General features: G+C 57.2%; 110 protein-coding genes and 2 tRNA genes (1 of these 112 only partly in view). 58 read left to right on the forward strand and 54 right to left on the reverse strand.

Translation table 11 applies throughout. The annotated features are described in order from the left end of the window. The 5 genes from cmoB to BVU99_RS14040 form a co-directional block, all read right to left on the reverse strand. Positions 1-639 carry the 5' portion of a tRNA 5-methoxyuridine(34)/uridine 5-oxyacetic acid(34) synthase CmoB gene (gene cmoB, locus BVU99_RS14020; protein WP_025303131.1) on the reverse strand. The gene continues 333 nt to the left of window position 1, outside the view, so only the first 639 of its 972 coding nucleotides appear in the window; the start codon lies at positions 637-639; the stop codon falls past the left edge of the window. Then, positions 636-1,379, reverse strand: coding sequence for a carboxy-S-adenosyl-L-methionine synthase CmoA (cmoA, locus tag BVU99_RS14025; RefSeq protein WP_099817180.1), 744 nt, complete (start codon positions 1,377-1,379; stop codon positions 636-638). Before cmoA ends, cmoB begins: the two co-directional genes overlap by 4 nt. 102 nt (positions 1,380-1,481) lie before the next feature. Continuing rightward, a complete protein-coding gene (locus BVU99_RS14030; RefSeq protein ID WP_004932387.1) occupies positions 1,482-1,877 on the reverse strand; it encodes an MAPEG family protein in 396 nt (131 codons plus the stop codon). A 102-nt stretch (positions 1,878-1,979) separates the two neighbouring features. After that, a complete protein-coding gene (locus BVU99_RS14035) occupies positions 1,980-2,795 on the reverse strand; it encodes a DUF72 domain-containing protein (RefSeq protein WP_089180536.1) in 816 nt (271 codons plus the stop codon). Positions 2,796-2,848: 53 nt separating this feature from the next. Then, the gene (locus BVU99_RS14040; RefSeq protein ID WP_043143030.1) at positions 2,849-3,427 is read right to left on the reverse strand and encodes a hydrolase; all 579 of its coding nucleotides are present in this window, start codon (positions 3,425-3,427) and stop codon (positions 2,849-2,851) included. 254 nt (positions 3,428-3,681) lie between these two features. Between BVU99_RS14040 and BVU99_RS14045 the strand changes: the two genes are divergently transcribed. From BVU99_RS14045 to ruvB, 7 genes are all read left to right on the forward strand, one after another. Continuing rightward, positions 3,682-3,873: a zinc ribbon domain-containing protein gene (locus tag BVU99_RS14045; RefSeq protein ID WP_033632845.1), complete on the forward strand. Its 192-nt coding sequence runs from the start codon at positions 3,682-3,684 to the stop codon at positions 3,871-3,873. Positions 3,874-3,947: 74 nt separating this feature from the next. Continuing rightward, entirely contained in the window at positions 3,948-5,732 is a 1,785-nt protein-coding gene (gene aspS / locus BVU99_RS14050) for an aspartate--tRNA ligase (protein WP_025303127.1), read from the forward strand. Next, positions 5,732-6,178 carry a dihydroneopterin triphosphate diphosphatase gene (gene nudB / locus BVU99_RS14055; protein WP_004932373.1) on the forward strand — a complete coding sequence of 149 codons (447 nt, stop codon included), beginning with the start codon at positions 5,732-5,734 and terminating at the stop codon, positions 6,176-6,178. The genes aspS and nudB overlap by 1 nt, the downstream gene beginning before the upstream one ends. A 19-nt stretch (positions 6,179-6,197) precedes the next feature. After that, the gene (locus BVU99_RS14060) at positions 6,198-6,941 is read left to right on the forward strand and encodes a YebC/PmpR family DNA-binding transcriptional regulator (protein WP_004932370.1); all 744 of its coding nucleotides are present in this window, start codon (positions 6,198-6,200) and stop codon (positions 6,939-6,941) included. Positions 6,942-6,998: 57 nt separating this feature from the next. Then, positions 6,999-7,520: a crossover junction endodeoxyribonuclease RuvC gene (ruvC, locus tag BVU99_RS14065; protein WP_004932367.1), complete on the forward strand. Its 522-nt coding sequence runs from the start codon at positions 6,999-7,001 to the stop codon at positions 7,518-7,520. Positions 7,521-7,632: 112 nt separating this feature from the next. Beyond that, a complete protein-coding gene (gene ruvA, locus BVU99_RS14070) occupies positions 7,633-8,247 on the forward strand; it encodes a Holliday junction branch migration protein RuvA (RefSeq protein ID WP_025303126.1) in 615 nt (204 codons plus the stop codon). A 19-nt stretch (positions 8,248-8,266) separates the two neighbouring features. Continuing rightward, positions 8,267-9,271 carry a Holliday junction branch migration DNA helicase RuvB gene (gene ruvB, locus BVU99_RS14075; RefSeq protein WP_025303125.1) on the forward strand — a complete coding sequence of 335 codons (1,005 nt, stop codon included), beginning with the start codon at positions 8,267-8,269 and terminating at the stop codon, positions 9,269-9,271. 66 nt (positions 9,272-9,337) lie between these two features. Here the strand turns inward: ruvB and znuB are convergent, their stop codons facing one another. Together znuB and znuC are read right to left on the reverse strand one after the other, a co-directional pair. Next, the gene (gene znuB, locus BVU99_RS14080) at positions 9,338-10,123 is read right to left on the reverse strand and encodes a zinc ABC transporter permease subunit ZnuB (RefSeq protein ID WP_025303124.1); all 786 of its coding nucleotides are present in this window, start codon (positions 10,121-10,123) and stop codon (positions 9,338-9,340) included. Next, positions 10,120-10,878 carry a zinc ABC transporter ATP-binding protein ZnuC gene (gene znuC / locus BVU99_RS14085; protein WP_099817181.1) on the reverse strand — a complete coding sequence of 253 codons (759 nt, stop codon included), beginning with the start codon at positions 10,876-10,878 and terminating at the stop codon, positions 10,120-10,122. Before znuC ends, znuB begins: the two co-directional genes overlap by 4 nt. A gap of 78 nt (positions 10,879-10,956) precedes the next feature. On the opposite strand from znuC, the gene znuA reads away from it, so the two are divergent. The 3 genes from znuA (at position 10,957) to lpxM (ending at position 14,365) form a co-directional block, all read left to right on the forward strand. Then, positions 10,957-11,901, forward strand: coding sequence for a zinc ABC transporter substrate-binding protein ZnuA (znuA, locus tag BVU99_RS14090; RefSeq protein ID WP_025303123.1), 945 nt, complete (start codon positions 10,957-10,959; stop codon positions 11,899-11,901). Between the two features lie 21 nt (positions 11,902-11,922). After that, positions 11,923-13,245 carry a murein DD-endopeptidase MepM gene (mepM, locus tag BVU99_RS14095; protein ID WP_004932347.1) on the forward strand — a complete coding sequence of 441 codons (1,323 nt, stop codon included), beginning with the start codon at positions 11,923-11,925 and terminating at the stop codon, positions 13,243-13,245. Between the two features lie 151 nt (positions 13,246-13,396). Next, positions 13,397-14,365, forward strand: coding sequence for a lauroyl-Kdo(2)-lipid IV(A) myristoyltransferase (gene lpxM, locus BVU99_RS14100; RefSeq protein ID WP_099817182.1), 969 nt, complete (start codon positions 13,397-13,399; stop codon positions 14,363-14,365). A 49-nt stretch (positions 14,366-14,414) separates the two neighbouring features. On the opposite strand, the gene BVU99_RS14105 is transcribed toward lpxM, so the two are convergent. From BVU99_RS14105 to BVU99_RS14115, 3 genes are all read right to left on the reverse strand, one after another. Continuing rightward, positions 14,415-15,296 (reverse strand): leucine-rich repeat domain-containing protein, encoded by an 882-nt coding sequence (locus tag BVU99_RS14105; protein ID WP_043143025.1) that lies wholly within the window; start codon positions 15,294-15,296, stop codon positions 14,415-14,417. A gap of 86 nt (positions 15,297-15,382) precedes the next feature. Continuing rightward, complete coding sequence (pyk, locus tag BVU99_RS14110; protein ID WP_004932339.1) at positions 15,383-16,825, reverse strand: pyruvate kinase; 1,443 nt, start codon at positions 16,823-16,825, stop codon at positions 15,383-15,385. Between the two features lie 190 nt (positions 16,826-17,015). Then, positions 17,016-17,888, reverse strand: a complete 873-nt coding sequence (locus BVU99_RS14115) for a MurR/RpiR family transcriptional regulator (protein WP_025303120.1) — start codon at positions 17,886-17,888, stop codon at positions 17,016-17,018. A 448-nt stretch (positions 17,889-18,336) separates the two neighbouring features. On the opposite strand from BVU99_RS14115, the gene zwf reads away from it, so the two are divergent. The 4 genes from zwf (at position 18,337) to mdtI (ending at position 21,845) form a co-directional block, all read left to right on the forward strand. Then, positions 18,337-19,812: a glucose-6-phosphate dehydrogenase gene (zwf, locus tag BVU99_RS14120; RefSeq protein WP_019452799.1), complete on the forward strand. Its 1,476-nt coding sequence runs from the start codon at positions 18,337-18,339 to the stop codon at positions 19,810-19,812. A 154-nt stretch (positions 19,813-19,966) separates the two neighbouring features. After that, entirely contained in the window at positions 19,967-20,608 is a 642-nt protein-coding gene (locus tag BVU99_RS14125; RefSeq protein ID WP_025303119.1) for a bifunctional 4-hydroxy-2-oxoglutarate aldolase/2-dehydro-3-deoxy-phosphogluconate aldolase, read from the forward strand. A 552-nt stretch (positions 20,609-21,160) separates the two neighbouring features. Further along, entirely contained in the window at positions 21,161-21,529 is a 369-nt protein-coding gene (mdtJ, locus tag BVU99_RS14130) for a multidrug/spermidine efflux SMR transporter subunit MdtJ (RefSeq protein ID WP_025303118.1), read from the forward strand. Next, complete coding sequence (gene mdtI, locus BVU99_RS14135; RefSeq protein WP_016927446.1) at positions 21,516-21,845, forward strand: multidrug/spermidine efflux SMR transporter subunit MdtI; 330 nt, start codon at positions 21,516-21,518, stop codon at positions 21,843-21,845. The genes mdtJ and mdtI overlap by 14 nt, the downstream gene beginning before the upstream one ends. Before the next feature lie 61 nt (positions 21,846-21,906). Here mdtI and BVU99_RS14140 read toward each other — a convergent pair whose 3' ends face one another. Continuing rightward, positions 21,907-22,251, reverse strand: a complete 345-nt coding sequence (locus BVU99_RS14140; protein WP_025303117.1) for a RidA family protein — start codon at positions 22,249-22,251, stop codon at positions 21,907-21,909. A gap of 133 nt (positions 22,252-22,384) precedes the next feature. On the opposite strand from BVU99_RS14140, the gene BVU99_RS14145 reads away from it, so the two are divergent. From BVU99_RS14145 to rnd, 5 genes are all read left to right on the forward strand, one after another. Then, complete coding sequence (locus BVU99_RS14145) at positions 22,385-24,301, forward strand: ATP-dependent DNA helicase (RefSeq protein ID WP_004932318.1); 1,917 nt, start codon at positions 22,385-22,387, stop codon at positions 24,299-24,301. A gap of 79 nt (positions 24,302-24,380) precedes the next feature. Next, positions 24,381-25,082 (forward strand): tRNA (adenosine(37)-N6)-threonylcarbamoyltransferase complex dimerization subunit type 1 TsaB, encoded by a 702-nt coding sequence (gene tsaB, locus BVU99_RS14150; protein ID WP_025303116.1) that lies wholly within the window; start codon positions 24,381-24,383, stop codon positions 25,080-25,082. A 100-nt stretch (positions 25,083-25,182) separates the two neighbouring features. Next, the gene (locus tag BVU99_RS14155) at positions 25,183-25,773 is read left to right on the forward strand and encodes a Slp family lipoprotein (protein ID WP_099817282.1); all 591 of its coding nucleotides are present in this window, start codon (positions 25,183-25,185) and stop codon (positions 25,771-25,773) included. Positions 25,774-25,982: 209 nt separating this feature from the next. Beyond that, the gene (fadD, locus tag BVU99_RS14160) at positions 25,983-27,671 is read left to right on the forward strand and encodes a long-chain-fatty-acid--CoA ligase FadD (RefSeq protein ID WP_025303115.1); all 1,689 of its coding nucleotides are present in this window, start codon (positions 25,983-25,985) and stop codon (positions 27,669-27,671) included. Between the two features lie 81 nt (positions 27,672-27,752). Further along, on the forward strand, positions 27,753-28,874 hold the full coding sequence (rnd, locus tag BVU99_RS14165; RefSeq protein ID WP_025303114.1) for a ribonuclease D: 1,122 nt from the start codon (positions 27,753-27,755) through the stop codon (positions 28,872-28,874). Between the two features lie 237 nt (positions 28,875-29,111). Here rnd and minE read toward each other — a convergent pair whose 3' ends face one another. From minE to minC, 3 genes are read right to left on the reverse strand one after another with little or no spacing between them, the layout of a single operon-like run. After that, entirely contained in the window at positions 29,112-29,381 is a 270-nt protein-coding gene (gene minE, locus BVU99_RS14170; protein WP_004932303.1) for a cell division topological specificity factor MinE, read from the reverse strand. A gap of 3 nt (positions 29,382-29,384) precedes the next feature. Then, a complete protein-coding gene (gene minD, locus BVU99_RS14175; RefSeq protein WP_016927452.1) occupies positions 29,385-30,197 on the reverse strand; it encodes a septum site-determining protein MinD in 813 nt (270 codons plus the stop codon). 25 nt (positions 30,198-30,222) lie between these two features. After that, entirely contained in the window at positions 30,223-30,918 is a 696-nt protein-coding gene (minC, locus tag BVU99_RS14180) for a septum site-determining protein MinC (RefSeq protein ID WP_025303113.1), read from the reverse strand. Positions 30,919-31,054: 136 nt separating this feature from the next. Between minC and BVU99_RS14185 the strand changes: the two genes are divergently transcribed. The 4 genes from BVU99_RS14185 to BVU99_RS14200 all read left to right on the forward strand — a co-directional run bounded on the left by BVU99_RS14185 (position 31,055) and on the right by BVU99_RS14200 (position 33,662). Continuing rightward, positions 31,055-31,327 (forward strand): YcgL domain-containing protein, encoded by a 273-nt coding sequence (locus BVU99_RS14185; RefSeq protein WP_025303112.1) that lies wholly within the window; start codon positions 31,055-31,057, stop codon positions 31,325-31,327. A gap of 88 nt (positions 31,328-31,415) precedes the next feature. Beyond that, the gene (locus tag BVU99_RS14190; RefSeq protein WP_225735592.1) at positions 31,416-32,378 is read left to right on the forward strand and encodes a lytic murein transglycosylase; all 963 of its coding nucleotides are present in this window, start codon (positions 31,416-31,418) and stop codon (positions 32,376-32,378) included. Positions 32,379-32,436: 58 nt separating this feature from the next. Beyond that, the gene (locus tag BVU99_RS14195) at positions 32,437-33,093 is read left to right on the forward strand and encodes a fumarylacetoacetate hydrolase family protein (RefSeq protein WP_004932286.1); all 657 of its coding nucleotides are present in this window, start codon (positions 32,437-32,439) and stop codon (positions 33,091-33,093) included. 122 nt (positions 33,094-33,215) lie between these two features. Next, on the forward strand, positions 33,216-33,662 hold the full coding sequence (locus BVU99_RS14200; protein ID WP_025303110.1) for a YcgN family cysteine cluster protein: 447 nt from the start codon (positions 33,216-33,218) through the stop codon (positions 33,660-33,662). 120 nt (positions 33,663-33,782) lie between these two features. On the opposite strand, the gene BVU99_RS14205 is transcribed toward BVU99_RS14200, so the two are convergent. The 3 genes from BVU99_RS14205 to nhaB form a co-directional block, all read right to left on the reverse strand. Next, positions 33,783-34,544, reverse strand: a complete 762-nt coding sequence (locus BVU99_RS14205; protein WP_043143013.1) for an aspartyl/asparaginyl beta-hydroxylase domain-containing protein — start codon at positions 34,542-34,544, stop codon at positions 33,783-33,785. Between the two features lie 692 nt (positions 34,545-35,236). Beyond that, on the reverse strand, positions 35,237-35,767 hold the full coding sequence (dsbB, locus tag BVU99_RS14210; protein ID WP_004932277.1) for a disulfide bond formation protein DsbB: 531 nt from the start codon (positions 35,765-35,767) through the stop codon (positions 35,237-35,239). Positions 35,768-35,886: 119 nt separating this feature from the next. Beyond that, positions 35,887-37,452 carry a sodium/proton antiporter NhaB gene (gene nhaB, locus BVU99_RS14215; protein ID WP_025303108.1) on the reverse strand — a complete coding sequence of 522 codons (1,566 nt, stop codon included), beginning with the start codon at positions 37,450-37,452 and terminating at the stop codon, positions 35,887-35,889. Positions 37,453-37,694: 242 nt separating this feature from the next. On the opposite strand from nhaB, the gene fadR reads away from it, so the two are divergent. Next, positions 37,695-38,414 carry a fatty acid metabolism transcriptional regulator FadR gene (gene fadR, locus BVU99_RS14220; RefSeq protein WP_025303107.1) on the forward strand — a complete coding sequence of 240 codons (720 nt, stop codon included), beginning with the start codon at positions 37,695-37,697 and terminating at the stop codon, positions 38,412-38,414. Positions 38,415-38,474: 60 nt separating this feature from the next. On the opposite strand, the gene BVU99_RS14225 is transcribed toward fadR, so the two are convergent. Further along, positions 38,475-40,010, reverse strand: a complete 1,536-nt coding sequence (locus tag BVU99_RS14225) for a SpoVR family protein (RefSeq protein ID WP_025303106.1) — start codon at positions 40,008-40,010, stop codon at positions 38,475-38,477. A gap of 296 nt (positions 40,011-40,306) precedes the next feature. Between BVU99_RS14225 and zinT the strand changes: the two genes are divergently transcribed. Continuing rightward, entirely contained in the window at positions 40,307-40,957 is a 651-nt protein-coding gene (zinT, locus tag BVU99_RS14230) for a metal-binding protein ZinT (RefSeq protein ID WP_025303105.1), read from the forward strand. A 45-nt stretch (positions 40,958-41,002) separates the two neighbouring features. Here zinT and BVU99_RS14235 read toward each other — a convergent pair whose 3' ends face one another. Then, positions 41,003-41,320, reverse strand: coding sequence for an antibiotic biosynthesis monooxygenase (locus BVU99_RS14235; RefSeq protein WP_025303104.1), 318 nt, complete (start codon positions 41,318-41,320; stop codon positions 41,003-41,005). A gap of 539 nt (positions 41,321-41,859) precedes the next feature. Here BVU99_RS14235 and BVU99_RS14240 point away from each other — a divergent pair. Continuing rightward, positions 41,860-43,164, forward strand: a complete 1,305-nt coding sequence (locus BVU99_RS14240; protein WP_060423866.1) for a D-amino acid dehydrogenase — start codon at positions 41,860-41,862, stop codon at positions 43,162-43,164. Between the two features lie 76 nt (positions 43,165-43,240). Further along, positions 43,241-44,314, forward strand: coding sequence for a catabolic alanine racemase DadX (dadX, locus tag BVU99_RS14245; RefSeq protein WP_099817183.1), 1,074 nt, complete (start codon positions 43,241-43,243; stop codon positions 44,312-44,314). Positions 44,315-44,322: 8 nt separating this feature from the next. On the opposite strand, the gene BVU99_RS14250 is transcribed toward dadX, so the two are convergent. The 3 genes from BVU99_RS14250 to BVU99_RS14265 all read right to left on the reverse strand — a co-directional run bounded on the left by BVU99_RS14250 (position 44,323) and on the right by BVU99_RS14265 (position 46,944). Beyond that, on the reverse strand, positions 44,323-45,516 hold the full coding sequence (locus BVU99_RS14250; protein ID WP_025303101.1) for a multidrug effflux MFS transporter: 1,194 nt from the start codon (positions 45,514-45,516) through the stop codon (positions 44,323-44,325). 83 nt (positions 45,517-45,599) lie between these two features. Continuing rightward, positions 45,600-46,154, reverse strand: coding sequence for a 3'-5' exonuclease (locus BVU99_RS14255; RefSeq protein WP_038629407.1), 555 nt, complete (start codon positions 46,152-46,154; stop codon positions 45,600-45,602). 307 nt (positions 46,155-46,461) lie between these two features. After that, the gene (locus BVU99_RS14265; protein WP_025303100.1) at positions 46,462-46,944 is read right to left on the reverse strand and encodes a hypothetical protein; all 483 of its coding nucleotides are present in this window, start codon (positions 46,942-46,944) and stop codon (positions 46,462-46,464) included. Between the two features lie 225 nt (positions 46,945-47,169). Between BVU99_RS14265 and BVU99_RS14270 the strand changes: the two genes are divergently transcribed. After that, on the forward strand, positions 47,170-47,463 hold the full coding sequence (locus BVU99_RS14270; protein ID WP_043142999.1) for a hypothetical protein: 294 nt from the start codon (positions 47,170-47,172) through the stop codon (positions 47,461-47,463). A gap of 266 nt (positions 47,464-47,729) precedes the next feature. Here BVU99_RS14270 and BVU99_RS14275 read toward each other — a convergent pair whose 3' ends face one another. After that, positions 47,730-47,906 carry a GhoT/OrtT family toxin gene (locus BVU99_RS14275; protein ID WP_025303098.1) on the reverse strand — a complete coding sequence of 59 codons (177 nt, stop codon included), beginning with the start codon at positions 47,904-47,906 and terminating at the stop codon, positions 47,730-47,732. Between the two features lie 821 nt (positions 47,907-48,727). Here BVU99_RS14275 and BVU99_RS14280 point away from each other — a divergent pair. Next, positions 48,728-49,417 (forward strand): alpha/beta hydrolase, encoded by a 690-nt coding sequence (locus BVU99_RS14280; protein WP_043142997.1) that lies wholly within the window; start codon positions 48,728-48,730, stop codon positions 49,415-49,417. 200 nt (positions 49,418-49,617) lie between these two features. On the opposite strand, the gene BVU99_RS14285 is transcribed toward BVU99_RS14280, so the two are convergent. The 3 genes from BVU99_RS14285 to yeaG form a co-directional block, all read right to left on the reverse strand. After that, entirely contained in the window at positions 49,618-49,848 is a 231-nt protein-coding gene (locus BVU99_RS14285) for a hypothetical protein (protein WP_004932237.1), read from the reverse strand. Between the two features lie 335 nt (positions 49,849-50,183). Next, positions 50,184-51,452, reverse strand: coding sequence for a YeaH/YhbH family protein (locus BVU99_RS14290; RefSeq protein WP_004932234.1), 1,269 nt, complete (start codon positions 51,450-51,452; stop codon positions 50,184-50,186). A gap of 132 nt (positions 51,453-51,584) precedes the next feature. Next, positions 51,585-53,519: a protein kinase YeaG gene (yeaG, locus tag BVU99_RS14295; protein ID WP_025303096.1), complete on the reverse strand. Its 1,935-nt coding sequence runs from the start codon at positions 53,517-53,519 to the stop codon at positions 51,585-51,587. A 426-nt stretch (positions 53,520-53,945) separates the two neighbouring features. Here yeaG and BVU99_RS14305 point away from each other — a divergent pair, with 426 nt between their 5' ends. Next, positions 53,946-54,710, forward strand: a complete 765-nt coding sequence (locus tag BVU99_RS14305) for a MipA/OmpV family protein (protein WP_025303095.1) — start codon at positions 53,946-53,948, stop codon at positions 54,708-54,710. A gap of 95 nt (positions 54,711-54,805) precedes the next feature. On the opposite strand, the gene BVU99_RS14310 is transcribed toward BVU99_RS14305, so the two are convergent. Together BVU99_RS14310 and gapA are read right to left on the reverse strand one after the other, a co-directional pair. Beyond that, positions 54,806-55,681 (reverse strand): D-hexose-6-phosphate mutarotase, encoded by an 876-nt coding sequence (locus BVU99_RS14310; RefSeq protein ID WP_025303094.1) that lies wholly within the window; start codon positions 55,679-55,681, stop codon positions 54,806-54,808. 83 nt (positions 55,682-55,764) lie between these two features. Continuing rightward, a complete protein-coding gene (gapA, locus tag BVU99_RS14315) occupies positions 55,765-56,760 on the reverse strand; it encodes a glyceraldehyde-3-phosphate dehydrogenase (RefSeq protein ID WP_004932222.1) in 996 nt (331 codons plus the stop codon). Positions 56,761-57,108: 348 nt separating this feature from the next. On the opposite strand from gapA, the gene msrB reads away from it, so the two are divergent. Further along, complete coding sequence (gene msrB / locus BVU99_RS14320) at positions 57,109-57,522, forward strand: peptide-methionine (R)-S-oxide reductase MsrB (RefSeq protein WP_004932219.1); 414 nt, start codon at positions 57,109-57,111, stop codon at positions 57,520-57,522. A gap of 63 nt (positions 57,523-57,585) precedes the next feature. Continuing rightward, positions 57,586-57,858: a DUF1315 family protein gene (locus BVU99_RS14325; RefSeq protein WP_025303093.1), complete on the forward strand. Its 273-nt coding sequence runs from the start codon at positions 57,586-57,588 to the stop codon at positions 57,856-57,858. A gap of 42 nt (positions 57,859-57,900) precedes the next feature. On the opposite strand, the gene BVU99_RS14330 is transcribed toward BVU99_RS14325, so the two are convergent. The 4 genes from BVU99_RS14330 to sppA all read right to left on the reverse strand — a co-directional run bounded on the left by BVU99_RS14330 (position 57,901) and on the right by sppA (position 63,033). After that, a complete protein-coding gene (locus tag BVU99_RS14330; RefSeq protein ID WP_043142993.1) occupies positions 57,901-59,178 on the reverse strand; it encodes a glycoside hydrolase family 18 protein in 1,278 nt (425 codons plus the stop codon). A 233-nt stretch (positions 59,179-59,411) separates the two neighbouring features. Continuing rightward, a complete protein-coding gene (gene pncA / locus BVU99_RS14335; protein ID WP_099817184.1) occupies positions 59,412-60,044 on the reverse strand; it encodes a bifunctional nicotinamidase/pyrazinamidase in 633 nt (210 codons plus the stop codon). Between the two features lie 22 nt (positions 60,045-60,066). Further along, on the reverse strand, positions 60,067-61,083 hold the full coding sequence (gene ansA, locus BVU99_RS14340; RefSeq protein WP_099817283.1) for an asparaginase: 1,017 nt from the start codon (positions 61,081-61,083) through the stop codon (positions 60,067-60,069). A 93-nt stretch (positions 61,084-61,176) separates the two neighbouring features. After that, positions 61,177-63,033: a signal peptide peptidase SppA gene (sppA, locus tag BVU99_RS14345; RefSeq protein WP_025303089.1), complete on the reverse strand. Its 1,857-nt coding sequence runs from the start codon at positions 63,031-63,033 to the stop codon at positions 61,177-61,179. A gap of 160 nt (positions 63,034-63,193) precedes the next feature. On the opposite strand from sppA, the gene BVU99_RS14350 reads away from it, so the two are divergent. From BVU99_RS14350 to BVU99_RS14370, 5 genes are all read left to right on the forward strand, one after another. Continuing rightward, a complete protein-coding gene (locus BVU99_RS14350; protein ID WP_004932204.1) occupies positions 63,194-63,745 on the forward strand; it encodes an NAD(P)H nitroreductase in 552 nt (183 codons plus the stop codon). A 157-nt stretch (positions 63,746-63,902) separates the two neighbouring features. Beyond that, on the forward strand, positions 63,903-64,946 hold the full coding sequence (gene selD / locus BVU99_RS14355; RefSeq protein ID WP_025303088.1) for a selenide, water dikinase SelD: 1,044 nt from the start codon (positions 63,903-63,905) through the stop codon (positions 64,944-64,946). Between the two features lie 8 nt (positions 64,947-64,954). After that, positions 64,955-66,064: a tRNA 2-selenouridine(34) synthase MnmH gene (gene mnmH / locus BVU99_RS14360; RefSeq protein ID WP_038629396.1), complete on the forward strand. Its 1,110-nt coding sequence runs from the start codon at positions 64,955-64,957 to the stop codon at positions 66,062-66,064. Beyond that, the gene (locus tag BVU99_RS14365) at positions 66,064-67,989 is read left to right on the forward strand and encodes a DNA topoisomerase III (protein WP_043142985.1); all 1,926 of its coding nucleotides are present in this window, start codon (positions 66,064-66,066) and stop codon (positions 67,987-67,989) included. The genes mnmH and BVU99_RS14365 overlap by 1 nt, the downstream gene beginning before the upstream one ends. After that, positions 67,986-68,282 (forward strand): YnjH family protein, encoded by a 297-nt coding sequence (locus BVU99_RS14370; protein ID WP_099817185.1) that lies wholly within the window; start codon positions 67,986-67,988, stop codon positions 68,280-68,282. The genes BVU99_RS14365 and BVU99_RS14370 overlap by 4 nt, the downstream gene beginning before the upstream one ends. Positions 68,283-68,303: 21 nt before the next feature. Here BVU99_RS14370 and BVU99_RS14375 read toward each other — a convergent pair whose 3' ends face one another. From BVU99_RS14375 to BVU99_RS14405, 7 genes are all read right to left on the reverse strand, one after another. Next, positions 68,304-68,705: a pyrimidine (deoxy)nucleoside triphosphate diphosphatase gene (locus BVU99_RS14375; RefSeq protein WP_025303084.1), complete on the reverse strand. Its 402-nt coding sequence runs from the start codon at positions 68,703-68,705 to the stop codon at positions 68,304-68,306. A gap of 44 nt (positions 68,706-68,749) precedes the next feature. Then, on the reverse strand, positions 68,750-69,556 hold the full coding sequence (gene xthA / locus BVU99_RS14380; RefSeq protein ID WP_025303083.1) for an exodeoxyribonuclease III: 807 nt from the start codon (positions 69,554-69,556) through the stop codon (positions 68,750-68,752). Positions 69,557-69,657: 101 nt separating this feature from the next. Next, positions 69,658-70,230 carry a TIGR00730 family Rossman fold protein gene (locus BVU99_RS14385; RefSeq protein ID WP_004932190.1) on the reverse strand — a complete coding sequence of 191 codons (573 nt, stop codon included), beginning with the start codon at positions 70,228-70,230 and terminating at the stop codon, positions 69,658-69,660. Positions 70,231-70,496: 266 nt separating this feature from the next. Beyond that, positions 70,497-70,581 (reverse strand) — tRNA-Tyr (locus BVU99_RS14390). A 213-nt stretch (positions 70,582-70,794) separates the two neighbouring features. Further along, positions 70,795-70,879 (reverse strand) — tRNA-Tyr (locus BVU99_RS14395). Between the two features lie 174 nt (positions 70,880-71,053). Continuing rightward, on the reverse strand, positions 71,054-71,902 hold the full coding sequence (gene purU / locus BVU99_RS14400) for a formyltetrahydrofolate deformylase (protein ID WP_004932187.1): 849 nt from the start codon (positions 71,900-71,902) through the stop codon (positions 71,054-71,056). 68 nt (positions 71,903-71,970) lie between these two features. Next, entirely contained in the window at positions 71,971-72,435 is a 465-nt protein-coding gene (locus BVU99_RS14405) for a YchJ family protein (protein WP_025303082.1), read from the reverse strand. 118 nt (positions 72,436-72,553) lie between these two features. On the opposite strand from BVU99_RS14405, the gene rssA reads away from it, so the two are divergent. From rssA to BVU99_RS14430, 5 genes are all read left to right on the forward strand, one after another. Then, a complete protein-coding gene (gene rssA, locus BVU99_RS14410) occupies positions 72,554-73,456 on the forward strand; it encodes a patatin-like phospholipase RssA (protein ID WP_025303081.1) in 903 nt (300 codons plus the stop codon). Between the two features lie 103 nt (positions 73,457-73,559). Beyond that, positions 73,560-74,573: a two-component system response regulator RssB gene (gene rssB, locus BVU99_RS14415; RefSeq protein WP_025303080.1), complete on the forward strand. Its 1,014-nt coding sequence runs from the start codon at positions 73,560-73,562 to the stop codon at positions 74,571-74,573. A 212-nt stretch (positions 74,574-74,785) separates the two neighbouring features. Beyond that, positions 74,786-75,703 (forward strand): UTP--glucose-1-phosphate uridylyltransferase GalU, encoded by a 918-nt coding sequence (gene galU, locus BVU99_RS14420; protein ID WP_049295767.1) that lies wholly within the window; start codon positions 74,786-74,788, stop codon positions 75,701-75,703. Between the two features lie 40 nt (positions 75,704-75,743). Further along, on the forward strand, positions 75,744-77,087 hold the full coding sequence (locus BVU99_RS14425) for a UDP-glucose/GDP-mannose dehydrogenase family protein (RefSeq protein WP_025303078.1): 1,344 nt from the start codon (positions 75,744-75,746) through the stop codon (positions 77,085-77,087). A gap of 9 nt (positions 77,088-77,096) precedes the next feature. Continuing rightward, positions 77,097-78,107 (forward strand): NAD-dependent epimerase, encoded by a 1,011-nt coding sequence (locus BVU99_RS14430; RefSeq protein WP_049205526.1) that lies wholly within the window; start codon positions 77,097-77,099, stop codon positions 78,105-78,107. Positions 78,108-78,293: 186 nt separating this feature from the next. Here BVU99_RS14430 and hns read toward each other — a convergent pair whose 3' ends face one another. Beyond that, positions 78,294-78,701 carry a histone-like nucleoid-structuring protein H-NS gene (gene hns / locus BVU99_RS14435; RefSeq protein WP_004932170.1) on the reverse strand — a complete coding sequence of 136 codons (408 nt, stop codon included), beginning with the start codon at positions 78,699-78,701 and terminating at the stop codon, positions 78,294-78,296. Positions 78,702-79,401: 700 nt separating this feature from the next. Between hns and BVU99_RS14440 the strand changes: the two genes are divergently transcribed. Further along, on the forward strand, positions 79,402-79,986 hold the full coding sequence (locus tag BVU99_RS14440) for a thymidine kinase (protein WP_015378091.1): 585 nt from the start codon (positions 79,402-79,404) through the stop codon (positions 79,984-79,986). 119 nt (positions 79,987-80,105) lie between these two features. On the opposite strand, the gene adhE is transcribed toward BVU99_RS14440, so the two are convergent. Continuing rightward, entirely contained in the window at positions 80,106-82,778 is a 2,673-nt protein-coding gene (adhE, locus tag BVU99_RS14445; protein WP_025303076.1) for a bifunctional acetaldehyde-CoA/alcohol dehydrogenase, read from the reverse strand. A 531-nt stretch (positions 82,779-83,309) separates the two neighbouring features. Between adhE and BVU99_RS14450 the strand changes: the two genes are divergently transcribed. The 7 genes from BVU99_RS14450 to oppF all read left to right on the forward strand — a co-directional run bounded on the left by BVU99_RS14450 (position 83,310) and on the right by oppF (position 92,026). Continuing rightward, a complete protein-coding gene (locus tag BVU99_RS14450) occupies positions 83,310-83,954 on the forward strand; it encodes a YchE family NAAT transporter (RefSeq protein ID WP_015378089.1) in 645 nt (214 codons plus the stop codon). A 696-nt stretch (positions 83,955-84,650) separates the two neighbouring features. Further along, on the forward strand, positions 84,651-86,288 hold the full coding sequence (locus tag BVU99_RS14455; RefSeq protein WP_099817186.1) for an ABC transporter substrate-binding protein: 1,638 nt from the start codon (positions 84,651-84,653) through the stop codon (positions 86,286-86,288). 147 nt (positions 86,289-86,435) lie between these two features. Beyond that, positions 86,436-88,073, forward strand: coding sequence for an oligopeptide ABC transporter substrate-binding protein OppA (oppA, locus tag BVU99_RS14460; RefSeq protein ID WP_049207079.1), 1,638 nt, complete (start codon positions 86,436-86,438; stop codon positions 88,071-88,073). 83 nt (positions 88,074-88,156) lie between these two features. Beyond that, on the forward strand, positions 88,157-89,077 hold the full coding sequence (gene oppB, locus BVU99_RS14465; protein WP_004932150.1) for an oligopeptide ABC transporter permease OppB: 921 nt from the start codon (positions 88,157-88,159) through the stop codon (positions 89,075-89,077). A 14-nt stretch (positions 89,078-89,091) separates the two neighbouring features. Further along, on the forward strand, positions 89,092-90,000 hold the full coding sequence (oppC, locus tag BVU99_RS14470; protein WP_025303073.1) for an oligopeptide ABC transporter permease OppC: 909 nt from the start codon (positions 89,092-89,094) through the stop codon (positions 89,998-90,000). 11 nt (positions 90,001-90,011) lie between these two features. Then, positions 90,012-91,028, forward strand: a complete 1,017-nt coding sequence (locus tag BVU99_RS14475; protein ID WP_043142468.1) for an ABC transporter ATP-binding protein — start codon at positions 90,012-90,014, stop codon at positions 91,026-91,028. Beyond that, complete coding sequence (oppF, locus tag BVU99_RS14480; protein WP_025303071.1) at positions 91,025-92,026, forward strand: murein tripeptide/oligopeptide ABC transporter ATP binding protein OppF; 1,002 nt, start codon at positions 91,025-91,027, stop codon at positions 92,024-92,026. Before BVU99_RS14475 ends, oppF begins: the two co-directional genes overlap by 4 nt. A 73-nt stretch (positions 92,027-92,099) precedes the next feature. Here oppF and BVU99_RS14485 read toward each other — a convergent pair whose 3' ends face one another. Together BVU99_RS14485 and cls are read right to left on the reverse strand one after the other, a co-directional pair. After that, entirely contained in the window at positions 92,100-92,423 is a 324-nt protein-coding gene (locus tag BVU99_RS14485; protein ID WP_004932139.1) for an HI1450 family dsDNA-mimic protein, read from the reverse strand. 56 nt (positions 92,424-92,479) lie between these two features. Next, a complete protein-coding gene (gene cls, locus BVU99_RS14490) occupies positions 92,480-93,940 on the reverse strand; it encodes a cardiolipin synthase (RefSeq protein ID WP_025303070.1) in 1,461 nt (486 codons plus the stop codon). A 242-nt stretch (positions 93,941-94,182) separates the two neighbouring features. On the opposite strand from cls, the gene BVU99_RS14495 reads away from it, so the two are divergent. After that, positions 94,183-94,359: a YciY family protein gene (locus tag BVU99_RS14495; protein ID WP_025159792.1), complete on the forward strand. Its 177-nt coding sequence runs from the start codon at positions 94,183-94,185 to the stop codon at positions 94,357-94,359. A gap of 45 nt (positions 94,360-94,404) precedes the next feature. Here the strand turns inward: BVU99_RS14495 and BVU99_RS14500 are convergent, their stop codons facing one another. Both BVU99_RS14500 and smfY read right to left on the reverse strand, forming a co-directional pair. After that, positions 94,405-94,896, reverse strand: coding sequence for a Dps family protein (locus BVU99_RS14500; RefSeq protein WP_004932132.1), 492 nt, complete (start codon positions 94,894-94,896; stop codon positions 94,405-94,407). Positions 94,897-95,096: 200 nt separating this feature from the next. Continuing rightward, positions 95,097-96,569, reverse strand: coding sequence for a multidrug efflux MFS transporter SmfY (smfY, locus tag BVU99_RS14505; protein WP_025303068.1), 1,473 nt, complete (start codon positions 96,567-96,569; stop codon positions 95,097-95,099). 127 nt (positions 96,570-96,696) lie between these two features. On the opposite strand from smfY, the gene BVU99_RS14510 reads away from it, so the two are divergent. Then, complete coding sequence (locus BVU99_RS14510) at positions 96,697-97,260, forward strand: TetR/AcrR family transcriptional regulator (RefSeq protein ID WP_025303067.1); 564 nt, start codon at positions 96,697-96,699, stop codon at positions 97,258-97,260. A 143-nt stretch (positions 97,261-97,403) separates the two neighbouring features. Here the strand turns inward: BVU99_RS14510 and BVU99_RS14515 are convergent, their stop codons facing one another. Genes BVU99_RS14515 through BVU99_RS14535 form a run of 5 tightly spaced genes read right to left on the reverse strand, consistent with a single transcriptional unit; the run spans position 97,404 to position 103,557 of the window. Then, positions 97,404-98,411 carry a substrate-binding domain-containing protein gene (locus BVU99_RS14515; protein WP_025303066.1) on the reverse strand — a complete coding sequence of 336 codons (1,008 nt, stop codon included), beginning with the start codon at positions 98,409-98,411 and terminating at the stop codon, positions 97,404-97,406. A 33-nt stretch (positions 98,412-98,444) separates the two neighbouring features. Next, positions 98,445-99,482: an ABC transporter permease gene (locus tag BVU99_RS14520; RefSeq protein ID WP_015378083.1), complete on the reverse strand. Its 1,038-nt coding sequence runs from the start codon at positions 99,480-99,482 to the stop codon at positions 98,445-98,447. 16 nt (positions 99,483-99,498) lie between these two features. Then, positions 99,499-101,004 (reverse strand): sugar ABC transporter ATP-binding protein, encoded by a 1,506-nt coding sequence (locus tag BVU99_RS14525; protein WP_099817187.1) that lies wholly within the window; start codon positions 101,002-101,004, stop codon positions 99,499-99,501. Then, on the reverse strand, positions 101,001-102,518 hold the full coding sequence (gene xylB / locus BVU99_RS14530) for a xylulokinase (protein WP_099817188.1): 1,518 nt from the start codon (positions 102,516-102,518) through the stop codon (positions 101,001-101,003). The genes BVU99_RS14525 and xylB overlap by 4 nt, the downstream gene beginning before the upstream one ends. 4 nt (positions 102,519-102,522) lie before the next feature. Further along, positions 102,523-103,557: an NAD(P)-dependent alcohol dehydrogenase gene (locus BVU99_RS14535; protein WP_060447753.1), complete on the reverse strand. Its 1,035-nt coding sequence runs from the start codon at positions 103,555-103,557 to the stop codon at positions 102,523-102,525. 228 nt (positions 103,558-103,785) lie between these two features. On the opposite strand from BVU99_RS14535, the gene BVU99_RS14540 reads away from it, so the two are divergent. Both BVU99_RS14540 and BVU99_RS14545 read left to right on the forward strand, forming a co-directional pair. Next, complete coding sequence (locus BVU99_RS14540) at positions 103,786-104,340, forward strand: D-lyxose/D-mannose family sugar isomerase (protein WP_025303061.1); 555 nt, start codon at positions 103,786-103,788, stop codon at positions 104,338-104,340. A 70-nt stretch (positions 104,341-104,410) separates the two neighbouring features. Continuing rightward, a complete protein-coding gene (locus BVU99_RS14545; protein ID WP_025303060.1) occupies positions 104,411-105,412 on the forward strand; it encodes a LacI family DNA-binding transcriptional regulator in 1,002 nt (333 codons plus the stop codon). 24 nt (positions 105,413-105,436) lie between these two features. Here the strand turns inward: BVU99_RS14545 and BVU99_RS14550 are convergent, their stop codons facing one another. Beyond that, positions 105,437-106,393, reverse strand: coding sequence for a DMT family transporter (locus tag BVU99_RS14550; protein ID WP_089180987.1), 957 nt, complete (start codon positions 106,391-106,393; stop codon positions 105,437-105,439). Positions 106,394-106,484: 91 nt separating this feature from the next. Between BVU99_RS14550 and BVU99_RS14555 the strand changes: the two genes are divergently transcribed. Then, entirely contained in the window at positions 106,485-107,339 is an 855-nt protein-coding gene (locus tag BVU99_RS14555; RefSeq protein WP_089180986.1) for a LysR substrate-binding domain-containing protein, read from the forward strand. Positions 107,340-107,447: 108 nt separating this feature from the next. Here the strand turns inward: BVU99_RS14555 and BVU99_RS14560 are convergent, their stop codons facing one another. Further along, positions 107,448-107,744, reverse strand: a complete 297-nt coding sequence (locus tag BVU99_RS14560; protein WP_004932096.1) for a YciI family protein — start codon at positions 107,742-107,744, stop codon at positions 107,448-107,450. A gap of 175 nt (positions 107,745-107,919) precedes the next feature. Between BVU99_RS14560 and BVU99_RS14565 the strand changes: the two genes are divergently transcribed. From BVU99_RS14565 to bioB, 3 genes are all read left to right on the forward strand, one after another. Beyond that, on the forward strand, positions 107,920-108,573 hold the full coding sequence (locus BVU99_RS14565; RefSeq protein WP_025303057.1) for an epoxyqueuosine reductase QueH: 654 nt from the start codon (positions 107,920-107,922) through the stop codon (positions 108,571-108,573). Between the two features lie 236 nt (positions 108,574-108,809). Then, the gene (gene tonB / locus BVU99_RS14570) at positions 108,810-109,553 is read left to right on the forward strand and encodes a TonB system transport protein TonB (RefSeq protein ID WP_049205514.1); all 744 of its coding nucleotides are present in this window, start codon (positions 108,810-108,812) and stop codon (positions 109,551-109,553) included. Between the two features lie 582 nt (positions 109,554-110,135). Further along, positions 110,136-111,158, forward strand: a complete 1,023-nt coding sequence (gene bioB, locus BVU99_RS14575; RefSeq protein ID WP_099817189.1) for a biotin synthase BioB — start codon at positions 110,136-110,138, stop codon at positions 111,156-111,158. 69 nt (positions 111,159-111,227) lie between these two features. Here bioB and yciA read toward each other — a convergent pair whose 3' ends face one another. Both yciA and BVU99_RS14585 read right to left on the reverse strand, forming a co-directional pair. Continuing rightward, complete coding sequence (yciA, locus tag BVU99_RS14580; RefSeq protein ID WP_004932085.1) at positions 111,228-111,656, reverse strand: acyl-CoA thioester hydrolase YciA; 429 nt, start codon at positions 111,654-111,656, stop codon at positions 111,228-111,230. A 116-nt stretch (positions 111,657-111,772) separates the two neighbouring features. Further along, positions 111,773-112,312: a septation protein A gene (locus BVU99_RS14585; RefSeq protein ID WP_016927511.1), complete on the reverse strand. Its 540-nt coding sequence runs from the start codon at positions 112,310-112,312 to the stop codon at positions 111,773-111,775. Positions 112,313-112,351 lie beyond the last annotated feature (39 nt).

Consider the following 112,351-nt stretch of genomic DNA (forward strand, 5'->3'; position numbering starts at 1 on the left):
TTTCAGCTGATACAGATGATCAAGCGGCGAGCGGCGATGATACAGCACCCCCATCGAGAACACGGTGTCGAACGCCGCCAAATCTGGCAACTGCTCGATGCCGAGCGGCAGCAGGTGGGCGCGCTGATCGCCGCCCAACAGCTTGCGCACCGCTTCGAACTGGCATAGGAACAGCTGCATGGGATCGATGCCTACGGCGAAGTGGGCACCGGCGCCGATCATGCGCCACAGGTGATAACCACTGCCGCAGCCAACGTCGAGAATGGTGCGGCCGGCCAGCGGAGAAATGTGCGGCAGCACGCGATCCCACTTCCAGTCGGAATGCCATTCGGTATCGATATCGATGCCATACAGCGAGAACGGCCCTTTACGCCACGGCATCAGGGTGCGCAGCATTTTCTCGATGCCTTCGAGCTGGCCCGGCGACAGGCCGGGCTCCATTTCGGCGCGCACGCCGTGCAGCAGATCGAGGCGGGTTGGGGTCAGCGTCGGCAAATGTTCTACCGAGTTGAACCACTGTTTGAATTTGCCGTGCAGCGATTCGCGTTGCCAGGCGCTGAGCTGCGCGGGCAGGGTATCCAACCAATGGCTGAGGGGACTCTTGGCAATATGCTGATAGAAATCACCGAACTCGATCATTGCGCCTCTCCCGCTTTCAGGGCGATCAGCGAACCGAAGTTGAAGCACTGGAACCACACTTCGGCATGCTCGAACCCGGCCTGTTGCAGTCGCGCTTTGTGCGCTTCTACCGAGTCGGTGAGCATCACATTTTCCAGCATGCTGCGTTTTTGGCTGATCTCCAGCTCGCTGTACCCGTTAGCGCGTTTGAAATCGTGATGCATGTTGAACAGCAGTTCGCCGACTTCGGCGTCTTCAAAGCTGAATTTCTCCGACAGCACCAGTGCGCCGCCTGGGCGCAGGCCGCGATAGATTTTCTCCAGCAGACGCAGGCGATCGGCCGGCTCGAGGAACTGCAGCGTAAAGTTCAGCACCACCATCGAGGCGTTTTCGATGTCGATGTCGCGAATGTCGGCTTCGATGATGTCGACCGGCGTGTCGGCGCGGAAGGCGTCGATATGGCGGCGGCAACGTTCCACCATCGCCGGCGAATTGTCGACGGCGACGATAGTGCAGCCAGGCACCTTGATATTCCGCCGCATCGACAGCGTCGCCGCGCCCAGCGAGCAGCCCAAGTCATACACCCGGCTGTCGGGTTGCACAAAGCGTTCGGCTAGCATACCGATCATCGAGATGATGTTGGAATAGCCGGGAACGGAGCGTTGGATCATGTCGGGAAACACTTCGGCGACGCGTTCGTCGAAGGTCCAGTCGCCCAGTTTGGCGATGGGGGCGGAGAAAAGGGTATCGCGGTTTGGCATAGCGGCAAATCAGTTCAGAATTCGAAGCTGCGTAGTCTAACAGAAAAGCGTAAAAAAGCGGAGCGGAAGCAGGCGGCGCGGCCGCCTGATGATAAAACGGGATCAATGCAGGCTGAAAATTAGATCCCAGGGCAGATAGAAGATATTTGCCAGAACCATCAACAACAAAGAGATATAGGTTGCGGCCATGCCTGAACGACGCCAGCGAACCTCGCGGTTGCGCAAACCGTAGTAATGCACCAGTCGCCCGGCCATCAGCATCAGGCCGCAAAGGTGAATCATCCAGATTTCCGCGCCGTTCATCTCCATGATCACCAGCAATACGGCAGCGATAGGAATGTATTCAACGGCGTTGCCATGCACGCGGATGGCGGTCTGCAATTCGTAAAAACCGCCGTCGCCGTAGGCTACGCGGTACTGCATCCTTAATCTGACTACGTCATAAGAGAGTTTGATCAACAACAATGCGCCGAGCACTACATAAAGCGCGCTTACCATTTTTAACTCCGTTCCCTAACCAAAACTGGCAGCCAGCATCATAGCCGTCATTGTATTCACTGTCGCGGGGAAATATTTGATGTTATTGGTCAGATTAATAGGTCAAAACAGTGCATCTTGCTCTGGCCAGTCCGGCGGCGCAGGCAAATCGGGGATCGCCCGGCGCAGCTGCTGCCAAATTTTTTGCGCTTGCTGGGGTGAATCGCCGTTGTCCGGCGTATGAATAAACAGATACGGTTGATGTTGTTGCTGCCACAGCGGCAGTTTTTGCTGCCAGGCTTCGAACCAGCGCAGGTTGTCGGCCAATTGGTCGCCGCCGATAAAGCGCACCAGCGGTTGGTCGGCGGTGACCAGAGCGTGCACCGGCAGCTTCGGTTTTTTCTGCTGGGCATCGCGCACGGCGGCGGTATGGGGGGCGGCGTGATGCACCGGGCGGCTGTCGAGGATCACCCGATTGATGCCGCGCTGATGCAGCCCCTGATTCAACGCGCGCTCTTCCTCGCCTTTGGCGAAAAATGCCGGATGACGCACTTCGACGCCGTAGGTGAATTCTTGCGGCAGGCTTTCGAAGAACTGCCACATGCGCGGCAGCTCGTCGGGGCCGAAGGCGGCGGGCAACTGCAGCCACAATTGCCCGATGCGTTGATGCACCGGGCTCAGGCAGTGGTAAAACGCCTGCAGCTCGGCGGCGCAGTTGCGTAGGGCGGCCTTGTGGCTGATGTCCGACGGGAATTTGAAGCAGAAGCGAAAATCGTCGCCGGTCATGTCGCGCCAGCGCTGCACGATGTCCAGCTTCGGCAGCGCGTAGAAGGTGGTGTTGCCTTCCACGCAGTTGAAGTAGCGGCTGTAATCCGCCAAGTCACGCAGCCCGATACGATTCCAGGCTGAATGTTGCCACTGGGGCAGTCCGATGTAGATCACGGCGTCGTCTTCCTTTACTTATCCTTGGCTTATCAGGCTACAACTTAACGTTACCGGTCGAGCGCGGCAAGAATTTCGCCGGTGTCGCGCACTCGCGCCAAACGCGGGAAGATGTGTTCGAACGCGAAACGGTGCATTTCCGCGTTCTGCGCGCTGCAGACGTCTTCGGCGATCACCAGCTCATAGCCGTGTTCCCAGGCGGCGCGGGCGGTGGATTCCACGCCGATATTGGTGGAAATACCGCCCAGCACCACAGACTTGATGCCGCGACGGCGCAGCTGCAAGTCCAGATCGGTGCCGTAGAAGGCGCCCCATTGGCGCTTGGTGATCAGAATATCGCTGTCGCAGACCGCCAGCGGCGCGGGGAACTCCCACCAGCTGGCCGGCAAACCGCCGGCGGGCGCGGGAGCCGGTTTATCCACCGGTTGTTTCAGCGCTTCGGCGAAGGAGTCTGACCAACCGACGCGCACCAACAGCACCGGCGCGCCTAGCAGACGAAAACGCGCGGCCAGCAGGGCGGCGTTCGCCACCACCTGCTCGGCGCCGTGCGGGCCGCCGGCGTAGGGCAGAATGCCATTTTGCAAATCGATCAGCACCAGAGCGGTGGTTTGGGCGTCAAGTTTCAGCATGGATTTCATCTCGTTGCGAAGTGGATAAAAACTGTTCGGCGCGTCGGGCGAGCTGCGTTCGGCGCAAAACCGGGGGAGAATCAGGCTACGTGAAAAAACTGTCGCAGGTTAATGGGAAATTTGTTAACCGATGTGTTGATTCGAGCAAAAACGCGCCATTTAGTGCAGTAACAATGCTGTGTTCGCACTTATCGGGCGGATGAATTTCCTTTATAATGACTCCCTTTTTTCAACACTCTTTAATCCAACGACCTATGCCGATTTATGAATATGCATGTGGTGCTTGCAACCATCGGTTAGAGAAATTGCAAAAATTTTCCGATGCGCCGCTGGCAGACTGCCCGGCGTGTGGGCAGCCCGCGTTGACCAAGTTGATTTCATCCTCCGGCTTCCAGCTTAAGGGCACCGGGTGGTATGCGACGGATTTTAAACCGGGTAACAAGTAGAATTTATCAGATAACAGCCGCGCGACAGGGGCGCAGTAGCCCGGCGCGGCATCGGCTGTGTAAAAGGATAGCGTATGCGTACTGAATATTGCGGACAGTTGAATCTGTCCCACGTGGGCCAGGAAGTCACTCTGTGTGGTTGGGTCAATCGTCGTCGCGATCTCGGCGGCCTGATCTTTATTGATATGCGCGACCGCGAAGGCATCGTGCAGGTGTTCTTCGATCCGGACGAGAAAGTGGCGTTCGACAAGGCCTACGACCTGCGCAATGAGTTCTGCATCCAGATCGTCGGCACCGTGCGTGCGCGTCCGGACAGCCAGATCAATAAAGATATGGCCACCGGCGAAGTGGAAGTGTTTGCCCACGCGCTGGAGATCATCAACCGCTCCGAGCCGCTGCCGCTGGACTCCAACCAGGTCAACAGTGAAGAAGCGCGCCTGAAATACCGCTACCTGGATCTGCGCCGCCCGGAAATGGCTGAGCGTCTGAAGACCCGCGCCAAAATCACCAGCTTCGTACGCCGCTTCATGGACAGCCATGGCTTCCTCGATATCGAAACGCCGATGCTGACCAAGGCGACGCCGGAAGGCGCCCGCGATTACCTGGTGCCAAGCCGCGTGCACAAGGGCAAATTCTACGCGCTGCCGCAGTCTCCGCAGCTGTTCAAACAGCTGCTGATGATGTCCGGCTTCGATCGTTACTATCAGATCGTCAAATGCTTCCGTGACGAAGACCTACGTGCGGACCGTCAGCCTGAATTCACCCAGATCGACGTCGAAACCTCCTTCATGACCGCCGATCAGGTGCGTGAAGTGATGGAGAAACTGGCGCGCGAGCTGTGGCTGGATGTGAAGGGCGTGGATCTGGGCGATTTCCCGGTCATGACCTTCGCCGAAGCGATGCGTCGCTTTGGCTCCGACAAGCCGGACCTGCGTAACCCGCTGGAGCTGGTGGACGTGGCCGACCTGGTCAAAGACGTCGAGTTTAAAGTGTTCTCCGGCCCGGCTAACGACGCCAAAGGCCGCGTGGCGGCAATCCGCGTACCGGGCGGCGCACAGCTGACACGCAAGCAGATCGACGAGTACGGCGCTTTCGTCAACATCTACGGCGCGAAAGGCCTGGCCTGGCTGAAGGTCAACGACCGCGCCGCAGGCATGGAAGGCGTGCAGAGCCCGATCGCCAAATTCCTCAGCGCGGAAGTGCTGGAAGCTGTCCTGGCGCGCACCAACGCGCAGACCGGCGACATCCTGTTCTTCGGCGCAGACAGTTTCAAGATTGTCACCGACGCGATGGGCGCGCTGCGCCTGAAACTGGGTCGCGATCTGGGGCTGACCCAACTCGACAGCTGGGCGCCGCTGTGGGTGGTCGACTTCCCGATGTTCGAAGAAGACGAAGAGGGCGGCCTGGCGGCGATGCACCACCCGTTCACCTCGCCGCGCGACATGAGCCCGGAAGAGCTGGCGGCAGCGCCGGTCAACGCTATCGCCAACGCCTATGACATGGTGATCAACGGTTACGAAGTGGGCGGCGGTTCGGTGCGTATTCACCGCAGCGAAATGCAGCAGACGGTATTCAGCATTCTGGGCATTAACGAACATGAACAGCGCGAGAAGTTCGGCTTCCTGCTGGACGCGCTGAAGTACGGTACGCCGCCGCACGCCGGCCTGGCCTTCGGCCTGGATCGTCTGGTGATGCTGCTGACCGGCACCGACAACATCCGCGACGTGATCGCCTTCCCGAAAACCACCGCGGCGGCCTGTCTGATGACCGACGCACCGAGCTTCGCCAACCCGGCGTCGCTGCAGGAGCTGGCGATCAGCGTGGTAAAGAAAGCCGGTGCGGAACAAGAGAGCGAGTGATGAGTTATAAGCGCCCTGAATCTATCCTGGTAGTGATTTACGCGAAATCCAGTGGTCGGGTGCTGATGTTACAGCGGCGCGACGATACCGAGTTCTGGCAGTCGGTCACCGGCAGCCTGGAACAGGATGAGTCACCGCCGCATGCCGCGCGGCGTGAAGTCATGGAAGAAGTCGGCATCGATATCGAAGCAGAGCACCTGCCGTTGTTCGATTGCCAACGCTGCGTGGAGTTTGAACTCTTTGTCCATTTGCGACATCGCTATGCGCCGGGAACCACGCGCAATAAAGAGCACTGGTTCTGTCTGGCGTTGCCCGAGGAGCGCGATCCGGTGATTACCGAGCACCACGCTTACCAATGGCTTGAGGCGGCCGAAGCCGTGAAGTTGACCAAGTCATGGAGCAATCAGCAGGCGATTGAAGAGTTCGTGATCAATTCAGTCCAGTAGTTTTTTTCGGAGATTTTTTATGGCAGGTCATAGTAAGTGGGCCAACACAAAGCACCGTAAAGCGGCGCAGGACGCCAAGCGCGGTAAAATTTTCACCAAGATTATTCGTGAGCTGGTCACTGCCGCGAAGCTGGGCGGCGGTGATCCGGATTCCAACCCGCGTCTGCGCGCGGCGATGGACAAGGCGCTGTCGAACAACATGACGCGCGACACCATGAACCGTGCGATCGCGCGCGGCGTGGGCGGCGATGATGATACCAATATGGAAACCATCATCTATGAAGGTTACGGCCCTGGCGGCACCGCCGTCATGATCGAATGCCTGAGTGACAACCGCAACCGCACCGTGGCGGAAGTGCGTCACGCTTTCACCAAGTGTGGCGGCAACCTCGGCACCGACGGTTCCGTAGCTTATCTGTTCACCAAGAAGGGCGTGATCACTTACGCACCGGGCCTGGATGAAGACAGCGTGATGGAAGCGGCGCTGGAAGCCGGTGCGGAAGACATCGTGACCTATGACGATGGCGCCATCGACGTGTTCACCGCCTGGGAAAGCCTGGGCGCGGTGAAAGACGCGCTGACCGCGGCGGGCTTCGAGGCCGAAGCGGCGGAAGTGTCGATGATCCCATCGACCAAGGCCGACATGGACGCGGAAACCGCGCCTAAGCTGTTGCGTCTGATCGATATGCTGGAAGACTGCGACGACGTGCAGGAAGTTTACCATAACGGTGAAATCTCCGACGAAGTGGCGGCGACGCTGTAATCCGGTAAAACGGGCGCCGCCGTTCGGCGGCGCCGTGCATGCAAGGTGGATGTAGATATGGCGATCATACTCGGTATCGATCCCGGTTCACGCGTCACCGGCTATGGCCTTATCCGCCAGCAGGGGCGTCAGTTGAGCTATATCGCCAGCGGCTGCATCCGCACGGTGGTGGACGACATGCCGACGCGGCTGAAGCTGATTTACGCCGGCGTCAGTGAGATCATCACCCAGTTTCAGCCCGACTTCTTCGCCATCGAACAGGTGTTTATGGCTAAGAATCCGGATTCGGCGCTCAAGCTCGGCCAGGCACGCGGCGTCGCGATCGTGGCGGCGGTGAATCAGAATCTGGAAGTGTTCGAGTATGCGGCGCGGCAGGTCAAACAGACCGTGGTCGGCACCGGTGCGGCCGAAAAGGCGCAGGTACAGCACATGGTGCGCTCGCTGCTCAAACTCTCGGCCAACCCGCAGGCGGACGCCGCCGATGCTCTGGCTATCGCCATCACCCACTGCCACCTCAGCCAGAACGTGCTGCGGATGAGCGAAGGGCGGTTGAACCTGGCGCGCGGGCGTTTGCGCTGACGCAAAGCGATGATTGCTCAGGCTGGATATTCATCCAGCCTTTTTTATGTTATAAGCTTTACCAGCAACGGCATGGCAGGGCGCCATGCCCGGTCATTCTGCAGGAGGGTAAATGATAGGTCGTCTCAGAGGAAATATTCTGGAAAAGCAGCCGCCGCTGGTGTTACTGGAGGCGAACGGCGTGGGCTACGAGGTACACATGCCGATGACCTGCTTTTACGAGCTGCCTGAACTGGGGCAAGAGGCCATCGTGTTTACCCACTTCGTGGTGCGTGAAGACGCGCAGCTGCTGTACGGTTTCAACGACAAGCAGGAGCGTGCGCTGTTCCGCGAGCTGATCAAGGTCAACGGCGTCGGGCCGAAGCTGGCGCTGGCGATCCTGTCAGGCATGTCCGCGCAGCAGTTCGTCAGCGCGGTGGAGCGTGAAGAGATCACCGCACTGGTCAAGCTGCCGGGCGTGGGCAAAAAAACCGCCGAGCGCCTGGTGGTAGAGATGAAAGACCGCTTCAAAGGGCTTAACGGCGACCTGTTCAACAGCAGCAGCGAGATCAGCCTGCCGTCCGCCGCCGACAACGCGCCGGAAGCGGACGCGGAAGCCGAAGCCGTTTCGGCGCTGGTGGCGCTGGGCTACAAGCCACAGGAAGCGAGTCGCATGGTCAGCAAAATTGCCAAACCGGGCGCCGACTGCGAGACCCTGATCCGCGACGCGTTGCGCGCTGCTTTGTAAGGCCGCTAAGAGGTAGATAATGATTGAAGCCGATCGCCTGATCTCCGCCGAACCGATCAACGAGGAAGAAGTCCTCGATCGCGCCATTCGTCCCAAGCTGTTGACTGAATACGTGGGTCAGCCGCACGTACGCGAGCAGATGGAGATCTTCATCCAGGCGGCCAAGCAGCGCGGCGACGCGCTCGACCACCTGCTGATCTTCGGCCCGCCGGGCCTGGGGAAAACCACCCTGGCCAACATCGTGGCCAACGAAATGGGCGTGAATCTGCGCACCACTTCCGGCCCGGTGCTGGAGAAGGCGGGCGATCTGGCGGCGATGCTGACCAACCTTGAACCGCATGACGTGTTGTTCATCGATGAGATTCACCGTCTATCACCGGTGGTGGAAGAGGTGCTGTATCCGGCGATGGAAGACTATCAGTTGGATATCATGATCGGCGAAGGGCCGGCGGCGCGTTCGATTAAGCTCGATCTGCCGCCGTTCACGTTGGTGGGCGCGACCACCCGCGCCGGCTCGCTGACCTCGCCGCTGCGCGATCGTTTCGGCATTGTCCAGCGGCTGGAGTTTTATCAGGTGGCGGATCTGCAGCATATCGTCTCACGCAGCGCCGGGTGCCTGGGGTTGGAGCTGTCCGACGAGGGCGCCCATGAGGTGGCCCGCCGCGCGCGCGGTACGCCGCGTATCGCCAACCGCCTGCTGCGCCGGGTGCGTGACTTCGCCGAAGTGCGCGCCAACGGCGTGATCAGCGGCGCAGTGGCGGCGCAGGCACTCGATATGCTCAACGTCGATGCCGAAGGCTTCGACTATATGGATCGCAAGCTGCTGCTGGCGATTATCGACAAGTTTACCGGCGGCCCGGTCGGGTTGGACAACCTGGCGGCGGCGATCGGCGAAGAGCGTGAAACCATCGAAGATGTGATCGAACCGTTCCTGATCCAGCAGGGCTTTATCCAGCGCACGCCGCGCGGCCGTTTGGCGACGCAGCATGCCTACCGGCATTTCGGCCTCGAACGCGAAGCATAAGTTTTCCACCCATCATAAAAAAGGGCCGCATTCGCGGCCCTTGTCATATTCTGCTGCTGGCTTTAATCAAGCCTGCTGTTTTTTGAACAAACTCAGCGTAAACAGCACGGCGGCGCTCAGCACCACCGAAGGGCCGGCCGGCGTATCGTAAAATGCCGAGAAGGTCAGGCCGCCGGTGACGGCCACCATGCCGAGCAGCACTGCGACGCCCGCCATCTGCTCCGGCGTGCGTGCGAAGCGCCGAGCGGTGGCTGCCGGAATGATCAGCAGTGAGGTGATGATCAGCGCGCCGACGAATTTCATCGCCAGACCGATGGTCAAGGCGGTGACCAGCATCAACACGGTGCGTGCGCGCACCAGATTAACGCCGTCGACGTGCGCCAGCTCCGGGCTGATGGTCATCGACAGCAGATCGCGCCACTGCCACCACAGCACCAACAGCACCACGGCGACGCCGCCGGCAATCATCACGATATCGCTCAGCGTAACCGACAGCAGATCGCCGAACAGGTAGGCCATCAGATCGACCCGTACGTTAGACATCAACGCCACCACCACCAGCCCCAGCGACAGCGCGCTGTGGGCCAGAATGCCGAGCAGGGTATCCACCGAGAGCTGCGGGCGACGTTCTAGCCACACCAGGGCCAAAGCCAGCAGCAGCGTAATGGCGATCACCGCATAGAAGGGGTTGATGTCCAGCAGCAGACCAAAGGCGACGCCGAGCAGCGAGGCGTGCGCCAGGGTATCACCAAAGTAGGACATGCGGCGCCAGACCACGAAGGAACCCAGCGGCCCGGCGGCGCTAGCCAGCAACACGCCGGCCAGCCAGCCGGGAAGTAACAGTTCAATCATGCTTCGCGGCTCCCGGTTTTCTTCAAGACAATTCTTCCCTGCAGATCGTGGCGGTGGTTGTGATGGTGGCGATACACCGCCAGCTGCCCTGCGCCGCGGTTGCCGAACATGGCGATGAATTCGGGATGCATCGAGACCACCTCCGGCGCGCCGGAGCAGCAGATGTGCTGATTGAGGCACAACACCTCGTCGGTTTTCGCCATCACCAGATGCAGATCGTGCGAGACCATCAGCACGGCGCACCCCAGCTCTTTACGCAGCTGATCGATCAGATCGTACAGCGCCAGCTGGCCGTTGACGTCCACCCCTTGCGTGGGTTCGTCCAGCACCAGCAGCTGCGGTTTATTCAGCAGCGCTCGCGCCAGCAGCACGCGCTGGTTTTCACCGCCGGAGAGCTTTTGCATCGGCTGGTCGAGCAGGTGGGCGGCGTGCACGCGTTTGAGCGCCGGCAGAATGTCGGCTTTCTTTACGCCAGGTTTAAGACGCATAAAGCGGCTGACGGTCAGTGGCAGGGTGGCGTCGAGGTGCAGCTTTTGCGGCACATAGCCGATGCGCAGATCGGGCTCACGCTCCAGCGTGCCGGCGGTCGGTTTGACCAATCCCAGCACCACGCGCACCAGCGTGGATTTGCCCGCGCCGTTCGGGCCAAGCAGCGTGAGAATACGGCCGGGTTGCAGGCTGAGGGAAATGTTCGACAGCACCTTGCGGCTGCCGAAGGCGACGGAGATATTTTTTAGCGTTATCAGTGTAGACATCTCGAGATTACAGGTTGCAGAACGAAGCGAATGTTATAATATCACGCCTTGTTGATGAAAACGATGGGATTACTGATGATGGCAAAGAAAAATAAATGGCTGCAGCGTACGCTGTTGGCCAGCGCATTGTTGATGGCCGGCCCGCTGAGCAGCGCTTCCGCGGCGGTGGTGACCACGATTCGTCCGCTGGGCTTTATCGCTTCGGCGATCGCCGACGGCGTGACACCGACCGAGGTGTTGCTGCCGGACGGCGCTTCACCGCACGATTTTGCGCTGCGTCCTTCCGATATCCAGCGTTTGCGCTCTGCGGACCTGGTGCTATGGGTTGGGCCGGACATGGAAGCGTTCCTGAACAAGGCGCTGGTGCCTATCTCGGCAACCCGAAAGCTGGCTGTCAGCGAACTGCCGGCGGTGAAGCCATTGCTGATGAAAGGCGAAGATGACGACGATCATGATCATGCAGGTGAAGCGCATAACCATGCCGATGACGATCATGGGCATCATCACGGCGAGTACAATATGCACGTTTGGCTGTCGCCGGAGATAGCAAAAGTGACCGCGATCGCGATTCACGACAGATTGTTGGAACTTATGCCGCAAAATAAGGACAAATTAGACGCAAACCTGCGCCAGTTCGAGAATCTGCTGACGCAAACTGACAAAAATGTTGGTAACATGCTTACGCCTGTGCAAGGTAAGGGTTATTTTGTTTTTCATGATGCTTACGGCTACTTTGAGAAACACTACGGTTTGAGTCCGCTGGGCCATTTCACCGTCAATCCCGAAATTCAGCCTGGAGCACAGCGCCTACACCAAATTCGAACACAGTTGGTTGAGCAGAAAGCGGTATGCGTTTTTGCTGAGCCACAATTCAGGCCGGCCGTAATCAATGCCGTCGCCAAGGGTACCAAAGTGCGTTCCGGAACGCTGGACCCGCTGGGCATCGGCATCGCGCTGGGGAAGGACAGCTACGGGAAATTCCTGACTCAGCTGTCAAACCAGTACGTGAGCTGCCTGAAGTAAAGCTTATGAGGATAATATCGAGTGCAGCAGATAGTCCGAACTATCGCTCTGGCGTATAACAACCTGCCACGGCCCCATCGCGTCATGCTGGGGTCGCTGACAGTCGTCACATTGGCCGTCGCTGTTTGGCGGCCTTTTGTTTACCACCCAGAACACAACCCCATCGCCAAGAGCGTCGAGTTAGAATCCAGCCAGATGCGGTCATTGCTCCCTGAAGCCAGTGAACCGATAGATGTCGACCAACCCACCCCCGATGACGAAATCCCGCAGGATGAGCTGGATCAAAAAGATGCCGGCGATGATGGCGTGCATGAATATGTGGTTTCCACCGGCGATACCCTCGGCAGCATTCTGACGCAGTACGGCATCGATATGTCGGATGTCACGCTGCTGGCTTCGCAAAACCGCGATCTGCGCAACCTTAAGATCGGCCAACAGCTGTCGTGGACTGTGAATGATGCGGGCGATTTGCAGCAGTTGACCTGGGAAGTTTCCCGCCGCGAAACCCGCACCTACGATCGCGTCGGCAACAGCTTCAAAGAGTCGAAAGAGGCGCAGCAGGGCGAATGGCGCAACAACGTGATCAGCGGCCGGGTTAACGGCAGCTTCGTCAGCAGCGCCGGCGACGCCGGGCTGAGCCGTAACGAAATCAACTCGGTGATCAAAGCCCTGCAGTGGCAGCTCGATTTCCGCAAGCTGCGCAAAGGCGACCAGTTCTCCGTGCTGATGTCGCGCGAGCATTTCGACGGTAAGAAATCGCAAAGCCAGCTGTTGGGCGTGCGTCTGCGCACCGGCGGCAAAGATTACTATGCGATCCGCGCCGAAGACGGCAAATTCTACGATCGCCAAGGCTCTGGCCTGGCGCGCGGCTTCATGCGTTTCCCGACCATGAAACAGTTCCGCATCTCCTCCAACTTCAACCCGCGCCGCGTGAACCCGGTGACTGGCCGCGTGGCGCCGCACAAGGGCGTCGATTTCGCCATGCCGGTCGGCACGCCGGTGCTGGCGGTCGGCGACGGTGAGGTGGTGATCGCCAAACGCAGCGGCGCAGCGGGCAACTATGTGGCGATCCGCCACGGTCGTCAGTACACCACGCGCTATATGCACCTGAAAAAACTGCTGGTGAAACCAGGCCAGAAGGTGAAACGCGGCGATCGCATTGCGCTCTCCGGCAACACCGGCCGTTCCACCGGGCCACACCTGCACTTTGAACTGTGGACCGGCCAACAGGCGGTGAACCCGCTGACGGCCAAACTGCCGCGTTCCGAAGGGCTGGGCGGCAAAGACCGCAGCGATTATCTGGCACAGGTGAAGGAAGTGGTTCCTCAGCTGCAGTTGGATTAACGTCCCCCTTTTTTCCGGCGCTCCGGCGCCGTTAATTTCATCGGCCTGATTGCGGGCCGATGCTGTTTTATCTGGGTGGTTCGCGGTTGTTAATTGCAAAATCGGTGATGGCAATTATGATTAGCCGAATCGCTAAGCGAAGAGCACGTGCATGCAAAACGAGAAGAAATCGAACGTAGAGTTCATCCCGCAGTTTCAAAAAGCCTTTTTATATCCGCGCTACTGGGGCGTGTGGTTGGGAACCGGTCTGATGGCCGGCATTTCGCTGGTGCCTGCGCGCCTGCGCGATCCGGTGCTGGGTGCGGTCGGCAAACTGGCCGGCAAGCTGGCGAAGGGCGCGCGCCGTCGTGCCCGCATCAACCTGCTGTATTGCTTGCCTGAGCTGCCTGAAAGCGAACGCGAGCACATTATCGACCAGATGTTCGCCTGCGCGCCGCAGTCGATGGTGCTGATGGCGGAACTGGCCTGCACCAAGCCCGAAAAAGTGCTAAAGCGCGTGCGTTGGCACGGTGAAGAGGTGCTGGACAAGATCCGGGCGGAAGGGCGTAACGTGATTTTCCTGGTGCCTCACGGCTGGGCGGTGGATGTGCCAGCGATGCTGATGGCTGCGCGCGGCCAACCGATGGCGGCGATGTTCCACAACCAGCGCAATCAGCTGATCGACTACCTGTGGAATGCCGTGCGTCGTAAATTCGGCGGCCGCATGCACGCGCGCAACGACGGCATCAAACCGTTTATCAGTTCGGTACGGCAGGGGTACTGGGGCTACTACCTGCCCGATCAGGATCACGGCGCCGAGCACAGTGAGTTCGTCGATTTCTTCGCGACCTATAAGGCGACGCTGCCGGCGGTAGGCCGGTTGATGAAGGTTTGCCGTGCGGCGATCGTGCCTTTGTTCCCGGTGTACGATGGCAAAACCAGCATGCTGGATATTTATATTCGCGAGCCCATGGACGATCTGGCCGACGCCGATGACCCACGGATTGCGCGCCGCATGAATGAAGAAGTGGAAAACCTGGTGGGCCCGAACCCTGAGCAGTACACCTGGATCCTAAAACTGTTGAAGACGCGCAAGGAAGGGGAGATTGAGCCTTACTCGCGCGACGATCTGTATCGCTAATCCTTCCTAACGTTAACGCCGGTCGGGCTATAACCCGGCCGGTATCACTTCAGATGTGCACCATACAGCCGCGCGCCCGCAGGATGTCGATGACTTTAGGCGTGCGGGTGAAATCATTCCAGCGCAGATCCAGCTTGCGCAGCCGGCTCAGTTCGCCGAGGCTTTCCGGCAGCTCGCTCAGGCGGTTGGCGCGCAGATCCAGACTTCTCAGCGCTGTCAGCTCACCGATATTTTCCGGCAGGCGCGTCAGTTGATTGAAACGCAGGTTCAGCTCGCTCAATCGCGGCAGGCGGCAGAAGGCTGCCGGCAGTTCGGTGATAGCATTGTTGGCCGCATCGAGTATCTCCAACTCACCGAGCAGAGCCATTTCCGCCGGCAGCGTGGTCAGGGCATTTTTCATGATATGCAGTTCGCGCAGCGCGCGCAGCTGCCCGATTTCGGCGGGCAGGCTGCGGATGCGATTGTTGTATAAACGCAGCTCCTGCAACGCCGCCAGCCTCGGTATTGCCTGCGGCAAGGCGGTCAGTTGGTTATCGGTCGCGTTGAGATAGATGAGCTGCTGCAGCTGTGCCAGCGAATGGGGCAGGTCGCTAAAACCGTTATCGCTCAGATAGAGGTATTTCAGCCGGTGCAGTTGCCCCAACGCTTCAGGCAGTTCGCTCGCGCGATTGTGGCCAAAGTCGAACATCTCGAGCTGTTGCAACTGACCAATCTCCGGCGGCAGACGGTCGAGCTGATTGCAGGAGATATTCAGCACCTGCAGATTCTGGTGCCGGAAGATTGGGGTGGGGAAGGCCGTCAGCTGATTGTCGTACAGGCTGACCTTGCGCAGCGCGCGGCCGGCAAGCTGCGATTCATCGAGCTGCGTCAGGCTACGGCCGTCGAGATCGAGCTCATCAGCGCTCGCTGCGGGGTTGTGTTGGTGGAGCATGGCGTTCTCCGTCGTTTATGGCGATGTCAGCGCAAAAAAAAATGCCGGCCAACGTGAGCCGGCCGGCATTTCGTCTGCGGCGTGAATTACTCGACGCGCAGGATACGGCTGGTATTGGTGGTACCGACGGTTTCCATCACGTCGCCCTGGGTGACGATCACCAGATCGCCGGAGACCAGGAAGCCTTTGTCACGCAGGCGATTGACGGCTTCATTGGCGGCGATCACGCCGTCTTTGTGGCTGTCGAAATATACCGGCGTCACGCCGCGATACAGCGCAGTCAGGTTCAGCGTGTGCTCATGACGCGACATGGCGAAGATCGGCAGGCCGGAGCTGATGCGTGACATCATCAGCGCGGTGCGGCCGGACTCAGTCATGGCGATCAGCGCGGTGACGCCTTTCAGGTGGTTGGCCGCATACATCGAAGACATGGCGATCGCCTCTTCGATATTGTCGAACTGCACGTCCAAACGGTGTTTGGAAACGTTGATGCTCGGGATCTTCTCGGCGCCCAGACAAACGCGCGCCATCGCCGCCACGGTTTCCGCCGGGTATTGGCCAGCAGCGGTTTCCGCCGACAGCATGACGGCGTCGGTGCCGTCCAGCACGGCGTTGGCCACGTCCATGACTTCGGCGCGGGTCGGCATCGGGTTGGTGATCATTGACTCCATCATCTGAGTCGCGGTGATCACCGCGCGGTTCAGGGTGCGGGCGCGGCGGATCAGTTTCTTCTGAATGCCGACCAGTTCCGGATCGCCGATTTCGACGCCGAGGTCGCCACGGGCAACCATCACCACGTCGGAAGCCAGAATGATGTCGTCCATCGCTTCGTCGGTGCAAACCGCTTCGGCGCGCTCAACCTTGGACACGATCTTGGCGTTGCAGCCCGCATCGCGCGCCAGGCGGCGGGCATAGTTCAGGTCTTCACCGGTACGCGGGAAGGAGACCGCCAGATAGTCGACGCCAATCTTGGCGGCGGTCACGATGTCCGCCTTGTCTTTTTCGGTCAGCGCTTCGGCTGACAGGCCACCGCCTAGCTTGTTGATGCCCTTGTTGTTGGACAACGGGCCGCCGACGGTCACTTCGGTAAACACTTTCATGCCCTGAACTTCGAGCACTTTTAACTGAACGCGGCCGTCGTCAAGCAGCAGGACATCGCCCGGCACGACGTCGGCAGGCAGGCCTTTATAGTCGATACCGACTTTTTCTTTATCGCCTTCGCCTTTTGACAGGTTGGCGTCCAGCAGGAATTTATCACCCACGTTGAGGAAGATTTTGCCTTCCTTGAAGGTGGATACGCGGATTTTCGGCCCTTGCAGATCGCCGAGGATAGCGACGTGACGTCCCAGTTTGGCAGCGATTTCGCGCACTTTGTCTGCGCGAGCCTGGTGATCTTCCGGGCTGCCGTGGGAGAAGTTAAGCCGAACTACGTTGGCACCGGCGGCAATGATCTTTTCCAGATTATTGTCGCGGTCTGTAGCCGGACCCAGGGTGGTAACGATTTTGGTTCTTCTGAGCCGTCTGGACATGTATTACTCCGTTGACTGGTGAAGCAAATATTGGTGTTGCGATAACGTCGGATAACGAAACCAGGCGTGAAATGTAATTTTACAACACTGATATTTCACCCGGGTTACCCGCATGAGCATGTTAACAGGGTACCGCCTCTGATGCCGTCATTCAAATGTCTGTTGAACGGCGATTTTTTTCTTCGTCGGGTCACGAATCAAAACTGTTGGGAATGACCACGCCTTTATCAAAGCGCGATTCTTTGAGCGCTTCTTTGACCCGCTTCAAGTTATCTCTGAATTTAGCCCCTCGGCGCAAGGTAAATCCGGTGGCAAGCACGTCAATGAGCGTTAATTGCGCGATCCGCGACACCATCGGCATGTAAACGTCGGTGTCTTCAGGCACATCGAGCAGCAACGCGAGGGTCGCCGCTTGGGCGAGCGGGGTGTCGCGCGAGGTGATAGCCAGTACCGTGGCGTCGTTCTCCCGCGCCAGGTGAGCCATCTCCACCAGATTTTTGGTGCGGCCGGTGTGTGAGATCAGCACCACCACGTCGCCCTCGCCGGAGTTCATGCAGCTCATGCGTTGCATGACGATGTCATCGAAGTAGACCACCGGAATGTTGAAGCGGAAAAATTTGTTCATCGCGTCGTGCGCCACCGCCGCGGAGGCACCCAGGCCGAAGAAAGAGATCTTTTTTGCCTGGGTGAGCAGGTCAACCGCACGATTGATTGCGGCAATATCCAAATTTGCCTTTACTGTATCCAGGCTGGCCATGACCGATTCGAAGATCTTGCTGGTATAGGAATCGACGCTGTCGTCTTCCTCAACGTTACGGTTTACGTAGGGCGTGCCGTTAGCCAGGCTTTGGGCGAGGTGCAGTTTGAAATCGGGAAAGCCTTTGGTATCAAGGCGGCGGCAAAAACGGTTGACGGTAGGTTCGCTGACGTCGGCCATGCGCGCCAGCGTGGCAATGCTGGAGTGAATGGCGGTCTGTGGGGAGGCCAGGATCACCTCGGCGACTTTCCTTTCAGATTTGCTCAGGCGTTCCAGATGGTTCTGGATTTTGTCCAGCGTATTCATATAACGAGAGTCACTCATGGTTTTATCCCTGTGGCTTTCAAGCAACAGCGCCGAATTTCGCCCGTGTTCGCCGTGCACGCAGACGCCAAACGAGCGGCTGTAACCTGGAATCGATAGGGTATGTCGATTTCAAACAAAGGAGAAATCAATGCCGGTTTAGTGAAAATATACTACGTGCTGGTAACCGTTGGCAGTCTCGACAGGGCGTATGCAGGCTTTTTTCACCAGAATATGACCTGTGTCTAACTTTCATAATGGTAACAGAGCGTCAAAAAAGACGAAAAATTACAGTTTTGCCCGCCTGTGCGGGCTCTGGCGCGCATTGGCGCTATCACTGGAATCTTGAGGTCTTTTTTCCTGCTTCTGCACCGGGTTTGCTGGCCGTAGTCAAACAGAGTACATTAGTAATGTAAGAAAATTACAAATATCCTGCAACGAGGAGATGAACATGGCGGTAACCTCTACAGCCCAGGCGTGTGACCTGGTTATTTTCGGCGCGAAAGGTGATTTGGCGCGCCGTAAGCTGCTGCCTTCCCTGTACCAGTTAGAGAAAGCCGGACACATCCACCCGGATACGCGGATTATCGGCGTCGGCCGCGCGGAGTGGGATAAAAAAGCGTATACCGAAGTGGTCAAGGAAGCGCTTGGCACCTTCATGAAGGAAAAACTGGATGACGAACTCTGGGCCACGCTGAGCGCACGCCTGGACTTCTGCAATCTGGACGTCAACGACAGCAAGAACTTTACCAAACTGGGTAAAATGCTGGATCAGAAACACCGCACCACCATCAACTACTTCGCCATGCCGCCAAGCACCTTTGGCGCCATCTGCAAAGGGTTGGGCGAAGCCAAGCTGAACCATGAACCGGCGCGCGTGGTGATGGAGAAGCCGCTGGGTACCGATCTGGCGTCTTCCCGCGTGATCAACGATCAGGTGGCGGAGTACTTCAACGAATCCCAGGTTTACCGTATCGACCACTATCTCGGCAAAGAGACGGTGCTGAACCTGTTGGCGCTGCGTTTCGCCAACTCGCTGTTCGCATCCAACTGGGATAACCGCACCATCGATTCGGTGCAGATCACCGTGGCGGAAGAGGTGGGCATCGAAGGGCGCTGGGGTTACTTCGACCAGGCCGGCCAGATGCGCGACATGATCCAGAACCACCTGCTGCAGATCCTGACCATGATCGCCATGTCGCCGCCGGCGGACCTGACGACCGACCGTATCCGCGACGAGAAGGTGAAGGTACTGCGCTCGCTGCGCCGCATCGATCAGACCAATGTACGGGAAACCACCGTGCGCGGGCAGTACACCGCCGGTTTCGTCCAGGGCAAGAAAGTGCCGGGTTATCTGGAAGAGGAAGGCGCGAACAAGAGCAGCAGCACCGAAACCTTCGTCTCCATCCGCGTGGATATCGACAACTGGCAGTGGGCCGGGGTGCCGTTCTACCTGCGTACCGGTAAACGCCTGCCGACCAAATGTTCGGAAGTGGTGGTGTACTTCAAAAACCCGCCGCTTAACCTGTTCAGCGATTCGTACCAGCAGCTGCCGCAGAACAAGCTGACCATCCGTCTGCAACCGGACGAAGGCATCGAAATTCAGGTACTGAACAAGGTGCCGGGGCTGGATCACAAGCACCGTCTGCAGACCACCAAGCTGGACCTGAGCTTCTCGGAAACCTTCAACCAGGAGCACGTGGCGGACGCCTACGAGCGCCTGCTGCTGGAGACCATGCGAGGCATTCAGGCGCTGTTCGTGCGCCGCGATGAAGTGGAAGAGGCCTGGAAGTGGGTCGACTCCATCATGGATGCATGGAAAGCCGACAACGAGGCGCCTAAACCTTATCAGGCGGGCACCTGGGGGCCGGTGGCCTCGGTGGCAATGATCACCCGCGACGGCCGTTCCTGGAACGAGTTCGAATAATGCGCAATGCCGGCAGCCTGTCTGCCGGCTTTTTTTTGCCTGCGATCTGCGCGTGGGCCACATCACTTACGGTACGGCCGGACGTTCGCGCGCTTGCGCGGAGCCCTGTGGCAGGGGCGTGCCATTGTTAACCGCGAGTCATGGAGAAATAACGATGAAAAACTGGAAAACCAGCGCCGAGCAGATCCTGACGGCAGGGCCGGTGGTGCCTGTTATCGTGATCAACAAGTTGGAGCAGGCGGTGCCGCTGGCGAAAGCGTTGGTTGCCGGCGGCGTGCGGGTATTGGAGGTGACGCTGCGCACCGCCTGCGGGCTGGAGGCTATCCGCGCTATCGCCAAAGAGGTGCCGGAGGCGATCATCGGCGCCGGTACGGTGATCAATCCGCAGCAGCTGCGGGAGGTGACCGAGGCGGGGGCGCAGTTCGCCATCAGCCCGGGGCTGACCGACGCTTTGCTGCAGGCGGCGACGGCGGGGTCAATCCCGCTGATCCCGGGCATCAGCACCGTATCTGAACTGATGCTGGGCATGGATTACGGCCTGCGCGAATTCAAATTCTTCCCGGCGGAAGCCAACGGCGGCGTTAAGGCGCTGCAGGCGATCGGCGGCCCGTTCCCCCAGGTGCGTTTTTGCCCGACCGGCGGCATTACGCCGAACAATTACCGCGATTATCTGGCGCTAAAAAGCGTATTGTGCATCGGCGGCTCCTGGTTGGTGCCGGCCGATGCGCTCGAAAGCGGCGACTATGCGCGCATCACTGAACTGGCGCGCAGCGCGGTCAGCGGCGCCGCGTTGTAACCCGCGCCAGGCCTGGGATTGGCGCTTATTTGCTCACCCGCGGATATCGCAAGGCTCAACGCTCCGTTGGGCCTTTTTTAATTTTTATCGCGATTAACTTTCTTATTTTTAACCCGTTTTTTTCTGCTTTTTTATGAAAACGGCAGTTTGCTTTCTAATTTTGGCTGTGGTAAAAATATCTCAGTTAAAAATTTTACTTTTATGAGGATATTGGGCAAATCGCACGGTGTGCGGCTGATAATAGAGAACTATTATGATGACTATTAACGGAACTACCCTCAGAACCTCTACGTGCCAACTCTTCCTGTCTGCGATCCTTGCCAGTGAGCATCACTGGTGCAGCGAGCTATAGCGTCTTTCTCCCTTAACCGGTGCTGGTAGCGGGCTTAGGCCTTCGCATTACCGTTCAGCCGGGCAAACATTCTTTTTGCGTTTGGGTCAGTTTATCCCCAGGGATCTCTGCGTCTTGCGCGCCGCATTGCGGCCGTCCGACGAGATAAATCGGGATAAATATGCCTTGGCGCGCGTTATTCGCCGTTTGGGAGAAAAATTATGATTTATTGGATCTTTTTAGGTTTGGCCATCATGACCGAAATCATCGGCACCTTGTCAATGAAATACGCCAGCGTCAATGGCGGCATGATCGGGCATATCGTGATGTACGTGATGATCACCGCGTCTTATGTATTGTTGTCGGTAGCGATAAAACGCGTGGCGCTCGGCGTGGCCTATGCGCTGTGGGAAGGCATCGGCATTCTGTTCATTACCCTGTTCAGCGTACTGTGGTTCGACGAGCCGATCTCGGCGCTGAAGGTGCTGGGCTTGGCTACGCTGATCGCCGGCATCATGTTGGTGAAATCCGGTACCCGCAAAGAGCGAAAACAGGTCAGCCCGCGAGGTGACAACCATGCAACAGTTTGAGTTGTACCACATTGGGTTCCTGGGGCTGGCCATCGTGCTGGAAATTATCGCCAACATCTTCCTGAAGATGTCGGACGGCTTCCGTAAAATTTGGCTGGGATTGCTGTCGCTGCTGTCGGTGCTCGGCGCGTTCAGCGCCCTGGCGCAGGCGGTTAAGGGTATCGATCTGTCGATCGCCTATGCGCTGTGGGGTGGTTTCGGTATCGCCGCCACCATCGCCGCAGGCTGGATCATGTTCGGCCAGCGGTTGAACGCCAAAGGCTGGATTGGCCTGGCGCTGTTGCTGACGGGGATGGTGATCCTTAAACTGTCTTGATAGCGGGCAATAAAAAACCGCAGGCGTCGCCGTCTGCGGTTTTTTTCGTCTGCGCTCAGGCTTACAGCGCGGCGATGATTTTGATTTCCACCTTGTACTTCGGATTCATCAGCTGCGCCTGCACCGTGCAGCGCACCGGCGCGCTGCCGGCGACCACCCAGGCGTCCCAGGCGGCGTTCATCGCGGCGAAGTCGGCGCTGTTGGCCAGGAAAATGGTGGCATCCAGAATACGGCTTTTGTCCGACCCTACGCGTTCCAGCAGCACGTCGATGGCGGCGAGGGCGTTGGCGGTCTGCGCGGTCGCGTCGTCGTCCAGGTTCTCTGGCACGCTGGTGTAGTAAACGGTCTCGTTGTGCACTACGGCTTCGGACCAGCGCTGATCGGGATCAATTCTTTCGATATTCATTTGCTTATCTCCATATCATAGTCGCGCTAAGGGTAGCACAGCCGGTGATAAAAAAGCGCGGCGATAAAGTGGGTGGTAGCCGGGCGGCAGGCTTGGCATAATCACCGCTGAATGACACCGGCAGAGAGACAGCGTGACAGACGATTTTGCAACAGACGGCGCATTGGCGCAGGCTATCAAGGGATTCAAACCGCGTGAGCCGCAGCGGCAGATGGCGCAAGCCGTTACCGAAGCGATCAATTTCAAGCAGGAACTGGTGGTGGAAGCCGGCACCGGCACCGGCAAAACCTTCGCTTATCTGGCGCCGGCGCTGCGTGCCGATCGCAAAGTGATCATCTCCACCGGTTCGAAAGCGCTGCAGGATCAGCTGTATGCGCGCGATCTGCCCACCGTCGCCAAGGCGTTGAAGTACAAAGGCAAGCTGGCTCTGCTGAAGGGGCGCTCCAACTACCTGTGTCTGGAGCGTCTTGAGCAACAGTCGATGGCCGGCGGGGAGCTGGCGGGGCAGACGCTGATCGATTTGGTGCAGCTGCGCAAGTGGTCGTCGCAGACCAAAGAGGGTGATATCAGCACCTGTAGCGAAGTGGCGGAGGACAGCTTCGTCTGGCCATTGGTGACCAGCACCAATGACAACTGTCTGGGCAGCGACTGCCCGCTGTATCAGGATTGCTTCGTGGTCAAGGCGCGCCGCCGCGCGATGGATGCAGATGTGGTGGTGGTAAACCATCACCTGTTCCTGGCGGATATGGTGGTGAAAGAGGGCGGTTTCGCCGAGCTGATCCCAGAAGCCGAGGTGATGATTTTCGACGAGGCGCACCAAATCCCCGACATCGCCAGCCAGTATTTCGGCCAGCAGCTCACCAGCCGCCAGCTGCTGGATCTGGCGAAGGACATCACCATCGCCTACCGCACCGAGGTGCGCGATGCGGCTCAGCTGCAAAAGAGCGCCGATCGTCTCAGCCTGAGCACGCAAGATTTCCGTCTGAATCTGGGAGAACCGGGGTTCCGCGGTAATCTGCGTGACGTGCTCGGCGAACCCAACGTGCAGCGTGCTCTGTTGCTGCTCGATGACGCGCTGGAGCTGTGTTATGACGTGATGAAGCTGTCGCTGGGGCGTTCGGCGCTGCTGGACGCCGCCTTTGAGCGCGCCACGCTGTACCGCGCGCGTCTCAAACGCCTCAAGGCGGTAACGGAACCGGGCTACAGCTATTGGTATGAGTGCAATTCGCGCCACTTCGTGCTGGCGCTGACGCCGCTGACGGTAGCCGATCGTTTCCGCGAAATGCTGGACGAGAAGCCGGGCAGCTGGATCTTTACCTCGGCCACGCTGTCGGTCAACGATCAGTTGGGCCACTTCACCGAACGGCTGGGGCTGACCAAGGCCAAAACGCTGCTGTTGCCGAGCCCGTTCGACTATGCCAAACAGGCGTTGCTGTGCGTGCCGCGCTTTTTGCCTTCGCCGAATCAGCCCGGCGGGGCGCGCCAGCTGGCGCGCATGCTGCGCCCATTAATCGAAGCCAACAACGGCCGCTGCTTCTTCTTGTGCACATCGCACCAGATGATGCGCGAGCTGGCGGAAGAGTTCCGCGCCACGATGACGCTGCCGGTCTTATTGCAAGGGGAAACCAGCAAAGGGCAGCTGTTGGCGCAGTTCGTCGCCGCCGGTAACGCGCTGTTGGTGGCGACCAGCAGCTTCTGGGAAGGGGTGGACGTGCGTGGCGATGCGCTGTCGTGTGTCATCATCGATAAGCTGCCGTTTACTTCACCGGACGATCCGCTGCTGAAGGCGCGCATTGAAGATTGCCGCCTGCGCGGCGGCGATCCGTTCAATGACGTACAGTTACCGGATGCGGTCATCACCCTGAAACAGGGGGTGGGCCGTTTGATCCGCGATACCGACGATCGTGGCGTGCTGGTGATTTGCGATAACCGTCTGGTGATGCGCCCTTATGGCGAGGTGTTCCTCAATAGCCTGCCGCCCACGCCGCGTACCCGCGATCTGAAACAGGCGATCGCCTTCCTGCAGGCCGCCGATACGTCGGCCACGTGAAAGATGAAGGGCTTACGGGGCTGTGCTACAATGCGCGCCCTGTATGAAAAACCCAGTTTTATTCCCGCCAGAGGTTGGCATGTCCACGCGAATTTTAGCGATCGATACCGCGACGGAAGCCTGTTCCGTCGCCGTCTGGAATCAAGGCGAAATCCACGCCCTGTTTGAGCTGTGCCCACGCGAGCATACGCAACGAATTTTACCTATGGTGCAGCAGGTGCTGGCGGAATCCGGTCTGGCGCTCAACCAGCTCGATGCGCTGGCCTTCGGCCGCGGCCCCGGCAGTTTTACCGGGGTGCGCATCGGCATCGGCATCGCTCAGGGCCTGGCGCTGGGCGCCGATTTGCCGATGATTGGCATTTCCACGCTGCAAACCATGGCGCAGGGCGCCTGGCGCGTCAGCGGCGCGGCGCGCGTGCTGGCAGCGATCGATGCGCGCATGGGGGAAGTCTACTGGGGGCAGTTCGAACGCCAAGTGGACGGCAGCTGGTTGGAAAGCGAAGGCGAGGCGGTGCTGTCGCCGGCGCAGGCGCTCGAGCGTGCACAGCGCCTGCAGGGCGAATGGGCCCACGTCGGCACCGGCTGGCAAACCTATCCCGACCTGGTCAACGGTTCTACGCTGAGCGTGCGTGACGGCCAAATGCTGCTGCCGCAGGCGCAAGACATGCTGCCGCTGGCGCTGCACGCCTGGCAACAGGGGTTGGCGGTGGCGGTGGAAAACGCCGAGCCGACCTATCTGCGCAATGAAGTCACCTGGAAAAAACTGCCGGGCCGCGAGTAATCGCGGCGTATTGTGCTGTTGTTGATGCCGGGCGATGAAGGCCTGCAACTTGAACGACGAAACGCGGTCAAAGTTACAGGCATTTCAGGAGATTGCGACCATGTTAATCCGCACTGCAAGTAAAAAGCTGTCGCTGCTGGCCGTCGCCTGCGGCGCGCTGGTTCTGACCGGGTGCGTCACCGTACCGGATGCGATCAAAGGCTCCAGCCCTTCGCCGGTGACTCAGCTTTCCTCGGTACAAAATGCACCGAACCTGTTTACTGGCGCGGAAGCCCGCTTCGGCGGCACTGTGGTGAACGTCGCCAACGAACAAGGGCGTACGCTGCTGGAGATCGCGGCGGTGCCGCTCGACAGCGGTGCGCGGCCGATACTGGGTGAACCGTCGAACGGCCGCTTGCTGGCCACGGTGAACGGCTTCCTCGAACCGGTCGATTTCAAAGGCCAACTGGTGACCGTCGTCGGCCCTATCACCGGCCTGAAAGAGGGGCGGATCGGCATGACGCCATATCGTTTCGTAACGATGAACGTGACCGGTTTCAAGCGCTGGCATCTGGTGCAGCAGGTGGTGATGCCGCCTGCGCCGATGGGCCCTTGGGGCTGGCGCGGTGGTCCGTGGGGGCCCGGCTGGGCCGCAGGCTATGGCTGGTACAACCCCGGTCCGGCACAGGTGCAAACCATCGTAACCGAGTAGCATACGCTTGATGTGAACATATTTGACAGGGCGGCTCAGGCCGCCCTTTTGCTTTTTGGGATAGGGAATATCCGACAATTAGTGACGTACATCGCAACCTGAATAATGTTTAAAACCCGAACTGGTCTGCTGAGTTAAAATATTGTTATGGTTAGGCTGCGAGTTTGAGGGCTGCGATGATAATTAGTAATGATTTCAGGAGTAATACCTTGGATAAGGTCTGGTTAAAACGGTATCCGGCAGATGTGCCCGCAGAGATTGATGCCGATCGCTATTCGTCGTTGATCGAAATGTTTGAGCATGCCGTGCAGCGTTATGCCGATCAGCCCGCCTTTATCAACATGGGCGAGGTGATGACCTTCCGCAAACTGGAAGAACGCAGCCGGGCTTTCGCGGCTTACCTGCAAAATGAACTGGGCCTGAAGAAAGGCGACCGTGTCGCGCTGATGATGCCTAACCTGTTGCAATACCCCATCGCTCTGTTCGGCATTCTGCGTGCCGGCATGGTGGTGGTCAACGTCAACCCGTTGTATACCCCGCGCGAGCTGGAGCACCAGTTGAACGATAGCGGGGCCAGCGCCATCGTTATCGTTTCCAACTTTGCCCATACGCTGGAAAAAGTGGTGTTCAACACCCAGGTCAAACACGTGATCCTGACGCGCATGGGTGACCAGCTTTCGGCCGCCAAAGGCACGCTGGTTAACTTCGTGGTCAAATACGTCAAGCGCCTGGTGCCCAAATACAACCTGCCGGACGCCATTTCATTCCGCAGCGCGCTGCAACGCGGCCGCCGTCTGCAATATGTAAAACCGGACATCATTAATAGCGATTTGGCTTTCCTGCAATACACCGGCGGTACCACCGGCGTGGCGAAGGGCGCGATGCTGACGCACCGTAACATGCAGGCCAACCTTGAGCAGGCCAAGGCCGCTTATTCCCCGCTGTTCCGTGAAGGGCAGGAACTGGTGGTGACGGCGTTGCCGCTATACCACATTTTCGCGCTGACGGTGAACTGCCTGCTGTTTATCGATCTGGGCGGGCGCAATTTGCTGATCACCAACCCGCGCGATATTCCGGGGCTAGTGAAGGAGCTGGGTAAATATCCGTTCACCGCCATGAGCGGGGTGAATACGCTGTTCAACGCGTTGCTGAACAACGAAGAGTTCCACAAACTCGATTTCTCTACGCTGCGTTTCTCGGTCGGCGGCGGTATGTCGGTGCAAAAAGCGGTGGCCGAGAAGTGGGAGAAAACCACCGGTAAACACCTGCTGGAAGGCTATGGTCTGACCGAGTGCGCGCCGCTGGTGGCCGGTAACCCTTACGATCTGAAACACTACAGCGGCAGCATCGGCCTGCCGGTGCCGTCGACGGACATTCGGTTGGTGGACGACAACGGCCATGACGTGCCGCCGGGCGAACCGGGCGAACTGTGGGTCAAAGGGCCGCAAGTTATGTTAGGCTATTGGCAGCGTCCGGAAGCCACCGATGAAGTGCTTAAAGATGGCTGGCTGGCGACCGGCGATGTGGTGACCGTGGACGATCAGGGATTTGTGCGCATCGTCGACCGCAAGAAAGACATGATCCTGGTCTCGGGTTTCAACGTGTATCCGAACGAGATTGAAGATGTGGTCAGCCAGCACCCGAAAGTGCTGGAATGTGCGGCAATCGGCGTGCCCAGCGAGGCCTCCGGTGAAACGGTGAAGATCTGCGTGGTGAAGAAAGACGCCTCGCTGACCAAGGAAGAGCTGTTGACCCATTGCCGTCGCCACCTGACCGGGTATAAAGTGCCTAAAATTGTTGAGTTCCGCGATGAACTGCCGAAGTCGAACGTCGGCAAGATTTTGCGGCGAGAACTGCGCGATGAGCTAAAAACGCCGAAGCCGGCCGATGCCGCCTAGGTGTCGCTTTCGCGTCTGACTATCAACAACGCCGGTGAATGCCGGCGTTGTTGTGTTTGAATCCTACAAGAGAATGATGTTTTGAATTATCAGTTGATCACTACCGATGCCGGATTGCAGCAGGTCTGCGAGCAGGCGAGAAAGCATGCCCAGATTGCGCTGGACACCGAGTTTGTCAGAACGCGCACCTACTATCCTCAGCTGGGCCTGATCCAGCTCTACGACGGTGAACAACTCTCCCTCATCGATCCTCTGCCGATCAAGCAATGGCAGCCGTTTGTCGACCTGCTGGCCGACACCGCCGTGGTGAAGTTCCTGCATGCCGGCAGTGAAGATCTTGAAGTGTTTCTCAACGCCTTTAAAACGCTGCCGACGCCGATGATCGACACCCAGATCCTGGCGGCCTTTACCGGTCGGCCGCTCTCCTGCGGTTTTGCGACGCTGGTGGCGGAGTACATGAAGGTTGAACTGGACAAGAGCGAGTCGCGCACCGACTGGTTGGCGCGCCCGCTGACCGAAAGACAGTGCGTGTATGCGGCCGCCGACGTGTTCTACCTGCTGCCGATGGCCAAACAGCTGGTGCAGGAGACCGAAGAGGCCGGCTGGACCGCTGCGGCCCATAACGAGTGCCTGCTGCTGTGCCAACGCCGTAGCGAGACGCTGGCGCCGGAAGTGGCCTATCGCGAAATCAGCAATGCCTGGCAGCTGCGCCCGCGTCAGCTCGGCTGTTTGCAGAAGTTGGCAGAATGGCGGTTGCGCCAGGCGCGCGAGCGCGATCTGGCGGTGAACTTCGTGGTGCGTGAGGAGAACCTATGGCAGGTGGCGCGCTACATGCCGTCTTCGCTGGGAGAACTGGATTCTCTGGGGCTGAGCGGGCCGGAGATCCGTTATCATGGCAAAACGCTGCTGGCGCTGGTGGCCGAAGCCGAAGCGCTGGAGGAGTCCGAGTTGCCCGCGCCGTTGGCTAACCTTATCGATCAGCCGGGCTACAAGAAGGTGTTTAAGGACATCAAGGCCGCTATCGCTACCGTCAGCGAGCAAAGCGGGTTGAGCAGCGAGCTGCTGGCATCCCGTCGCCAAATTAACCAATTGTTGAACTGGCATTGGAAACTGAAGGACGGCGAGAGTCGCCCTGAATTAATCAGCGGCTGGCGCGGCGATTTATTAATGGCGCCGTTGCAGGACATCCTGAAAGATTATTAATCGCTGGTTATCACCAGGGCAGGGTAGGGAAACTCTGCTCGGGTGAATATAGGCAGGAAATAATGCGTTGAAGGTAAATCTGGCCAGAATTTACTTTAAACGAGGTGGCGGCAAAGTTAATTGGGAATTGTCCCAAAGGGAAAAATCAATTTTTTGCTGCCGATAATGCTTAATAACTGGATACACATACAGTTACCCCCTGCATAAAATATACAGGGGGTAATTAATGCGTCGCAATCATTTAGCTGCTTCTTCCGATTCCGGTAATGTCACGTTAAGTTCAAGTACCGAAATATCGTCCCCTTTCTGCTCGAACTGCACATGCAGCATTTCAGGATCGATCTGAATGTATTTGCAAATAACCGCCAGAATATCGCGTTTCAGATCAGGCAGATACGGGGGCTCACTGTCCCCGCGACGACGCTCTGCGACGATAATCTGCAGCCGTTCCTTGGCTATATTGGCTGTCTGTTTTTTGCGGGACAGAAAGAAGTCTAATAAGGCCATGGTTTATCCCCCAAAAAGGCGTTTCAGGAAACCCTTCTTCTCTTCTTCAATGAAGCGGAATGGGCGTTCTTCCCCCAACAAGCGGCAAACGGTATCGTCGTACGCCTTACCGGCGTCTGACTCGGCATCCAGAATGACAGGCTCACCCTGGTTGGAAGCGCGCAGCACGGACTGGTCTTCCGGGATCACACCCACCAGCGGAATGCGCAGAATTTCAAGCACGTCTTCCATGCTCAGCATGTCGCCACGGCTGACGCGGCCCGGGTTGTAACGGGTCAGCAGCAGGTGTTCCTTGATTGGCGATTCGCCTTTCTCGGCGCGGCGTGACTTGGAAGAGAGGATACCCAGGATACGGTCAGAGTCGCGTACCGAAGACACTTCCGGGTTGGTGGTGATGATAGCTTCGTCGGCGAAATACAGCGCCATCAGCGCACCGGTTTCGATACCGGCCGGTGAATCGCACACCACGAAGTCAAAATCCATCTCGCCGAGATCGTTGAGGATTTTTTCAACGCCTTCGCGGGTCAACGCGTCTTTGTCGCGCGTCTGCGAAGCCGGCAGGATATAGAGGTTTTCAGTGCGTTTGTCTTTGATCAACGCCTGATTCAGCGTGGCATCGCCCTGAATCACGTTCACGAAATCATACACTACCCGACGTTCGCAGCCCATAATCAGGTCAAGATTACGCAGGCCGATATCGAAATCGATCACGACGGTTTTCTTGCCTTTCTGGGCCAGGCCGGTAGCGATGGCCGCGCTCGAAGTGGTCTTGCCAACGCCCCCTTTACCCGATGTAACAACAATAATGCGTGCCATGAAATGGATTCCTTGTCAAAAGGGCTTAATTTAAAGGTTGTATGGTTAAAGCGTTATCCAACAGGCTGAGTCGTACGGCCTGCCCGACGTAATCGGACGGGATTTGGTCGCTCAACCAGTACTGCCCTGCGATAGAGACTAGCTCAGCCGCCAGGTGGGTGCAAAAAATCTGACATTGCGTGTCGCCTGACGCGCCTGCCAGTGCGCGACCGCGCATCATGCCGTAGACATGAATATTGCCATCGGCAATCAATTCGGCGCCGGCGCTGACGCTGCTGGTCACGATAAGATCGCAGTTGCGGGCGTAAATCTGTTGGCCGGAACGGACAGGCGTACTGATGATGCGCGTTTTGGCGGGGGCGTTATCCGCCACCACGGGCGCAGGTGCAGGCTCCGGCGCAGCCATCTTCTGGCCTTTGCCTTCGCTCAGCAGCGGCAGCCCGGCACGGGCTATCGCGCGCTTTTGACGCTCATCTCTGCAACCGCTGATACCCACAACGCGCAGGCCTGCTGCCGCGACAGCCTGTTGAAGTTCTTTCCAGTTCGCATCGCCTTCCAGCGTTGCGACGTTGATAACAACAGGGGCGTTTTTCAGAAAAGCGGGCGCTTGCTCAACTTTTTCCTGTAACGCCTGACGTATTACCTCGGGCTGTGAATTATGCAAATGAACAACCGATAGGGTAAAACTGCTGCCTTTTAGCTCAATTGGCGATTGTGACATCTATCCTGACTCAGTCTCAGCAACTTTAAATCCCCGGAATACCACTCGGGGTGCGATATTCCGATGTACTATAAGCATGTTATAGTCAGAGTTATATCCAGGCAAGACGCTCCCTCAATTAAATAGAGTTAAAAAAATGCTTTGTGTGATCTATAGAAGCCCGAAACGCGATCAAACTTATCTTTATGTCGAAAAAAAAGACGATTTCTCTCGTGTGCCGGAAGCGCTGCTGAAAAGTTTCGGTGTACCGCAATTCGCCATGATGCTGTCGCTCGATGAGCGCAAGAAATTGGCCTCGGCGGATATCGAAAAGGTGAAGCAGGCGTTGAAAGACGAAGGCTATTACCTGCAGTTCCCGCCGCCGGTAGAAAACCTGCTCAACCAGCATCTGGCGGGCGACAAGGCCTGAGACAGTGGCCACGGCCAGGGGAGGCGCGATGACACCTTCGGCAAGAAGAATTGTATTGGCCGCCTGGCTGACGTTGGGCGGGGTGCTGATGCCGGGCGCAGCGCAGGCGGCGCAGGAGACGACGCTGGCGACGAGCGGCCGGGATCCGGCGCAGTTCCCGGCGTATGTCGAACAGCTCAAGCGCCGGGCGCGGGAGCAGGGCATCAGTCAGGCCACCCTCGACCGCGCCTTTGCGCAAATCCATTTCGTCGATCGGGTGATCAAGGCCGATCGCAATCAGCCGGAGCAGAAGGTAACCCTGGACGACTATCTGCGGCGGGTGATGACGCCCGTTAAAGTGCGCCAGGGGCGCGAACTGTACCGGCAGCGCCACGCGCAATGGACGCGCGCCGGCGAGCGCTACCGGGTGCCGGGGCGCTATATCATCGCGCTGTGGGGCATGGAGAGCGCCTACGGCAAGATTCAGGGGCGGGAAGATGTGGTGTCCGCGCTGGCGACGCTGGCGTTTGAAGGGCGCCGCGAAGCCTTTTTCAGCCAGGAGCTGATGGCGGCACTGCAGATAGTCGAGCAGGGGCACGTCGGCGATACACCGCTGAAAGGTTCCTGGGCCGGCGCGATGGGGCAATGCCAGTTTATGCCGAGCTCTTTCCTGCGCTATGCGGCGGACGGTGACGGTGACGGGCGCATCGATATCTGGAACAACATTGATGATGTCTTCGCGTCTACGGCCAGTTATTTGTCCAAAGAGGGCTGGCAGCCCGGCATCGGCTGGGGGCGTGAGGTCAAACTGCCCGCCGGTTTCAATCGGGCCGAGCTGGGGTTGAAAGACGCGCAAGCGCGCAGCGTCAACGCCTGGCAACAACGCGGGGTACGTCGTGCGGATGGCAGTGCGTTGCCGCATGCCGTTCAGCGCGGTTGGATCATTGCGCCGGATGATCTGCAGGGCCGGACGTTCCTGGTCTATGATAATTTCCGCACCCTCATGCACTGGAATCGCTCTTACTATTTCGCTATCGCCGTGGGTATGATGGCGGACGCGATCGGACATTGATCCGGCACACCAATAATCGGCTTGGCGCGCCAAGCCTCTACAGTTTGGGAGAAGCGGTATGTATCAACATAGAGACTGGCAGGGTTCGCTGCTCGATTTCCCGGTGAACAAGGTGGTTTGCGTCGGCAGTAACTATGCCGATCACATCAAGGAAATGGGCAGCGCGGTTTCCGTCGAGCCGGTGGTATTCATCAAACCGGAAACGGCGCTGTGCGATATTCGTCAGCCGGTGGCCATCCCCAAAGAGTTCGGTGCGGTGCATCATGAGGTGGAGCTGGCGGTACTGATCGGCACGCCGTTGAAACAGGCCAACGAAGACCGCGTTGCGCGGGCGATCGCCGGCTACGGTGTGGCGCTCGATCTGACGTTGCGCGATTTGCAGGCGGGCTTTAAAAAAGCCGGCCAACCGTGGGAAAAGGCCAAGGCCTTCGACGGTTCCTGCCCGATGTCGGGGTTTATTCCGGTGGCGGAATTCGGCGATCCGCAAAACGCCGAGCTGTCGTTGACCGTCAACGATCAACTGCGCCAGCAGGGCAATACGCGCGACATGATCACGCCGATCCTGCCGCTAATCAGCTATATGAGCCGTTTCTTCACGCTGCGCGCCGGCGACATTATCCTGACCGGCACGCCGCAGGGCGTGGGCCCGATGGCTTCCGGCGATATGCTGAAAATCAGCCTGAACGGCAAAACGCTCAGCACCCGGGTGATCTGATTTCTCCTTGCCGCCGGCGGTGTCGGCGGCAAAGCTTGCATCTTGTGGCTAAAATGTCTATATAGTCCCCCCTCGAACCTGTGCGCAGGTGACTTATCCATTTACCGAAACCGGACGCTAACATGTCACAACTCGCTTTTTGGCAACAGAAAACGCTGGCGGAAATGTCAGAACAAGAGTGGGAATCGCTGTGCGACGGGTGCGGGCAATGCTGTTTGAATAAGCTGATCGACGAAGATACCGACGAGATTTATTTTACCAACGTAGCCTGCAACCAGCTCAACATCAAATCCTGCCAATGCCGTAACTATGAGCGGCGCTTCGAGCTGGAAGAAGACTGCATCAAATTGACGCGCGAGAATCTCACCACCTTCGAGTGGTTGCCGCCGACCTGCGCCTATCGCCTGATCGGTGAAGGCAAGCCGCTGTTCCCCTGGCATCCGCTGCTGAGCGGTTCCAAGGCGGCAATGCATGGCGAGCGCATTACGGTGCGGCATATCGCGGTGCGTGAAAGCGAGGTGGTGGACTGGCAGGACCATATCCTTAACAAGCCGGACTGGGCCAGATAAAGGCGGGCGCCTGCAGAGCAATACGCGTTTTCATGCAAGAGGGCGGCGTGTTCAGACATGCCGCCCTCTGCGTTATTGAGCTAACCACCGGGTGTGGGGCTCATGGCATAAGCCGCCATTTCACGCTTTTTTGTCGCGGCGATGCCAGTTAGCCAGATTTTTCAGCGGCTGCTTCACATACGGGCTGGCTTTGATCAGGCTGAACAGCAGTTTATTCACCGCCGTACCTACTTTGTCCATTGGCCGGTCGATATCGAGAAACAGCACAGCGCGCAGTTCGTCGGTATCATTGCGAACCTCGTGTTCGTAGGAATCATCAAACAAAATCACCTTGCCTTCATCCCAGTGCAGAATTTGGTCGTCAACGCGGATCCAGAGCTTTTCCCGATCCTTTGGCACGATTAATCCCAAATGCGCGCGCACCACGGCACGAGTCGGGCCTTTGTGGGGGACGATGTGATAGTGCGGCTTAAGGATCGAAAACATGGCGGTGCGCATGCCGGGGATCTCGCTGACCGCCTGTGCGGTCTGCGGGCAAATGGCGCAGTTCTCATCAACCCGCTGCCCGTAGACAAACAGCCCGAAGGTTTTCCAATTATCCCCTTTGGAGATGCGTTGCTGATCCGGTGATATTTGGTGGAACGCGGGGATATCCTCCGGGTGCTCCAGCAACCGATCCAACTCCTCGCGAATGGCAGGCCAACGGGCTTCCAGCGCCGTGACCCAATTAAATTCATGATTACCGATCCGCGGTGTGGTGGAGATCAGCGAATGGCGAGTCTGAAAATCGCCGTTCCAGCGCAGGAATTTTTTCCCTGCTTTGAGCAGCATGCGCCGCAGGAACGGGCGCTGAGACGAAGGGGGCAATGTGGTATCCGGCATAGTATCGTGTCCTTGATGTCATATGATGTGCAGTAGTCAGCCAAAGCCTGGCTCACAGGAAGAAAGGGTGAAAGTCAACACGTCATTCAGCATAGGGAAAGCATCGCGAACGATTTTAATCTTTAATGCGCGAATGGCGTTGATGCTTGGTGCCGGATAGAGGGAAATTCCAACAATTTATTTAAGGCGGGTAAGGGGTTGCGTGATGGGGGATAGGGGGAAAAAAGCCCCTGCAAAGATGAGGGGCAAGACACACAACAACACCAGGGAAATCGGTAGTACTCACGTTGCCGATACTATAAGGATTTTATGGGTAAACTTCACCAAAATATTGTGCTCTGAATGTGACAAAGGCGCAGTCGTTCATAAGTAACGGTAATTTATTGATGCTCGAAGGTTGAAAGGAAGGGCCGGTTTTAGCCGCCGGTATTGCAGAAGTTTAATGTTATGTAAATTACGTGCTGAACTGAGCCGGGATGCTTCTTTTTAAACGATAAGTTGGGTAATTTGGCCGCTCTCCCGCAAGTTCGAGAGCATAACAATGAAAATGGTCCGTCTGTTTGCCGTAGCTGGAGCGCTAATCGTGCTCGTTTACTTCCTTACACATACCTGAAATGGGGTTATCTCTGAATTTGACAGTAATACCCTAAAAAAACGGCGCCAGGTGGCGCCGTTTTTTGTTTGTCTGCCGTTCAGCGGCCGAACAGATCGCGGCGGCGTGGGCGGACAAACTGTGCGATCAGTACAATCAGCGCCACCAGCAGATAGGCGCCGAAGATACCAACCAGCCATTGTGGCATTTCCAGCGTCAGGAACTGCCATTGACGCACGGAACAGTCACCGGAAGCGTGGAACACCGCCGGCAACCATTTGTCCAGCGGCAGCCAGGACGGGAAGCTGACGAAGAAATCGCAGGTATTGAATGGCGAAGGATGCAACTGGATCATGGTGTGCTTCCACGCCAGCTGTACGCCTTCCCAGGCGCTGTAGATCCACAGCAAGATCGCCGCGTAGCGCAGCGGGGTTTTCGGCGCGATAGCGCCTACCAACGAGGCGCCGAGGATGCCGAATAGCGCGCAACGCTCGTAAATGCACATCACGCACGGCTGCAGCAGCATAACGTGCTGGAAATAGAGCGCGACCAGTTCCAACACCAACGCTGTCAGGGCCATCAGCAGCCAGGCGCCGCGTCCTTGTGAACAGCGGTTAAAGAATTGCAACATATCTAGATTCTTCCATGCAGTAAGCAATTGAACCGGCAGTGTAAACCAATTCCCCCTCGCTGCCAGCCACTTGGGCCGGTTTCAGCGTAAAAATATCGGTTCACCCTGCCGGCGCCGTCTCAGTGGCTGACGGTGTCGATGGGCGGCAGCGTCAGCCAATGCCACTGCGTCAACAGCTCGGTCGCCGGCTCCAAAGTGAATTGGACGCACAGCAGGCCAACTACCGTCAACACCACCGTATAAGGCAGGGCCATCCAGACCATGCGGCCATACGACAGACGCACCAGCGGCGCCAATGCCGACGTCAGCAGGAACAGAAACGCCGCCTGCCCATTAGGGGTGGCGACCGAGGGCAGGTTGGTGCCGGTATTGATGGCGACCGCCAGCAGCTCGAACTGCTTCAGCCCGATCGCGCCGGTTTCCAGCGCGGTGCGCGCCTCGTTGATGTAAACGGTGCCGACGAACACGTTGTCGGAAACCGACGACAGCAGGCCGTTGAACAGGTAGAACAGCGAAAGCTGAGAGGAGGGCTCGGCGCGCAGCACAAACTGGATCACCGGGCTGAACAGGTGCTGTTCGATGATCACTGCGACCACGGTGAAGAACACCGTCAGCAGAGCGGTGAATGGCAGCGCTTCCTGGAACGCTTTGCCGATGGCGTGCTCGTCATTCACGCCGCACAGGGAGGTGGCGAGAACGATGACCGACAGGCCGATCAGCCCAACTTCTGCCAGATGGAAGGCCAACGCCAGCACCAGCCAAACGCCGATCAGCGCCTGCATCACCAATTTAAGCCGTTCTTGTTTGCTACGGCCTGCGCTGGCCTTGCGGTCATACTCTTTCAGCACGTCGCGCACCGCTCCCGGCAATTGCGCGCCGTAGCCAAACAGGCGAAAACGTTCTACCAGCCAACACACCAGCAGGCCGCACACCAACACCGGCAGCGTGACCGGCGCCATACGCAGGAAGAAATCGATAAAACCCCAGCCCGCGTTTTTGGCGATAATCAGGTTTTGCGGCTCGCCCACCATGGTCATGACCCCGCCGAGCGCGGTGCCGACGCCGGCGTGCATCAGCAGGCTGCGCAGAAAGGCGCGGAATTGCTCCAGCGTCTGTTTGCGCTCTTCGCCGGTAAAATCACTGTCATCGCCAATGTCGCCGTCAGGGCGGTTTGACGTCACGTTGTGATAGATGGAATAGAAACCGGTGGCCACGCTGATCACTACCGCCACGACCGTCAGCGCGTCGAGGAAGGCAGAAAGGAAGGCGGCGGCCAGGCAAAACGCCAGCGACAGCAGCGTTTTCGAACGGATGTTGAGCAGCAGCTTGGTGAACACGAACAGCAGCAGCTGCTTCATAAAGTAGATGCCTGCCACCATAAAGATCAGCAGCAGCAACACTTCCAGATTATGTTCGATTTCCTGCGAAACCTGCGCCGGGCTGGTCATGCCGATGGCCACGGCCTCTAGCGCCAGCAGGCCGCCCGGCAGCAACGGGTAGCATTTCAGCGCCATCGCCAGGGTAAAGATGAACTCGACCACCAGCAGCCAACCCGCAATAAACGGGCTGGCGAAAAAGAACACCAGGGGGTTGATCGCCAGAAAAATGAGAATGGTCAGTTTGTACCAGTCGGGAGATTGCCCCAGAAAATTTTTGAGCAGGGCGCTGCGCAGGGTTGTTTCCATTGTCCTCTATGCATCCTTAATCAGTCGTAGCACGTACCCTAACAATGCGGTGGGGGCGTGCGCAACCGGAGCTTGTTTTACGGCGGCAAATTTCCTTCGGCCGGTGTTTTTGCGCGTTTTTTGCCACTTTATGCACACTTTCGTTTATTGTTTTTCGCTCACGCTATGTCATGTCAGCACGATCTGGTATGATGAGCTGATTACTTTTACTGATTTTATCGTCGCAACGGAACGTCAAACACATGGTCATAAAGGCGCAGAGTCCTGCCGGTTTCGCGGAAGAGTACATTATTGAGAGTATTTGGAATAATCGCTTCCCCCCTGGCTCTATTTTGCCCGCGGAGCGTGAGCTTTCGGAGTTGATTGGCGTCACGCGCACTACGTTACGTGAAGTGTTGCAACGTCTGGCCCGCGATGGTTGGTTGACCATTCAGCATGGCAAACCGACCAAAGTGAACAATTTTTGGGAAACGTCCGGCCTCAATATCCTTGAGACCGTAGCCCGTCTCGATCACAAAAGCGTCCCGCAGCTGATCGATAACCTGCTGTCCGTGCGCACCAATATCGCGTCGATCTTTATTCGCGCCGCGGTGCGCAATCATCCGGAACAGGCCCAGGAAGTGCTGGCGAAAGCCGCCGAGGTAGAAGATCAGGCAGACGCGTTCAATCTGCTCGATTACGAGATCTTCCGTGGTTTGGCGTTCGCTTCTGGCAACCCGATCTACGGCTTGATTTTCAACGGCCTGAAAGGGCTGTACACCCGCGTGGGCCGTTACTACTTCTCCAACCCGGAAGCGCGTAAGCTGGCGCTGACCTTCTACAGCAAGCTGTCCACGCTGTGCCATGAGAAGCTGTACGACCAGGTGATGGACACCGTGCGCAACTACGGTAAAGACAGCGGGGCTATTTGGCAGAGCATGCAGGGCACCATGCCGAGCGATCTGACCGAAGCGCGTCGCTGATTGCGTATTAATGAAATTAAGAAAGGGCGCCATTTTGGCGCCCTTTGTCGTTATGGCGGATTACAGCGGCGTTGGTCGCGGCGGGCACCGATCGAGCAGCTCCACGCTGCCGTCTTCGTTTTGCTGTTCTAGGATCACGTCGAAGCCCCACAGGCGGTGCAGGTGCTTCAACACGTCGCGACGGCTTTTATCCAACGGCGCACGCTCCTGTGGGATATAACGCAATGTTAGCGAGCGGTCGCCGCGCAGGTCCACGTTCCAGATCTGAATGTTCGGCTCGTGATTGCTCAGGTTGTATTGTGCAGACAGCTCCTGACGGATCGCCCGGTAGCCGGCCTCGTTGTGGATCGCGGCAATTTCCAGATAGTTGTTGCGATCGTCGTCCAGCACGGTGAACAAGCGGAAGTCGCGCATCACTTTGGGCGACAGGAACTGGCTGATAAAGCTCTCGTCCTTGAAGTCGCGCATGGCGAAGTGCAGTGTCTCCAACCAGTCTTTTCCGGCGATGTCCGGGAACCAGTAGCGGTCTTCCTCGGTCGGTGATTGGCAGATGCGCTTGATGTCCTGGAACATGGCGAAGCCCAGTGCATAAGGGTTGATGCCGTTATAGTACGGGCTGTTGTAAGGCGGCTGATACACCACGTTGGTGTGGCTGTGTAAAAACTCCAGCATAAACCGCTCGGTCACACGGCCCTCGTCGTACAAATGGTTGAGGATGGTGTAGTGCCAGAAGGTGGCCCAGCCCTCGTTCATCACCTGAGTCTGTTTTTGCGGGTAGAAATACTGGCTGACTTTGCGCACGATGCGTAACACCTCACGCTGCCAAGGTTCCAGTAGCGGTGCGTTCTTCTCGATAAAATAGAGGATATTTTCCTGCGGTTCGCTTGGATAGCGACGAGCCTGCTCCGGCGACTCTTCGCGCTCGACGCGTGGCAGGGTCTTCCACAGCGTGTTCACCTGGCTTTGCAGATATTCTTCGCGGCTTTTCTGGCGCGCTTTTTCTTCCACCAAGGAGATTTTCTGCGGGCGTTTGTACCTGTCGACGCCGTAGCTCATCAGTGCGTGGCAGGAGTCCAGCAACCGTTCCACTTCTTCTACGCCGTAGCGTTCTTCGCACTGGCTGATGTAGTGACGGGCGAACAACAGATAATCGACGATGGAACTGGCGTCGGTCCAGCTGCGGAACAGATAGTTATTCTTGAAGAACGAGTTGTGGCCATAGCAGGCGTGTGCCATCACCAGCGCCTGCATGGTGATGGTGTTCTCCTCCATCAGGTAGGCGATGCAGGGATTGGAGTTGATGACGATTTCATACGCCAGCCCTTGCTGGCCCTGTTTGTAGCGCTGTTCGGTTTCGATGAACTTCTTGCCGAAGGACCAATGGGTATAGTTGATCGGCATGCCGACGCTCGAATAGGCGTCCATCATCTGCTCGGAGGTGATCACCTCGATCTGATGGGGGTAGGTGTCGAGCCGGTAATGCTTGGCGACGCGGTCGATCTGCTCCAAATACACCTGCAGCAGTTCGAACGTCCAGTCCGGTCCATCGCTCAGACGTTTATCATCCTTAACCTTTTCATGTGTTGAAGTAGTCATCAGCGCACCCTCATTATTCACGGGTCTTGCTCAAACGGCAGACCCTGTAACAAGCATAGTTCAAGTCATAATTAATCATTGCAAATCAGTGAAATAAAAATGCCGGTACGCAAAGGCGCGAACGGCGCTCAATTCGACGCCCGTCCTGGCAGAAGGCGGCACAGCACCGCGCGTCTTCTCCGAGTATAGCCCTGCGGCAAGGGCGTGCAACACATGCCTGTTGTACGACAGGGATTGAAAATTGTTATGTTATATTGTAACTTTTAATTTTCTCAATAACGGACAAGGAGCGCATTTTGGCGAGGCATTTTGGCAAAGTGGCGGTGGCGCTGGCAGCGCTGTTTATCAGCGGGCAGGCGTTTGCCCACGGGCATCATTCACATGGCAAGCCGCTGACGGAAGTGGAAAAAAAGGCCGAGGCGGGCGTGTTCGACGATAAGGACGTCAAAGATCGCGACCTGGCGGATTGGGAGGGTGTGTGGCAATCCGTGTACCCTTACCTGCTCAATGGGGATCTCGATCCGGTGTTCAAGAAGAAAGCGGCGCAGGATAAGAGCAAGACCTTCGCAGAAGTGAAGGCGTATTACCGTAAAGGGTACGCCACCGATGTGGATACTATCGGCATTGAAAACGGCGTCATGGAGTTTCACCGCGGCGACCAAGCCAGCGCTTGTCAGTATAAGTACGCCGGGCATAAGATCCTGACCTATGTCTCTGGTAAAAAGGGCGTGCGTTATCTGTTCGAATGCCAGGAAGCCGGCAGCCTGGCGCCGAAATTCGTGCAGTTCAGCGATCACATTATCGGCCCGCGCAAATCGGCACATTTCCATATCTTTATGGGCAACACCTCGCAGGAAGCGTTGCTGAAAGAAATGGATAATTGGCCGACTTACTACCCATTCCAACTGCAGACCAAAGAAGTCGTGGACGAGATGCTGCATCATTGATTCCCCCGCTCCCGCGATCCCAAGCCCGCTTAGGTGGGCTTGTCCTCAGTCAAACGGTCTGACTTGCAGATAATCGTCCGTCACTTCCATTTCAAACAGCGTTTTATCCGCCAGCAAGGTCGCACGCATTCGTTCCCGGGCTTGCCGGTAGCGTTCATCCAACTGAATATCACCGGCGCTTTCCCATGCGACTCGGCTTGGCCATTGCGCATAGCCGATAAACTGCCCGCTCACATCCTGATGCAGGCGCGAGCCCAGGCTGCCGCGCTGCAGATAGATACCTTGGGTCAATTCAAGCCAGGCCTGGCGAAAGGCGTGTTCGTGCCCGGTTTTGACTGAAAATTGGTAGATGGCGATGAACATAAGGCGTTCTCCACGATAGCGACAGTGTGAACTTTAGGCGTTGCTTCTGGCGTTAACGTTCATATCGTGCTGCAGCGTTCAATGTAAACGGGCGGGCTAAGGGCTCGGGTGTTTTATTCCAGCACTGAAAGCAAGGTTAACGGTAGCTGTAATTTTACGCGATTTTTCTGCTGCGGAGGGAGGGTGCTCTCTTTGTTTGTTATGTTGGAATTTTTTATTTTATTGGTTTTTTGTTCTGATTATGTACTGGCTGGTATTTTTATATTCTGTTAAATCAATGTTGCTTATTACGCCTTTTTTGATTGCTATCATTGATAGCATTGCTATCTATTCAGCGGCGGTTTGACGCCATAGGCCCCTCTAAACCGCATCTTATCGCTATTTTCAGGTGGCTATTGCAAATGCATGACCCATCGACGATAAATTAATTGTGAATATTGTCACGTTTGATGACGAAGTTGTTGGACGGATTTTTTCACTGAGTTAATTTCCTGTGAGCAGAAGATTATGCTTTGTGAAGCCTTGGGCTGGAGTCAGCGATGCGAGTGGTAATTTTAGGTAGTGGAGTGGTGGGCGTAGCCAGTGCCTGGTATTTGGCGAAGGCGGGGCATGAGGTGACGGTGATCGATCGCCAGCCTGGCCCGGCATTGGAAACCAGCGCGGCGAACGCCGGACAGATTTCACCGGGCTATGCCGCTCCCTGGGCGGCGCCGGGCGTGCCGCTGAAGGCCATTAAGTGGATGTTCCAACGCCATGCGCCGTTGGCTATCCGCCTCGACGGCAGCAGCTTCCAGCTCAACTGGATGTGGCAGATGCTGAAAAACTGCAACACCGAACACTACATGACTAACAAAGGCCGCATGGTGCGCCTGGCGGAATACAGCCGCGACTGCATCAAGGCGCTGCGGCAGGAAACCGGGATCCAATACGAAGGCCGCCAGGGCGGCACGCTGCAGCTGTTCCGCACCCAGCAACAGTTCGAAAACGCAGCGAAAGACATTGCGGTATTGGAAGATGCCGGGGTGCCTTACAAACTGCTGGAGGCCAGCCAGCTCGCCAGCGTTGAGCCGGCGCTGGCCCAGGTGGCGCACAAGCTGACCGGCGGCCTGCAGTTGCCGAACGACGAGACCGGCGATTGCCAGCTGTTTACGCAACAGCTGGCGAAGATGGCAGAGCAGGCGGGCGTGACTTTTCTGTTCAACCGCAGCGTCGATCGCCTGCTGGTGGAGGGCGACAAGATTGCCGGCGTGCAGTGTGGTGAGGAAGTGTTTAAGGCCGATAGCTACGTGGTGGCGTTCGGTTCGTACTCCACGGCGCTGTTGCGCGGCCTGGTGTCGATACCGGTTTACCCGCTGAAGGGCTATTCGTTGACCATTCCTATCACCGACGAAGCGGCGGCGCCGTTCTCTACGGTATTGGATGAGACGTATAAAATCGCCATCACGCGCTTCGACCAGCGTATTCGCGTTGGCGGCATGGCGGAGATCGTCGGTTTCAACACGCAGCTGGAGCAAAAACGGCGCGAAACGCTGGAGATGGTGGTACGCGATCTCTACCCCAACGGCGGCAGAGTGGAAGACGCGACGTTCTGGACCGGCCTGCGGCCGATGACGCCGGACGGCACGCCAATTGTCGGCCGAACTTCGCTGAAGAACCTGTATCTCAATACCGGGCATGGCACGTTGGGCTGGACGATGGCCTGCGGCTCCGGGCAGTTGTTGTCCGATCTGATGTCCGGCATTACGCCGGCGATCCCTTCCGATGACCTGGCGGTGGCGCGTTACAGCGCCGGGTTTCGCCAGCAACACGCGGTTCCGCTGAACGACGTGCATCCCGCACGTTAATCGTCGACGTTGTCATAGACTTTTCCGGCCACGCGCAGGCGCGCGTGGCCGCTGTACGCTGCCCCAAGGAGAACCGATGCCCCGTCCGATAACCGCCACGATGCATCTCGGTGCAATTGAAAACAACCTGCAGGTGGTGCGCCGTTTCGCCCCCGGCGCCAAAGTCTGGGCGGTGGTCAAGGCCAACGCCTATGGCCACGGCATCAAACACGTTTGGCGCAGCATGGCGCAAACCGACGGCTTCGCCATGCTGGATCTGGCCGAAGCGGTGCTGCTGCGCGAGTCCGGTTGGCAGGGGCCGATCCTGTTGTTGGAAGGCTTCTTCCAGCGGCAGGATCTGGCCTTGCTCGATCGTTATCGCCTGACGACGGCGGTGCACAGCGACTGGCAACTGGCGGCGATCGCCGACGCGAAGCTGAGTGCGCCGCTTGATGTCTATCTGAAAGTGAACAGCGGCATGAATCGGCTGGGGTTTGCGCCCGAGCGCCTGCATGAGGTGTGGTGCAGGGCGCAGACTGTCGCCAATATTGCCGAGCTTACGCTGATGAGTCACTTCGCCACCGCCGACGGGCCGGAAGGCGTAACTCAACAGATGGCCACCATCGAGGCGGTGGCTGCCGATGTACCGCTGCCGCGTTGCCTGGCCAACTCGGCCGCTACGCTGTGGCATCCTGCGACCCACGGCAGTTGGGTCCGCCCTGGGATTGTTCTCTATGGCGCTTCGCCGAGCGGTTGCTGGAATGATGTTGCGGGGACGGGGCTGCAGCCGGCGATGACGCTGAGCAGCGAGATCATCGGCATTCAGCAACTGAAGTCTGGCGATCGCGTGGGGTACGGCGGCCGTTACAGCGCCGCCGGCACGCAGCGTATCGGCGTGGTGGCCTGCGGTTACGCCGACGGCTATCCGCGTCATGCGCCGACCGGTACGCCGGTGTGGGTTGACGGCGTGCTGACGCGCACCCTGGGAACGGTGTCGATGGATATGCTGGCGGTGGATCTGACGCCCTGTCCACAAGTCGAATTGGGCGCCGACGTGGAGCTGTGGGGGAAACGCCTGCCGGTGGACGAGGTGGCCACGGCGGCAGGAACGTTGGGTTATGAGCTGCTGTCGGCGTTAGCGGCGCGGGTGCCGGTCGTCACCGAAGCCTGAGCCGCGGCTCAGGCGACTTTTTTTATCTGCCCTTTAATCTGCTTGCTGAGCCGCCGTGCGTGCAGCGCCAGCAGGCAGCCCGCCAGCATGACCAATGCTAGCGACAACTTCGGCTGCAACGGCAACGCCATCGCCACCAGCCCCAGTGCGGCACCGCCGGCCATCTGTACGAAACCGACCAGCGCGGACGCGACGCCTGCCTCATTGGAGTACGGCTCCAACGCGTAGCTGGTGGCCGGACCCATCACGAACGCCAACCCGGCGCAGGCGCTGGCGACCGGCAGCATATACGCCAGCCAGTGCGCTTGCGCCGCCGCGGGCAGCAGCATGACGCCCAGCAGCAACCCCAGACAGCCCAGCCCCATCAAAATGCCGCCGGTCGCCAGGCAAACCGGACGGCCTACCTTGTGGATGATGCGGTTGGCGAAGAAGCTGACCAGCATGATCCAGAAACCGTTGGCGCCGAACACCAGCGAAAATTGCAGCGGGGTCAGGCCGGCGGTGCCCATCAGCACGTTCGGTGCCAGGGAAACGTAGGTCAGCGCCATGCCCATCGCCCCGGAGTTCACTACCGCAAAGGAAAGGAAACGCCGTTCGCTGAGGATGCGCGCATATTGGCGTACCGGCAGCCCCTTGACCGGGACGGTGTCGGCAGGGCGGGTTTCCGGCAGGCGCAGCGCGATGAGCACCAACACCAGCAGCGCATAACCGACCAGGAACCAGAAAGGGGCTCGCCAGCCGAAGGCTTCGGCGAGCAGGCCGCCGAGCAGCGGTGCCAGCGCGGGGATGATGTTCAGTGTGCCATTGAGAAAGCCGAAGGCGCGGGCAGCGTCGTCACCATTCAGGCGGTCGCGCACGCCGCTGAAGGCGACGACGGCGGTGCAGCAAACCGCCACCCCTTGCAGCAGACGCGAAGCGATGAAAAGCGTCGGGCTGGTAGCCAGCGCCGCCATCGCGGCGCCGATCATGTAGAGGATAATGCCGGCCAGCGCCACCGGCTTGCGGCCATAGTTATCCACCAGCGGGCCGGCGATGACCTGGCCGAGGCCGAGCACCAGAATAAACAGTGAAATGGTGGATTGGATCAGCGCTTCGCTGCTGCCCAGGCCGACGGCAATGGCGGGAATGGTCGGCAGGTAAAGATCGATGCCTAATGGGCCGAGCAGCACCAGGCTGAGAAGCATAAACAGAAACTTTTGCATAACAGGAAAGGCACGTCCGAGTGACAAAGAGGGCTAGAGTAGAGACTCCGGCGACAAATGAAAAGGGGCAAAGCGGGTCAGCGCTACGCCCCCTGGCGGTAATAGAGCGCCGAGACGGCATCGGCCACGTAACGGGCCTGGTGGCGAGCATCATCCAACGCACGGTGCGGCATGCCTTCGAACGGGCGTGTCTTTTTGGGGTTAAAGCCGTGAAGTTCTGCCAACGTGATCACCGTGCGCACGTCCTGAGTATCCCAGAATTTCCACGGGCAGGGCATTTCCAGCTGCTGGAAGGCGTGTTCGAGGATCGCACAGTCGAACTCTTTGCCGTTGCCCCAGACTTTCACCGTATCGGTGCTGTTCATATGGATAAAGCGGCTGAGGCTGCTCAACACGCGTTTCAGGCTCTCGGTGCCGCCGAAGGCCTGTTTGCGCGCTTCGTCGGACTGTTTCGCCCACCAGGCAACCGTATCCAGGCTGATGGTGCGGCCCGGTTGCTCTTTCTGGCAACTGACGGCGGCTTCGAATTCGGCGCCCAGTTCCCCGGTTCGGGGATCGAAAAACACCGCCGCAACCACCAGAATGACGGCGCTGGGTTTTGTGTCCAGGGTTTCAATGTCTAACATCAGATGGTGCATCGGCGTTTCCGGTGGTAGGCGTGGTGGCTTAATATTACTACAGAACGTGCGCCGATGCGGGCCGATGCGCACATGAAATCCTTTTAAAGCGCCGCGTTCAGGTTATGATGCTCGGGATACTCTTATCAGGTTGGTCGTTATCGGTGAGAACGCTTATCTTTATTCTGTGCATGGTCGGCTACTTGCTGTTGCTGGGCTACCTTAGCATGTTCGTCACGGACAAGATCTGTGAGAAGGCGGGCAACTTCACTAAAATATGCCGCGTCGTAGACATTTCCGAACCTCATATCCCTAAGTAGCAGTCTGTTTACCCCAGATAGTCGGTGGTAATCAACGGGGTCAGGATGGCCGCCAGCGCCATGAGCGCTCCCCATTGCCGCCAGCCCAGCCGCGCCAGCCAGTCATGTCGCTGCGGCGGCGTGGCCAACTGCCCGACGGCCACGCCGCCGGTCAGCAGCAGCGTCAGAATCAGCAGCACCAGGCCGCGGCTCACCAGCGTGAACTCGACATGCAGCACATTGGCGTAATAGAGGCGCATCAGAATAAAATAGCTCAGCAAGATCCAGGCGAAAACGACGTTCTTCCTGAGTACCTGCTGCAGCATCAACGCGATGAACAGGCTGTGAAAAAGCGACAGTAGCGGGGCCTCGATCGGATGCCGAACGCAGACGTTGTAGACCGCCATGTAAATGTTGAAAACCAGCAGGATATAGATCACGTAAATATACCAGCCGTAGATGACTTTGAGCTTTTTCGGGTTCGGCGGCAGGGAGAGTGCGTCCGGTTTCATTAATGCCTCCTGATGATGCCATGCAAACGCTGCGGTTGAAGACGACGCGGCGACATCGTAATTTTAAATCCACTGGGTATATATCACCCGTGCGCTAAATGACAATTAAACGCATGAACGGCTTTATTTCCGCGTTGACCTGGAACTCTTTGGCGCTTGCGGGGTCGATTAGCGTGCGAATGTCTGGCGGTTTTCCCGCCACAATGGAAGACGTAATACATTGATATGAGAGATTATAAAAACACTTCTGGCACAAAAATCCTGCTGCTGTTCAGCCTGACATTTTACACACTGTTGCCACCGTTGTTGACGACGGCCGTGTTCAACCGTTTCAATCTTAATCCGTTCGCGATCGTCAAATTTTTTCACTTTAACCCGTTTTTGGCCGATCGGGGCATACCCAGCTATCAGACTTTCTTCTATTTGCTGATGCTATGGTTGGGGTTCAATGTTTTGCTCTGGCTGCTGGTGTGGGGGGGAGGGCGACTGTATCAGCGCTGGCGAGCGCCGCGCGGCTGATAGTTTTCCAAAGGGAAAAAGTTGCGTGGGGAAATGACTTTACATTCAATAATGAGACGTATTATCATTTGTTTCGCCGGTGAGGGGAAAAGGGTTGTCTCCTTCTGTGCCCCCCGATCCGGCACGACATTGCTCACATTGCTTCCAGTTTTCATGCCAGCCTTGCGCTGGCGTTTTTTTATCCCTCGCCCAAAACCACGACGTCGGTGGTCAGCCTCATTTCATTAACACGATTGCTTAAAAGCCACCGCGCGGCATGGGGGGCGTTAGAACAGCGAAAACAGCAACACGACCGGCAGGCTCAACGGCCAGGTTAACCCGATGGTCACTGCGCTGATACAGCGAATTTTGACGGTGTCCCGGCTAACCAGGTAGGTGAAAACCATAGAAACTAAAAGACCAATAAAATAACAGTATTGCGTTGCAACCCACAGCGGCGACATGAAACCCGATCCCAATTGTATTTTTACGCGCGAATTCTAGGAGCTTGGCGGGGGATAATCAATGACCAAAGGCCGTTTATTCAAACCTTTATTCATAAGGACGCATAATTCATTTCTATAAAGAACGTGGGGTTATTAACGGCTTTACGTTTATTACCAAAAGAAATCAACAGCATAGTTACCGGTAACATTCTGCGTCAGGCAAGCCATCGTTTTGGAGGAACTCCGCTGAGCAGTAAAAGGGCCTGTGAGGGGGAGAAACGCGATGAGTCTATAATTCATAAAAATTAATGATGTATTTGCGGCAAAAAGGCTGAGGTGAAGTGCCGTTGTCCGTTCGCGAGCCCTTTAAGCGTCGGTTTTAGCGCATCGTAACGATGCGCCGCTGACGAGTCGGGAAGAGGGATTGTTGTCGTTGTAGGTTTAATGAATGTTAAGACCGTAGACGAACAGCCACGAAAACAGCAGCGCCAGCAGGCATGCCATAAAAACGATGGAGATCATTTCCTTCACAACTTCATTCCTTTTCCCGTGAGTCAAATTTACTTCTCTTTGTTTTTGCGCGAAATTTTAGATCGTCATGGGTAAAAATCCTAGTTTTAATCCCGTTTTTTTCTCTGGCATTGCGGCGTAAGCCGCGTCGATAGGCCGTGGCGACGCCGGAAAAGCAGGGGACGTTAACTCGTCGTAGCTATTGCTGAACGCTGTGGGGCTGACTATATAAAATAGGGACTGTGTGACGTCGAAGGCAGCCAGGCGTGTCTCTTAAGGGGGGCCGTTCATCTGTCTACGGCGCTTTCCTATGAGATGAGGAGTCGGCAATGAGCACAAAACCCACTATCGTGCTGGTACATGGATTCTGGGGCGGCGCCGCGCACTGGAGTAAGGTTATCATCGAGTTGTCACGCAGGGGCTATTCGGCGATTCATGCGGTAGAAATGCCGTTGACCTCGTTGGCTGAGGATGCGGAACGTACGCGTAAGATGGTCGCGCAGCAAGCGGGACCGGTAGTGTTGGTAGGGCACTCTTACGGTGGTGCCGTGATCACGGAAATGGGCAACCAGCCTAACGTGGTTGGCTTGGTCTACATCGCCGCGTTTGCGCCGGATGCCGGTGAAAGTGCCGGCGGTATTACGCAAGCGCATCCTCCTGCGGCAGTCGAGAATTTGACCCCGGACAGCGACGGTTATCTGTGGATCAAAACCGACAAGTTTCACGAAAGCTTTTGCCAGGATCTGACCGCCGACGAGGCGCTGGTGATGGCGGTGGCGCAGAAGGCTCCGCTGGCTGATACCTTTGGTAACACCCTCGGTGAACCTGCCTGGAAACATAAACCGTCATGGTATCAACTCTCCAGCGACGATCGCATGATAGCCCCGGAGAATCAGCGACGTATGGCGCAGCGGCTGCAGCCTAAGAAAGTGATGGTACTCAATGCCAGCCACGCCTCGCTGGTCTCTCACGCCGAGGAGGTGGCGAGTTTGATTGACGAAGCGGCCGGTTCGCAATAAAGCAAGAGCCGAAAGGTTCTTCGGAATAAAAGGTGACAGACTATTCCTCCGCTGCCTATTACGCCGGGCTAAAGAGCCGGCGTAATAGGGGCCCATTAAGGATAAACGCTGATATCGCTATCGATATTAATGATTAACAGCATCATCAGCACGACGGCGGTGGCAATAATGGCGTAGATGTCTGCCTTACGCATATCGCCTTAACGCCCGTTAACCCCGATCATTTCTATTGCCGCACGATGCAGCCTCTGAAAATAATCATCGGGCTGTTTTTCTATCTCCTGGATAAGGCTGGCGAGCAGGTTCTGTTTGGTTATCGGCTTGTTGGCGGTCAGCACCAGAAGCACGTTTTTGCCGAGCAGGCAGCATATTTGCTTATGGTATTCATCAACGTCGTGTTTGTTGAGGCCATAGAGGGTGTAGTCGATCATGATGTTTAACCTGCTGACAGGTAAATGCCCGCCGCAGCGGGCTGAGAAGCCATAGAAAAATAAAATGAGGAAAATTTCGCTTAGGAAAGGTCCCAAGCGATGGGATAACGATAACTGAATGGGAATATTCCTATCAAGCCGTGTGGACGTGGAAGTGAATGTTTAGGAATAACCTCAGAAGAACAAATAATAGAGAGGGCCGTTCTGGGGAACGCGACTTATTATTGACATTGTTATTGTGTAAAAAACAAACACGGATGATGTAAATATAATGCGGAAAAGAAACAGCCGGAAAACGGCGTTTTCCGGCTGTGGTGACATTCACGCGATGTTATTCACACGGTCTGCTTGCGAAACAGTTCGCGGAATACCGGATAGATATCGTCCGGTTCGCGGATATGCTGCATGGCGAAGTTGTCGAACTTCGCCTGCAGATCCTCATATTCACGCCACAGCGTTTGGTGAGCGCGGCGAGTGATCTCTATGTAGCTATAATAACGCACCATCGGCAGGATCTTCTTCGCCAACAGTTCATGGCACAGCGGTGAATCGTCGGCCCAGTTGTCGCCGTCCGAGGCTTGCGCGGCGTAGATATTCCATTGCGCCGGGTCATAACGTTCTTCGACGACGTCGTTCATCAATTTCAGCGCACTGGAGACGATGGTGCCGCCGGTTTCCTGTGAATAGAAGAACTCCTGTTCATCCACCTCTTTTGCCTGGGTGTGATGGCGAATATAGACCACCTCAACGTTTTTGTAGGTTCGGCTCAGGAACAGATAAAGCAGAATGTAAAAACGCTTGGCCATGTCTTTGGTCGCCTGATCCATCGAACCGGACACGTCCATCAGGCAGAACATCACCGCCTGGCTCGAGGGCTCCGGCCGGCGCTCATAGTTTTTGTAGCGCAGGTCGAAGGTATCGATAAACGGCACGCTTTCGATTTTCTTGCGCAGTTCGGCAATTTCTTTGCGCAGCCGCTCCTCTTCCAGCAATTGCACGGGTTCGGTGTTTTCCAACTGGGTCAGCGCGTCTTCCAACTCGTGCAACGCGCGTCTTTTACCGGCGGTCATGGCGGTACGCCGCGCCAGCGAGTTCTGCAGCGAACGCACGACGCTGATGTTGGCCGGCACGCCGTTGGCGGTATAGCCGGCGCGATGGGTTTTGAACTCGGTCAATTGCTTGTACTGATTCTTCTTCAAGTTGGGCAGGGCGAGATCCTCGAACAAAAGATCGAGATACTCATCTTTGGATATCTGGAAGACGAATTCATCCTGGCCCTCACCGTCCTGACTGGCGTTCCCTTGGCCGCCGCCACCGCCTGCGCCGCCCTGAGGCCGCTCAACGCGATCGTTCTGCACGAAGTGGTCATTGCCCGGGTGAACGCGATGGCGAGTGCCGCCGCGCCCCTGATGAAACATCGGTTCGTTGATATCGTCAGTGGGGATGGAGACCGACTCCCCGCTGTCTACGTCGGTGACCGAACGCTTGTTGATGGCTTCGGCAATCGACTGTTTGATTTGCGACTTGTAACGGCGCAAGAAGCGCTGGCGGTTCACCATGCTCTTGTTTTTGCCGTTCAGCCGTCGGTCAATGAAATAGGCCATACTTCCCCCAAACGACGTTGCCAACTCTTCATGTCCCGGCCGCGGCAGCGCAATGTGCCAGCCCCTCCGTGGGCTGCGCTGCAACGTCCATGACTGTGGACATGGCCCTGATAATGCCGCTTACCTGAGGCGTTATGAGGATTTTCTGACCCGCAGATACCATTCACACAGCAGGCGCACCTGCTTGCGGGTATAGCCTTTCTCCATCATGCGGTCAACGAAGTCGTCGTGTTTTTTCTGCTCGTCCGTCGACGTTTTGGCGTTGAACGAAATCACCGGCAACAGCTCTTCGGTATTGGAGAACATTTTTTTCTCGATCACGGTGCGCAGCTTCTCGTAGCTGGTCCAGTTCGGATTGCGGCCGTTGTTGTTGGCACGAGCGCGCAGCACGAAGTTCACGATTTCGTTACGGAAATCTTTCGGGTTGCTGATACCGGCCGGTTTTTCAATTTTTTCCAGTTCGGCGTTCAAAGACTCACGATCGAACAGCTGACCGGTATCGGGATCGCGATACTCCTGATCCTGGATCCAGAAGTCCGCGTAGGTCACATAACGGTCAAAAATGTTCTGTCCGTATTCCGAGTAGGATTCCAGATAGGCGGTCTGGATCTCTTTGCCGATAAACTCGGCGTATTTCGGGATCAGATAGCCTTTCAGGTGTTCAAGGTATTTCTCGGCCAAATCCTGCGGGAACTGTTCGCGTTCGATCTGCTGCTCCAGCACATAGAACAGGTGTACCGGGTTGGCCGCCACCTCGGCGTGATCGAAGTTGAATACCCGCGAGAGGATTTTAAAGGCGAAACGGGTGGAGAGGCCGTTCATGCCTTCGTCAACCCCAGCGTAGTCGCGGTACTCCTGATAGGACTTGGCTTTCGGATCGGTATCCTTGAGACTTTCGCCGTCATACACGCGCATTTTCGAGTAAATGCTCGAGTTTTCCGGCTCTTTCAACCGCGACAGCACGCTGAACCGCGCCAATGTTTCGAGGGTGCCCGGTGCGCAGGGCGCGTGGGTCAGCTCACTGTGATCCAGCAGCTTGTCGTAAATTTTGATCTCTTCAGACACGCGCAGGCAGTAAGGTACTTTGACGATGTACACGCGGTCGAGGAACGCTTCGTTGTTCTTGTTGTTGCGGAAGGTCACCCACTCGGATTCGTTGGAGTGCGCCAGAATAATGCCGCTGAACGGCAGGGCGGAGATGCCTTCAGTGCCGTTGTAGTTGCCTTCCTGGGTCGCGGTCAGCAGCGGATGCAGCACCTTGATCGGCGCTTTGAACATCTCGACGAACTCCATAATCCCCTGGTTGGCGCGGCACAGGGCGCCGGAGTAACCGTAAGCGTCCGGATCGTTCTGCGCGTGGTTCTCCAGTTTACGGATATCCACTTTACCGACCAGCGCCGAGATGTCCTGGTTGTTTTCATCGCCCGGTTCGGTTTTGGCGATGGCGATCTGTTCCAGAATGGAAGGGCGCACCTTCACGACTTTAAATTTGGTGATGTCGCCGCCGAACTCATGCAGGCGTTTCGCCGCCCACGGCGACATGATAGTGCCGAGGTAGCGACTCGGGATGTTGAACTCTTTCTCCAGGATCGAGGCATCTTCCTGCGGGTTGAACAGGCACAGCGGATGATCGTTGACCGGGCTGCGCTCGCCATTGGCGCTGAGGGTGTAGATGGGCACGCGCTGCATCAACGCCTTAAGACGTTCTGCCAGCGAGGACTTACCGCCGCCCACCGGGCCCAGCAGGTAAAGGATCTGTTTCTTCTCTTCCAGGCCCTGCGCGGCGTGTTTCAGGTAAGAGACGATCTGTTCGATGGCCTCTTCCATGCCATAGAATTCCTCGAAGGCCGGATAGCGTGCGATCACGCGATTGGAGAACAGGCGCGACAGGCGTGATTCTAGCGCAGTGTCGACCATCACAGGTTCACCGATAGCCATCAGCAGACGTTCGGCCGCGTTGGCATAGGCACTGCGATCTTGCCGGCAAATGGTAAGAAATTCCTGCAGTGTGAACTCTTCGTCCTTGGCAGCTTCGTAGCGCTGGCGATAGTGGTCAAATATGTTCATGATGCCCGTCCTTTCGTTATTAGCACAGGTTAAAGAGAGCGTGTGATAGTGTTCTGGCCCCCAGAAGATGAGAATACGCCTGAGTACAGCAACCCGTATGCCAACTTGGTGCGCTTATTATCGCGAGTTGCGCTGTATGCCACTGGGCCCAGGATAAATTCGCCTTCTGATTTAAGCTTAGTTTGCTTGCCGGAAAATTTCCTGCCGCAGAAAAAGCTTTTTTTAAGTCATATCAATGACTCAGTTATTACCGTGTTAGCCAAATGCCTTGTCTGGCGCGGCCTGCGGGATAAAACGTCATCGTTCCGCCATGATTAATTCATAATTCCGCTATAAGTTATTCGATCTTGGTCGTTTTCTATTGTAAAGATTAGGCGCGCAACTAAATTTTCACATAAACTATTGCGGCTATTAACCCTGTAATTTATGGAAAAAGAACCAGTGAAGATTTCAAAACTCAAAACGCTAGCAATTATCGCTTCCGCAATGGTTTGTGCGCAAAGTGCTCAGGCGGGGACCTGGTCACTTGGCGCTGCCGCGCTGGTTAGCCCGGACGCGTATCGCGGTTATCAGGACCGCGTTTATCCGGTGCCCGTCATCGACTATGAAGGTGATGACTTCTACTTCCGTACTCTGACCGCCGGTTACTACCTGTGGAAAGATCAAGAAAACCAGCTGAGCATCATGGGTTACTACACGCCATGGGGCTACCGTCCGGGCGACAGCGACGACGATCGCATGAAGCGCCTCGACAAGCGTCGCGGCACGCTGATGGCCGGCCTGGCCTATTCGCACAACGCGGAGTGGGGCACTATCCGTACTACTTTCACCGGCGACACGCTGAACAACAGCAACGGGCTGGTGGGCGATGTGGCTTACCTGTACAAGTTTGATCTGGACGCATTGACGCTGGTCCCGGGCGTGGGCGTAATGTGGAACAGCAAGAACCAAAACAAATATTACTACGGCGTCAGCGCCAATGAATCCCGCCGCAGCGGCCTGGATAGCTACACCCCAGGCGATAGCTGGGCACCGTATCTCGAGCTGAGCGCCAATTACCAGATCAACAAGAGCTGGAACGCTTTCTTCGTCGGCCGCTATGTGAAGCTGTCGGATGAAGTAAAAGACAGTCCGATGGTGGATAAATCCTACACCGGTTTGTTGATGACGGGTGTGAGCTACACCTTCTAATCACGCATTGCACGATTATCGTGCATGGCGTGCATTAAAAAGGGGCGCAAGCGCCCCTTTTGCACATCTGCAGTGCGCTGCCGCGCACGATCCCCTCAGGCTTTTTTACGGCTGCGGAAGGTGACTCCCAAACGGGCGGGTTGCTCGCCGGCGGCGATCAGCGGTTTGCTGACGCGCCCGGTCTCGATACAAACCATGGTCTTGTAACCGTCGTTCGGCATATCCCCCATGCTGCAGGAGAGTTCTGCGCCGGGGTTCCAGGCGATGACGTCGCTCATATGATGGTGGTGAACCTCGATGGTGCGTGCGAGCGCCGGATCGCGGATCTGGCTGAAGGCCTCCGGGCGAGTATAGACACGGTCGGTTTGGCCGACGAAGGTCACTTCACCTGCCTGACGTGCCTCTGCACCGCCCGCCACCTTGTCGATATAAGGCTCGCCCAGACCCGCCACGCTGACCCGTTCGATGTCGCCGACCTGGAAGTAGCTATGTAGCGCCGCCGTGGCCTGATAATCGCCGTGCGATTCCAGTTCGATCTCGCACTCTGCACCCAGTTTGAAGCGGGCAATCAGCGTGAAGGCGTGCGGCCACAGTTTTCGGGTCTGCTCATTGTCTTTCAGCGTGAAGGTCAGAATGACGCCGTTGTCATCTTCATCGTGCGCCGTCAGGCTCCAGGGCTGGTTACGGGCAAAGCCGTGGGAGGGTTGCGCCACTGGACCGAACCACGGCCAGCAGATCGGTACCCCACCGCGGATGGCCTTGCCTTTGGCAAACGGGGTATTGTTGCTGAGCCAAATTACCGGCTGCTCACCGCTGGGCTGCCAGGCCAGCAAATGGGCGCCCTGCAGCGCGACGGCCGCGCGCACTTTCGGGTGCGAGACCACCACCACGCCCAGCTCATCGAGCTGACGTTGGCTGATGTAAGGTGAAATCTGTTCGGAAACGGGCAGGGTGAAAATTTTCTCGTTCATTTCATGACCTATTGTTTGCCGGAGAGACAAATAAAAAAGGGCGACAAAAATGTCGCCCTCATTATCAGCTTAACATCATGCCATTACTTGGAGATGTGAGCGATCAGATCCAAAACCTTGTTGGAATAACCGGTTTCGTTGTCGTACCAGGAAACCAGCTTCACGAAGTTGTCGTTCAGTGCGATACCGGCTTTGGCATCGAACACGGAAGTCAGCACTTCGCCGTTGAAATCGGTGGAAACCACGTCGTCTTCAACGTAGCCCAGAACGCCTTTCATAGAACCTTCAGCGGCGTCTTTGATGGCTTTCTTGATTTCTTCGTAGGTAGCCGCTTTTTCCAGACGTACGGTCAGGTCAACAACGGATACGTTAGGCGTCGGTACGCGGAACGCCATACCGGTCAGTTTGCCTTTCAGCTCTGGCAGAACCACGCCAACCGCTTTCGCTGCGCCGGTAGAAGAAGGGATGATGTTCTGGGATGCGCCGCGGCCGCCGCGCCAGTCTTTGTGGGACGGGCCGTCAACGGTTTTCTGAGTAGCGGTGGTCGCGTGAACGGTGGTCATCAGACCTTCAACGATACCGAAGTTGTCGTTGATGACTTTAGCCAGCGGTGCCAGGCAGTTGGTGGTGCAAGAGGCGTTGGACACGATGTCCTGGCCGGCATATTTGTCAAAGTTGGCGCCGCGCACGAACATTGGGGTCGCATCTTTGGATGGGCCAGTCAGAACCACTTTTTTAGCGCCGGCGGTGATGTGTTTACGCGCGGTTTCGTCGGTCAGGAAGATACCGGTCGCTTCAGCAACCACGTCAACGCCTACTTCGTTCCACTTCAGGTTAGCCGGGTCTTTCTCTGCGGTAACACGGATGGTTTTGCCGTTAACAACCAGGTGGCCGTCTTTAACTTCTACCGTACCGTTGAAACGGCCGTGAGTAGAGTCATACTTCAGCATGTAAGCCATGTACTCTGCGTCCAACAGGTCGTTGATTGCAACGATCTCGATGTCAGAACGCTCTTGAGCAGCACGGAAAACAATGCGACCGATACGGCCAAAACCGTTGATACCTACTTTGATAGTCATATATTCCACCAGCTATTTGTTAGTGAATAAAAGGTTGGTTGTAAAATTACAAAAACCTTACCCAGCGTCAAGCGGAATCGTGTCAATTCTTGCGGCAAGTCAAACCAGAAGGGTGGTTTTGCACGCTTATTGCACAGTCCATTTGCGCTTGGCCTCATCCGTTATATGGGGACAAGCCGCCAAGTATAAAGTCAGCATACGCAAGATGTGTGATCGCTATCACATATCATCGTGACGTAGCCTTTATGGGCTACAGTTTAGGCCAAAAACCCCTGCAGCGGTGTTAATTTTTTGTTATTATTAATCATTGTTTTCGTTGACATTATCCACATTCAGAGATAAGCACAAATGGCTAAAGAGACAACCCCCGGTCATCCGGTCACGGAACTGAATGAAATCCAACGTTATGTGACGCAACAGCGTGGTACCGAAGCGCCGTTCAGCGGCAAATTGCTGCACAACAAGCGCGAGGGCGTGTACCATTGCCTGTGCTGCAACCAGCCGCTGTTCTATTCCGAAACCAAATACGATTCCGGCTGCGGTTGGCCGAGTTTTTATGAGCCGGTTTCCGCCGATGCAATCCGCTATCTTGATGATAATTCGCATAATATGCATCGTGTTGAAATCCGCTGCGGCCACTGCGACGCGCACCTGGGGCACGTTTTCCCCGATGGCCCGCAGCCGACAGGCGACCGCTACTGCGTCAACTCCGCTTCGCTGAGTTTCACCGATGGCGAAAATGGCGACCAAACGGCCGGTTAAGTGGTAATTTAACTAACAAAATCGATTCAGCTAATTATTCATCCGTAAGCGAGAAGGGCTCTGATGGACGTGAAAGATCTGATTGCGGCGATGACGCCCGAGATATACCAGCGCCTGGTACTGGCGGTTGAGCTGGGTAAATGGCCGGACGGCGTGGCGCTGACGCCGGAACAGAAAGAAAATAGCTTGCAGGCGGTGATGCTGTGGCAGTCGATGCACAACGTCGATCCGCAGCACATGAGCATCGGTACCGACGGGCAGATTGTGATGAAGAGCAAGCAAGAGCTGAAACAGCAGTTCGTTGCCGAGCCGCTGGCCAAACTCAAACCGCAGTAACGCGACCCTAAAGCGGGGCGATGTCGCCATCGCCCCGTCGACTCACCGTTTTTCGCCCTTAATCCCCAACGATTCCGCCAGCTGCTGTGCCAGCCGGTTGTTGTCGTCCGCGCCGTATTCCCAGAACATCGCACCGCCTAATCCCTGGCTTTTGATGTATTCGGCCTTGATGGCCACCGAACGCGGGTTCTCGTAGGAGATGGCAAACAGCGGCTTGCCTTCGGCGGATTGCAGCGTCAAGTATGGCACTTTGGCGTCGTCATCCCAGTGTTCGCGAAAACGATGCTGCGGATCGTTGAGCAATTTGCTGACAATATCGCGGTATTTAAAGTAAGTGTCTTTGCTGAGATCCAGCCCCAGCGCGTTGAACAGGGCGGTTTCGCGCGCGCTGAAGTCAGGTTGCGTCACCGGATGCTTGGCGGCGTCCGGTTTGTCCCAGTCGATGCCCGCCTCGGTCGCCCGTTTCGGCACCCGGCCGTAGAAACCGATGCCCAGGTTCATCTGTGCCGGTTTCAGTCCGGCAGCCAGATAATGCTTTACCACGAAATCGGCGCTGTAGCGGTCGGCGGCCGCCACGGTTGGCCAACGCGTTGAATCGTACAGGTTGGCATTGAAGTACTGTGTGCCGTAAGCCATGTCGTAAGTCATCAGATTGATGTAGTCGAGGTAAGGGGCAATGCTTTTCACATCGACCCATTCCTGTGGGCTTTTGACGTTGGCCCCGACGGCGATGGTTAACAGCTTGCCTTGCCCCAGCGCTTGGTGAAGCTCTTTCAGCAGCAGGGTGAAGTTATCGCGATCCGCCGGTTGGCTTTCCACCAGCCCCCAGGCGCCGTTCACCGGGTATTCCCAGTCCAGATCGATCCCATCCAGCCGGTACTGTGCGATCACCTGCTGCGCGGAGCGAATGAATATCGCCCGGTTTTCCGCGGTAGCGGCGGCGGCGGAGAAACCGCGTGCGCCCCAGCCACCGACCGACAGCAGCACTTTCAGCTCGGGGTTCTGTTTGCGCAGCACCGGCAGCCGTTGCAGATCGGCCGTGACTTTCGGCGACAGGTAGATCTGGTGGCGGCGAGCGGGGTCTTTCAGCGCCGCATTGGTTTCGTCTTTCTCGCCGTTGTAGATCAGGCCGAACGAATAGTTGAGGTGGGTGATTTGCGTGACGTCCAGCTTATCGATATCGCCACCGGGGCCGGCGGTGACGTCGCCGCCGCCGTTGAAGTAGCCGACGGAGAGATAGGCCGCCTGGGCCGTGCTTGCGCCAGCCATAGCCAATTGCACCGCCGCCAGCAAAGGCAGCAGTTTTCGGGTTATTTTCATGTCAGTCTCCTTGTGGTCGGCAAGGCCGACCGTACCGCCAGGGGCGGGCACAATAAAGCCGGGCTCAGCGGGCCCCGGATGCGTATAACCGATTGACGCCAAAAGCGTCGCAGTCATAACAGCAAAAGCGCCTGCCGGTCACAAGCCGTTGGGGAAGAAGAAAGGCGGTATTGTGAGCAGCGTCGATAATTTCGCCGCCGCGCAGAGAGGGCGCCGGTGGCGCCCGAGCGGATTTAGTTGGCGAGAAACTGTGACAGGGTAACTAGCTGCGCGCCGGCGCGCGCCATGTCCTGCAGCGCTTGCTCACTGTCGTCCGGCTGCAGGTTCACGCCGCGGCAGCCGTCGACGATCACTTGCGTCGGATAGCCGGCAGCCAGCGCATCCAGCACGCTGAACTTCACGCAGTAGTCGGTCGCCAGGCCCATGACAGTCAACCGCCGGACGCCCTGCGATTGCAGCCAGCCGTGGAGTTCGGTTTGCGCACGGTGGCCGTTATCGAAGAACGCGCTGTAGCTGTCGATGTTCGTATCTTGCCCTTTGCGAAAGACGGCATTGATGTGTTGCCGCTGTAACTGGGGATGAAAATCGGCGCCGTGGCTCCCTTGCACGCAGTGCACCGGCCACCACACCTGCGGCAGGCCTTCCAGCTCACCGAGAGTGCCGACCTGCGCATCGGAGTTCACCGCAAAGCTGCGGTGATTGGCGGGGTGCCAGTCCTGGCTGGCCACCACCGGCTCTCCCCGCGCCAGGCAGGCGGCGATCGCCTGATTGGCTACCGGGATGACGGCGTCGCCCGCCGTGACCGCCAGCGCGCCGCCGGGGCAGAAGTCGTTTTGCAGATCGATCAACAACAGGGCCGTTTTCATTGCCGCTCCAGAGTTCAGTCGATTAACCGTTGATGCTCAGCTCGCCGCGCAGATCTTGCTGCATCAGGGCGCGGATTTGTTCCGGCGTCAGCGGCTGGCTCAACAGATAGTGCAGCTTGGTCAGGGCGGCTTCCACCGTCATGTCGAAACCGCTGATCACCCCGGCGTGCGCCAGTGCGTTGCCGGTGGCGTAGCCTTCCATATTGACGCGCCCGGAGATGCACTGCGTCAGGTTGACCACCACGATGCCGCGTTCGGAGGCCGCACGCAACTCGTCGATCAGCTCGGCCTTCTGCGGCGCGTTGCCGACGCCGTAGGAACGCAGGATCAGCGCCTTGACCGGCTGCAGCAGGAAGTTACGCACCACCGCGCCGGAAATGCCCGGATAGATAGTGACCACGCCGATCGGCTGCGGCGTGATGTCGTGCACCCGCAGAGCGCCGTTGCAAGCCGGGCTGTCGATGCCGTGCTGGCGACGAATGTGAATGCCGGCTTCCAGCAGCGGCGGCAGATTCGGGGAGGCGAAGGCGTCGAAGCCGTCGGCGTGCGCTTTGGTGGTGCGGTTGCCGCGGAACAGCTTGTTGTTGAAGAACAGGCTGACTTCGTTCACCGGATGGTTGGCCGCCAGATACAGCGCGTTGAGCAGGTTGGTCTGGCCATCGGAACGCAGCTCCGCCAGCGGAATCTGCGAACCGGTGACGATCACCGGTTTATCCAGGTTTTCCAGCATGAAGGAGAGCGCCGATGCGGTGAACGCCATGGTATCGGTGCCGTGCAGGATCACGAAGCCGTCGTAGCGATCGTAGTTCTGCTTGATGTCGTCGGCGATGTGCTGCCAGTCTTCCGGCGTCATGTCCGAAGAGTCAATCAATGGCGCGTATTCATGAATGGTGAAATCCGGCATTTCCGGCCGATGGAATTCCGGCATCAGCGCCAGTTGGCGCTGCAGGTGGCCGGAAACCGGGATATAGCCGTGATCGGAGCGCTGCATGCCGATGGTGCCGCCGGTGTAGGCGACGTAAATGGATTTCTTTTGCATGGTCATGATTTTAACAAAGATAAGATGGTCTGAATTATAGGGGCATGGCGGCAGAAAAAAAGCCCGGCGATGGCCGGGCTGCAGAATTATTTGTTAGCGGACTTCTCCGCAGGTCAGACAGATCGCGTAACGGTTCTGCGGATCGTTCAAGTTATTGAACAAACCCGGCTGCTCTTTCACCGCATTGGCGACCGAGGCCAGCGGGGCAGGCAGCATGGCCTGAATCGCCGCCGGCAGCATGGCGTGAATGGAAACGCCGAACTGGCTGAGCACCATATCGCTCAGGCTCGGGGTATCGACGAACCAGTCAAGCTGCCACTGCTGCAGCTTCGCCAGCTCAGCGGCTTTCTTCACCGCGTCGTCAAAATCGCCCAACTGATCGACCAAGCCATTGGCCTTGGCGTCGCTGCCGAGCCAGACGTGGCCTTGGGCGATTTGATCGACCTGCTGCGGGGTCATCTTGCGCGATTTGGCAACCAGATCGAGGAAGTTCTTATACCCGTTTTCGATGTTCAGCTGCATCATCTGCGAGAACTCCTGCGGCAACGCCTTGGTGACCGCGATGTCGGCCAGCGGCGAGGTCGCCACGCCGTCGGTGTGCACGCCCAGCGTATCCAGGGTTTTCTCGTAGGTATTGATGATGCCGAAAATGCCGATGGAGCCAGTCAGCGTACTCGGGCTGGCGATGATGTAGTCGGCCGGCGTCGAGACCCAGTAACCGCCCGACGCGGCCATGCCGCCCATCGACACCACCACCGGTTTGCCGGCGGCGCGCACGGCGGCCAGCTCGGAGCGGATCACTTCGGACGCGCTGACGCTGCCGCCAGGGCTGTTGACACGGAACACCACGGCTTTGATGGCCGGATCCAGACGTGCCTGACGCAGCTCGGCGGCGGTGGTGTCGCCCCCGACGTTACCCGGCGTCTGCGGGCCGTCCATGATGGCGCCGTTGGCGAAGACGACGGCGATCTTGCCGCCCTGGTTCGCGTCCGGTTTCGGCTGATAGTCGTAGATGCTGATGGCGTTGAAATCGTTTACCTGTTTGTCCCAGCCGAAGGTCTTGACCAGCTGATTTTCGATCGCGGTGCGCGACGCCAACTCGTCCACCAGCTTGTTGTCCAGCGCATAGCGAGCGGTGTCGCCACCGGCCGCCTGCAGGCCGCTCAGCACGCCGGCGGCGCCTGGGAACAGCTGCTGCGGCGTCAGCTGGCGGTTGGCCGCGACGGTCTCCAGATAGTTCTGCCACAGGCCGCCAATCCAGCGGCTGTCTGCTTCGCGCGCCGCCGGAGACATATCGTCGCGGATCAGCGGTTCGACCGCCGATTTATAGGTGCCGACGCGGAAGATATTGGTGGTGACCTTGAGCATGTCCAGCAACGACTTGTAATACAGGTTGTTGGTGGCGAAACCGTGCAGATCGACCGCGCCCTGCGGCGACAGGTAGACCTTGTTGGCGTAGCTGGCCAGATAGTATTGCGTCTGGTTGTAGCTGTCGCCGATGGCGAAGATCGGTTTGCCGCTGTCGCGGAACTCGCGCAGCGCTTTGCCGATATAGCGCAGCGACGGCTGATCGGCGCCGACGAAATCATTCAGCTGCAACACCATGCCGGTAATGTTTTTGTCGTCTTTGGCCTTGCGGATGCTGTCGACTACGTCGAACAGCGAGTTTTCCTGCAGGCGGCTGCTGGAGGCGCCCAACAGTTCGCGGCCCCATTGCCGCACTCGGTTGTTTACCGAAGGCTGATCGACCACCACGCCGCTTAAATCGACCAGCAGCGCGCCGCGCGCCGGGGCCGTCGAGGTGGAGGAACTTTGGAAGGACAGATAGATGCCGACCCCAACCAGGATCAGCAAGACCAGGAACAGGTTAAGGATCAGTTCCCTGATAAAATTCAGCAGACGCCATGTCCACCGGAAAATGCCGGCAATAATTTGCCACAATGTGCGCATGTGCTCTCCAACAAGAGTCGAGAATGTTCCGCTATCCTAATGAGCGGCCGGGTAAATGTCAGCTTTAAATCGTGGCACACAGACGCTATCGCCGAGGCTGTAACTCGTCGTTTAGCTATGTTAACGTGGCCGGAATGAAAATTGTTATCAGGAGTTTACGATGGATGCTCTGGATCTTTTATTGAATCGTCGCTCGGCTTCGCGCCTGGCGGAACCGGCGCCGGCGGGGGAAGTGCGCCAAAATATCATCAACGCGGGCCTGCGTGCACCCGATCACGGCGCGCTGCAGCCGTGGCGTTTCGTGATGATCGAGAATCAGGGCCTGGAACGCTTCAGTCAGCTGCTGCAGGCGGCGGCGAAGCAGGATCAGCTGGACGAGGCGGCGATCGAAAAAGCCACCAAGGCGCCGTTCCGCGCACCGCTGATCATCACCGTCATCGCGCACTGCACGGAAGAGACCAAAGTGCCGCGCTGGGAGCAGGTGGTTTCCGCCGGTTGCGCCGTGCAGGCGATGCAGATGGCGGCGCTGGCGCAGGGCTTTAACGGCATCTGGCGCACCGGCGCCTGGACCGAGCATGCGCTGGTGCGTGAAGCCTTCGGTTGCCGCGAGCAGGACGAGATCGTCGGCTTCCTCTATCTGGGGACGCCGCAGCTGAAGGCTGCCACCAAGGTGACGCCGCCGGACAGCACGCCTTTCGTCAGCTATTTCTGAGTTTTTTCCAACGGGGCGCGGTGAAAATGCGCCAAACCCCGCAAAATTGCATGGTTTCTGAGCAGGCCGTTCGCTTATCGGCGGCCCGCTCTTATCAATCCCCTCGGCAAGCGCTACCCTATGTTATCTTGAGTGCCGTTACCGAAGGGAGTGGACTATGACATCGCCAGCGATCCGTTTAACCCAGTACAGCCATGGCGCTGGCTGCGGCTGCAAAATCTCACCGAAAGTTCTCGAAACCATCCTGCATAGCGAGCGGGAAAAGTTTGTCGATCCGCGCCTGCTGGTCGGCAATGAAACCCGCGACGATGCGGCGGTGTACGACATTGGCAACGGCGTCGGTATCATCAGCACCACCGACTTCTTCATGCCGATCGTCGACGATCCATTCGATTTCGGCCGCATTGCGGCTGCCAACGCCATCAGCGACGTGTACGCCATGGGCGGCAAACCGATCATGGCGATCGCCATTCTCGGCTGGCCGATCGCCAAGCTGCCGCCGGAGGTGGCGCAGCAGGTGATCGACGGCGGCCGTTTCGCCTGCCAGCAGGCGGGGATCGCGCTGGCCGGTGGCCATTCCATCGATGCACCGGAACCTATTTTCGGCCTGGCGGTGACCGGCGTGGTCAATACCGAGCGGGTGAAGAAAAACAGCGCGGCACAGGCCGGATCAAAACTTTATCTGACCAAGCCGTTGGGCATCGGTGTGCTGACGACCGCCGAGAAGCAAAGCAAGCTGCGCCCTGAGCATCAGGGCCTGGCGACTGAAGTGATGTGTCGCCTGAATAAACCGGGTGCTGATTTTGCCGAGGTGGCGGGCGTCACAGCGATGACCGACATCACCGGCTTTGGCCTGCTGGGCCACCTGAGCGAGGTATGCCAGGGCTCCGGTCTGCAGGCGACGGTCTGGTTTGATCGGGTGCCGAAACTGCCGGACGTTGAGGCGTATATCGCCGAGGGCTGTGTGCCGGGCGGCACCGGGCGCAATTTCGACAGCTATGGCCATCTGGTGGGCGAGATGAGCGATTTGCAGCGCCAGCTGCTGTGCGATCCGCAAACCTCCGGCGGCTTGCTGTTGGCGGTATTGCCGGAGGCGGAAGCGCAGGTGCTGGCGATTGCCGAACAGCACGGTATCACGCTCAACGCTATCGGTGAATTGCATGTGGCATCGGCCGATAAGCCGCTGATCGAGGTCGCGTAGTGTCCAACATGCAAGGAAGGGCGGACAGCGACGATTACCAACGCATTTTCCTGCAGGACGTGCCGCTGATTGACGTGCGCGCACCGATCGAGTTTCAGCAGGGCGCCTTCGCTCAGGCACTGAATCTGCCGCTGATGATCGACAGCGAACGCCAGGCGGTCGGCACCTGCTATAAGCAGCATGGGCAACAAGCGGCGATCGCGCTCGGCCACAGCCTGGTGAACGGCAAACTGCGCGAACAGCGCACCGCCGCCTGGCTGGCGGCCTGCGCAGAGCGGCCCGAAGGCTATATTTACTGCTTCCGCGGCGGGCTGCGCTCGCAGCTGGTGCAGCAATGGCTGCATGAGGCCGGCGTCGAGTACCCGCGTATCATTGGCGGTTATAAGGCGCTGCGCAATTATTTGCTCGGCGTGCTGGCGCAAAGCGCGGCATTGCCGATGGCCCTGGTGGGCGGCAATACCGGCAGCGGCAAGACGTTGCTGGTCAACGAACTGGCCGACGGCGTCGATCTGGAAGGCGTGGCGCGCCATCGCGGTTCATCTTTTGGTCGAACGCTGGCGGGCCAGAGCTCGCAGATCGATTTTGAGAATCGTCTGGCTGTGTTATTGCTGAAAAAACAGCATGGTGGCAGCCGCCGTTGGGTGCTGGAAGACGAAGGGCGGATCATCGGCAGCAACAATCTGCCGCTGCCGCTGTTCAATGGGATGCAGCAGGCGCCGGTGGCGGTGATCGACGATCCGTTCGACATTCGTCTGGCGCGTCTGCAGGCGGAATATATCGACGGCATGCGCGAACAGTTCGAACAGGCCTATGGTGTGGAAGACGGCTGGCGACAGTACGACGACTATCTGCACCACGGCCTGTTCGCCATACGCCGCCGCCTGGGGCTGGAACGCTTCCAGCAGCTGACGCAACGACTGGAAGCGGCGCTGCGGGCACAGCGGCTCAGCGGCCAGGGCGAGGCGCACCGCGAGTGGCTGGCGCCCCTGTTGCAGCAGTACTACGATCCGATGTATTGCTATCAGTTGGAAAAGAAAGCCCAGCGGATTGTCTTCCGTGGGAACTATGCAGAAGTAAGAGAATTCTTGATGACGTTCAGCCAGAAAAACGGTGAATAATGCGACTGTTCATAGCCGAGAAACCGAGTTTGGCGCGCGCCATTGCCGACGTCTTGCCCAAGCCGCATCGCCGCGGCGACGGGTATATCGCCTGTGGCAACAACGACGTGGTGACCTGGTGCGTCGGCCACCTGTTGGAGCAGGCTCAGCCTGACGCTTATGACAGCCGCTATGCGCGCTGGTCGTTGGCGGATCTGCCGATCATTCCCGAAAAATGGCGGTTGCAGCCGCGGCCTTCGGTCAGTAAACAGCTCAACGCCATTAAAAAGTTGCTGCTTGAAGCCGATGAAGTGGTTCACGCCGGCGACCCGGATCGCGAAGGGCAACTGCTGGTGGATGAGGTGCTGGACTACCTGGATTTGACGGCGGAGAAGCGCCAGAACGTGCGCCGCTGTCTGATCAACGATCTCAACCCGCAGGCGGTGGAGCGCGCGGTCGAGCGTCTGCGCGACAACCGAGACTTTATCCCGCTGTGCGTGTCTGCGCTGGCACGTTCGCGCGCCGACTGGCTGTACGGCATCAATATGACCCGCGCTTATACGCTGCTGGGCCGCAACGCCGGTTACGACGGTGTGCTGTCGGTGGGCAGGGTGCAGACGCCGGTGCTGGGATTGGTGGTGCGGCGCGATGAAGAGATCGAAAACTTCGTGCCGAAAGATTTCTTTGAGGTCAAGGCGCACATCGTTACGCCGAAAGAAGAACGCTTCGTGGCGCTGTGGCAACCCAGCGACTCCTGCGAACCTTATCAGGATGAAGAGGGGCGTTTGCTGCACCGGCCGTTGGCGGAGCACGTGGTCAAGCGCATCGAGGGCCAGCCGGCGCTGGTCACGTCCTATAACGATAAACGGGAATCAGATACTGCGCCGCTGCCGTTTTCGCTCTCCACGCTGCAAATTGAAGCGGCCCGGCGTTATAACCTCAGCGCCCAACAGGTGCTGGACGTTTGCCAGCGGCTGTACGAAACCCATAAATTGATCACCTATCCGCGTTCCGACTGTCGCTACCTGCCGGAAGAACATTTCGCTGGCCGCCATGCGGTGCTGAACGCCATCAGCGTGCACCAGCCTGAACTGTACCCGCAGCCGGTGATCGACAGCGATCGCCGCAACCGCTGCTGGGACGACAAAAAGGTCGATGCGCACCACGCTATCATTCCTACCGCCCGTGCCGGCAAGATTAACCTGACGCAGGATGAACGGAACGTGTATGGGCTGGTGGCGCGCCAGTATCTGATGCAGTTTTGTCCGGATGCGGTGTTCCGCAAATGCGTGATCGAGCTGGATATCGCCGGCGGCAAATTCATCGCCAAGGCGCGTTTCCTGGCGGAGGCCGGTTGGCGTACGCTGCTGGGCAGCAAGGAACGCGACGAGGAAAATGAGGGCGCACCGTTGCCGGTGGTGGCTAAAGATGATGAGCTGCTGTGTGAGCGCGGTGAAGTGGTGGAGCGCCAGACGCAGCCCCCGCGGCCGTTTACCGACGCCAGCCTGTTGTCGGCCATGACCGGCATCGCGCGGTTCGTACAAGATAAAGCGCTAAAGAAAATCCTGCGAGCGACCGATGGTTTAGGTACGGAAGCGACGCGAGCGGGGATCATCGAATTGCTGTTCAAGCGGGCGTTTCTGTACAAGAAGGGACGCTATATTCACTCCAGCGAAACCGGGCGCGCGTTGATTCACTCGCTGCCGGATCTTGCTGCACGCCCTGATATGACGGCAAACTGGGAAGCCACGCTGACGCAAATCAGCGAGAAATCCTGCCGCTATCAGGACTTTATGCAGCCGTTGGTCGGCACGCTGCAAGAGCTGATTTATCAGGCCAAGCAGAGCCGGGCGAGCATGGCGTTTCGTGGATTGCCGCCGCCGCCCTCCAGCGGGGGCAAAAAACGCAGGAAAAGCGCCGGCAAGGCGCAGGAGAAAAGTGAATGAAGCGTGGACTCAATGGGGTGCTGGCTGCCGCTGTCCTGGCGTACTGCGGCCTGGCGGCCGCCAACCGGGGCGATGTGGACGTGGTGTTGCCGGTTTCGCCGGAGATCTGGGGCACGGCCAAAAGCGGCGTCAACCCGCCGCCGGCGCAGCCCTGCAACCGCTGTTGCGTCTACCAGAACCAGAACTATTCCGAGGGCGCGGTGCTTAAAGTGGAAGGGGAAGTGCTGCAGTGCGTGCGTGAGCCTAACACCATTGGCACCAACCCCTTGATTTGGGTGCGATTGAAGAAGTGACGATGTAACCTATCGCCGCGCTCAGCGTACATCGCCTTGCGCGGCGATATAGCCCGCCAGCAGTGGAACGTCAGCGGGTGCCAGAGCGTATTCCTGCGCCTGTTGCGGCGTGACCCAGACCAGCGCCGAGTGGCAGCGCTGTTGCAGTTCACCGGAGAACTCCGCGACTTGCCAGGCGTGCAGCCGGATGAGGCGTTCGCCTTGCTGCCACTGATTGCTGCCCACATAGTTGCCGATACGGGCGCAAATTCCCAATTCTTCATCCAGCTCGCGCGCCAGCGCCTCTGGCTGGCTTTCGCCGGCTTCAACCTTGCCGCCGGGGAATTCCCACAGACCGGCCTGGTCGCTGCCTGCGCCGCGCTGGGCCAGCAAAATGCGGCCATTTTTTTCCAGAATGGCGGCTACCACGTCGATAATTTTCATTGGCTTCACAGAGTAAAACCCCGGCGAGCGCCGGGGTGATGGGGTTACAGCGTAAATTCCGCCCAGACCGGTGCATGGTCGGAAGGTTTCTCCATACCACGGGTTTGGTAATCGATGCCGGTGGCGATGCAGCGCGAAGCCAGCGGGGTGCTGGCGAGCAGCAGATCGATACGCAGGCCGCGGTTGTCGTCGAACCCTTTGGAGCGGTAGTCGAACCACGAGAATTCGTCGCTGCGCCCCGGGTTGGCGTGGCGGTAGGTATCCACCAGGCCCCAGTTCAGCAGGCGGTCCATCCATTCACGTTCTTCCGGCAGGAAGGAGCATTTACCGGTGCGCAACCAGCGTTTGCGGTTGTCTTCGCCGATGCCGATATCGTAATCGCTGGGGCTGATATTCATGTCGCCCATGATCAGCACCGGGGATTCTGCCGACAGCTGTTGCTCCAGGTAATTTTGCAGGTCCTGATAAAACCGCGTTTTAGCCGGGAATTTGATCGGATGGTCGCGGCTTTCACCTTGCGGGAAGTAGCCGTTGATCACCGTCAGCGTGCCCTGTGGCGTAGCCAGATCGGCCATGATGATGCGACGCTGCGCATCTTCTTCATCGGTCGGGAAACCGCGGCGCACGGCCAGAGGCTCCGCTTTGGTCAGCAGCGCCACGCCGTAATGGCCTTTTTGCCCGTGATAGAATACGTGGTAGCCGTGTTGGCTGACGTCTTCCAATGGGAACATGTCATCGTGAACTTTGGTTTCCTGCAGACCGATCACGTCGGGCTGGTGCTGTTCGATAATTGCCGCCAGCTGATGCGGACGCGCGCGCAGTCCATTGATATTAAAAGAGACAAACTTCATGAGCGGTGCCGTTTTCACGAGAAAAATGTGCTGTGATAGTAGCAGAGTTTGGCGGGAAATGTAACGCAGACAGCGGCGGGACCGCTGACTGCGCAGCGGGTTTATTTCGCCCAGCGGTCGTAATTTTTAGGTTGATAGTCGTCAAACTGTTGCAGCAGCGTTTGTGCCGATTCACTGATGTGCAGGGTACCGAGATAGTCGTGGCGCATGAAACCCTGATCGGCGACGTGCTCGAGGAACTGGCTCAGTGGGCGGTAGAATCCGTTGACGTTCAGCAGGCCGACCGGCTTGTTGTGATAGCCGATTTGCCCCCAGGTCCAGATTTCAAACAGCTCTTCCAGCGTGCCGATGCCGCCGGGCAGGGCGATAAAACTGTCCGCCAGCGCCGCCATACGGGCTTTGCGCGTATGCATATCGGGTACCACTTCCAGTTCGGTCAGGCCGCGATGCGCCGTTTCCGCTTCCACCAGGCGCTCGGGGATAATGCCGACAGCTTCACCGCCCGCTGCCAACACCGCGTCTGCCACGATCCCCATCAATCCTTTTTTGCCGCCGCCGTAGATTAAACGGCGCCCCTGAGCGGCCAGCAGCTGCCCCAGTTGACGAGCCTGCTCGGCATAAGCGGGATTGACGCCCTCACTGGCGCCACAAAAAACGCAAATATTGTTTCGCATCCACCTTTCCTTACTGCACTAAAGAAGCCAGTGGTATAGCGAATTGTCGGCCGGAGTTCAAGTTACTGCTGGGAGTGAGGAAATAAAACATCGAGGTGAAAGCGGGGAATAAGGGGAGATAAATTGAGTTTATTGATACGAGGGCATTGGGTGCGATGTGCTTTAAGTCGATTTGGGAGTCTTGGTCGAAGCTTCTCATCCTTCCCCGGTGCGGAGCAATATGGATGCGATGTGTTTTAACTTGGTTCAGGGATTTTTGCAAGAGATGGTGGTGGGGGAAGGATTCGAACCTTCGAAGTCTGTGACGGCAGATTTACAGTCTGCTCCCTTTGGCCGCTCGGGAACCCCACCATGGTATTCATGGATTTACAAATTGTTGTTCTGGTTTTATCCAGAAGAAACCTGGCCGGTTTCTTTACTGCGTCTTCGCTCCTGGCGGAGAGAAGATGGTGGTGGGGGAAGGATTATTCGTCACTTCGTTCCTCACCCTTTGGGCCGCGCTAAAGCGCGTTATCCTTCCCTTTCTGACTCGCTTAAACTCAGTGCGTATCAGCAACGAAAAGATGGTGGTGGGGGAAGGATTCGAACCTTCGAAGTCTGTGACGGCAGATTTACAGTCTGCTCCCTTTGGCCGCTCGGGAACCCCACCATATACATGGCTATTTAACTGGCCTGCTTGCGAGAGCGCTGTCTCGGTAAGCGGGGCGCATCATATCAAATGAAGCGGATGTGTAAAGCATTGAAATGCAGAAAATGAATCGTTTGCCGTTTTTTTATTCTTGGCGGTGCATCCCTGAACGAAATGCACCGATTTATTGAGCGATTACAGAATAACGGTGCGGTTGCCGTAGACGAAGACGCGCTGCGCCAACACCTGATAAAGCGCGCGGCTGAGCACGTTTTTCTCTACGTCGCGGCCGGCGCGCATCATATCCTCGGCGGAATAGGTGTGATCGACGTGGATCACGTCCTGCATGATGATCGGGCCTTCGTCGAGATTGTCGTTAACGTAGTGGGCGGTGGCGCCGATGATTTTTACCCCGCGCTCATAGGCCTGGTGATAAGGGCGTGCGCCGATAAACGCCGGCAGGAACGAATGGTGAATGTTGATCACCTGGTTCGGATAATGTTGCACGAAGGCCGGCGTCAGCACGCGCATATATTTGGCCAACACCACGTAATCCGGCTGATATTGATCGATCTTGGCCGTCATTTCGCGGTCATGCTGCTCCCGCGTCAAGCCTTCGTGGCTCACCAGATGGAAAGGAATATCGAAACGCTCCACCAGCGTTTGCAGCGTGTCGTGGTTGCCGATCACGGCGGCAATTTCAACGTCGAGGCCACCATAGGCGCTTTTCATCAACAGATCGCCCAGGCAGTGGGCCTCTTTGGTGACCAGCACCACGATGCGCCGGCGCCCAGTGCTGTGCAGCTCGCGCAGCGAACCTTCCGGCAGCGCGCTGTCCAGATCGGCCAGCAACGTGTTGTCGTTGAAAATGCCTTCCAGCTCGGTGCGCATAAAGAAACGCCCGGTGCGGTGATCGACGAACTCATTATTCTGGACGATATTGAGTTCGTGCTTGTAACAGATGTTGGTGATCTTGGCGATCAGCCCTTTGGCGTCCGGGCAGATGGTGCGTAACACTTTTCGTTGTACATTTTGGTGTGGCATGGGTTTGAGGATCCTGTCTGATACTGAACGGCCTGTCTGCGCAGGCGTAAACGTGAAGCGCCGGCCGGTTAGCGCCCGCAGCACTTCTTATATTTTTTCCCTGAGCCACAGGGACACATCGCATTTCTGCCGGGCTGGGGTTTGGTACCGTCGATATAATACCAACGTTGATCGCGACGAAGGAAGCGTGAGCGCTCATGCATCGCTTGCGGTTCGCCGCTTTCGCCATCGGTAAAACGGGCGATGAATTCGACGAAGCCTTCATCCGGCTCATGACCGGCTTTCTCTTCCACGACCGTCAGGCCCAGCCATTCGGTATTCTTAAAACTGTCGACGATTGCATTGCGCCACGCTTCGGCACCGCAGTCGGGGTGCCAGGTGGCGATCAGATAGTCGACGTTATGACTCACGTAGGCGGTGAAGCGTGAACGCATCAGCTGGCCGGGCGTCGGCGCTGGCTGATTGCCGCTGATAAAAGGGGCGCAGCACGCGTTATACGCCAGTCCGCTGCCGCATGGGCATAATTCGGGCAAAATAACTCCTGAGAACACGAGGCAGAAAATGAATTTAGCGCATATGTTACCTAACAATATTCGTCAGTGACAATCTACCCTGAAAGCAGAGAACACCTTTCACCCTGAGGATGGCGCGATGCGGCAAATCAAGATCGGACTGGCGCTGGGAGCGGGCTCGGCCAAAGGCTGGGCGCACATCGGCGTGATCAATGCGATAAAGAAATTGGGGATTGAGGTTGATGTCGTTGCCGGCTGTTCTGTCGGCGCGTTGGTGGGCGCGGCGTTCGCCAGCCATCGTCTGCCGGCGATGGAGCAGTGGGTGCGATCGTTCAGCTATTGGGACGTCATTCGCCTGATGGATTTTTCCTGGCAGCGCGGCGGCCTGTTGCGCGGCGAGCGGGTGTTTAACGCCGTCGGACAGCTGCTGAAGGTCAATGATATCGCCGATTGTGCGTTGAAGTTCGGTGCCGTGACCACCAATCTCAGCACCGGGCGCGAGCTGTGGCTGACCGAAGGCGATATTCATCAGGCGATACGCGCCTCCTGCAGTATGCCTGGCCTGTTGGCGCCGGTATGGGCCGACGGCTATTGGCTGGTGGATGGCGCGGTGGTCAATCCTGTGCCGGTGTCGCTTTGCCGCGCCATGGGCGCCGATATCGTCATCGCGGTCGATCTGCAGCATGATGCGCATCTGATGCAGCAGGATCTGTTCTCGATACGTATCGAGGAAGAAAGCCCGAACGATGCGCCTGCGGCGACCTGGCGCGGGCGTCTGCGGGAACGCGTCGGCAGAATGCGTAAGCGCAAACCGGCGACGGCGCCGACGGCGATGGAGATTATGAGCACCTCGATTCAAATGCTGGAAAATCGTTTGAAGCGTAATCGGATGGCGAGCGATCCGCCGGATGTGTTGATTCAACCTTTTTGTCCGCAAATCTCGACGCTGGATTTCCACCGCGCCGATGAAGCGATCGCAGCGGGGTTGCTTGCGGTGGAAAAACAACTGGATCGGTTGTTGCCGTTGATAAAAAATAGATAATTCTCGGTTCTCGGTTGGCAATGCGCGGTCAGTCTGTTTCAGACGAGCATAAGTGACCTTTTTGAGCCACTATTACACTATGGAAAGGGACGAGGCTCGGCTGATGGCATTACCACTTACTCACAAGCGCATCTTGATCGTTGAGGACGAACAGGTTTTTCGTTCAGTGCTGGTCGGTTATTTGGCCTCACTGGGTGCTGAAACCGGCGAGGCGACCAACGGTATACAGGCGCTGGGTGCCGTCGATGACTTCAAGCCGGATCTGATCCTGTGCGATCTCGCGATGCCTGAAATGGGGGGGATCGAATTCGTTGAGCACCTGCGTTTGCAGGGGCTGCAAATCCCGGTACTGGTGATCTCGGCCACCGACAAGATGGCTGACATCGCCAAGGTGCTGAGGTTGGGCGTGCAGGATGTGCTGCTCAAGCCGCTGACCGATCTCAATCGCCTGCGTGAAGCGGTGTTGGCATGCTTATACCCCAATATGTTCACTTCCCAGGCGATTGAGGAGGTTGAACTGTTTCAGGACTGGGATGCGTTGAGCAAAAATCCCTCCGAAGCCGTCAAACTGCTTAAACAATTGCAACCGCCGGTACAGCAGACTATTGCGCATTGCCGGATCAACTATCGGCAGTTAACCACCGGCGAAAATCCTGGCCTGGTGCTGGATATCGCCGCTTTGTCAGAAAAGGATCTGGCATTCTATTGCCTGGACGTCACGCGCGCCGGCGATAATGGCGTATTGGCGGCATTGCTGTTGCGTGCATTATTTAATGGGCTGCTGCAAGACCATCTGGCTAATCAACAGCATCGTCTGCCGCAAATGTCGGCATTGTTAAAGCAGGTTAATCAATTATTGCGGCAGGGGAAATTAGACGGTCAATTCCCGCTGTTGCTGGGATATTATCACGCCGAAAATAAAAACCTGATTCTGGTTTCTGCCGGGCTGCATGCCAACGTCAATACCGGTGACAATCAAATCCAGCTGAGCAATGGCGTGCCACTGGGGACGCTGGGGGCCACCTACATGAATCAGATCAGCCAGCGCTGCACTGCCTGGCAGTGTCAGGTATGGGGAAGCGGTGGTCGGTTGCGGCTGATGCTCAGCGCTGAATAACAGGCAACGAACGGCGAGATCTTAAGCTATTCACTTATCGGTAATTAAACCGTTTATTTATTCTCCCGATTATCCGAACGGGTAATAGTCCTAAATGTTTTCTATTTGTGTTCTGGTTAATGCCAGGCGCGCATAAGCTGGTATACTCCGAAGGTTTTTTATATTGAGCCCAAGCTCATAAAATGAGCGCTTTAGCTTCAAGAGAGGAAATAATGCCTGCTGTAAATCGCAAAGTCAGAAAAGCCGTGATCCCGGTTGCAGGCTTGGGTACGCGGATGTTACCGGCCACCAAAGCCATTCCGAAAGAAATGCTGCCGCTGGTTGATAAACCGCTGATCCAATACGTCGTTAATGAGTGCATTGCGGCGGGGATTAACGAGATTGTGCTGGTCACCCACTCCTCCAAGAACTCGATCGAAAACCATTTTGATACCAGTTTCGAACTTGAAGCGATGCTGGAAAAACGCGTCAAGCGCCAATTGCTGGATGAAGTGCAGTCGATCTGCCCGAAAGGCGTTACCGTGATGCAGGTTCGTCAGGGCAATGCCAAAGGCCTGGGGCACGCGATTATGTGTGCCTACCCGATGGTGGGCGATGAACCGGTGGCGGTGGTGTTGCCGGACGTGATCCTCGACGAATACAGCGCCGATCCGAAAAAAGACAACCTCCACGAAATGCTGCAGCGCTTCGAAACTACCGGCGTCAGCCAGATCATGGTTGAACCCGTGCCGCATAAAGATGTCGGAAACTACGGCGTAGCCGACTGTAAGGGCGTTGCTTTGCAACCGGGCGAAAGTGCGCCGATGGTGAGTGTGGTTGAGAAACCTTCGCCGGATAAAGCCCCTTCCAACCTGGCGATTGTCGGTCGTTACGTGTTATCCGCCGATATTTGGCCGCTGTTGGCTAAAACGCCCCCTGGCGCCGGCGACGAAATTCAGCTGACTGACAGTATCGAAATGTTGATGCAGCAGGAAACGGTGGAAGCGTATCACCTGAAGGGCGTAAGCCATGACTGCGGTAACAAGTTGGGGTACATGCAGGCTTTTGTAGAGTACGGCATGCGTCATGCCAGCCTGGGCAAAGAATTTTCTCAGTGGCTGCAACAGGTTGTTGCCGCTGACAAGAAGTAATTTGATCTTTCGTATTAATTTGAAAAACTAGGATTTTCACATGAAAGTAACAGTTTTTGGTATTGGTTATGTGGGGCTGGTACAGGCCGCCGTACTGGCTGAAGTTGGCCATGACGTTATGTGCATTGATGTTGATGAGCGAAAAGTCGAAAACCTGAAAAAAGGGAATATCCCGATTTTTGAACCGGGCCTGACGCCGCTGGTACAGCAAAACTATGAGGCTGGGCGCCTGCATTTCACCACCGATGCCAAAGCGGGCGTGGCGCACGGGAATATCCAGTTTATTGCCGTCGGCACGCCGCCGGATGAGGACGGCTCCGCCGATCTGAAATATGTCACCGCGGTTGCACGTACCATCGCCGAACACATGACCGATCGCAAAGTGGTGATCGATAAATCCACCGTGCCGGTCGGTACGGCGGACAAGGTGCGTCAGGTGATGGCGGAAACGCTGGCTAAACGCGGCAGCAACGTGGCGTTCGACGTGGTATCCAACCCTGAATTCCTGAAGGAAGGCGCTGCGGTAGCTGACTGCATGCGCCCTGAACGCATCGTGATCGGTACCGATAATAAAGAGGTAATCGAACCGATTCGCGAACTGTACGAGCCATTTAACCGCAATCACGATCGTATGATCATGATGGATATCCGCAGCGCAGAGCTGACCAAATACGCTGCCAACTGCATGCTGGCGACCAAAATCAGCTTTATGAACGAGATGTCCAATCTGGCGGAAATGCTGGGTGCGGACATCGAGAAAGTGCGTCAGGGCATCGGTTCCGACTCACGCATCGGTTATCACTTCATCTACCCTGGCTGCGGCTACGGTGGTTCTTGCTTCCCGAAAGATGTCCAGGCGTTGATCCGCACGGCGGAACAGATCGGTTACCAACCGAAGCTGCTGCAGGCGGTAGAGCAGGTCAACTACCAACAGAAAGATAAGTTGAACAGCTTTATCAAAGATTACTTCGGCAGCGATCTGAAGGGGAAAACCTTTGCGCTGTGGGGCCTGGCGTTCAAGCCGAATACCGATGACATGCGTGAAGCGTCCAGCCGCGTGCTGATGGAGCAATTGTGGGCTGCCGGCGCCACCGTTCAAGCCTACGATCCTGAAGCGATGAACGAAGTTCAGCGCATCTATGGCCAGCGCGACGACTTGAAGCTGATGGGGACCAAAGAGGCTGCATTGCACGGCGCCGATGCTCTGGTGATCTGCACCGAATGGCAGAATTTCCGCGCACCGGACTTCGATGTGATCAAGAGTGCGTTGAAGCAGCCGGTGATCTTCGATGGACGTAACCTGTACGATCCGGAGCGTTTGGAGAATCGCGGCTTTACCTATTACGCGATTGGCCGCGGCGCCTCGATTAAACCGGTTATTTAAGGAGTGGGCATGAAATTCCTGGTTACAGGCGCCGCAGGGTTTATTGGTTATCACGTTGCAGAGCGTTTGTTGACCGCCGGGCATCAGGTTGTCGGCATCGATAACCTGAATGACTATTATGACGTGGGCCTGAAAATGGCCCGTCTGGACAGACTGGCGGATAAGCCGGGATTCCGCTTTATCAAGCTGGATTTGGCCGATCGTGAAGGGATGGCGGCATTGTTCGCCGAGCATCAGTTCCAACGAGTCATTCATTTGGGGGCACAAGCCGGCGTGCGTTATTCGTTGGTTAACCCGTTGGCTTATGCGGACGCCAACCTGATCGGCCATTTGAACGTTCTGGAAGGCTGCCGCCATAATAAGGTCGAGCATTTACTTTATGCTTCCTCCAGCTCTGTTTATGGCCTCAATCGCAAGCTGCCGTTTGCTACCGAAGATTCTGTCGATCACCCTGTGTCACTGTATGCGGCCACCAAAAAAGCCAATGAGCTGATGTCACACAGCTACTCTCATTTATACAGTCTCCCGACGACGGGGTTACGCTTCTTTACCGTATATGGTCCCTGGGGGCGTCCGGATATGGCGCTGTTCAAGTTTACCAAGGCCATATTGGCGGGGGAGAGCATCGATGTATATAACCACGGTGAAATGCACCGTGACTTTACCTACATCGATGATATCACCGAGGCGATTGTGCGGCTGCAGGCGGTTATTCCGCAGGCAGATCCGTCATGGAGCGTTGAACAGGGATCGCCAGCGACCAGTTCCGCACCGTATCATGTTTATAATATCGGCAATAACACCCCCGTTAAACTGATGGAATATATCACGGCGCTGGAGCAGGCTTTGGGGGTAACTGCCCGCAAGAATATGCTGCCGATGCAACCTGGCGACGTGATGGATACCAGTGCGGACACCGCAGAGCTTTATCGTGACATTGGTTTTAAACCGGAAACCAGCGTTGAAGAGGGGGTAAAGCGCTTTGTTGATTGGTATAAGGCATTCTACCAGGTTCAATAATTGAACGAGGGTAAATGCGATAAAGGGGCCTTAGGGCCCCTTTTTTTCATTGGGGCTCCATGCAGGGAAGAAAATGCGAATTAGGATATTTACTAAAAGGAGAGGGGTGAGGTGGGATCACGTCGATAAGCTTTAAAATGAAAAGGCCCCCCGGAGGGAGCCTTTCAGATACGGACTGAATCGCTATTACAGCAGGAAATCGTCCAGAGATTTACCTTGCTCTTCGATAGCTTTCTTAATCACCGCAGGCGTACGGCCTTGGCCGGTCCAGGTTTTCAGTTCGCCGTTTTCATCTTTATATTGGTATTTAGCAGGACGTGCTGCACGCTTTGCTTTGCCGGCAGCCTTGTTGGCAGCCATGGTTTGCAGCAGCTCATTTGGATCGATACCATCAGCAATCAGCATTTCGCGGTATTGCTGCAGTTTACGAGTGCGTTCTTCGATTTCTGCTTGAGCCTGGCTGTCTTCTTCGCGACGTTCGTTCACAACAACTTCCAGTTTCTCGAGCATTTCTTCCAGCGTTTCCAGTGTGCATTCTCTTGCCTGGGCGCGCAGAGTGCGGATGTTGTTCAAAATCTTTAATGCTTCGCTCATTGTCCTAGTCTCAAATTATATTGGTGGGGGGCGTCTCGATAATAATAGAGTGCTATTTTCTTTTCTGCAATAGCCAAATTGACTTGAATACTCAAATTTACCTTTTAAAAAACCGTTAATCGGATCTGTCCGACTAATATAGGAAGGGCTGTTAACTATTATCCTCACCGCACTTAAGTCAAAATTTCAGCAGGCATGCTTTAAAAGGCGCGTGTCGCAAGGCTTTCATCGATAAGTTATCGTCGTAATTTATATCAATATTACAATGAGTTCTGTGGGCTTAATCACGCCATGGTAAGGCAGACATTGTAAACAATAGGGGTATATAGGTAAAGGTTGCGTCAGGAAACGTCGGGGGGATAGCGAAGGTGATTAAATGCCCTGTATTGGCCTCACGTATAATAGACAAGCACTCTCCCGCGGCTGCGGTGCCTGCCGCAGTGAAAGAGGATTATGCATTAATGGGCAAATGTTCGGGGTTAACCATTAGCAAGAATTAATAGTGATGACAGGCATACATTATCCTGTAAATAGCTGTAAAAAGAACGGGCCGACAGAACGATATGTTTCGCTTGAAAGCGCATTATTACGGCGAACGCAATATTCGTTCGCTTTGGGCTGAGCCGGGGGGCGGCTTATGGTACACTTACCGTCCTAATCAACATTTGAATATTTCTTATACCATCGGAGTTGCGGGGCCATGGCTCAACTTTATTTTTATTACTCTGCGATGAATGCCGGCAAGTCCACCGCGCTGCTACAGTCTTCATATAACTATCAAGAACGTGGTATGCGCACGCTGGTGTTCACCGCGGAGATCGATCACCGCTTTGGCGTCGGTAAAGTCAGCTCGCGCATCGGTTTATCCTCGCAGGCCCAGCTCTATAACAACGACTCGATGCTGTACGCCATGATTCAGCAAGAGCATCAACAGCAGCCGGTGCATTGTGTGCTGCTGGATGAAAGCCAGTTCCTGACCAAGGCGCAGGTTGAGCAATTGTGCGATGTGGTGGACCAACTGGACATTCCCGTATTGTGCTACGGCCTGCGTACCGATTTTCTCGGTGAGCTGTTTACCGGCAGCCAATATTTGCTGGCCTGGGCCGATAAGCTGGTGGAATTGAAAACCATCTGTCACTGTGGGCGCAAAGCCAACATGGTGTTACGGTTGGATGAAAACGGCCAGGCGATGCATGCTGGTGAACAGGTGGTGATTGGCGGTAACGAGAGCTATGTCTCCGTCTGTCGCAAGCATTATAAAGAGGCGATTCACTCCCTGGAGTAGGAGCGAAAATGCCGCCAGCGCCCGCTGAGGCGTTTTGGCGGCGGGATAAGAAAAACCGCGCGCCAGGCGCAATAAAAAACCCGCCGTTTGGCGGGTTTTTTTATCGGTTCACGGAACCGTTATTTCTTGGGCTTCTTTACCGCGGTTTTGGCTGCAGCCGGAGCCGCCGCTTCCTCGTCGACCGCTTCGCTGAATTCGCGGCCGTAGAAGGTATCCAGCATGATTTGCTTCAGTTCGGCAATCAGCGGGTAGCGCGGGTTGGCGCCGGTGCATTGGTCGTCGAATGCGTCTTCCGACAGCTTGTCGACTTTCGCCAGGAAGTCCGCCTCCTGCACACCCGCTTCACGGATGGAGGTTGGGATGCCCAACTCGGTTTTCAGCTCGTCCAGCCAGGCCAGCAGTTTCTCAATCTTCTGCGCAGTGCGGTCGCCCGGTGCGCTCAGGCCGAGGTGGTCGGCGATTTCAGCGTAGCGGCGGCGCGCCTGAGGGCGGTCGTACTGGCTGAAGGCCGTTTGCTTGGTCGGGTTGTCGTTCGCGTTGTAGCGAATGACGTTGGAAATCAGCATCGCGTTGGCCAGGCCGTGCGGAATGTGGAACTCCGAACCCAGCTTGTGCGCCATGGAGTGACAGACCCCGAGGAAGGCGTTGGCGAAAGCGATACCGGCGATGGTGGCGGCGTTGTGCACGCGTTCACGGGCAACCGGGTTTTTCGCGCCTTCTTTATAGCTGGCCGGCAGATACTCTTTCAACAGTTTCAGCGCCTGCAGCGCCTGGCCGTCGGAGTATTCGTTCGCCAGCACCGACACGTAGGCTTCCAGCGCGTGGGTTACCGCATCCAGACCGCCGAAGGCGCACAGGGATTTTGGCATGTTCATCACCAGGTTGGCGTCGACAATCGCCATGTCCGGGGTCAGCGCATAGTCGGCCAGGGGGTATTTCTGTCCGGTGGTGTCGTCGGTCACGACGGCGAATGGCGTGACTTCCGAACCGGTGCCTGAGGTGGTGGTGATGGCGATCATCTTCGCTTTCACGCCCATTTTCGGGAACTTGTAGATACGCTTGCGGATGTCCATGAAGCGCAGCGCCAGATCCTCGAAGTGGGTTTCAGGATGTTCGTACAGCACCCACATGATTTTCGCGGCGTCCATCGGCGAACCGCCGCCCAGCGCGATGATGACGTCCGGTTTGAAGGAGTTCATCTGCTCGGCGCCTTTGCGCACGATGCTCAGCGTCGGATCGGCTTCCACTTCAAAGAACACTTCAGTTTCGATACCGTGAGACTTCAGAACCTTGGTGATCTGGTCGGCATAGCCGTTGTTGAACAGGAAACGGTCGGTCACGATGAAGGCGCGTTTCGCCCCGTCGGTCGCCACTTCTTCCAGCGCGATAGGCAGTGAGCCACGGCGGAAGTAGATCGATTTCGGAAGTTTATGCCACAACATGTTTTCTGCTCGCTTCGCTACAGTTTTCTTGTTGATCAGGTGTTTAGGTCCGACGTTTTCAGAGATGGAGTTACCACCCCAGGAACCGCAACCCAGCGTCAGCGAAGGCGCAAGTTTGAAGTTGTACAGGTCGCCGATACCGCCCTGAGAAGCCGGGGTGTTGATCAGAATGCGAGCCGTTTTCATTTTATCGCCGAAGTAGGCGATGCGAGCCGTTTGGTTATCCTGGTCGGTGTACAGGCAGGACGTGTGGCCGATACCGCCCATGGCGACCAGTTTTTCGGCTTTGGCGACGGCGTCTTCGAAGTCTTTGGCACGGTACATCGCCAGGGTAGGCGACAGTTTTTCATGTGCGAAAGGTTCAGACTCGTCGACCAGCTTCACTTCACCGATCAGCACTTTGGTGTTGGCCGGCACTTTGATGCCTGCCATTTCGGCGATTTTCGGTGCGGATTGCCCGACGATGGCCGCGTTCAGGCCGCCGTTTTTCAGGATGATGTCCTGCACCGCTTTCAGTTCTTTACCCTGCAGCAGATAGCCGCCGTGGGAAGCGAAGCGCTCGCGTACCGCATCATAGATAGCGTCAACGACGATGACCGACTGTTCGGAAGCGCAGATAACGCCGCTGTCGAAGGTTTTGGACATCAGGATAGAGGCGACCACGCGTTTGATATCTGCGGTTTCGTCTACCACGACCGGCGTATTGCCGGCGCCGACGCCGATTGCCGGTTTGCCGGAACTGTAGGCGGCTTTCACCATGCCCGGGCCACCGGTGGCGAGGATCAGGTTGATGTCAGGGTGGTGCATCAGCTGGTTGGACAGCTCGACGGTAGGTTGGTCGATCCAACCGATGATGTCTTTCGGCGCACCGGCGGCGATAGCGGCTTGCAGCACGATATCGGCGGCTTTGTTGGTGGCATTCTTCGCACGCGGGTGCGGCGAGAAGATGATGCCATTGCGGGTTTTCAGGCTGATCAGCGCTTTGAAGATCGCGGTAGAAGTTGGGTTGGTGGTAGGAACGATACCGCAAATCAGGCCGATAGGTTCGGCGATGGTGATGGTACCGAAAGTGTCATCTTCAGACAGGATGCCACAGGTTTTTTCATCTTTATAGGCGTTGTAGATGTACTCGGAAGCGAAGTGGTTTTTGATCACTTTGTCTTCGACGATACCCATTCCGGATTCTTCCACGGCCATTTTGGCCAATGGGATACGGGCATCAGCAGCGGCGAGGGCGGCAGCGCGGAAGATTTTATCCACTTGCTCTTGAGTGAAGTTGGCATATTCGCGCTGGGCTTTTTTGACACGTGCGACAAGCTCGTTCAGTTCAGCGACATTCGTTACAGCCATAATGCTCTCCTGATAATGTTAAACTCTTTCAGTAAATAAGCCGTGCGAGCCACTAGTATAGTCGTAACGGGGATAAGCGGTGATGAGAATACCGGGGTCTTCCCGCGTTATTTCTTCGCATGCTGCTGATTTGCTTAAAGAGCTTCACCCTACGCCAACCGGAGGGGCAGGCAGTGAGGAGAAGGGAACCGGCGATGCTGCTGCCGACTTTGTTCTACTCCCTGACTACGACTAAGAGCTTACCCACTGTTGGGTAGTTGATTTGTGATCTAAATCATGAAAACTGCAAGCTGACACCTTTCAGCTTGCTGGTGTTGGGAATTATTCTCGATAACTGTGAGCGGTGACTCTTTTTTCAACATAAAAAATCAAAAGGCCATACATCACTTTAACAAAGGGCATTTGTTTTGTTGCATAACCTGCTGGTAGTCAAAAATGCTGCTCTGGCCGGATGGATTACCCGCGGCAATTCCATTACATTAGCGCGCATAGGCAGCACACCTTTTTATAGTACTTAATGCGGAGCCATCTGTGGGCCAATCTCTGTTGGATCTTTCCGGCTTTATCAAGTTCTTTGTCGGTCTGTTTGCGCTGGTCAACCCGGTGGGCATCTTGCCGGTGTTTATCAGTATGACCAGTTATCAGGCGGAAGCGGGGCGCAACAAAACCAACCTGACCGCCAATCTGTCGGTCGCCATCATTCTGTGGACCTCGCTGTTCCTGGGCGAAGGGATCCTGCGGATGTTCGGCATCTCTATCGATTCGTTCCGCATCGCCGGCGGTATTCTGGTGGTGACCATCGCCATGTCGATGATCAGCGGCAAGCTGGGGGAAGACAAACAGAACAAACAAGAGAAGTCGGAGAGCGCGATCCGCGAAAGTATCGGCGTGGTGCCGTTAGCGCTGCCGCTGATGGCGGGGCCAGGGGCGATCAGTTCTACCATCGTCTGGAGTTCACGTTATCACAACTGGCAAAGCCTGCTCGGTTTTACGGTGGCGATCGCCTTGTTCGCCTTTTGCTGCTGGCTGTTGTTCCGCGCCGCGCCGCTGTTGGTGCGTTTGCTTGGGCAGACCGGCATCAACGTGATCACCCGAATCATGGGCCTGTTGCTGATGGCGCTCGGGATCGAGTTTATCGTTACCGGCATTAAGGCGATATTCCCCGGCCTGTTGTAATACCCTTTGTTTAGCCGCGCACCTTTCGCGTTGGCGCGGCTAAAATTAATTTTAAAATTTAAATTATTTATTGGTTCGCATTATTATAGTGCAGAGGATGAATAAAATTTATTCGGTTGCACCCTTATGTTGCATAAATCTCATCTTGCTGTGCAAAAAAAACGCTAAGCGTTATTTCAGACACTTTTCTTCCTCCATTTCCGCGCGTTTTGTCCCCGTTCAACGGTAAAGCTGTTGTTAAATTAATCACATCATTCTGTGGGGCTTGTCTCACTTTCATCCAGGTGTTATTAGTGATTAACCGACCATAGGCAGGTGTTTGTTCTTTGAATGGCTGGATTGTTAACTGAATGTTTCTTTGTGCGGCGGTGAGATGACGCTGACGGTTTCAAACGAAATGATTTTGGTTTTTTTATCTTTAAAATCAAAGTGATGATTTTGTTTTTTCGGTGCCCCGCTCTCGGGGAGCGGATCGGGCTTCGTGCGATAAAAGAGAATTGCTTAACATTTTCGTAAAATTTATTGGCTATGGAATTTGGCTTCTGCTAATTTCCGAGCAACTTTCCCGTGGTCAATTAACTGAAATGCGCCATAAAAACGGGAATGATTTTTGCTGGTATCCGTTTATTTAGAATTCTTATAAACACTTCACAAACTTCGATAAGCGATGCTTGTCGGTGAAAAGGAGCCTCGATTATGCAGCAAACCCTGAAGCGTACTTCTTTGACCTTGTTGATTAGCGGCGCGCTGAGCGTCGGCGCCATAAATAACAGTTTGGCGGCGGAAGTGCCGGCCGGCGTTCAGTTGGCGCAGCAACAGAATATTGTGATCAACAACGGCAGCGAAGTGGCTTCATTGGATCCGCATAAGGTCGAGGGGGTACCGGAAAGCAATATCATTCTTAACCTACTTGAAGGGCTGGTGAGCACCGACGCCAACGGGCATGTGGTGCCGGCGGCGGCGGCGAGCTGGGAAAACCAGAATTATCAGCAATGGACCTTCCACCTGCGCCCCGGCGCGGTGTGGAGCGACGGCACTCCGGTGACCGCGCAGGACTTCGTCTACAGCTGGCAGCGCCTGGCCGATCCGAAAATCGCCTCGCCTTACGCCAGCTATCTGCAATACACCAAAGTCGACAATATCGACGACATCCTGACCGGCAAGAAGCCTCCGCAGACCCTCGGCGTCAAGGCGTTGGATGACCAGACGCTGCAGGTGACGCTCAGCGAACCGGTGCCGTATTTCATCAGCATGCTGAGCCACACGTCGCTCAAACCGGTCAAACGGGCGGTGGTGGAGAAATTCGGCGATAAATGGACGCTACCCGCCAACTACGTCGGCAACGGTGCTTACCGCCTGAAAGAGTGGGTGGTGAACGAGCGCATCGTGCTGGAGCGCAGCCCGAGCTACTGGAACAACAAGCAGACGGTGATCAATCAGGCGACCTTCCTGCCGATTACTTCGGAAGTCAGCGACGTCAACCGCTTCCGCAGCGGCGAGATCGACATCACCAACAGCGCGATCCCGCCGTACCTGTACGTCAAGATGAAGCGCGAAATGCCCGAACAGCTGCACGTTAACCCTTATCTGTGCACCTTCTATTACGAGCTCAATAACCAGCGGGCGCCGTTTACCGATCCACGCGTGCGTACGGCGGTGAAGATGACGCTGGATCGCGACATCATCGCCAACAAGATCATGGGCCAGGGACAGATCCCGGCCTACAGTTTCACGCCGACCTTTACGGAGGGCGCGAACTTTACGCAGCCCGCATGGGCCGGCTGGAGCCAGGAACAGCGCAACGCCGAGGCCAGGAAGCTGCTGGCGGAGGCGGGCTACAGCGATGCCAAACCGCTGAAGTTCTCGTTGCTCTACAACACCTCCGATCAAAACAAACAGCAGGCGATCGCCGCCGCATCGATGTGGAAGAAGAACCTCGGTGCGGAGGTCACGCTGCGCAATCAGGAGTGGAAGACTTCATTGGAGAGCCGCCATCAGGGGCAATACGATGTGGCGCGCGCCACCTGGTGCGGCGATTACAACGAACCCAGTGCGTTCCTGAACCTGGTGCTGTCCAACAGCAGTATCAATACCGTGTTCTATAAGAGCCCGGCGTTCGACGCCATCATGGCCGCTACGCTGAAGGCGCCGGATGATGCCGCGCGCGCCGCGCTCTATCAGCAGGCGGAAGCTCAGCTGGACAAAGACTCCGCGTTGATCCCGGTTTATTACCGCGTCAGCGCACGGTTGATCAAGCCGACGGTAGGCGGGTTCACCGGCAAAGACCCGCTGGACTATACCGACGTTAAAAATCTGTACATTATCAAGCAGTAAAGGGGTATTCCTTGCGCTAACTCGCGGAGGAATATAGGGAAGGCCGGCCGCCGCATTCGTTCCGCGGCGGCGGGAAAACAGAGTCCGCTTACGGGCAACGCAGGTTCCACGAAGAGCCTGTGATAATAAAAACTGGAGTCGATAAGTATGACCAACATCACGAAGAAAACGCTCATTGCCGCCGGCGTCATCGCCGCGCTGGGCATCACAGCAACCACCTCCGCCTTTGCCGCCGACGTTCCTGCCGGCGTGCAACTGGCCGACAAGCAAGAAATTGTCAAAAATAACGGTTCCGAAGTGCAGTCGCTTGACCCGCATAAAATCGAGGGCGTGCCGGAAAACAACGTCACCCGCGATCTGATGGAAGGCTTGGCGAACAACAGCCCGGACGGTTCCATCGTGCCGGGCGTCGCGGAAAGCTGGGATAACAAAGATTTCAAAGTCTGGACCTTCCACCTGCGTAAAGACGCCAAATGGTCCAACGGCAAGCCGGTGACGGCGCAAGATTTCGTCTACAGCTGGCAGCGCGTAGTGGATCCGAAAACTGCATCGCCTTACGCCAGCTACCTGCAGTACGCCCATGTGGAAAACGTCGATGACATCATCGCCGGTAAAAAAGACAAGTCGACGCTGGGCGTGAAGGCCATCGACGACCACACCTTCCAGGTGACCCTGAGCGAGCCGGTGCCTTATCTGGTTGAAATGACCCCACACTACGCCATGAAGCCGGTTTACAAAGACGCGGTGGAGAAGTTTGGCGAGAAGTGGACGCTGCCAGCCAACTACGTCAGCAACGGCGCTTACAAACTGAAAGACTGGATTGTCAACGAACGCATCGTACTGGAACGCAACCCGGAATATTGGGATAACGCCAAAACCATCATCAATAAAGTGACGTTCCTGCCTATTTCATCGGAAGTGACCGACGTTAACCGCTACCGCACCGGCGAAATCGACATGACCTACAACAACATGCCGATCGAACTGTTCCAGAAGCTGAAGAAAGAGATCCCGAAAGAGGTGCATGTCGATCCTTACCTGTGCACCTACTACTACGAAATCAACAACCAGAAGGCGCCGTTCACCGATGCGCGCGTGCGTGAAGCGCTGAAGCTGGGCATGGACCGCGACATCATCGTCAACAAGGTGAAAAACCAGGGCGATCTGCCGGCCTACAGCTTTACGCCGCCATACACCGACGGCGCCAAGCTGACCGCGCCGGAGTGGTTCGGCTGGACGCAGGAAAAACGCAACGAAGTGGCGAAGAAACTGCTGGCGGAAGCCGGCTACGGCCCGGGCAAACCGCTGACCTTCTCCCTGCTGTACAACACCTCCGATCTGCACAAGAAGCTGGCGATCGCCGCCGCGTCCATCTGGAAGAAAAACCTGGGCGTGGACGTGAAGCTGGTGAACCAGGAGTGGAAAACCTTCCTGGATACCCGTCATCAGGGGACCTATGACGTGGCGCGCGCCGGCTGGTGCGCCGACTATAACGAGCCGAGTTCGTTCCTGAACATGATGCTGTCCGACAGCAGCAGTAACACCCCGCACTATAAGAGCGCCGAGTTCGACAAGCTGATGGCCAACGTGTTGACCGCGAAGAGCAAAGACGAGCGCGCCGATCTGTATCAGAAAGCGGAAGTTCAGCTGGATAAAGATTCCGCCATCGTTCCGCTGTATTACTATGTGAACGCCCGTTTGGTGAAACCTTACGTCGGTGGCTACACCGGCAAAGACCCGCTTGATAACGTGTACGACAAAAACCTGTACATCATCAAGCATTGATACGGTAAGAGCCGGCGGCGCAGGCCGCCGGCCCATGTTGAGAATAATAAGCCGTCATCAGGCTGTCGCACAGGGTTAGGGCAATGCTTAAATTTATACTTCGTCGCTTATTGGAAGCGATCCCGACACTATTTATCCTTATCACCATCTCATTCTTCATGATGCGCCTGGCGCCCGGCAGTCCATTTACCGGGGAACGCGCATTGCCGCCGGAAGTTATGGCGAATATCGAAGCCAAATACCATTTGAACGACCCGATCTGGAAACAGTACGGTCATTATCTGGCGCAGCTTGCGCAGGGAGACTTCGGCCCGTCCTTTAAATACAAGGACTATTCGGTCAACGATCTGGTCGCCAGCTCTTTCCCGGTTTCCGCCAAACTCGGCCTGGCCGCGTTTCTGCTGGCGGTGGTGCTGGGCGTGAGCGCCGGCGTGATCGCCGCGTTGAATCAGAACACCAAATGGGACTACACGGTGATGGGGTTCGCCATGACCGGGGTGGTGATACCCAGTTTCGTGGTGGCGCCGCTGTTGGTGCTGATCTTCGCCATCACGTTGAAATGGCTGCCGGGCGGCGGCTGGAACGGCGGCGCGCCTAAGTTCATCATCTTGCCGATGGTGGCGCTGTCTCTGGCCTATATCGCCAGCATCGCCCGTATCACGCGCGGCTCGATGATTGAAGTGCTGCACTCCAACTTCATTCGCACCGCGCGCGCTAAAGGCTTGCCGATGCGCCGCATCATTTTCCGCCACGCGCTGAAGCCGGCGCTGTTGCCGGTGCTGTCCTATATGGGCCCGGCGTTCGTCGGGATCATCACCGGTTCGATGGTGATCGAAACCATCTACGGCCTGCCGGGGATCGGCCAGCTGTTCGTTAACGGCGCGCTGAACCGCGACTACTCCCTGGTGTTGAGCCTGACCATTCTGGTGGGCGCTCTGACCATTCTGTTCAACGCGATCGTCGATGTGCTGTATGCGGTCATCGATCCGAAAATCCGTTATTAATCTGGAGCACGCGAATGATGTTGACTAAAAAGAACAGCGAAGCTCTGGAACACTTCAGCGAGAAGCTGGAAGTGGAAGGACGCAGCCTGTGGCAAGACGCGCGCCGGCGCTTTATGCATAACCGTGCGGCGGTCAGCAGCCTGTTCATCCTGGTGTTGATCACGCTGTTTGTGGTGCTGGCGCCGATGCTGTCGCAATTTGCCTACGACGATACCGATTGGGCGATGATGTCCGCCGCGCCAAGCCTGGAATCGGGGCACTATTTCGGCACCGATTCCTCCGGGCGCGACCTGCTGGTGCGCGTGGCGATTGGCGGGCGTATCTCGCTGATGGTCGGCGTGGCGGCGGCGCTGGTGGCGGTGATCGTCGGCACCCTGTACGGCGCGATGTCCGGTTATCTGGGCGGCAAGATCGACTCGGTGATGATGCGTCTGCTGGAGATCCTCAACTCCTTCCCGTTCATGTTCTTCGTGATCCTGCTGGTGACCTTCTTCGGCCAGAATATCCTGTTGATCTTCGTGGCGATCGGTATGGTGTCGTGGCTGGATATGGCGCGTATCGTGCGCGGCCAAACGCTCGGTCTCAAGCGTAAGGAGTTCATCGAAGCGGCGCTGGTGTGCGGTGTCTCCACGCGCAACATCGTGCTGCGGCATATCGTGCCTAACGTGCTCGGCGTGGTAGTGGTGTACGCGTCGCTGCTGGTGCCGAGCATGATCCTGTTCGAGTCCTTCCTCAGCTTCCTGGGGTTGGGCACGCAGGAGCCGCTCAGCAGCTGGGGCGCATTGCTCAGCGACGGCGCTAACTCAATGGAAGTTTCACCGTGGTTGCTGCTGTTCCCGGCGGGTTTCCTGGTAGTCACTCTGTTCTGTTTCAACTTTATCGGCGATGGCCTGCGTGACGCCCTCGACCCGAAAGATCGTTAAGGAGTGCAACCATGAGCACCATTGAACATCCTCAACTGCAAACCGGCGCCGGCGTCAAAACGTCGCCGCTGCTGGACGTGAAAGACCTGCGCGTCACGTTTTCCACGCCGGACGGCGACGTGACGGCGGTAAACGATCTGAACTTCGATCTGCGCGCCGGCGAAACGCTGGGCATCGTCGGTGAATCCGGCTCAGGCAAATCGCAGACCGCGTTCGCCCTGATGGGGCTGCTGGCGAGCAATGGCCGCATCGGCGGCTCGGCCAAATTCAACGGCCGCGAGATCCTCAACCTGCCGGAAAATCAGCTTAACAAGCTGCGGGCCGAGGAGATCTCGATGATCTTCCAGGACCCGATGACCTCGCTCAACCCTTATATGCGCGTTGGCGAACAGCTGATGGAAGTGCTGATGCTGCATAAGAAACTGAGCAAAAGCGAAGCCTTCGAAGAGTCGGTCCGCATGCTCGACGCGGTGAAAATGCCGGAGGCGCGCAAGCGCATGCGCATGTACCCGCACGAGTTTTCCGGCGGTATGCGCCAGCGCGTGATGATCGCCATGGCGTTGCTGTGCCGGCCGAAGCTGCTGATCGCCGACGAGCCGACCACCGCGCTGGACGTGACCGTCCAGGCGCAGATCATGACGCTGCTCAACGAGCTGAAGCGCGAGTTCAACACCGCCATCATCATGATCACCCACGACCTGGGCGTGGTGGCCGGCATCTGCAACAAGGTGCTGGTGATGTACGCCGGCCGCACCATGGAATACGGCAGCGCACGCGAGGTGTTCTACCAGCCGAGCCATCCGTACTCCATTGGTCTGTTGAATGCGGTGCCGCGTCTCGACGCCGAAGGCGAAGCGTTGTTGACCATTCCCGGCAACCCGCCGAACCTACTGCGGTTGCCGAAAGGCTGCCCGTTCCAGCCGCGCTGCCCGTACGCCATGGAACAGTGCGCGAGCGCTCCGCCGTTGGAGCAATTTGGGGAAGGGCGCCTGCGCGCCTGCTTTAAACCGGTGGAGGCGTTGGTATGACAGCGGTAACCGACAAGAAAGTGCTGCTCGAAGTCGCCGATCTGAAAGTGCACTTCGACATTCATGATGACAAACAGTGGTTCTGGCAGCCGCCGAAAACCCTGAAGGCGGTCGATGGCGTCACGCTGCGGCTGTTCGAGGGGGAAACTCTGGGCGTGGTTGGCGAATCCGGCTGCGGCAAATCCACCTTCGCGCGCGCCATCATCGGCCTGGTGAAGGCCACCAGCGGGCGCGTCGCCTGGCTGGGCAAAGATCTGCTGGGCATGAGCGACGCCGACTGGCGTAAAACCCGCAGCGATATCCAGATGATCTTCCAGGATCCGCTGGCTTCGCTCAACCCGCGCATGACCATCGGCGAGATCATCGCCGAGCCGCTGCGCACCTACTACCCGAAAATGCCGCGTCAGGAAGTGAAGGACAAGGTCAAGGCGATGATGCTGAAGGTCGGCCTGTTGCCTAACCTGATCAACCGCTACCCGCACGAGTTCTCCGGCGGTCAGTGCCAGCGTATCGGCATCGCGCGCGCGCTGATCCTCGAACCGAAGCTGGTGATCTGCGACGAGCCGGTCTCCGCGTTGGACGTGTCGATTCAGGCGCAGGTGGTGAACCTGTTGCAGCAGCTGCAGCGCGAGATGGGGCTGTCATTGATCTTTATCGCCCACGATTTGGCGGTGGTGAAGCACATTTCCGATCGCGTGCTGGTGATGTACCTGGGCCATGCGGTGGAGCTGGGCACCTATGATGAGGTGTACCACAACCCGCAGCACCCTTACACCAAAGCGCTGATGTCGGCGGTGCCGATCCCGGATCCGGACAAGGAGAAGGAAAAACAGATCCAGCTGTTGGAAGGGGAGCTGCCTTCGCCGATCAACCCGCCAACCGGCTGCGTGTTCCGCACCCGCTGCCCGATCGCCGGGCCGGAGTGCGCCAAGACGCGTCCGCTGCTGGAGGGCAGCTTCCGCCACGCGGTATCCTGCCTGAAGGTCGATCCGCTGTAATGCGCCGCTAGCCGGCAACAAAAAGCCCCGCTGAATAAGCGGGGCTTTTTTTATCCGATGCGCTAGCGGCGAATCACTCTTTCCACAGAATGTGGCACAGCTTGTGGTCTTTCTCGCGGCAGATCAGCACGCGGGCGAACACGTCGTTGATTGGCTCGCCGTCGCTGTCCGCCAGACCGATCACCACTTCGGCGAAGAAGTCTGGGTTCAGATCGTAGTCCACGTGCTCGCTCCAGTCTTCGGAGGGATCGTACAGTTCTGCGCCGCCGCGCTCTTCAAACTGCAGATTGAACAGCAGAATATCCGCCGGATCCAGATTGTCGCCGGCCAATTCGAGGAAAATGTCGTAGGCCTGTTCCAGCGTTTCGTCTTCGGTAAGGCGGTTATTCAAATCCATAAAAAAATCCTGATAACAAATGATTTGGCGCTATTAAAGCACGCTCGTTGCGGCTTTTACAGCAGCGGACTGAAAAAGTAGAACAGGCGCTCAACCAGGCGATGCCAGAACGGCCGCTTCAGCCACTCTTTGGCGTTCAGCAACTGGGAACGGGCGATGTAATCTTCCTGCACGCAGGCCAGATCGCTGCCGAAGCCGTCGTCGTCGATCACCAGGGTGATTTCGAAATTCAGCCACAGGCTGCGCATATCCAGATTGACGGTGCCGACCAGGCTAAGCTGGCCGTCAACCAGCACGCTCTTGGTGTGCAGCAGACCGCCTTCGAACTGATAAATTTTCACTCCGGCTTCCAGCAGCTCGGAGAAGAACGCGCGGCTGGCCCAGCGCACCATCATCGAATCGTTGTCGCGCGGCACGATGATGCTGACCTCGACGCCGCGCAGAGCGGCGGTGCAGATGGCGTGCAGCAGATCGTCGCTCGGCACGAAGTACGGCGTGGTCATGATCAGCTGCTCGCGCGCGGAATAAACCGCGGTCAGCAGCGCCTGGTGGATCATTTCCTCGGGGAAGCCGGGGCCGGAGGCGATCACCTGAATGGTGTGGCCGCTTTCCTGCTCGAACGGCATGATGTTGACGTCCGGCGGCGGCGGCAGAATGCGCTTGCCGGTTTCAATTTCCCAGTCGCAGGCATAGACGATGCCCATGGTGGTGGCCACCGGGCCTTCCATGCGCGCCATCAGATCGATCCATTGGCCGACGCCCGCATCCTGTTTGAAGTAGCGCGGATCGACCATGTTCATGCTGCCGGTATAGGCGATGTAGTTGTCGATCAGCACCACCTTGCGGTGCTGACGCAGATCCATGCGGCGCAGGAACACGCGCAAGAGGTTGACCTTCAACGCTTCGACCACTTCGATGCCGGCGTTGCGCATCATCGCCGGGTAGGGGCTGCGGAAAAATTGCAGGCTGCCGGCGGAGTCCAGCATCAGGCGGCAGTGTACGCCGCGCCGGGCGGCGGCCATCAGCGATTCGGCCACCTGATCGACCAGGCCGCCGGGCTGCCAGATATAGAACACCATTTCGATGTTGTGGCGCGCCAGCTCGATGTCGCGGATCAGCGCTTTCAGCGTGTCGTCGGTGGTGGTGAGCAGCTGCAGCTGGTTGCCCTTGACGCCGTCGATGCCCTGGCGGCGGTTGCACAGCTGGAACAGCGGTTCGGCGACTTTACTGTATTCGGTGGCGAAGATGCGACGGCTCTCTTTCAGTTCCTTCAGCCAGCGCGCGGTCGACGGCCACATGGCCTTGGCGCGCTCGGCCCGGCGCTTGCCCAGATGCAGCTCGCCGAACGATAAATAGGCCACGATGCCGAACAGCGGCAGAATATAGATAACCAGCAGCCAGGCCATGGCAGAGGGAACCGCACGGCGTTTCATCAAAATGCGCATCGTCACGCCGGCGATCAGCAGCCAGTAGCCGAACACCATGAGCCAACTGATTACGGTATAAAATGTTGTCATAAAGGCGAAAAATCCCGTTCGCAAACCACCAATGATGAGTGTACGCACAGATCGGGCAAGGCGAAACCTTTTATCGGCGCTTATGTTACATAAATATGATGAAGTTAAGGCACTTGCCGAAATTGAAAGGGGGGCTTTTGCCGGTGCGACGTCCGGTATGTTGCCGATAACGGCGGCTTGGATCACGGGCGGAAAGGGCTATAATGCCCGCGGTTGGCATTAGACGAACGAGTGACGGAATTATGAGACGCAGTAGAAATGAAGTGGGCCGTTGGCGCATGTTGCGACAGAGCCAACGTCGCCGGCATCGCTGGCTGGAACGCCAGTCGTGCAGCAATCGCCATATTATCCGGGTGCGGCGCCGCCTGGACGATCAGCATCGGCGTGCGCTGCTGTTTGCGGTATCCTGCGAGTGGTAAAACGAAAACAGTCCCGAGAGGGACTGTTTTGTTATGGCGTCAGGGTTATTTGCCCAGATAGGCGTTGAGCATCCAGACCTGTTTTTCCTGCTCTTTGATATAATCGCTCATCAATGACGCGGTGCCTTCGTCGCCGGCGTCTGCCGCTACCGTCAGCAGTTCACGCTGCTGCTGCAGCAAGATTGAATACCCTTCCAACAGGCCGCGCAGCGTGCCCTTATCATCGGTCACGTTGGTGTGTTCCTTGATGTCGGCGGTTTTCAGATAGTCGCTGAAAGCGTGACGCGGCTGTGAGCCCAGCGTCAGGATACGTTCCGCCAGCTCATCCACCTTGGTCAGCAGATCGTTGTAAGTTTCTTCGAATTTCGCGTGCAGCTCAAAGAACTGCGGGCCGGTAATATTCCAGTGATAGCCGCGCACGTTCATATACAGCACCTGATAATTCGCCAACAGCGCATTCAGCGCTTCGGCGAGTTTTGCCGATTGTTTACTGTCGAGGCCGATATGGGTTTTCGCTGCTTTCTTCGCCGTTGCCATAATAATCTTCTCCTGATTATTCGTTCCAAGGGTAGACAGAATCAATTTCCATAGCTGTTACAGTAACCGGATTTATCGCAGGGTTAAACACGATAACAGGCATCATTACCATCGCTTAAACCGATGACGATAAATCCGTCGAGCAAATTGCCGAATCAGTTTACGCAGGATCCGCCGGCGAAAAAAGCCGCTTTTATCGGTTACTTGCGCAGCGCCAGTTTTACCACGCCGGCGCCCAGCGCCATTAACAGCGCGGCGGCGATCAGCACCGTAATAAAGGCGCGATCGAAGGCCAAACGCGCCAGCTGCGTCAGCTGCTGCGCGCGATCGGCCGCCATTCCGGCGGCCAGACGCAGGGCTTCGTCGATACTGTCGTAGGCCAGATCGCTGACCGGCAGCGCCGCCGGCAGCGCCAGGCTGTGACTGTAGACCGCCGTCATCAACCCACCGAGCAGCGTCACGCCCAGCACGCCACCCAGCTCGTAGGAGACGTCTTCGATAGAGGCCGCCATGCCGGATTTCTCCTCCGGCGCGTTCAGCATGATGGCGGTGGACGCGGCGGTGATCACGCCGCCGAGGCCAAAGCCCACCAACGCCAGGCTCACCAGCTGCGGTGCCATGCTGCTTTGATACCACAGGGCGAGGCCGGCGATGCCGAAGGCGGTCAGGACGAAACCGCCGAGGATGATGCTGCGCTCACCGTAGCGCGGCAACAGTAAACCGGCCATTGGCCCCGCCAGCGCCGAGGCCAGCGGGATCGGCAAGATGAACAGCGCTGCCTGCAGCGGGCTGAGGCCGAGCACCAGCTGCAAGCGTTGGCTGAGCACCAGCTCGACGCCGATCAGGGCCACCATCGACAGCAACGCCACGCCGATGCCGCCGGCGAACAGCCGGTTGCGGAACAGGGAGAAATCGATCATCGGGTGAGCGCTGCGCTGCTGACGACGCACAAACAGCACCAGGAACAGGATGCCGATCAGGGCCGCTGCGAGCAACGCGCTGAGGTCAGGCGCCGGCTTGCTCAGTTCCTTCAGCGCATAGATAGCGCCGACCAGACCGATCATGATCTGCACCGAGCCGACGATATCGGCGGGGCGCGGGTTATCGCCGCCGCAGCGCGGGATCAGTTTCCACGCCAGCGGCCAGACCAGCAACACCACCGGTACGTTGATCAGGAACACCGATCCCCACCAGAAATACTCCAGCAGCAGGCCGCCGACCACCGGGCCGATGGCCGCGCCGCCGGAGGCCACCGAGGCCCAGATGCCGATCGCCAGCGCGCGTTCGCGTTCGTCGGTAAAGACGTGGCGCACGATGGACAGCGTGGCGGGCATCATCATTGCCGCGCCAACGGCGAGGAATACCCGCGCGGCGATCAGCCACTCGGCGGTGGGCGAGAAAGCGGCGCACAGCGAAGCGACGGCAAACACCGGCAGCCCGGCGAGAAACAGCCGCTTATGGCCGATGCGATCGCTCAGCATGCCGGCGCCGGGCAGTAGCCCGGCGACCACCAGCGGGTAGGCGTTGACGATCCAGAGTTTTTGCGAGGCGCTGGCGTCCAGCGCCTGGGTTAAGCGTGGCAGAGCGGTATAGAGCACCGTCATGTCGATAACAATCAGGAACAGGGCGCTGGCGACCATTGTCAGGATTAACCAGCGGTTCTTGGCGTACATAAGTCATAATCCAGTTAACGTGGGCGGCGCGAAGGCGCCGCCATTGTGGTAACCCTCCGGCGATGCCGGGTGGTATACTGGCAATAATATATATCCATACGTTCGTATTGAAAAGAAGGGTTTCTTAATGGGACGTCAACGCAGCATCGATCGCGACAAGGTTTTGGACACCGCCGAAGAGATCGTCGCCACCCAGGGCGCCGCCGGCTTGACCATTGACGCCGTCGCCAAAGCGATGGGGATCTCCAAGGGCGGGGTGCAGTACTGTTTCGGCAGCAAAGACGCCCTGATTGATGCCATGTTCGATCGCTGGGGCAGTGCCTACGAGACGCTGTTCGCCGCTATCGCCGGTGACGATCCTTCGCCGCAGACCGGCGTGCGGGCGCATATGTTGGCGACGCAAAGCTCGGATCAGACCGCCAGCGCCAAGGCCGCCGGGCTAATGGCGACGCTGATTCAAACGCCGGAGCATCTGGCGAGCACGCGTGAATGGTATCGCAGCCGCATCGCCGGTTTGGATTTGACGACGGAAGAAGGCAAGCGCGCGCGCCTGGCGTTTCTCGCCACCGAAGGCGCCTTTATGCTGCGTTACTTTGGTTTGATGGATATCGACCAGGCGGAATGGGAAACGATGTTCACCGATATGCAGGCGTTGATTTTAACTGAGGGTGCCTATCGCACTGATAGCTAGTAAAGCCCGCAGTGAAAGGCGTATGTTTATCGCACAAGATATTCCCTCGAAGAACTTTTTAGCCAGCCACTCCGTGCTGGCTTTTTTTTTGCCTGCGGCAAGCTTCGGAGCAAAGGCCCCCTGCGTGCAGGGGGCTCCGGGCATTACTTGCGCGCGTCCAACAGTTGCTGGGCATTCTCTGTGGTAACGACGGTCCACGGAATGTAGTAATGCTTCTGCGTGCCACCCTCCCATTTCAGATCCTTGGCGTACTGTTTCCAGATGTCCGACTGTGGTTGATAGCTTTCACCTTTCACGGCGCGCAGCGCGACGTCGATGGAACCCTGCATCTGGCCTTTGGCATCTTGCAGGATAGAGACCATTTCACCGGCCTGCACCGCATGAATCGCGTCGGAGACGCCGTCAACGCCGGCAATCGCGAAGTCCTTCACATTCAGGCCGGCGCCTTTGATCGCTTCGATAGCGCCCAGCGCCATCTCGTCGTTTTGGCCAATCACGCCGTTGATTTTACCCCGGTGTTTCTGCAGCCAGTTTTCCATCAGCGGCTGCGCTTCCGCGCGTGACCAGTTGGCCGTTTTGCGCTCAAGTACCGTGACCTGGCCGGCGCCGCACTCGGCAATCGCTTTATCGTTACCCTTACCGCGCTGGATCTCGCCGCTGCCGCCTTTCGGGCCTTCGATAATCACCACATTCACCTTCTGGTTCTTGCAGTCGAGTTTGTCCAGGACGGCTTTGGCTTCCAGATACCCCCCCAACTCGTCATTAGACACCACTTCAGACGTCATCGCGTCCGTGTTCAGGCGCGCGTTGGTGACCACCACCGGGATTTTGGCTTCGTTGGCATTAGTGACGATATCGATATTGGCCTCAAAATCCATCGGGTTGACGATAATGGCATCGGCGCGCGTTTGGATAGCGGTGGCGGCCTGATCGTTTTGCACCGATGCATCATAACGCCCATCGTAGAAGGTCAGCACGGCTTCGCCGCTTTTCACCGCCGGGTGTTCCTTCCCGAACCTTTCCATCAATTGCACGAACTCGGCTTTGTTGCCGTACATCAATACCGCGATTTTTACCGGGGCGGCCTGAGCTGCCGACAGGCTACCGAGCATCATGGCAGAGGCAAACAACGCTATCTTGGTCTTATTCATGGTTTTCTCCTGGTAGAGTTGGGTCTGATGTTATTAATCGCGCTGTTGCTTACGCGATGGGTCGAGCAATACGGCAAGAACGATCAATGCGCCTTTGATAATTTGTTGGTAATACGATTGCACGCCGAGCAGATCGAGGCCGTTATTCATCACCCCGATAATCAGCACGCCGAAGAAGGTGCCGACCAGCGTACCGACACCGCCGGCCATGCTGGTGCCACCGATCACCACCGCCGCGATGGCGTCCAGCTCATACCCTGCGCCGGCGTTGGTCTGCGCCGAACCGGTGCGTGCGGTGAGGATCAGGCCGGCGATGCCGGCCAGTGCGCCGCACAGCGTATACACCAGTATTTTGATGCGGGTGACGTTAATCCCCGAGGTGCGCGCGCTTTTCGGGTTGCCGCCGACGGCGTAGATGTAACGCCCGAAGAGGGTTTTATTCAGCACCAGCCAGGCGAGGGCGAACAGCACGATGAAGATGATGACGGGCACCGGAACGCCGCCGACATAGCCATTGCCTAACCAGCGGAAATCGCTGTTCAATTGCGATACTGGATTGCCGTTGGTGGTCAACATGGTTAACCCGCGCGCCGCGGAGAGCATGCCCATGGTGACGATAAACGGCTGCAGCCGATAACGGGCTAACACGGTGCCGTTCACCAGGCCGCAAACGATGCCGATGCCCAGCGCCACAATCAGCGGCGCCATGACGGCGGTCGCGGTGTCGCCGATAGCTAATCCGCTGTTGTTGGTGGCGAAGCGAGCGGCGACGATCCCGCTTAACGCCAGCACCGAGCCCACGGAGAGATCGACGCCGGCCGTAATAATGACAAAGGTCATGCCGATCGCCAGAATGCCGTTGATCGAGACCTGGCGCAGGACGATCAGGGTGTTTTCATTGCTGAGAAAATAATTGCTGCTCCAGGCGCCCTGAGCGACCTGATATTCGCCAATCAGCGCCACGATCAGGCACAGGGCGAAAAAGGCGATGATAATGCCGTACTTGTGCATACGGCGCTTATTGCGGGTGAAAAATGAAATTCCTGGTGATAAGGAGTGGGCGCTGCTCATTTTTTTTCTCTCTCTGTTAAACCGCAAGTTTCATCAGTGCTGCCTGAGTCGCATCGGCCGCCGAAAGCTCGCCGGCCAACTGCCCGTCGCGAAACACCAATATGCGATCGCTCATGCCGATAATTTCCGAAAGCTCGGAGGAAACCATGATGATCCCTTTGTTTTGCAAGGCGAACTCCGACATAAATCGGTAGATCTCTTTCTTGGCGCCGACGTCGATGCCGCGCGTCGGCTCGTCGAGCAGCAAAACCTCCGGATCCAGCAGCGCCCAACGGCCCAGCACCACTTTTTGCTGGTTGCCGCCGCTCAGGTTACCCACGGGCTGTTCGCCATCGTGGGTTTTAACGTTGAAGCGCTGGATCATGTCGCGGGTTCGCGCCTGCTCCCGTTTCTCGCTGACAAACCCCATCCGGCTGATGGCGGCAAAAGAGGCGATATTGATGTTTTCACTGACGGAACGGCACAGCACCAGGCCGGTTTCCTTGCGATCTTCCGTTACGTAGGCAATACCGCTGTCGATGGCCTTGCGCGGAGAATGGCGGTTCAGCGTCTTGTCACCCAAGCGGATCGTGCCGCTGTCGGCATGCTGAATGCCGAAGATAAGATCGAGAAACTCGCTGCGGCCCGATCCCACCAGGCCGTAGATGCCCAGGATCTCACCGTGCTTAAGCTGCAGGCTGATATCCTTTATCTTGCTGCGCCAACACAGGCCGTTGACCTCCAACAAGACCTCTTCACCGGGCTGATTGAATTTGGCGAACTCGCTGTCGTACTCGCCGCCAATAATGTGTTCGATCAGCTGCTCACGGGTAATGTCAGCGATATAGCCTTCATGGATATAGGCGCCGTCGCGGAAAATGGTGTAGCTGTCCGCGATTTGGAATATCTCTGACAAACGGTGGGATACGTAGATAATGCCTTTACCTTTCGCCGCCAGTTGCTGAAGCGTCTGAAAGATTTTTTGCGCATCCTCCTCGCCAATCGCCGAGGTGGGTTCATCCATGATGATGATGTCGGCATTGGCATGCGACAGCGCTTTGGCGATCTCGACCAACTGCTGCTCGGCGACGCTCAGGTTGCGCATTTTTTCTCGGGCGTCGATCTTGAAATCGAGTTCTTTGAGCAGGCGGGTCGTGCGCTGGTTGAGCGTCGCGAAGTCGACGAATCCCAGGCGTCTCGGCTCGCGGCCCAGCCAAATGTTTTCGGCCACCGTCAGATCCGGGATCGCGCTCAGCTCCTGCTGCACGATGGCGATGCCGGCGTTGAGGGCTTCCCGGGGATGATGAAACTCACAGCGTTGGCCATTGATAAAAATGTCGCCGCCATCGGGTTGAATAAAGCCCATCAGAATGCTGAGAAAGGTGGATTTACCCGCGCCGTTGCCGCCGCACAGGGCATGGATGGATCCACGCCGCAGGCAAAACTCCGCATTCTTGAGCGCCACGACCGGGCCAAAAGCTTTCCTGACGCCGCTGACCTCCAGCAGGTAGGCGGGCGCTTGCGTCTGGGGATCTCGCGTCACAGTTGCACCTCCGGATAGGTCTGCAGCAAGCGTTGCAGGTACCGTTGATAAAGCGTCTCGTATTGCGCCTGTCTGCCAGCATGTGGCCGTGTGCGCGTGGCCTCATCCAGCGCAACGAAACGCTGGCACAGTTCGGCCAGCAACGCGCCGGCGTTCCGCTGCGGATCGTCGGCCAACGTCGTCGCCCACATCGCCTGAATGGCGCCGCCCAGCGCGGCGGTCTCTTTGGCTTTCAGACAGACTACCGGGCACCCCATCACGTCCGCGACGATTTGTCGCCAGGCGGCGCTGCGGGCGCCGCCGCCGGTGAGGCGGATCTCGCGCGCTTCAATGCCCTGACGGCGAAACAGCTCGATGCCATAGCGCAACCCATACGTAGCGCTTTCGACTACCGCCAGGCAGAGATTGGCACGGGTAAAATTGTCGCTATCGAGGTTATGCAGACTGGCGCGCGCGTGGGGCAACGGCGGAACACGTTCGCCATTGAAGAACGGCAGCATCTCGACACCGCCTGCGCCGGGCGGGGCCTGCGTCAACAAAGCGTTAAAGCCGGCAAGGTCTTCGTCCAGCAGCGTTTGTACCGCAGTGGTGGCCGAGGTGACATTCATGGTGCAAATCAATGGCAGCCACCCATTGGTGCTGGAGCAGAAGCCGGCAATCATGTCCGACTCCGCCGTGACGGGGGCGGCAGACCAGGCGAATAGCGTGCCGGAGGTGCCCAGACTCAGGGTGAGGGTGCCGGCCTCGATGTTGCCGGAACCGATGGCCGCCATCATGTTGTCGCCGCCGCCGGTCGATACCCGAACTGCCGGGCCGAGGCCGAGTTTTTCCGCGGCGGCGGGGCGCACCGTGCCGATGCAGCATTCCGCGCTTTTGAGCGGCGGCAGGGCTTGCCACAGGCGGCCGCTGTCGTCGATGAGATCGACCGCGGTTTTGCTCCAGCGACGGGTGCGTACATCGAACAACCCGGTGCCGGAAGCGTCGCCATATTCCGCTACGCGCTCCCCGGTCAGCCAAAAGTTCAAGTAGTCATGAGGCAACAACACGGTGTGCAGTTTTGCCCAGAGCGCCGGATGGTGTGTTTTGAACCAAAGGATTTTTGACGCGGTATAACCGGTGGCGATCCGCAGGCCGAGTGTTTCCAGCGAGCCGTTGGCTCCGCCGAGCTGTTGCAGGAGCCGTTCGTTTTCCTCTGCGGTTTCGGTATCGCACCACAGCTTGACGCTGTGCAGCACGTTGCCGTCTGCGTCCAGTGGCACAAACCCATGTTGTTGGCCCGAGACCCCCAGAGCATGAATCTCCCGTGCATCAACGCCGGCGTTAGTCACGGCTTGGCGAAAAGCGATGACTAACGCCTCAATCCACCAGTCGGCCTCTTGTTCGCGCCGGCCATTGGCTTGGCTGATGAGACGGTGAGGGGCGTTGCCCTCACCGAGGATCACGCCCTGTGTGCTGTCGACAATCACGACTTTCGTGCCTTGCGTACCGCAGTCTATGCCAGCATAGAGCGCCATAGGATCACTCCATTTCCAGCATGATTTTGATGTCCGAGGCATGTCCTGCCGCCGCGCGCTCGAAAGCGGCTACGCTGTCGGAAAACTTGTAGGTTTGGCTTATCAACGGCTGGACGCGCAATTTGCCGCTGCTCAACAGCCGCAGCGTGCGCGGGTACATGTTGGCGTAGCGGAAAATGGTCTTGAAGGTGATTTCCTTGGCCTGCGCGGCGACGATATCCATCGGCGCGGCATCGATCGGCATGCCGACCAGCACGGCGGTCGCCCCGGGCGCCGCATGCTCGGCCAGCGTAGCGATAGCCGGTTTGGCGCCGCTGCATTCAAACACGACATCGGCGCCATTGCCGCTGGTGAGCGCGGCCACTTTCCCCGCCAGGTCGCCGGTTTTGATATTGACGGCGTGCAGCCCCTCATAACTGGCCGCCACGGCGAGTTTTTCGTCAAACAGGTCGCAGATAATGACGTCCGAACAGCCGCCCGCCAGCGCCGCGAGGGCGGTGACCACGCCGATCGGCCCGGCGCCGATCACCAGTGCGATATCGCCGGGTTTGATCCCGGCTTTGGTGGCCGCTTGCATGCCGATGGCTAAGGGTTCCACCATGGCGCCCTCAGCGAAACTGACGTTGTCCGGCAATTTGAACGTGAAGGCGGCGGGGTGGATGACGGTTTCGCGCAGGCAGCCGTGCACCGGTGGCGTCGCCCAGAAGCGAACGGCCGGGTCCAGGTTGTAAATCCCGGCGCGCGTCTGCGCCGAGTTGAGATCGGGAATGCCGGGTTCCATGCAAACGCGATCGCCGATGCTGAGGTGAGTGACGTTTTTACCGGTCGCGAGCACCACGCCGGCGGCTTCATGGCCGAGCACCATCGGGGCGTTAACCACGAACGGGCCAATGCGGCCATGTTGGTAATAGTGCACATCGCTGCCGCAGATGCCCACGGAATGAATTTTTATCTGCACATCATCGGGCCCCAGCGTTTCGGCAAGCTGGACGTCCTCGATAGCGATTTCCCCCGCTTTGGCCAACACTAATGCTTTCATATTGCCTCCTGGTGAATCATTTTTATGGTAACGATATCATTTCAATGCGGCGATAGTGGGCTAAAGCGGGGGGTTAAACTGTGATCGATGTTGGAATTACTCGACGGGAGTTAATTTTGCTGGTGGGTTGTTATTCAATATAGGGATGAAGATCACAAAATCGGCGATGCAATGACGGTTTTAATATCAGCATGCTGATATCGATACCGTTACTTTGCAGGGGAAATGATGAACAAACAACAACGTGCCATAGCCGCTACGCTGGAATACTTGCGTGAGGCGGACATTGTTTTGACTGAGGAAGAACAGCAACGTATTGAAATTGCGACGTTTGGCTTGGCTGACTATCCCGTCTCAGGGCTGCAGCTGCTGACCTATGTCAACTCACCTCGGTATTGCGCGAAAGAGCTGGTGCTGTTTCCTGGTCAGACTTGCCCGGAACATTTACATCCTCCCTTTGCCGGCACACCCGGCAAGCAAGAGACGTTCCGTTGCCGTTGGGGAGAGGTGTTTTTGTTTGTCGATGATGAAAACCTGACGCTTAATGATGCCGGCGGCGAACCGGTATGTCGGGTGCCAGAGGGCGCAGAACCTTGGTACACCTGCAATCGCTATATTCTCTTGCGGCCTGGCGAACAATACACCATCGCCCCCAATACCCGGCACTGGTTTCAGGCTGGGAAGCGGGGCGCAGTGGTGTCCGAGTTCTCTTCCGAGAGCCGTGACGAGCTGGATATCTTTACCGATCCCCGGATTAACCGCCTGGCAGGCGTAAACCATTAGCGCCACGATGAAAGTTCTGTCATGATGTTGCCAATGGTACAAAATGATACTTTAAGCTAAGGAGCTGCATTTGGCAGTGGGTCGAGGACGGAAAGCGACGCTGGCTAGCGTGGCCGCACAGGCAAACGTCAGTAAAATCACCGCGTCGCGGGCATTTTCACAGCCGGACAAGGTTCATCCGGAAACGCTGCGCCGCATTCGGGAGACGGCTGCCGAACTCGGCTATGTGGTCAATGCCGCGGCGCGCAACCTGCGGGCGAAAAGCAGCAGAACCATTGGCATCGTCAACCCGGATATGGCCAACCCGTTCTTTGGCGGCCTGACACGCCTGATGACGCTCGAAGCGCAAAAAATGGGGTACGACACCCTGGTGTTCGACTCCTATGAGTCTCAGGAAAGCGAAGACAGAATCATCGACAAACTGATTGGCTACAACGTCGATGCGATCATTCTCTCGGTCATTTCCAACGATCATCTGTACCAGCCCTCCTATCTAAAACGGTTGGAAACATTGAATATCCCGGTGGTGCTGATCGACCGGGAACTGGACAATCGCCACTGCAGCGGCGTGTATATCGATAACCTGGACTGCGGTCTCCAGGCGGGGCGCTGGCTTTTGGAACAGAAAGCGCAGCGGGTGGTGGTGGTGTCTGGACCGGAGAACTCCAACGTTGCACGGGACAGGGTCACAGGGCTGCAGGCGGCGTTGCAAGGGAAAGTGGCGTCGTTTGAAGTGCTGTATGCCGATTTCTTTATGGACGTCGCCTGGCAAGAGACGAGCCGCTGGCTGGCCAATCACCGCGCGCCGGACTTTTTCGTCGGCTGCAATAACCAGATCTCCCTGGGCATTATCAAGGCCTGTATCGAACATCGGCTGCCGTTGATGCAGGACGTGTCGCTGTTCAGCATCGATGAGGTTTCGCATGCCGAGATCTACGGTTTCCATTTCCCTTGCGTGTCGCATGATTTGCAAGAGATCGCCTGGCAAGCCTTGAATCTGGCGATCCGTCGTATTGCCGACCCCGAGATCAAACCGGGCAAGGTGGTGGTGCGAGGAAAACTCGTCGCGTAACGGCGCACCCGTTCTCCTTATCCTTCATTTTTCAGCGTGTTGCGCTGTTTTTGGCTCATCCCGCCCGGCGGGACGGATGAGCAGCCACAAACCGCTTCCTGCCGTCGCCGCGCCTAGCAGCATGGGCCAGGAAAGGGGTTCATTGAACATTAACCCGGCCCAGCAGAAGGTAACGAAGGGACTGAGAAACAGCAGGCTCGTCACGCGCAGCGCAGAAGTGAGCTTTAGACACAACCAGTACAGGCCGTAACCGGCCAGCGTCGCCAGTAGCGCGTTCCAAAGCACGCCGATCGCAAACCCCGTCGTTACCGTGGGCAGCAACGGGCCTTCATTGCCGGCCAGCGCGGCGAAAGCCAGCGCCGAAACCGCGCTTTGTATCCCCAGCGAGGCCGGCAAACTCATTGCGTGCGCCCGCGGCAGCCGTTCCTGCCACAGGGTTGCCAGCGCTAGCGATAGCATCCCCGCCAGCGGCAACAGGTAACTCCACAATGGGGCTTCTCCCCATGAAATGGCGCTGCCGGTCGCCAGCGTTACCCCGCTAACCCCCAAGGTTAAGCCGGACCAAACGCGACCATCGGGCAGACGGCGTTGCAACAGCATGCTCAGCAGCGCGGTGCCGAGAGGGAGCAAATCGGCGATGAGTGCGGCCAACCCGGCCGGCACGCCATATTCGATGCCTTTGCTGACGCCGGCCAGGTAACCGGTCATGGCGAGCAACCCAATCCCGGCGTGAACCGCTATTGTCAGAGGAGATGCACGCCTGATGGCGTTCAGACTAAACGGCAGCAACGCGAGAGCGACGACCACGCAGCGCCAGAACGCCACCAGCAACACCGGCGCGTAATCGGCGGCGAAGCGGATGCCGACGAAACCGGAGCTCCAGGCCACGATCAGCAGAACCTCGGCCGCAGCCAGCCAGAGGGCGGCTTTGCCGCGATGTTTGCCGCCGTGGGACGAGGGGCGAAATGATGGCAGGGACATGATGGTCACCTCCTTTCCGCCCGATGGTAGTGTGTGGCTATAATTTAATAAATCGAATAATTTTCGTTCAGTTGTTTAATGGAGTTAAATCATGCGGCCGATATTGGATATCGATCTCTTGCGCACTTTTCACGCCATTGCACGTTTGGGGCAATTTCGCGCGGCGGCGGCATTTGTCAATCGCAGCCCCGCCGCCGTGAGCGTGCATATCCAGCGCCTGGAACAGGTGGTGGGCGGCCGCCTGCTGGAGCGTGACAATCAGGCCGTGGTGCTGACGCCGCTGGGAAGCAAGCTGCTGGCATCGACGCTCGGGCTGCTGAGCGCCCATGACGATATTCTGCGGGAACTGCAGGTCGCGCCGCTAAGCGGCCATATCAAATTGGGATTGCCTGATGAGTACGCTTCTCATGTGATACGCCATATTTTGCCGCGGTTTGCCGACAGTTTCCCCGCGGTGGAGCTGGAGGTCTCTACCGCTGCCAGTCAGGCGCTGGTGGAACAAATTGGCCGTAATCGGCTGCATCTTGCGCTGGTGGTTCAACCCTCGAAGAGACAGTGTCCGACACCGCTCGCGGTGACAGTACCAGTGTGGGTTGGAGGCCGTTCGCTGGCGCTGCAGGCTAACCGGCCGCTGCCGCTGGCATTGCATGCCGCCGATTGCCCTTATCGTGAGGCTATGATCGATGCATTGACCAGGGCGGGAAGGCATTGGCGAGTGGTTGTGAGCAGCCCTTCGGCCAGCGTGGTGGCGGCTGCCATCGAGGCAGGATTGGCCGTCACGCTGCTTGACCGCGCACGGGTTTCGGCGGCGATGCGGATACTCGACGAATTGCCTTCGGTCGCACCACATGAAGTGCAACTGCTCCGTTCTGCCACGGCCGCCAGCCAACCGGCGGTGGCGATGCTGGAAAGCGTCATCGGTGAGTATTTACGGGGGAGAACATGAATATCGGCCGCGTGGGGAAGACGAATCGAGCATGACGGTGACGGAGAGATGTGGCTAGCGCCGGGAACGCTGTATCGCGGGGCGTTCCCGGTATTCGAGGGCTGGAGATCAGAACACCTGTTTGAACGGCTTCACCGTCACGTCGGCATAGACGCCGGCGGCGATATAAGGATCCTGCTGCGCCCAGGCCTGGGCTTCCGCCAGCGAGGCGAATTCGGCGATCACCGTTGAACCGGTAAAGCCGGCGGCGCCGGGATCGTTGCTGTCGATGGCCGGGTTAGGGCCGGCGACCACCAGGCGGCCGGCGTCGCGCAGCGCCTGCAGGCGCGCCAGGTGTGCCGGGCGCACCGCCAGACGGTTTTCCAGCGAGTTGGGGACGTCTTGCGCGTAGATCAGATAAAGCATGTTTCACCTTTAAAATCATGGCTATAAAACGGTGCTACCAAGGTAGCGCAAAAGGCACGGCAGGGGAACGGTACGCGGCGAATTTCCCCGCGGATTGGCGCTTATGCCTTGAAGCCGCTACTTTTTATTCGTATAGTGCGGCGCGCTTAAACTGATATGCCATTGAGGTGAGGACATGACGGAACTGGTAAGGGAAAAACTCGATTTGCCGGCGGGCAAAAGTAAACTGCTGCTGCACTCTTGCTGCGCGCCCTGTTCCGGCGAAGTGATGGAAGCGATCCAGGCGTCCGGGATCGAGTACGCCATTTTCTTCTATAACCCCAACATTCACCCGCAAAAAGAGTATCTGCTGCGCAAGGAAGAGAACATCCGTTTCGCCGAGCAGCACGGGGTGCCGATTATCGATGCCGATTACGACACCGACAACTGGTTCGCCCGCGCCAAGGGGATGGAGAATGAGCCGGAGCGCGGTATCCGCTGCACCATGTGTTTCGACATGCGTTTCGAGCGCACGGCGCTGTATGCGCATGAGCACGGTTACGACACCATCTCCAGCTCGCTGGGCATTTCGCGCTGGAAGAATATGCAGCAGATCACCGACTGCGGCATCCGGGCGGCGGAAAAGTATCCCGATCTGGTGTACTGGGATTACAACTGGCGCAAGAAGGGCGGTTCGTCGCGCATGATAGAGATCAGCAAGCGCGAACGCTTCTATCAGCAGGAATACTGCGGCTGCGTCTATTCGCTGCGCGACACCAACCTGCACCGTAAGGCGCAAGGGCGACCGCTGATCAAACTGGGCGTGCTTTACTATGGTGATGAAGAATAGCGCTGACTCACCGCAATTAACCCGCTCCGGCGGGTTTTTTACTTTTTGACGCCTGGCCAAACGTTAATGAAGCGTGTCGCCCCGGCGGTAAAAAAGCAACGGCAAGGTTAATATCCTTATGAGTTTGCTGGTTTTAGCCGCGCATACTGACGATTAAAGCGATAGTTTGCCTTTCGTTATTGAATATGATTGCTATTTGCATTTAAACTTGGCGAACCAGAGGAAACAGAATCATTATGCCGCTAAAAAAGATGTTCCTTAATCGCCGTATATCCGTGCCTTTCGTCTTGTCCGTAGGCCTGCACAGCGCCCTGGTGGCGGGATTGCTTTACGCTTCGGTAAACGAAGTAGTGGAGCTGCCGAAGCCAGAGGACGCGCCGATCAGCGTCATGATGGTCAATACCGCCGCGATGGCCGAACCGCCGCCACCTGCGCCGGCCGAGCCGGAGCCGCCGCAGGTCGAACCTGAGCCGGAGCCAGAACCGGAACCTATCGTGGAGCCGCCGCCAAAGGCGATCGTGAAGCCGGAGCCGGTCAAGCCGAAACCAAAACCTAAGCCGAAGCCAAAGGTCGAAAAACAGGTCAAACCGGAGCCGAAAAAAGTCGAGCCGCGCGAACCGTCACCGTTCAACAACGATTCGCCGGCCAAGCCGATCGACAAAGCGCCGGTGAAACAGGCGCCTGCCGCGCCGGTGCAGGGCAATTCGCGCGAGGTCGTGCCGAAGGCGTTGGTGCAGTCCAAACCGATGTATCCGCCGCGCGCGCTGGCCTTACAGATTGAAGGCAGTGTTAGGGTCCAGTTTGATGTCGACAGCGATGGTCGCTTGAGTAACGTGCGTATCTTGTCGGCCGAACCGCGCAATATGTTCGAGCGCGAAGTGAAGCAGGCGCTACGCAAATGGCGCTATGAAGCCAAAGAAGCGAAAGACCTCATCGTCAACATTCGCTTCAAGCTGGATGGCTCGACCGAATTGAACTGAGGTAGATCTGGCGACAGATATCAAGCGTGTTGATCGTTTGTCGCTTCATCTGACTACCGTCCTTGACTTCCTCGCCCGATGCCTGGGCGAGGAAGCTATCCAGACCTGATAATTCACGTTGATTGTTTTACGTGGACGTCCTCTTTTTTCCTACCGCAATGCCAAATTTATCCTCATAAATATTCGCAATCTGCCGGCAAACTTCACCGTTCTCATAGCAATACTTTTACATGCCTGTTGAAAAACATTCATTTTCATCAGGTTATGAGTTTTTTTGACATGGATACGCAGGTTTTAAATTTATTCCTGTCGTGATTATGCGCCAAGTCTGTGTAAAAAATAATCAATGGTAAACGTGTAATATTTAATTCAGGTTTACAATAGAGGGGTGATTTGCTTGAATGCGGAGCGAGATTTGTCACTACGCCCGCTAAGCCGACGACCACTGCATTGTTCGTCGGTGAGCGAGGGAAGGTGCGGTCTCAAACAGCCACTCAGATCAGTGAAGTCTCCGTTAATCTGTGTGACAGAACGGGGGCTGTCTGATGGGGCTGTCACTGCGAATAACATCAGGATGAAAATATGAGCTGGACGATTGATAAAGTGAAAGTGCTGTTTAATAAGCCTTTGTTGGATTTGCGCTATGATGCGCAAAAGGTGCATCGTCAACATTTTGATCCGCTGGAAATACAAATGAGCACTTTGCTGTCTGTTAAAACAGGAGGGTGCCCAGAGGACTGCAAATATTGTTCGCAAAGCGCAAGGTATAAAACAGGATTGCGGGCAGAAAAGTTGTTGCAGGTAGAAAAAGTCTTACAGTCAGCCCGTACAGCGAAAGAGGCTGGCTCCTCGAGATTTTGCATGGGAGCGGCCTGGAGTAATCCTCACGAACGCGATATGCCTTATTTGGAGGAGATGGTCAGAGGGGTTAAGGCGTTGGGGTTGGAAACCTGCATGACGCTGGGAAAACTGACTGATTCTCAGGTCGAGCGATTGGCTAACGTTGGCTTAGACTACTATAGCCACAATCTGGATACCTCTCCCGAATATTATGGCAGCATCATCACAACCCGCACTTATCAGGATAGATTAACGACGATCGATAAAGTCAGGGCGGCCGGCATCAAGGTCTGCTCCGGTGGAATATTGGGTCTAGGTGAAAGTAACCTAGACCGGATAGGTCTGCTTTTGCAATTGGCAAACCTTTCTAAAGCGCCGGAAAGTGTGCCCATTAACATGCTGGTCAAGGTGGCGGGCACCCCCCTGGAAGACAGTGAGCCGGTGGATGCCTTTGACTATATCCGCGTCATTGCCGTTGCCAGAATCATGATGCCGACCTCCTATGTGCGCATCGCGGCAGGGCGCGAGAAAATGAATGAGCAAATGCAGGCCATGTGTTTTATGGCGGGGGCCAATTCAATTTTCTATGGATGCAAATTGTTAACGGCAACGAATCCCGATGAGGATCAGGATATGAAATTGATACGGAAGTTGGGTCTGAAAACACAAAAAGTGCGCCAATCACTGACAGACGAGGAAGAGGGCGCGTCATTGCTGAAAGACGTAATGACTATGGATGATGAGAACTATTATCAGGTTATTTGATGCGGCATTTAAATATGCCCACGGATAAAGCGGCAAGCCAACAGCAGTATGCTGTTGGCTTCAATCATCTTATTCTTCGAAACCGACGCGGAAATTCATTTTGCCCTCAGGCAGCGCGCGCGAGTTGCCTTCCGCATCGACCGCCACATAGGTGAACACCGCTTCGGTCGCCCGGTAACGCTGGCCGATCGGGGCGGAAGAAACTTTCTTTACCCACACTTCGATATTAATGGTGATCGAGCTGCGCCCGGTGCGGATACAGTGCGCATAGCAGCAAACCACGTCGCCTACCGCCACCGGTTTCAGGAAGGTCATGCCGTCTACGCGTACCGTCACCACGCGCCCTTCGGCGATCTCTTTGGCCTGAATGGCGCCGCCGATATCCATTTGCGACATCAGCCAGCCGCCGAAAATATCGCCGTTGGCATTGGTATCGGCCGGCATCGCCAGCGTGCGCAGCACCAGCTCGCCGCTGGGTAAAGGTCGTTGTTGTGTCATAGCAGTCTGCTTTTAAAAGGAAGGGATAACATCATACTGCCCGCGGCAAATGCCGCAGGCATTAACAATTTTGTAACTATTTTGTTTCTTCTGCCGGTACGTGCCGGTATTTGTAACTATTTTTTCTGTTCTTCCGGCATGTGCCGGTAAATATAGATACCGCTGAGGAGGGTGAAGACCAGCGTCAGTACCGTCAGGCCAAAGACTTTGAAATTGACCCAGACGCTTTGCGGCAGCCAGAAGGCGACATAGATGTTCGCCAGGCCGCAGGCCAGGAAGAAGATCGCCCAGGCCAGGTTGAGGTTGCTCCACACTTTGTCCGGCAGCGTCAGCTCTTTGCCCAGCATGCGCTGAACCAGCGGTTTTTTGAGCACCCATTGGCTGATCAGCAGCGCCAGCGCGAACAGCGCGTAAATCACCGTGACCTTCCATTTGATGAACAAATCGTTATGGAACACCAGCGTCAGGGTGCCGAATACCAGCACCATCAGGAAGGTGATCAACGTCATCTTCTCGACCTTGCGGTATTTCACCCAGGTGAACACCAGCGCCAGCGCGGTGGCGACAATTAACGCGCCGGAAGCAACGTAAATGTCGTACAGCTTGTAAAACGCGAAAAAGACAATTAACGGGAGGAAATCAAGAAACTGCTTCATAAATCAATCCATCATCTGTTCATCGGCCGACTATACCGG

The sequence above is a fragment of the Serratia sp. OLAL2 genome (assembly GCF_002752475.1).
GTDB classification, from domain to species: Bacteria; Pseudomonadota; Gammaproteobacteria; order Enterobacterales; family Enterobacteriaceae; genus Serratia; species Serratia bockelmannii.

What these genes read in the sequence shown, in the direction of transcription:
- BVU99_RS14475 (WP_043142468.1), top strand. Translation starts at nt 90,012, where the DNA reads ATGAGCACCATTGAACATCCTCAACTGCAAACCGGCGCCGGCGTCAAA.
- znuC (WP_099817181.1), bottom strand. Translation starts at nt 10,878, where the DNA reads ATGTCTACACTGATAACGCTAAAAAATATCTCCGTCGCCTTCGGCAGC.
- ansA (WP_099817283.1), bottom strand. Translation starts at nt 61,083, where the DNA reads ATGCAAAAGAAATCCATTTACGTCGCCTACACCGGCGGCACCATCGGC.
- galU (WP_049295767.1), top strand. Translation starts at nt 74,786, where the DNA reads ATGCCTGCTGTAAATCGCAAAGTCAGAAAAGCCGTGATCCCGGTTGCA.
- BVU99_RS14255 (WP_038629407.1), bottom strand. Translation starts at nt 46,154, where the DNA reads ATGCACCATCTGATGTTAGACATTGAAACCCTGGACACAAAACCCAGC.
- msrB (WP_004932219.1), top strand. Translation starts at nt 57,109, where the DNA reads ATGGCTAAAGAGACAACCCCCGGTCATCCGGTCACGGAACTGAATGAA.
- tonB (WP_049205514.1), top strand. Translation starts at nt 108,810, where the DNA reads ATGCCGCTAAAAAAGATGTTCCTTAATCGCCGTATATCCGTGCCTTTC.
- oppF (WP_025303071.1), top strand. Translation starts at nt 91,025, where the DNA reads ATGACAGCGGTAACCGACAAGAAAGTGCTGCTCGAAGTCGCCGATCTG.
- BVU99_RS14275 (WP_025303098.1), bottom strand. Translation starts at nt 47,906, where the DNA reads ATGTCGCCGCTGTGGGTTGCAACGCAATACTGTTATTTTATTGGTCTT.
- BVU99_RS14375 (WP_025303084.1), bottom strand. Translation starts at nt 68,705, where the DNA reads ATGAAAATTATCGACGTGGTAGCCGCCATTCTGGAAAAAAATGGCCGC.
- ruvC (WP_004932367.1), top strand. Translation starts at nt 6,999, where the DNA reads ATGGCGATCATACTCGGTATCGATCCCGGTTCACGCGTCACCGGCTAT.
- BVU99_RS14240 (WP_060423866.1), top strand. Translation starts at nt 41,860, where the DNA reads ATGCGAGTGGTAATTTTAGGTAGTGGAGTGGTGGGCGTAGCCAGTGCC.
- xylB (WP_099817188.1), bottom strand. Translation starts at nt 102,518, where the DNA reads ATGGCGCTCTATGCTGGCATAGACTGCGGTACGCAAGGCACGAAAGTC.
- sppA (WP_025303089.1), bottom strand. Translation starts at nt 63,033, where the DNA reads ATGCGCACATTGTGGCAAATTATTGCCGGCATTTTCCGGTGGACATGG.
- fadR (WP_025303107.1), top strand. Translation starts at nt 37,695, where the DNA reads ATGGTCATAAAGGCGCAGAGTCCTGCCGGTTTCGCGGAAGAGTACATT.
- oppC (WP_025303073.1), top strand. Translation starts at nt 89,092, where the DNA reads ATGATGTTGACTAAAAAGAACAGCGAAGCTCTGGAACACTTCAGCGAG.
- BVU99_RS14520 (WP_015378083.1), bottom strand. Translation starts at nt 99,482, where the DNA reads ATGAGCAGCGCCCACTCCTTATCACCAGGAATTTCATTTTTCACCCGC.
- BVU99_RS14540 (WP_025303061.1), top strand. Translation starts at nt 103,786, where the DNA reads ATGAACAAACAACAACGTGCCATAGCCGCTACGCTGGAATACTTGCGT.
- BVU99_RS14330 (WP_043142993.1), bottom strand. Translation starts at nt 59,178, where the DNA reads ATGAAAATAACCCGAAAACTGCTGCCTTTGCTGGCGGCGGTGCAATTG.
- oppA (WP_049207079.1), top strand. Translation starts at nt 86,436, where the DNA reads ATGACCAACATCACGAAGAAAACGCTCATTGCCGCCGGCGTCATCGCC.
- BVU99_RS14140 (WP_025303117.1), bottom strand. Translation starts at nt 22,251, where the DNA reads ATGAATATCGAAAGAATTGATCCCGATCAGCGCTGGTCCGAAGCCGTA.
- BVU99_RS14190 (WP_225735592.1), top strand. Translation starts at nt 31,416, where the DNA reads ATGCCGGGCGCAGCGCAGGCGGCGCAGGAGACGACGCTGGCGACGAGC.
- BVU99_RS14225 (WP_025303106.1), bottom strand. Translation starts at nt 40,010, where the DNA reads ATGACTACTTCAACACATGAAAAGGTTAAGGATGATAAACGTCTGAGC.
- BVU99_RS14040 (WP_043143030.1), bottom strand. Translation starts at nt 3,427, where the DNA reads ATGCTGAAACTTGACGCCCAAACCACCGCTCTGGTGCTGATCGATTTG.
- BVU99_RS14425 (WP_025303078.1), top strand. Translation starts at nt 75,744, where the DNA reads ATGAAAGTAACAGTTTTTGGTATTGGTTATGTGGGGCTGGTACAGGCC.
- BVU99_RS14030 (WP_004932387.1), bottom strand. Translation starts at nt 1,877, where the DNA reads ATGGTAAGCGCGCTTTATGTAGTGCTCGGCGCATTGTTGTTGATCAAA.
- mdtJ (WP_025303118.1), top strand. Translation starts at nt 21,161, where the DNA reads ATGATTTATTGGATCTTTTTAGGTTTGGCCATCATGACCGAAATCATC.
- nudB (WP_004932373.1), top strand. Translation starts at nt 5,732, where the DNA reads ATGAGTTATAAGCGCCCTGAATCTATCCTGGTAGTGATTTACGCGAAA.
- zwf (WP_019452799.1), top strand. Translation starts at nt 18,337, where the DNA reads ATGGCGGTAACCTCTACAGCCCAGGCGTGTGACCTGGTTATTTTCGGC.
- tsaB (WP_025303116.1), top strand. Translation starts at nt 24,381, where the DNA reads ATGTCCACGCGAATTTTAGCGATCGATACCGCGACGGAAGCCTGTTCC.
- BVU99_RS14205 (WP_043143013.1), bottom strand. Translation starts at nt 34,544, where the DNA reads ATGCCGGATACCACATTGCCCCCTTCGTCTCAGCGCCCGTTCCTGCGG.
- BVU99_RS14195 (WP_004932286.1), top strand. Translation starts at nt 32,437, where the DNA reads ATGTATCAACATAGAGACTGGCAGGGTTCGCTGCTCGATTTCCCGGTG.
- BVU99_RS14325 (WP_025303093.1), top strand. Translation starts at nt 57,586, where the DNA reads ATGGACGTGAAAGATCTGATTGCGGCGATGACGCCCGAGATATACCAG.
- BVU99_RS14430 (WP_049205526.1), top strand. Translation starts at nt 77,097, where the DNA reads ATGAAATTCCTGGTTACAGGCGCCGCAGGGTTTATTGGTTATCACGTT.
- BVU99_RS14565 (WP_025303057.1), top strand. Translation starts at nt 107,920, where the DNA reads ATGACGGAACTGGTAAGGGAAAAACTCGATTTGCCGGCGGGCAAAAGT.
- BVU99_RS14305 (WP_025303095.1), top strand. Translation starts at nt 53,946, where the DNA reads ATGGAAAAAGAACCAGTGAAGATTTCAAAACTCAAAACGCTAGCAATT.
- BVU99_RS14125 (WP_025303119.1), top strand. Translation starts at nt 19,967, where the DNA reads ATGAAAAACTGGAAAACCAGCGCCGAGCAGATCCTGACGGCAGGGCCG.
- xthA (WP_025303083.1), bottom strand. Translation starts at nt 69,556, where the DNA reads ATGAAGTTTGTCTCTTTTAATATCAATGGACTGCGCGCGCGTCCGCAT.
- hns (WP_004932170.1), bottom strand. Translation starts at nt 78,701, where the DNA reads ATGAGCGAAGCATTAAAGATTTTGAACAACATCCGCACTCTGCGCGCC.
- lpxM (WP_099817182.1), top strand. Translation starts at nt 13,397, where the DNA reads ATGCAAAACGAGAAGAAATCGAACGTAGAGTTCATCCCGCAGTTTCAA.
- BVU99_RS14440 (WP_015378091.1), top strand. Translation starts at nt 79,402, where the DNA reads ATGGCTCAACTTTATTTTTATTACTCTGCGATGAATGCCGGCAAGTCC.
- BVU99_RS14370 (WP_099817185.1), top strand. Translation starts at nt 67,986, where the DNA reads ATGAAGCGTGGACTCAATGGGGTGCTGGCTGCCGCTGTCCTGGCGTAC.
- BVU99_RS14290 (WP_004932234.1), bottom strand. Translation starts at nt 51,452, where the DNA reads ATGGCCTATTTCATTGACCGACGGCTGAACGGCAAAAACAAGAGCATG.
- purU (WP_004932187.1), bottom strand. Translation starts at nt 71,902, where the DNA reads ATGCCACACCAAAATGTACAACGAAAAGTGTTACGCACCATCTGCCCG.
- dadX (WP_099817183.1), top strand. Translation starts at nt 43,241, where the DNA reads ATGCCCCGTCCGATAACCGCCACGATGCATCTCGGTGCAATTGAAAAC.
- rssB (WP_025303080.1), top strand. Translation starts at nt 73,560, where the DNA reads ATGGCATTACCACTTACTCACAAGCGCATCTTGATCGTTGAGGACGAA.
- smfY (WP_025303068.1), bottom strand. Translation starts at nt 96,569, where the DNA reads ATGTACGCCAAGAACCGCTGGTTAATCCTGACAATGGTCGCCAGCGCC.
- rssA (WP_025303081.1), top strand. Translation starts at nt 72,554, where the DNA reads ATGCGGCAAATCAAGATCGGACTGGCGCTGGGAGCGGGCTCGGCCAAA.
- ruvA (WP_025303126.1), top strand. Translation starts at nt 7,633, where the DNA reads ATGATAGGTCGTCTCAGAGGAAATATTCTGGAAAAGCAGCCGCCGCTG.
- BVU99_RS14455 (WP_099817186.1), top strand. Translation starts at nt 84,651, where the DNA reads ATGCAGCAAACCCTGAAGCGTACTTCTTTGACCTTGTTGATTAGCGGC.
- bioB (WP_099817189.1), top strand. Translation starts at nt 110,136, where the DNA reads ATGAGCTGGACGATTGATAAAGTGAAAGTGCTGTTTAATAAGCCTTTG.
- BVU99_RS14285 (WP_004932237.1), bottom strand. Translation starts at nt 49,848, where the DNA reads ATGATCGACTACACCCTCTATGGCCTCAACAAACACGACGTTGATGAA.
- mdtI (WP_016927446.1), top strand. Translation starts at nt 21,516, where the DNA reads ATGCAACAGTTTGAGTTGTACCACATTGGGTTCCTGGGGCTGGCCATC.
- BVU99_RS14115 (WP_025303120.1), bottom strand. Translation starts at nt 17,888, where the DNA reads ATGAATACGCTGGACAAAATCCAGAACCATCTGGAACGCCTGAGCAAA.
- selD (WP_025303088.1), top strand. Translation starts at nt 63,903, where the DNA reads ATGACATCGCCAGCGATCCGTTTAACCCAGTACAGCCATGGCGCTGGC.
- yeaG (WP_025303096.1), bottom strand. Translation starts at nt 53,519, where the DNA reads ATGAACATATTTGACCACTATCGCCAGCGCTACGAAGCTGCCAAGGAC.
- BVU99_RS14585 (WP_016927511.1), bottom strand. Translation starts at nt 112,312, where the DNA reads ATGAAGCAGTTTCTTGATTTCCTCCCGTTAATTGTCTTTTTCGCGTTT.
- BVU99_RS14185 (WP_025303112.1), top strand. Translation starts at nt 31,055, where the DNA reads ATGCTTTGTGTGATCTATAGAAGCCCGAAACGCGATCAAACTTATCTT.
- aspS (WP_025303127.1), top strand. Translation starts at nt 3,948, where the DNA reads ATGCGTACTGAATATTGCGGACAGTTGAATCTGTCCCACGTGGGCCAG.
- BVU99_RS14510 (WP_025303067.1), top strand. Translation starts at nt 96,697, where the DNA reads ATGGGACGTCAACGCAGCATCGATCGCGACAAGGTTTTGGACACCGCC.
- BVU99_RS14385 (WP_004932190.1), bottom strand. Translation starts at nt 70,230, where the DNA reads ATGCGAAACAATATTTGCGTTTTTTGTGGCGCCAGTGAGGGCGTCAAT.
- BVU99_RS14060 (WP_004932370.1), top strand. Translation starts at nt 6,198, where the DNA reads ATGGCAGGTCATAGTAAGTGGGCCAACACAAAGCACCGTAAAGCGGCG.
- BVU99_RS14270 (WP_043142999.1), top strand. Translation starts at nt 47,170, where the DNA reads ATGAGAGATTATAAAAACACTTCTGGCACAAAAATCCTGCTGCTGTTC.
- znuB (WP_025303124.1), bottom strand. Translation starts at nt 10,123, where the DNA reads ATGATTGAACTGTTACTTCCCGGCTGGCTGGCCGGCGTGTTGCTGGCT.
- BVU99_RS14200 (WP_025303110.1), top strand. Translation starts at nt 33,216, where the DNA reads ATGTCACAACTCGCTTTTTGGCAACAGAAAACGCTGGCGGAAATGTCA.
- BVU99_RS14535 (WP_060447753.1), bottom strand. Translation starts at nt 103,557, where the DNA reads ATGAAAGCATTAGTGTTGGCCAAAGCGGGGGAAATCGCTATCGAGGAC.
- minC (WP_025303113.1), bottom strand. Translation starts at nt 30,918, where the DNA reads ATGTCACAATCGCCAATTGAGCTAAAAGGCAGCAGTTTTACCCTATCG.
- BVU99_RS14550 (WP_089180987.1), bottom strand. Translation starts at nt 106,393, where the DNA reads ATGTCCCTGCCATCATTTCGCCCCTCGTCCCACGGCGGCAAACATCGC.
- BVU99_RS14105 (WP_043143025.1), bottom strand. Translation starts at nt 15,296, where the DNA reads ATGCTCCACCAACACAACCCCGCAGCGAGCGCTGATGAGCTCGATCTC.
- mnmH (WP_038629396.1), top strand. Translation starts at nt 64,955, where the DNA reads ATGCAAGGAAGGGCGGACAGCGACGATTACCAACGCATTTTCCTGCAG.
- BVU99_RS14235 (WP_025303104.1), bottom strand. Translation starts at nt 41,320, where the DNA reads ATGTTCATCGCCATCTACCAATTTTCAGTCAAAACCGGGCACGAACAC.
- gapA (WP_004932222.1), bottom strand. Translation starts at nt 56,760, where the DNA reads ATGACTATCAAAGTAGGTATCAACGGTTTTGGCCGTATCGGTCGCATT.
- znuA (WP_025303123.1), top strand. Translation starts at nt 10,957, where the DNA reads ATGGCAAAGAAAAATAAATGGCTGCAGCGTACGCTGTTGGCCAGCGCA.
- cmoA (WP_099817180.1), bottom strand. Translation starts at nt 1,379, where the DNA reads ATGCCAAACCGCGATACCCTTTTCTCCGCCCCCATCGCCAAACTGGGC.
- cls (WP_025303070.1), bottom strand. Translation starts at nt 93,940, where the DNA reads ATGACAACATTTTATACCGTAATCAGTTGGCTCATGGTGTTCGGCTAC.
- BVU99_RS14515 (WP_025303066.1), bottom strand. Translation starts at nt 98,411, where the DNA reads ATGAATAAGACCAAGATAGCGTTGTTTGCCTCTGCCATGATGCTCGGT.
- BVU99_RS14265 (WP_025303100.1), bottom strand. Translation starts at nt 46,944, where the DNA reads ATGAAACCGGACGCACTCTCCCTGCCGCCGAACCCGAAAAAGCTCAAA.
- BVU99_RS14350 (WP_004932204.1), top strand. Translation starts at nt 63,194, where the DNA reads ATGGATGCTCTGGATCTTTTATTGAATCGTCGCTCGGCTTCGCGCCTG.
- ruvB (WP_025303125.1), top strand. Translation starts at nt 8,267, where the DNA reads ATGATTGAAGCCGATCGCCTGATCTCCGCCGAACCGATCAACGAGGAA.
- BVU99_RS14310 (WP_025303094.1), bottom strand. Translation starts at nt 55,681, where the DNA reads ATGAACGAGAAAATTTTCACCCTGCCCGTTTCCGAACAGATTTCACCT.
- BVU99_RS14555 (WP_089180986.1), top strand. Translation starts at nt 106,485, where the DNA reads ATGCGGCCGATATTGGATATCGATCTCTTGCGCACTTTTCACGCCATT.
- BVU99_RS14495 (WP_025159792.1), top strand. Translation starts at nt 94,183, where the DNA reads ATGAGACGCAGTAGAAATGAAGTGGGCCGTTGGCGCATGTTGCGACAG.
- pyk (WP_004932339.1), bottom strand. Translation starts at nt 16,825, where the DNA reads ATGTCCAGACGGCTCAGAAGAACCAAAATCGTTACCACCCTGGGTCCG.
- BVU99_RS14560 (WP_004932096.1), bottom strand. Translation starts at nt 107,744, where the DNA reads ATGCTTTATCTGATCTACGCGCAAGACGTCCCCAACTCGCTGGAAAAC.
- pncA (WP_099817184.1), bottom strand. Translation starts at nt 60,044, where the DNA reads ATGAAAACGGCCCTGTTGTTGATCGATCTGCAAAACGACTTCTGCCCC.
- BVU99_RS14280 (WP_043142997.1), top strand. Translation starts at nt 48,728, where the DNA reads ATGAGCACAAAACCCACTATCGTGCTGGTACATGGATTCTGGGGCGGC.
- BVU99_RS14485 (WP_004932139.1), bottom strand. Translation starts at nt 92,423, where the DNA reads ATGGATTTGAATAACCGCCTTACCGAAGACGAAACGCTGGAACAGGCC.
- yciA (WP_004932085.1), bottom strand. Translation starts at nt 111,656, where the DNA reads ATGACACAACAACGACCTTTACCCAGCGGCGAGCTGGTGCTGCGCACG.
- dsbB (WP_004932277.1), bottom strand. Translation starts at nt 35,767, where the DNA reads ATGTTGCAATTCTTTAACCGCTGTTCACAAGGACGCGGCGCCTGGCTG.
- BVU99_RS14250 (WP_025303101.1), bottom strand. Translation starts at nt 45,516, where the DNA reads ATGCAAAAGTTTCTGTTTATGCTTCTCAGCCTGGTGCTGCTCGGCCCA.
- BVU99_RS14045 (WP_033632845.1), top strand. Translation starts at nt 3,682, where the DNA reads ATGCCGATTTATGAATATGCATGTGGTGCTTGCAACCATCGGTTAGAG.
- minD (WP_016927452.1), bottom strand. Translation starts at nt 30,197, where the DNA reads ATGGCACGCATTATTGTTGTTACATCGGGTAAAGGGGGCGTTGGCAAG.
- BVU99_RS14500 (WP_004932132.1), bottom strand. Translation starts at nt 94,896, where the DNA reads ATGGCAACGGCGAAGAAAGCAGCGAAAACCCATATCGGCCTCGACAGT.
- nhaB (WP_025303108.1), bottom strand. Translation starts at nt 37,452, where the DNA reads ATGGAAACAACCCTGCGCAGCGCCCTGCTCAAAAATTTTCTGGGGCAA.
- BVU99_RS14155 (WP_099817282.1), top strand. Translation starts at nt 25,183, where the DNA reads ATGTTAATCCGCACTGCAAGTAAAAAGCTGTCGCTGCTGGCCGTCGCC.
- minE (WP_004932303.1), bottom strand. Translation starts at nt 29,381, where the DNA reads ATGGCCTTATTAGACTTCTTTCTGTCCCGCAAAAAACAGACAGCCAAT.
- oppB (WP_004932150.1), top strand. Translation starts at nt 88,157, where the DNA reads ATGCTTAAATTTATACTTCGTCGCTTATTGGAAGCGATCCCGACACTA.
- adhE (WP_025303076.1), bottom strand. Translation starts at nt 82,778, where the DNA reads ATGGCTGTAACGAATGTCGCTGAACTGAACGAGCTTGTCGCACGTGTC.
- BVU99_RS14365 (WP_043142985.1), top strand. Translation starts at nt 66,064, where the DNA reads ATGCGACTGTTCATAGCCGAGAAACCGAGTTTGGCGCGCGCCATTGCC.